At 68.9% G+C, this 83,500-nt stretch carries 78 protein-coding genes and 1 pseudogene; 45 read left to right on the top strand and 34 right to left on the bottom strand.

Annotation, left to right across the window (positions count from 1 at the left end; genetic code table 11):
• The first annotated feature begins 109 nt into the window (after positions 1-109).
• From araD to VFY73_RS14095, 7 genes are all read left to right on the top strand, one after another.
• Positions 110-1,831 carry an L-arabinonate dehydratase gene (gene araD / locus VFY73_RS14125; RefSeq protein ID WP_329719757.1) on the top strand — a complete coding sequence of 574 codons (1,722 nt, stop codon included), beginning with the start codon at positions 110-112 and terminating at the stop codon, positions 1,829-1,831.
• Positions 1,832-1,987: 156 nt separating this feature from the next.
• Positions 1,988-2,893 carry an SMP-30/gluconolactonase/LRE family protein gene (locus VFY73_RS14120; protein ID WP_329719755.1) on the top strand — a complete coding sequence of 302 codons (906 nt, stop codon included), beginning with the start codon at positions 1,988-1,990 and terminating at the stop codon, positions 2,891-2,893.
• Between the two features lie 153 nt (positions 2,894-3,046).
• Entirely contained in the window at positions 3,047-3,196 is a 150-nt protein-coding gene (locus VFY73_RS14115) for a lmo0937 family membrane protein (protein WP_329719753.1), read from the top strand.
• Between the two features lie 32 nt (positions 3,197-3,228).
• A complete protein-coding gene (locus tag VFY73_RS14110) occupies positions 3,229-4,104 on the top strand; it encodes a GDSL-type esterase/lipase family protein (protein WP_329719751.1) in 876 nt (291 codons plus the stop codon).
• Between the two features lie 124 nt (positions 4,105-4,228).
• Complete coding sequence (locus VFY73_RS14105; RefSeq protein ID WP_329719749.1) at positions 4,229-4,813, top strand: TetR/AcrR family transcriptional regulator; 585 nt, start codon at positions 4,229-4,231, stop codon at positions 4,811-4,813.
• A gap of 62 nt (positions 4,814-4,875) precedes the next feature.
• The gene (locus tag VFY73_RS14100) at positions 4,876-5,652 is read left to right on the top strand and encodes an SDR family oxidoreductase (protein WP_329719747.1); all 777 of its coding nucleotides are present in this window, start codon (positions 4,876-4,878) and stop codon (positions 5,650-5,652) included.
• A gap of 141 nt (positions 5,653-5,793) precedes the next feature.
• Complete coding sequence (locus VFY73_RS14095; RefSeq protein WP_329719745.1) at positions 5,794-6,075, top strand: hypothetical protein; 282 nt, start codon at positions 5,794-5,796, stop codon at positions 6,073-6,075.
• Between the two features lie 3 nt (positions 6,076-6,078).
• On the opposite strand, the gene VFY73_RS14090 is transcribed toward VFY73_RS14095, so the two are convergent.
• Positions 6,079-6,432: a cupin domain-containing protein gene (locus VFY73_RS14090; protein WP_329719743.1), complete on the bottom strand. Its 354-nt coding sequence runs from the start codon at positions 6,430-6,432 to the stop codon at positions 6,079-6,081.
• A 303-nt stretch (positions 6,433-6,735) separates the two neighbouring features.
• Here VFY73_RS14090 and ppsA point away from each other — a divergent pair, with 303 nt between their 5' ends.
• The 7 genes from ppsA (at position 6,736) to VFY73_RS14055 (ending at position 13,219) form a co-directional block, all read left to right on the top strand.
• Entirely contained in the window at positions 6,736-9,207 is a 2,472-nt protein-coding gene (gene ppsA, locus VFY73_RS14085; RefSeq protein ID WP_329719741.1) for a phosphoenolpyruvate synthase, read from the top strand.
• Positions 9,204-9,587 carry a cyclic nucleotide-binding/CBS domain-containing protein gene (locus tag VFY73_RS14080; protein ID WP_329719739.1) on the top strand — a complete coding sequence of 128 codons (384 nt, stop codon included), beginning with the start codon at positions 9,204-9,206 and terminating at the stop codon, positions 9,585-9,587. The genes ppsA and VFY73_RS14080 overlap by 4 nt, the downstream gene beginning before the upstream one ends.
• A gap of 39 nt (positions 9,588-9,626) precedes the next feature.
• Positions 9,627-10,571 carry a DnaJ C-terminal domain-containing protein gene (locus tag VFY73_RS14075; RefSeq protein WP_329719737.1) on the top strand — a complete coding sequence of 315 codons (945 nt, stop codon included), beginning with the start codon at positions 9,627-9,629 and terminating at the stop codon, positions 10,569-10,571.
• A gap of 4 nt (positions 10,572-10,575) precedes the next feature.
• Complete coding sequence (locus VFY73_RS14070; protein ID WP_329719735.1) at positions 10,576-10,890, top strand: chaperone modulator CbpM; 315 nt, start codon at positions 10,576-10,578, stop codon at positions 10,888-10,890.
• A gap of 34 nt (positions 10,891-10,924) precedes the next feature.
• The gene (locus VFY73_RS14065) at positions 10,925-11,383 is read left to right on the top strand and encodes an OsmC family protein (protein ID WP_329719733.1); all 459 of its coding nucleotides are present in this window, start codon (positions 10,925-10,927) and stop codon (positions 11,381-11,383) included.
• Between the two features lie 106 nt (positions 11,384-11,489).
• A complete protein-coding gene (locus VFY73_RS14060) occupies positions 11,490-12,461 on the top strand; it encodes a hypothetical protein (protein ID WP_329719731.1) in 972 nt (323 codons plus the stop codon).
• Positions 12,462-12,568: 107 nt separating this feature from the next.
• Positions 12,569-13,219, top strand: a complete 651-nt coding sequence (locus VFY73_RS14055; RefSeq protein ID WP_329719729.1) for a BON domain-containing protein — start codon at positions 12,569-12,571, stop codon at positions 13,217-13,219.
• Between the two features lie 408 nt (positions 13,220-13,627).
• On the opposite strand, the gene VFY73_RS14050 is transcribed toward VFY73_RS14055, so the two are convergent.
• From VFY73_RS14050 to VFY73_RS14030, 5 genes are all read right to left on the bottom strand, one after another.
• Positions 13,628-13,828: a YgaP family membrane protein gene (locus VFY73_RS14050; RefSeq protein WP_414654459.1), complete on the bottom strand. Its 201-nt coding sequence runs from the start codon at positions 13,826-13,828 to the stop codon at positions 13,628-13,630.
• Positions 13,829-13,843: 15 nt separating this feature from the next.
• A complete protein-coding gene (locus VFY73_RS14045) occupies positions 13,844-14,200 on the bottom strand; it encodes a hypothetical protein (protein ID WP_329719727.1) in 357 nt (118 codons plus the stop codon).
• Between the two features lie 135 nt (positions 14,201-14,335).
• Positions 14,336-14,545: a DUF2892 domain-containing protein gene (locus VFY73_RS14040; protein ID WP_329719725.1), complete on the bottom strand. Its 210-nt coding sequence runs from the start codon at positions 14,543-14,545 to the stop codon at positions 14,336-14,338.
• Entirely contained in the window at positions 14,542-17,775 is a 3,234-nt protein-coding gene (locus VFY73_RS14035; RefSeq protein WP_329719723.1) for an efflux RND transporter permease subunit, read from the bottom strand. The genes VFY73_RS14040 and VFY73_RS14035 overlap by 4 nt, the downstream gene beginning before the upstream one ends.
• Positions 17,772-18,908, bottom strand: coding sequence for an efflux RND transporter periplasmic adaptor subunit (locus tag VFY73_RS14030; protein WP_329719721.1), 1,137 nt, complete (start codon positions 18,906-18,908; stop codon positions 17,772-17,774). Before VFY73_RS14030 ends, VFY73_RS14035 begins: the two co-directional genes overlap by 4 nt.
• A 118-nt stretch (positions 18,909-19,026) precedes the next feature.
• Here VFY73_RS14030 and VFY73_RS14025 point away from each other — a divergent pair, with 118 nt between their 5' ends.
• Positions 19,027-19,398 (top strand): metalloregulator ArsR/SmtB family transcription factor, encoded by a 372-nt coding sequence (locus tag VFY73_RS14025; protein WP_329719765.1) that lies wholly within the window; start codon positions 19,027-19,029, stop codon positions 19,396-19,398.
• A gap of 28 nt (positions 19,399-19,426) precedes the next feature.
• Here VFY73_RS14025 and VFY73_RS14020 read toward each other — a convergent pair whose 3' ends face one another.
• Positions 19,427-20,266, bottom strand: a complete 840-nt coding sequence (locus VFY73_RS14020) for a universal stress protein (protein WP_329719719.1) — start codon at positions 20,264-20,266, stop codon at positions 19,427-19,429.
• 227 nt (positions 20,267-20,493) lie between these two features.
• On the opposite strand from VFY73_RS14020, the gene VFY73_RS14015 reads away from it, so the two are divergent.
• The gene (locus VFY73_RS14015) at positions 20,494-20,802 is read left to right on the top strand and encodes a DUF883 family protein (RefSeq protein WP_329719717.1); all 309 of its coding nucleotides are present in this window, start codon (positions 20,494-20,496) and stop codon (positions 20,800-20,802) included.
• Positions 20,803-20,898: 96 nt separating this feature from the next.
• On the opposite strand, the gene VFY73_RS14010 is transcribed toward VFY73_RS14015, so the two are convergent.
• Positions 20,899-21,885 (bottom strand): zinc-dependent alcohol dehydrogenase family protein, encoded by a 987-nt coding sequence (locus tag VFY73_RS14010; RefSeq protein ID WP_329719715.1) that lies wholly within the window; start codon positions 21,883-21,885, stop codon positions 20,899-20,901.
• On the opposite strand from VFY73_RS14010, the gene VFY73_RS14005 reads away from it, so the two are divergent.
• The 9 genes from VFY73_RS14005 (at position 21,860) to VFY73_RS13965 (ending at position 28,802) form a co-directional block, all read left to right on the top strand.
• Positions 21,860-22,069, top strand: coding sequence for a hypothetical protein (locus VFY73_RS14005; protein ID WP_329719713.1), 210 nt, complete (start codon positions 21,860-21,862; stop codon positions 22,067-22,069). The two genes, VFY73_RS14010 and VFY73_RS14005, sit on opposite strands and share 26 nt — an antisense overlap.
• Before the next feature lie 97 nt (positions 22,070-22,166).
• Positions 22,167-22,619: a universal stress protein gene (locus VFY73_RS14000; protein ID WP_329719711.1), complete on the top strand. Its 453-nt coding sequence runs from the start codon at positions 22,167-22,169 to the stop codon at positions 22,617-22,619.
• A complete protein-coding gene (acsA, locus tag VFY73_RS13995; RefSeq protein WP_329719709.1) occupies positions 22,606-24,399 on the top strand; it encodes an acetate--CoA ligase in 1,794 nt (597 codons plus the stop codon). Before VFY73_RS14000 ends, acsA begins: the two co-directional genes overlap by 14 nt.
• Entirely contained in the window at positions 24,396-25,358 is a 963-nt protein-coding gene (pdhA, locus tag VFY73_RS13990) for a pyruvate dehydrogenase (acetyl-transferring) E1 component subunit alpha (RefSeq protein ID WP_329719707.1), read from the top strand. Before acsA ends, pdhA begins: the two co-directional genes overlap by 4 nt.
• A gap of 4 nt (positions 25,359-25,362) precedes the next feature.
• Complete coding sequence (locus tag VFY73_RS13985) at positions 25,363-26,340, top strand: alpha-ketoacid dehydrogenase subunit beta (protein ID WP_329719705.1); 978 nt, start codon at positions 25,363-25,365, stop codon at positions 26,338-26,340.
• A complete protein-coding gene (locus VFY73_RS13980) occupies positions 26,337-27,503 on the top strand; it encodes a dihydrolipoamide acetyltransferase family protein (protein ID WP_329719703.1) in 1,167 nt (388 codons plus the stop codon). The genes VFY73_RS13985 and VFY73_RS13980 overlap by 4 nt, the downstream gene beginning before the upstream one ends.
• Positions 27,503-27,769, top strand: coding sequence for an acyl carrier protein (locus tag VFY73_RS13975; protein ID WP_329719701.1), 267 nt, complete (start codon positions 27,503-27,505; stop codon positions 27,767-27,769). Before VFY73_RS13980 ends, VFY73_RS13975 begins: the two co-directional genes overlap by 1 nt.
• A 126-nt stretch (positions 27,770-27,895) precedes the next feature.
• Positions 27,896-28,570 carry a dienelactone hydrolase family protein gene (locus VFY73_RS13970; RefSeq protein ID WP_329719699.1) on the top strand — a complete coding sequence of 225 codons (675 nt, stop codon included), beginning with the start codon at positions 27,896-27,898 and terminating at the stop codon, positions 28,568-28,570.
• Positions 28,563-28,802, top strand: coding sequence for a hypothetical protein (locus VFY73_RS13965; protein ID WP_329719697.1), 240 nt, complete (start codon positions 28,563-28,565; stop codon positions 28,800-28,802). Before VFY73_RS13970 ends, VFY73_RS13965 begins: the two co-directional genes overlap by 8 nt.
• 65 nt (positions 28,803-28,867) lie before the next feature.
• Here the strand turns inward: VFY73_RS13965 and VFY73_RS13960 are convergent.
• Positions 28,868-29,101 (bottom strand): annotated as a pseudogene (locus VFY73_RS13960) (ATP-binding protein); the annotation flags it as partial.
• Between VFY73_RS13960 and VFY73_RS13955 the strand changes: the two are divergent.
• Positions 29,061-29,270 (top strand): four-helix bundle copper-binding protein, encoded by a 210-nt coding sequence (locus VFY73_RS13955; RefSeq protein WP_329719695.1) that lies wholly within the window; start codon positions 29,061-29,063, stop codon positions 29,268-29,270. The pseudogene VFY73_RS13960 and the gene VFY73_RS13955 sit on opposite strands and share 41 nt — an antisense overlap.
• Before the next feature lie 5 nt (positions 29,271-29,275).
• Here the strand turns inward: VFY73_RS13955 and VFY73_RS13950 are convergent, their stop codons facing one another.
• The 10 genes from VFY73_RS13950 to VFY73_RS13905 form a co-directional block, all read right to left on the bottom strand.
• Complete coding sequence (locus tag VFY73_RS13950; protein ID WP_329719693.1) at positions 29,276-31,771, bottom strand: ABC transporter permease; 2,496 nt, start codon at positions 31,769-31,771, stop codon at positions 29,276-29,278.
• Complete coding sequence (locus VFY73_RS13945; RefSeq protein ID WP_329719691.1) at positions 31,771-32,511, bottom strand: ABC transporter ATP-binding protein; 741 nt, start codon at positions 32,509-32,511, stop codon at positions 31,771-31,773. Before VFY73_RS13945 ends, VFY73_RS13950 begins: the two co-directional genes overlap by 1 nt.
• A gap of 19 nt (positions 32,512-32,530) precedes the next feature.
• On the bottom strand, positions 32,531-32,989 hold the full coding sequence (locus VFY73_RS13940; protein WP_329719689.1) for a DUF411 domain-containing protein: 459 nt from the start codon (positions 32,987-32,989) through the stop codon (positions 32,531-32,533).
• Positions 32,990-33,099: 110 nt separating this feature from the next.
• Entirely contained in the window at positions 33,100-34,236 is a 1,137-nt protein-coding gene (locus tag VFY73_RS13935) for a hypothetical protein (protein ID WP_329719687.1), read from the bottom strand.
• Positions 34,233-35,027, bottom strand: a complete 795-nt coding sequence (locus VFY73_RS13930) for an outer membrane lipoprotein-sorting protein (protein WP_329719685.1) — start codon at positions 35,025-35,027, stop codon at positions 34,233-34,235. Before VFY73_RS13930 ends, VFY73_RS13935 begins: the two co-directional genes overlap by 4 nt.
• On the bottom strand, positions 34,996-35,313 hold the full coding sequence (locus VFY73_RS13925) for a hypothetical protein (RefSeq protein WP_329719683.1): 318 nt from the start codon (positions 35,311-35,313) through the stop codon (positions 34,996-34,998). The genes VFY73_RS13930 and VFY73_RS13925 overlap by 32 nt, the downstream gene beginning before the upstream one ends.
• Positions 35,310-35,741: a hypothetical protein gene (locus VFY73_RS13920; protein WP_329719681.1), complete on the bottom strand. Its 432-nt coding sequence runs from the start codon at positions 35,739-35,741 to the stop codon at positions 35,310-35,312. Before VFY73_RS13920 ends, VFY73_RS13925 begins: the two co-directional genes overlap by 4 nt.
• Positions 35,742-35,826: 85 nt before the next feature.
• Positions 35,827-43,974: a GH36-type glycosyl hydrolase domain-containing protein gene (locus VFY73_RS13915; protein WP_329719679.1), complete on the bottom strand. Its 8,148-nt coding sequence runs from the start codon at positions 43,972-43,974 to the stop codon at positions 35,827-35,829.
• 107 nt (positions 43,975-44,081) lie between these two features.
• On the bottom strand, positions 44,082-45,542 hold the full coding sequence (locus VFY73_RS13910) for a diguanylate cyclase (RefSeq protein WP_329719677.1): 1,461 nt from the start codon (positions 45,540-45,542) through the stop codon (positions 44,082-44,084).
• Between the two features lie 386 nt (positions 45,543-45,928).
• Positions 45,929-46,147: a hypothetical protein gene (locus VFY73_RS13905; RefSeq protein ID WP_329719675.1), complete on the bottom strand. Its 219-nt coding sequence runs from the start codon at positions 46,145-46,147 to the stop codon at positions 45,929-45,931.
• 222 nt (positions 46,148-46,369) lie between these two features.
• Here VFY73_RS13905 and VFY73_RS13900 point away from each other — a divergent pair, with 222 nt between their 5' ends.
• Positions 46,370-47,119, top strand: a complete 750-nt coding sequence (locus VFY73_RS13900) for a flavodoxin family protein (RefSeq protein ID WP_329719673.1) — start codon at positions 46,370-46,372, stop codon at positions 47,117-47,119.
• A gap of 57 nt (positions 47,120-47,176) precedes the next feature.
• Here VFY73_RS13900 and VFY73_RS13895 read toward each other — a convergent pair whose 3' ends face one another.
• Positions 47,177-47,632 (bottom strand): universal stress protein, encoded by a 456-nt coding sequence (locus VFY73_RS13895; RefSeq protein WP_329719671.1) that lies wholly within the window; start codon positions 47,630-47,632, stop codon positions 47,177-47,179.
• A gap of 15 nt (positions 47,633-47,647) precedes the next feature.
• Positions 47,648-49,465: an ATP-dependent zinc metalloprotease FtsH gene (gene ftsH / locus VFY73_RS13890; protein WP_329719763.1), complete on the bottom strand. Its 1,818-nt coding sequence runs from the start codon at positions 49,463-49,465 to the stop codon at positions 47,648-47,650.
• A 120-nt stretch (positions 49,466-49,585) separates the two neighbouring features.
• Here ftsH and VFY73_RS13885 point away from each other — a divergent pair, with 120 nt between their 5' ends.
• On the top strand, positions 49,586-50,581 hold the full coding sequence (locus VFY73_RS13885; protein ID WP_329719669.1) for a CBASS cGAMP-activated phospholipase: 996 nt from the start codon (positions 49,586-49,588) through the stop codon (positions 50,579-50,581).
• Between the two features lie 51 nt (positions 50,582-50,632).
• On the opposite strand, the gene VFY73_RS13880 is transcribed toward VFY73_RS13885, so the two are convergent.
• The 6 genes from VFY73_RS13880 to VFY73_RS13855 all read right to left on the bottom strand — a co-directional run bounded on the left by VFY73_RS13880 (position 50,633) and on the right by VFY73_RS13855 (position 55,029).
• Positions 50,633-51,964, bottom strand: coding sequence for an ATP-binding protein (locus VFY73_RS13880; RefSeq protein WP_329719667.1), 1,332 nt, complete (start codon positions 51,962-51,964; stop codon positions 50,633-50,635).
• On the bottom strand, positions 51,961-52,629 hold the full coding sequence (locus VFY73_RS13875; RefSeq protein WP_329719665.1) for a response regulator: 669 nt from the start codon (positions 52,627-52,629) through the stop codon (positions 51,961-51,963). The genes VFY73_RS13880 and VFY73_RS13875 overlap by 4 nt, the downstream gene beginning before the upstream one ends.
• 1 nt (position 52,630) lies before the next feature.
• Positions 52,631-53,365 carry a cytochrome b/b6 domain-containing protein gene (locus VFY73_RS13870; protein WP_329719663.1) on the bottom strand — a complete coding sequence of 245 codons (735 nt, stop codon included), beginning with the start codon at positions 53,363-53,365 and terminating at the stop codon, positions 52,631-52,633.
• Positions 53,337-53,792: a diheme cytochrome c gene (locus VFY73_RS13865; protein ID WP_329719661.1), complete on the bottom strand. Its 456-nt coding sequence runs from the start codon at positions 53,790-53,792 to the stop codon at positions 53,337-53,339. Before VFY73_RS13865 ends, VFY73_RS13870 begins: the two co-directional genes overlap by 29 nt.
• A 53-nt stretch (positions 53,793-53,845) precedes the next feature.
• Positions 53,846-54,217, bottom strand: coding sequence for a DUF1924 domain-containing protein (locus VFY73_RS13860; RefSeq protein WP_329719761.1), 372 nt, complete (start codon positions 54,215-54,217; stop codon positions 53,846-53,848).
• A 110-nt stretch (positions 54,218-54,327) separates the two neighbouring features.
• Positions 54,328-55,029 (bottom strand): hypothetical protein, encoded by a 702-nt coding sequence (locus tag VFY73_RS13855; RefSeq protein WP_329719659.1) that lies wholly within the window; start codon positions 55,027-55,029, stop codon positions 54,328-54,330.
• A gap of 303 nt (positions 55,030-55,332) precedes the next feature.
• Here VFY73_RS13855 and VFY73_RS13850 point away from each other — a divergent pair, with 303 nt between their 5' ends.
• The 15 genes from VFY73_RS13850 to VFY73_RS13780 all read left to right on the top strand — a co-directional run bounded on the left by VFY73_RS13850 (position 55,333) and on the right by VFY73_RS13780 (position 72,367).
• Positions 55,333-56,223, top strand: coding sequence for a hypothetical protein (locus tag VFY73_RS13850; RefSeq protein ID WP_329719657.1), 891 nt, complete (start codon positions 55,333-55,335; stop codon positions 56,221-56,223).
• A gap of 27 nt (positions 56,224-56,250) precedes the next feature.
• Positions 56,251-58,101 carry a cytochrome c3 family protein gene (locus VFY73_RS13845; protein ID WP_329719655.1) on the top strand — a complete coding sequence of 617 codons (1,851 nt, stop codon included), beginning with the start codon at positions 56,251-56,253 and terminating at the stop codon, positions 58,099-58,101.
• Positions 58,098-61,019, top strand: a complete 2,922-nt coding sequence (locus VFY73_RS13840; RefSeq protein ID WP_329719653.1) for a hypothetical protein — start codon at positions 58,098-58,100, stop codon at positions 61,017-61,019. Before VFY73_RS13845 ends, VFY73_RS13840 begins: the two co-directional genes overlap by 4 nt.
• Before the next feature lie 8 nt (positions 61,020-61,027).
• On the top strand, positions 61,028-63,223 hold the full coding sequence (locus tag VFY73_RS13835) for a tetratricopeptide repeat protein (RefSeq protein WP_329719651.1): 2,196 nt from the start codon (positions 61,028-61,030) through the stop codon (positions 63,221-63,223).
• Between the two features lie 19 nt (positions 63,224-63,242).
• On the top strand, positions 63,243-63,923 hold the full coding sequence (gene ccmA, locus VFY73_RS13830; RefSeq protein WP_329719759.1) for a cytochrome c biogenesis heme-transporting ATPase CcmA: 681 nt from the start codon (positions 63,243-63,245) through the stop codon (positions 63,921-63,923).
• The gene (gene ccmB, locus VFY73_RS13825) at positions 63,920-64,666 is read left to right on the top strand and encodes a heme exporter protein CcmB (protein ID WP_329719649.1); all 747 of its coding nucleotides are present in this window, start codon (positions 63,920-63,922) and stop codon (positions 64,664-64,666) included. The genes ccmA and ccmB overlap by 4 nt, the downstream gene beginning before the upstream one ends.
• A 7-nt stretch (positions 64,667-64,673) precedes the next feature.
• A complete protein-coding gene (gene ccmC / locus VFY73_RS13820) occupies positions 64,674-65,447 on the top strand; it encodes a heme ABC transporter permease CcmC (protein ID WP_329719647.1) in 774 nt (257 codons plus the stop codon).
• A 2-nt stretch (positions 65,448-65,449) separates the two neighbouring features.
• Positions 65,450-65,617 carry a heme exporter protein CcmD gene (gene ccmD / locus VFY73_RS13815; protein ID WP_329719645.1) on the top strand — a complete coding sequence of 56 codons (168 nt, stop codon included), beginning with the start codon at positions 65,450-65,452 and terminating at the stop codon, positions 65,615-65,617.
• The gene (gene ccmE, locus VFY73_RS13810) at positions 65,614-66,156 is read left to right on the top strand and encodes a cytochrome c maturation protein CcmE (protein WP_329719643.1); all 543 of its coding nucleotides are present in this window, start codon (positions 65,614-65,616) and stop codon (positions 66,154-66,156) included. Before ccmD ends, ccmE begins: the two co-directional genes overlap by 4 nt.
• A complete protein-coding gene (locus VFY73_RS13805; RefSeq protein ID WP_329719641.1) occupies positions 66,153-68,111 on the top strand; it encodes a heme lyase CcmF/NrfE family subunit in 1,959 nt (652 codons plus the stop codon). Before ccmE ends, VFY73_RS13805 begins: the two co-directional genes overlap by 4 nt.
• A complete protein-coding gene (locus VFY73_RS13800) occupies positions 68,108-68,632 on the top strand; it encodes a DsbE family thiol:disulfide interchange protein (protein WP_329719639.1) in 525 nt (174 codons plus the stop codon). Before VFY73_RS13805 ends, VFY73_RS13800 begins: the two co-directional genes overlap by 4 nt.
• Positions 68,633-68,644: 12 nt before the next feature.
• The gene (locus VFY73_RS13795; protein WP_329719637.1) at positions 68,645-69,124 is read left to right on the top strand and encodes a cytochrome c-type biogenesis protein; all 480 of its coding nucleotides are present in this window, start codon (positions 68,645-68,647) and stop codon (positions 69,122-69,124) included.
• Positions 69,105-70,298: a c-type cytochrome biogenesis protein CcmI/CycH gene (locus tag VFY73_RS13790; protein ID WP_329719635.1), complete on the top strand. Its 1,194-nt coding sequence runs from the start codon at positions 69,105-69,107 to the stop codon at positions 70,296-70,298. Before VFY73_RS13795 ends, VFY73_RS13790 begins: the two co-directional genes overlap by 20 nt.
• 13 nt (positions 70,299-70,311) lie before the next feature.
• The gene (locus VFY73_RS13785; RefSeq protein WP_329719633.1) at positions 70,312-71,622 is read left to right on the top strand and encodes an NAD(P)-binding domain-containing protein; all 1,311 of its coding nucleotides are present in this window, start codon (positions 70,312-70,314) and stop codon (positions 71,620-71,622) included.
• Positions 71,623-72,028: 406 nt separating this feature from the next.
• Positions 72,029-72,367, top strand: a complete 339-nt coding sequence (locus tag VFY73_RS13780) for a DUF1840 domain-containing protein (protein ID WP_329719631.1) — start codon at positions 72,029-72,031, stop codon at positions 72,365-72,367.
• A 100-nt stretch (positions 72,368-72,467) separates the two neighbouring features.
• Here the strand turns inward: VFY73_RS13780 and VFY73_RS13775 are convergent, their stop codons facing one another.
• The 4 genes from VFY73_RS13775 to VFY73_RS13760 all read right to left on the bottom strand — a co-directional run bounded on the left by VFY73_RS13775 (position 72,468) and on the right by VFY73_RS13760 (position 76,562).
• Complete coding sequence (locus VFY73_RS13775; protein ID WP_329719629.1) at positions 72,468-72,596, bottom strand: hypothetical protein; 129 nt, start codon at positions 72,594-72,596, stop codon at positions 72,468-72,470.
• 167 nt (positions 72,597-72,763) lie between these two features.
• Positions 72,764-73,672 carry a ribose-phosphate diphosphokinase gene (locus tag VFY73_RS13770; RefSeq protein ID WP_329719626.1) on the bottom strand — a complete coding sequence of 303 codons (909 nt, stop codon included), beginning with the start codon at positions 73,670-73,672 and terminating at the stop codon, positions 72,764-72,766.
• A complete protein-coding gene (locus VFY73_RS13765; RefSeq protein WP_329719624.1) occupies positions 73,669-75,201 on the bottom strand; it encodes a thymidine phosphorylase family protein in 1,533 nt (510 codons plus the stop codon). Before VFY73_RS13765 ends, VFY73_RS13770 begins: the two co-directional genes overlap by 4 nt.
• Positions 75,202-75,206: 5 nt before the next feature.
• Positions 75,207-76,562 carry an MBL fold metallo-hydrolase gene (locus VFY73_RS13760; protein ID WP_329719622.1) on the bottom strand — a complete coding sequence of 452 codons (1,356 nt, stop codon included), beginning with the start codon at positions 76,560-76,562 and terminating at the stop codon, positions 75,207-75,209.
• Between the two features lie 211 nt (positions 76,563-76,773).
• Here VFY73_RS13760 and VFY73_RS13755 point away from each other — a divergent pair, with 211 nt between their 5' ends.
• Entirely contained in the window at positions 76,774-78,441 is a 1,668-nt protein-coding gene (locus VFY73_RS13755; protein WP_329719620.1) for a methyl-accepting chemotaxis protein, read from the top strand.
• Positions 78,442-78,504: 63 nt separating this feature from the next.
• Here VFY73_RS13755 and VFY73_RS13750 read toward each other — a convergent pair whose 3' ends face one another.
• Positions 78,505-79,860 (bottom strand): ATP-binding protein, encoded by a 1,356-nt coding sequence (locus VFY73_RS13750; RefSeq protein ID WP_329719618.1) that lies wholly within the window; start codon positions 79,858-79,860, stop codon positions 78,505-78,507.
• A gap of 205 nt (positions 79,861-80,065) precedes the next feature.
• Between VFY73_RS13750 and arsA the strand changes: the two genes are divergently transcribed.
• The gene (gene arsA / locus VFY73_RS13745; protein WP_329719616.1) at positions 80,066-82,066 is read left to right on the top strand and encodes an arsenical pump-driving ATPase; all 2,001 of its coding nucleotides are present in this window, start codon (positions 80,066-80,068) and stop codon (positions 82,064-82,066) included.
• Positions 82,067-82,240: 174 nt separating this feature from the next.
• Here the strand turns inward: arsA and VFY73_RS13740 are convergent, their stop codons facing one another.
• Together VFY73_RS13740 and VFY73_RS13735 are read right to left on the bottom strand one after the other, a co-directional pair.
• Positions 82,241-82,456: a hypothetical protein gene (locus VFY73_RS13740; RefSeq protein WP_329719614.1), complete on the bottom strand. Its 216-nt coding sequence runs from the start codon at positions 82,454-82,456 to the stop codon at positions 82,241-82,243.
• Positions 82,457-82,596: 140 nt separating this feature from the next.
• Entirely contained in the window at positions 82,597-83,346 is a 750-nt protein-coding gene (locus VFY73_RS13735) for a hypothetical protein (RefSeq protein ID WP_329719612.1), read from the bottom strand.
• Positions 83,347-83,500 lie beyond the last annotated feature (154 nt).

The raw sequence follows: 83,500 nt of genomic DNA, 5'->3' as shown, positions 1-83,500 counted from the left end.
ACCGCCAGGGCGGCCGCAAATCCCGGCCGGCGTCCCGCGACGGCCTTGGTTTTCCGCCAACGCTTCTTGTATGCTCAGGGCCGTCACCGCCGCCCGGGGAGCACTTCGCATGGCCAACGACAATAAGCCGCTCCGCAGCACCGCCTGGTTCGGCCATCCGGACCGCGATGGCTTCCTGCACCGCAGCTGGATGAAGAACCAGGGCTTTCCGGCGGACTTGTTCGACGGCCGGCCGGTGATCGGGATCTGCAACACCTTCTCCGAGCTCACGCCCTGCAACGCCCACTTCCGCGAGCTCGCCGAGCGGGTCAAGCGCGGGGTCTACGAGGCCGGCGGCTTCCCGCTCGAGTTCCCGGTGATGTCGCTCGGTGAAACCCAGCTGCGGCCGACCGCGATGCTGTTTCGCAACCTGGCCAGCATGGACGTCGAGGAATCGATCCGCGGCAACCCGATCGACGGCGTCGTGCTGCTGATGGGCTGTGACAAGACGACACCGGCGCTGCTGATGGGCGCGGCCAGCTGCGACCTGCCCGCGATCGGCATCTCCGGTGGGCCGATGCTGAACGGCAAGTTCCGCGGCGAAGACATCGGCTCGGGCACCGGCGTCTGGCAGATGAGCGAGATGGTGCGCGCTGGCGAGATGACCCCGCAAGACTTCACCGCGGCCGAGAGCTGCATGCACCGCTCGAAGGGCAGCTGCATGACGATGGGCACGGCGTCGACGATGGCTTCGATGGTCGAGGCACTGGGCATGGCCCTGCCCGAGAACGCGGCGATCCCCGCAGTCGACGCACGGCGCCATCGGCTGGCTCAGCTCAGCGGCCGGCGCATCGTCGAGATGGTCAACCAGGATCTGCGGATGTCGAAGATCCTGACCCGCCAGGCCTTCGAGAACGCGATCCGCACCAACGCGGCAATCGGCGGCTCGACCAACGCGGTGATCCATTTGCTGGCCGTCGCCGGACGCATGGGGGTCGAGCTGAACCTGCAAGATTGGGATCGGCTCGGTGCCGAGATCCCGTGCCTGGTCGACCTGCAGCCGTCGGGGCGCTTCCTGATGGAAGACTTCTTCTACGCCGGTGGCCTGCCGGTGGTGATGAACCGGATCAAGCACCTGCTGCACCAGGACGCGTTGACGGTGAACGGCCGCACGATCGGCGAGAACATCGACGGCGCGCGCTGCTGGAACCCGCAGGTCATCCGCTCGTTCGAAGAGCCGTTCAAGCCGGCTGCCGGCATTGCCGTGCTGCGCGGCAACCTGGCCCCGGATGGCGCGGTGATCAAGCCGTCGGCCGCGTCGCCTCATCTGCTGAAACACCGCGGCCGTGCAGTGGTGTTCGAGGACATCGAAGACTTCCATGCCCGCATCGACGACGAGGCGCTGGACGTCGACGAACATTGCGTGATGGTGCTGAAGAACTGCGGCCCGCGCGGCTACCCTGGCATGGCCGAGGTGGGCAACATGCCGCTGCCGCCGAAGGTGCTGCGCAAGGGCATCACCGACATGGTCCGCATCTCGGATGCGCGCATGAGCGGCACGGCCTACGGCACCGTCGTGCTGCACACCTCGCCCGAAGCGGCGGCAGGGGGCCCGCTGGCGCTGGTGCGTGACGGCGACATGATCGAGCTGGATGTGCCGGGGCGCCGGCTGCACCTGGAGGTCAGCGACGAAGAGCTGGTGCGGCGCCGCGCAGAATGGGCGCCACCGGACGCGCCCAAGCGCGGTTGGTACAAGCTGTACGTCGAGCACGTGCAGCAAGCACACCTGGGCGCCGACCTCGATTTCCTGGTCGGCAGCAGCGGCGCCCCTGTGCCCCGCGATTCGCACTGAATGTCGGCCCCCACGTCCCCTTCCGGAGCCTGCCCCCCAAAGGGGGCTCGCGCAGCGGACTGGCAAAGCCAGATCCGCGCACGCCACTTGATGGGCGTCGGCGCTGCGCGCGCCTGGAACAATCCCAATCGTTCGTCCTGAGCAGATCGATCGACCATGAACCAGCCCACGCCGACCTTGCTGTCCGAACCCCGTTGCATCTGGCCCGCCGGCGCCACGCTCGGCGAAGGCACCTGCTGGTCCGAGCAGGAGCAGGCGCTGTACTGGGTCGACATCCTCGAACACCGGCTGCATCGGTACCGCCTGGCCGATGGTGAACGCAGCAGCTGGGCTTTCGACGAAACGATCAGCGCGGTCGCCGAGCGTGCGAACCAGCCGGGCCTGGCCGTCACGCTGCGCCGCGGGCTGGCGCTGTTCGATCCGGCCACCGGCGAACTGCAGCGCCTGCACCAGCCCGAACCCGAGCGCAACGGCAACCGTTTCAACGACGGCAAGTGCGATGCGCAGGGCCGCTTCTGGGCCGGCAGCATGGACTTCGGCTGCCAAGCCCCGACCGGCGCGCTCTACCGCTTCGATGCGAACGGCCTGGGCACGCGCGTGTTCGATGCCGGCTTCGCCGTGACCAACGGGCCGACCTGGTCGCGTGACCAGCGCACGATGTACTTCAACGACACCGTGCACCAGCAGATCCACGCCTTCGATTTCGCCATCACCAGCGGCACGCTGAGTGGGCAACGCCCATGGCTGCGCTTCACCAACGGCGACGGTTACCCGGACGGCATGACGACGGACGCCGACGGCCGGCTGTGGATCGCCCATTGGGGTGCCGCCTGCGTCACCTGCCACGACCCGGACAGCGCTGAAGAGTTGCTGCGCGTGAAGCTGCCGACCGATCACATCACCAACCTGGCCTTCGGTGGGCCGGACCTGCGCACGCTGTTCATCACCAGTGCCCGCTTCGAGCTGAGTGCAGCGCAGCTGGCGGCCCAGCCGTTCGCGGGGGGCCTCTTCGCGGTCGACACCAGCGCGACCGGGCAGCCGGCGAATCGTTTCGCCGGCTGATCGGCGGCCGACGGGACGGGCGGCCCCGCACGCCCATCCAGCGCGCCCGCGCGGTGCGGCGCGGTCCTACGCGCATTGACGCCAGCGACCGACATTCGTTGACGCGCGAATCCGTTACGGTGGCGGCATTCTTGTCACATGCAGGAGAACACCGTGCTGTACACCATTGCCGTCATCTTGTTGGCCCTGTGGATCGTTGGTTCCCTGACCGCCTTCACGGCAGGCGGGCTGCTGCACCTGCTGCTGGTGGCCGCCGTCGTGATCGTGCTGTTCCAGCTCATCACCGGGCGTCGCGTGCCCTGAACGCGGCCCGGCGCGCCGGAGGGACAAACGCCATGGCCTCGACACCCGCATCAGCTTCCCGGACCGGCCTCGGTACGGTCCTGCAGCTGGCGGCACTGTGCGCGCTGGGCGTGCTGGCCGCCGTCAGCACCGACCAGGCGCTGCGGGTGCGCCGCGCGCTGCGCGACGCCGACGCGGCGCCGCCGCGCCGCCCGTACCAGTACCGGGCGCTGCGCGCTCAGCAGCGCGTGCTGATCTTGGGTGACAGCACCGGGGTGGGCATCGGCGCCGATTGCCCGACCCAATCCATCGCCGGGCTGCTGATCGCCGAGTGCAGGGGTGCCGAGGTGGTCAATCTCAGCGTGTCCGGCGCCACCTTGGGTGACGTCCCGGCGCAGTTGCGCCGGTTGGGTCACCGCGACGCGCGTTTCGATGTCGTGCTGCTGCACGTCGGTGGCAACGACATTCTGCGCAGCCCCAACCTCGCCGTGATGCAACAGGCTGCCGAAGCGCTGCTGCCGCGCCTGCACGACGCCGGTGAGCGCGTCATCTGGCTCGGGCCCGGCGACGTCGGGCTGGCACCGCTGTTTCGCCCTCCCTTCAGCTGGTGGCTGTCACGCCGTTCGCGTCTGGTCGGCGAATTGTTCTACCGCCTGGCACAGAAGCACGGCGTGGACTATGTCGGCTTCCACGAGGATCGCCATCGCGATGTGTTGGCGAACCAGCGAAATCGCTTTTTTGCCGGCGACGGCTTTCACCCGAACAGCCACGGCTACCGCTATTGCTACGGTTGGCTGATGCGTTCGGTGGTGATGAAGCAGGTGCTGGAGCAGCGCCGGCTTCCGGCGCCCGGCCTCGTGGCGCCACCGCCGGTGGCCCACGCCGGGCCCGTGCGCGAGATCGATCCGCCTGCCGCGACGCCGATCTGAGCATGCCGTGGCGGCGAGCTGCCCGTCGGCCGCCCCCGCGCGGCCGACGGGCTTGCCAAATTCGCGACTGCAGGTATGATGTCTACCAATTAGTCGGTAGTTTTCTTAGCCGCAGCGGTTTTCAATGAAGCATTTTTCCGAGATCTCGGCCACCGCGGAAAGGGTGGTCGACGCGGCCGAAGGCCTGGTGCAAGAGCGTGGCTACACCGGCTTTTCGTACGACGACGTGGCACAGCTGGTCGGCATCAAGAAGCCCAGCATCCACCACCACTTTCCGACCAAGGCCGAGCTGGTGGCGGTGGTGACGCAGCGCTACGCCCATCGATTCCGCGAGCAGTTGCTGGCCATCGAAGGCCGGCTCTCCAAAGCGCCAGAGCGCTTGTCCGCCTATGCGGCCCTGTTCGAGCGCACCTTCGCGCACAACCGGCGCCTGTGCCTGTGCGGCATGCTGGGGGCCGAGGCCGATTCATTGCCTGAAGCGTTGGCGAACGAAGTCCGGCTGTTCTTCGAGGTCAACCTCGACTGGCTGAGCGCCATCTTCCTGGCCGGCCAGCGCGCCGGGCTGATCCGCCCCTCGCCCGATGCCCGGGCGTTGGCCGAGGCGTACCTGTGCGCGCTGGAAGGTGCCATGGTGGTCGGCCGGGGCCTGCGCTCGCCTCGCAGCCCGGCCGACGTCGCTGAAGCTTTCCTGTCGACCGTGCGGGCATGAGCCCGCCTTTTTTTTACCGCAACAATCTACCAATTGGTTGGTAGACCTTTCAGGAGAATCTGATGGAAAAGAACTTTTCGGGCCACAAGCTGCTCGTCGTGGGCGGCAGCAGCGGCATGGGTTTGGCCACCGCGCGGCAGGTGCTGGTGCGTGGCGGCAGCGCGGTGATCGTCGGGCGCCAGCCCGCCAAGACGGCCGAGGCGCTGGGCCAACTGCGACCGCTGGGCCAGGTCGCCGCGGTGAATGCGGACATCAGCCGCGGCGAAGGCGTACAGCAATTGCTACAGCACCTGAGCGAAGAACACCGCGACATCAGCCTGCTGGTCAATGCGGCCGGGGTGTTCTTCCCCAAACCCTTCCTCGAGCACACCGAGAAGGACTACGACCAGTATCAAGCCCTCAACCGCGCGACCTTCTTCATCACCCAGCAGGTGGCGGCGCAGATGGTGGCCGCAGGGCGCCCTGGCGCGATCGTCAACATCGGCTCGATGTGGGCCCAGCAGGCGATCAAGGCGACCCCGTCGTCGGCCTATTCGATGGCCAAGGCCGGGCTGCACGCACTCACCCAGCACCTGGCGATGGAGCTGGCCGAGCACCGCATCCGCGTCAACGCGGTCTCGCCGGCCGTGGTCGAGACACCGGTCTACGAAGGCTTCATCCCGAAGGCCGACGTGCACGCCGCGCTGCAGGGCTTCAACAGCTTCCACCCGATCGGCCGCATCGGCACCGCCGACGACGTCGCCAACGTCGTCGCCTTCCTGCTGTCGGAACAGGCCGGCTGGGTGACCGGCGCGGTGTGGGACGTGGACGGTGGCGTGATGGCCGGGCGCAATAACTGACAAGCCGTTACAGCCCGGGAGACTCTCCCCCTAGAACAAAGCGGCGAAACACCGGGTCTCCCCCCAATCGAGGGAGATACGCCCCGGCCCCACGTCCGCAGAATCCGGGCCTCCCGAGCTGTATTGACCCTGGCCCTCCTCATGCGCATGCTGTTTCTCGACAAGACCCGTCCGACCTCCCGCAAGTGGGTGTGGGTGGTGGCCGGCTTGGCGCTGGTGGAAGCCACGGCCCTGGCCGCCTACGTGATGCGGCCGACACCCAAGGGCATCGAGGTCGACCTGGCGACACCGCGCGAACAGTGCATCACACGCGGCGCCAACATCTTCGAAGCACGCGGCGAATGGCCCACCACCACCGACGGCCGCGACGCGCAGACGCTCGTCAGCGCACGCTGCACGCTGGACCCGGAATCCTTCCAGTAGATCTCAGCCTGCGTCCGGCGTGGCGTAGCCGTGCCGCAACATCAGCGTCAGCAGCACGGCTGAATCGGCATGCGCGCTGAGTGCATGCCGCTGCCGCGCCGGCAGCACGACCAATTGGCCGGCCGTCAGACGTCGCGAGCCGCCGGGCATCACCACCTCGACATCACCTTCCAGGCAGTGGATGCAACATTCGTCGTCCACATGATGCTCGGGCATGTCCTCCCGCGCCGGCAACACCAGGTGCAGCAGCTGCAGCCGCCCGGTCTTGATCAGGCTGGTGCTGAACGCATCGATCAGCTTGTCACCCAGCGGCTGCACGCCGATGACGTCAAGCAATTGAGCGTGGGGCAAGGCCATCGAACGTCTCTCCTTTGCTGATACGGCTGCGCCGGTCGGGCAAACAACGGACCCGGCGGTGCGCCGTGCCAGGCGGACCAAAGGACCCTGAGAACCGACCCACCGGATCCACCAACGCCCGCTGCGGCAGCCTAACTCGTCGCACGCGATGTCAGCAAGCGGCTTCTCGTTTGGCCGCACCGGCATCGCCCGTCACACCCAGGTGGCGCAGGCACCGGTCGGGTATGGCGCTGCCTTGCGCTGCATCAACTCGTGCCTGCCCCTCCAGGGCATGCTCGCGGCGTTCAGACCTGGAGATTCGCCATGCCCCGACGAGACGAGCACCACGCCGCGGACCATGCCGCGCACATCCGCTGGTTCTCTGAACTCGGCGTCGGCGACGTGGCCTCGGTGGGCGGCAAGAACGCCTCGCTCGGCGAGATGTACCGCGAGCTCGCCGCGCAGGGCGTGCGCGTGCCCAATGGCTTTGCCATCACCGCCGCCGCCTTTCGTCACGTGCTCGACACGGCCGACGCCTGGCCGCGCCTGCACCGGGCGCTCGACGGGCTCGACACGAGGGATGTCGACGACCTGGCGCGTCGCGCCCAGCTTGCGCGCGAGATCGTCTACGGCGCGCCACTGCCGGCCGACCTGGTGGCCGCGATCACGGGCGCCTACGCGCAACTGCAGGCCGAGTACGGCGAGCACGTGGCCGTCGCCGTGCGCAGCTCGGCCACGGCCGAAGACCTGCCCACCGCCAGCTTCGCCGGCCAGCACGAGACCTACCTGAACATCGCCGGCGAGGCCAAGCTGCTCGACAGCGTTCGCCGGTGTTTCGCCAGCCTGTTCATGGACCGCGCGATCAGCTACCGCGTCGACAACGGCTTCGACCACTTCAAGGTCCAGCAGTCGGTCGGCGTGATGAAGATGGTGCGCTCCGACCGCGCGGCCAGCGGCGTGACCTTCACGCTCGACACCGAGACCGGCTTTCGCGACGTGGTGTTCATCACCGGCGCCTACGGCCTGGGCGAAAACGTCGTGCAGGGTACCGTCGACCCCGACGAGTTCTACGTCTTCAAGCCCACGTTGCGCCAAGGCCACCGCGAGGTGCTGCGGCGCAAGCTGGGCGGCAAGAAGATCCGCATGGTCTATGCCGCCGGTGCCGGGCGGGAAGCCACGCGCAACGTGCCGACCCCGAAGGAGGACCGGGCGCGTTTTTGCATCACCGACGACGAGGTGCTGGCCCTGGCCGATGCGGCACTGAAGATCGAGGCGCACTACAGCCACAAGGCCGGCAAGCCGACGCCGATGGACATCGAATGGGCCAAGGACGGCGTCGACGGCCAGCTCTACATCGTGCAGGCGCGGCCCGAGACCGTGGCCTCGCAGCGGCCGGTCGGCCAGGTCGACGAATACCGCCTGACGGCCAAGGGTGAACTGCGCGCCAGCGGGCGCGCCGTCGGCGGCAAGATCGCCGCGGGCAAGGCGCGCGTGATCACCGACGTGGCGCAACTGCACCTGTTCCAGCCCGGCGAGGTGCTGGTGGCCGACACCACGATGCCCGACTGGGGCACGGTGATGAAGACCGCCGCCGCGGTGGTCACCAACCGCGGTGGGCGAACCTGCCACGCGGCGATCGTCGCACGCGAGCTGGGCATCCCGGCGGTCGTCGGCTGCGACGACGCGACGACCTCGCTGCGCACCGGCGATGAGGTCACCGTGTCCTGCGCCGAGGGCGCGGTGGGCCATGTCTACGCCGGCGCCCTGCCCTTCGCCACCACCCGCACCGACCTGAGCCAGCTGCCGCGTCCGCAAACGCACCTGATGGTCAACATGGGCAACCCCGACACCGCATTCCAGACGGCGATGCTGCCCACCGACGGGGTGGGCCTGGCGCGCATGGAGTTCATCGTCGCCGAGCACATCAAGGTCCACCCGATGGCGCTGGTGCACCCCGAGAAGATCGACGACGCGGCCGCGCGCGACGAGATCGCTCGGTTGACGCAGGGCTATGCCAGGCCGGCCGACTTCTTCGTGCGCCAGCTCGCCGAAGGCGTCGGCACGATCGCGGCTGCCTTCTACCCGCAGCCGGTGATCGTGCGCATGTCCGACTTCAAGACCAACGAGTACGCCAGCCTGCTGGGCGGGCGCTGGTTCGAGCCGAAGGAAGAGAACCCGATGATCGGCTTTCGCGGGGCCTCGCGCTACACGCACCCGGCCTACGCCGAGGGCTTTGCGCTCGAATGCGCGGCGATGAAACGCGTACGCGACGACATGGGCCTGACCAACGTCAAGCTGATGATCCCGTTCTGCCGCCGCGTGCCCGAAGCCGAGCGCGTGCTGCAAGCCATGGCCGCGCAAGGGCTGGGCCGCGGCGTCAACGGCCTGGAGATCTACGTGATGTGCGAAATCCCGAACAACGTGGTCCAGATCGACGCGTTCGCCAGGCTGTTCGACGGCTTCTCGATCGGCTCCAACGACCTGACCCAGCTGGTGCTCGGCGTCGACCGCGACTCGGGCATCGTCGCTTTCGATTTCGACGAGCGCGACGACGGCGTGAAGACGATGATCCGGCAGGCGATCGAAGGCGCTCGGCGCAACGGCCGCCACGCGGGCATCTGCGGCCAGGCGCCGTCGGACCATCCGGAGATGGCTGAGTTCCTGGTGGAGCTGGGCATCGACTCGATGAGCGTGACGCCGGACACACTGCTGAAGATCACGCGCGAGGTGCTGGCCGTCGAGCAGCGGCTGGGTCGGCCGCCACGCGCTCATCCCGTGATGCAGGAGCCGTCATGAGCAGACTGATTTCGTCCCTGATGCAACCTCGGGTCTGGTCCGTCGACATGGACGACACGATCTCCGAGGTCGAACGCCAGTTCGTCGAACAAGGGCTGACCTGGGCGCCGGTGCTCGAATCGAAGCGCATGATCGTCGGCGTGATCAGCGCGGGCGATCTGCTGCAGTTCCATGCGCAGGAGCGCGACCCGATGCGCGTGGCCGCCTGGCAGCTGTGCAGCTACAAGCCGATCAGCGTCGACGAAAACACCCCGCTCAGCGAAGTGGCCCGGCAGATGACCACGCAGGGCATTCACCACGTCGTGGTGACCCGTGGTGAAAAGATCGCGGGCGTGGTTTCGTCGATGGACTTCGTGCGAACCTTCGTCGAAGCGGGTTGAGTCTGTCTTTCAAGGATCTCCGATTGCCCTGGATCACGCATGGAATTCAAGAACTACTACGCCACGCTTGATGTCGAGAAGACAGCCACACCGGAAGAGATCAAGCGCGCCTACCGCAAGCTGGCGCGCAAGTACCACCCGGATGTCAGCAAGGAGTCTGATGCCGAGGCGCGCTTCAAGGAGGTCTCCGAAGCCTACGAGGCCCTGAGCGACCCCGAGCGTCGAGCCGCCTACGACGAGGTGGGCCAGCGCTACCAGCGAGGGCAGGAATTCCAACCGCCGCCCGGCTGGGACAGCGGCTACGAGTTCAGCGGGGGCAACGTCGGACCGGGCGAAGACATGGACTTCAGCGACTTCTTCGAGTCGCTGTTCGGCCGCCGTGCCCAGGGTGCCCGCGCGCATGGCCCGCGGCATGCAGCCGGCACCGACCACCACGCGAAGATCACCATCGATCTCGAAGACGCCTACCGCGGCGCCCGGCGCTCGGTGTCGCTGCGCGTGCCGGTGGCCGATGCGCACGGCCACGTCGCCTGGCAAGAGCGCCAGCTCGATGTGAACATCCCGAAAGGCGTGCGCGAAGGCCAGCACCTGCGGCTGGCCGGCCAGGGCGCCGCCGGGCGTGGCGGCGGGCCAGCGGGCGACCTGTACCTGGAGATCGCGTTCAACCCGCATCCGCATTTCCGCGTCGACGGCCGCGATGTGTTCCTGAACCTGCCGATCGCGCCATGGGAGGCCGCGCTCGGCGCCACCGTGACGGCACCGACGCCCGAGGGCAGTGTGCAGCTGACGATTCCGCCCGGGTCTTCTTCCGGCCGCAAGCTGCGGCTCAAGGGCAAGGGGCTGCCCGGCAACCCCGCGGGCGACCTGTACGCCGTCCTCGGCATTACGGTGCCGGCCGCCGATTCGGCCGAAGCCAAGGAAGCCTACGCCGCGTTGGCCCGCAGCTTCGCCCACTTCAATCCGCGCAGCACGCTGGAGGCTTGACGCAATGGCTCACGTTCAACTGGCGGTCGACGCCGTGGTGGTCGACGAGACGACCCAATTCAGCCTGGCCGAGCTGTGCCGGGCCTGCCAAGCCGACAGCGCGCGGTTGGTCGCACTGGTCGACGAAGGGGTGCTGGAACCCGCTGGCCAGCGGCCCGACGAATGGCGCTTCAGCGGCGCGGCGCTGCAGCGCGCGCGTGCCGCGTTGCGGCTGTCCCGTGACCTGGACCTGAACCCGAGCGGCACGGCGCTGGTGATCGACCTGCTCGCCGAGATCGCCGCGCTGCGAGCGAAACTTCACCGCGCGGGCCTGGCGTGAGCCTGTCGCGCCCCTCTTCGACGACAAGGACCCTATGGACACCGAGATCCAGCTCGACCTGGTGCAACAAGAGAACTACCGCTTCGAAGCCCATTTCGACAACCCCGCACTGCCGGTGCTGACGACCGACGAGCCGCCGCCGCTGGGTGCGGACGCGGGCCCGAACCCGACCCGCTTGCTGACCACTGCGGTGGCCAATTGCCTGTCCGCCAGCCTGTTGTTCGCCATGCGCAAGTTCAAGAACGAGCCCGGCCCGCTGCACACGCACGCCACCGCCTCGCTGGTGCGCAATGACCAGGGCCGCCTGCGCGTGGGCGGCATCTTGGTCACCGTCCAGCTCGGCGTACCTTGGGCGGCGCTGAAGCAGCCCGGTCGCGTGCTCTCGCAGTTCGAAGAGTTCTGCGTCGTGACCCAAAGCGTTCGCGCGGCGATTCCGGTCGAGGTGCGTGTTGTCGACAGCGCCGGGGCCGCGCTGCCGCCCAGCGCAGGCTGAGCCGCTGTCAGGGATCGAAGACCCGGTCCTGACGGGCGTTTGACCCGAATCAACGACGGCCGCACCGGGCACGCCCAGGATGAAGACTGCCGCAGAAGGAGTCTTCATGAAGCTGACCGAATGCGTGGTCCTGCTGGCGCTCGCCGGGCCGGCCGTGGCCACCGACTTCCAACTGGCCGGGGTCATGCTCCCGGGCGGCGTGACGATCTTCGGCACCGTCTCGACCGATGGCTCGGTCGGTCCCCTGACAGCGGCCAACATCACCGGCTGGAAGGTCACGGTTCGCACCACCACCCACTACGGCTACAGCCCCGGCCAGCCCGGCGGCGCTTCGCTGATGGGCGTGTCCGTCACGCCCGACGGCCAGCACCTCCGCGTCAAGACGTCGCCCGACGGCCTGCGCGACGGCGGCCTGCTGGCCTTCGGCTCCTTCGGGCCGGGGCCGGAACACGGTGTGCAGGTGGCGAACTTCACCGGGCCCCATGCGGCCGGCGGCACCGCGTTCTACCTGTCCGGCCCTGCCTTCGAGTGGCACGACTACGCGGCACCCAACCACAGCCAGTGGACCGTGGCGAAGGCCGCGGCCGGAAGCTCTGTCCACTACAAGCTGGTGCCCGTGATCTTCCCGAGCGGGGCGGCGATGGGCGGCCAGATCACGACCGACGGCAGCACCGGCCCACTGGACGCCTTCCAGCTGCTGGATTGGCAGATCATGGTGCGCGCGGTCGACGATCGCGTCTACTTCAAGACGGCCAGCAGTGCGAACAGCGTGCTGCTGCCGGCCACGGCCGGGCTCAGCACGGATGGCCTGACGCTGTTCGTCGACGGCGCCAATGGCTACCTGGGCGTGGGCGTCCCGGCCGTGACGCCGCGCCGCCCCGAAGGGGCCGTGCCGGCAGACTTCGGCGACCTTGCCCCCCGCAAGGGCCAGGCCGGCTACTTCAACGCCTTCGCCGTCCAGTACGTGCCGCTTCGCTTCAGTGGGACGGCCTACCCCGTGGCGCGCGTGGCGCCGCAAGCCGCACCCGCGTCCGCGATGCTGCAGCGCGAGCGGGCCGTCGCATCGGCACTGAACTGATCCATCGCAACCCCGCCACACCGCGCAGTGCCTAGATTGGGCTTCCGCCCCACCGCGGACAGGTATCGCGCCAAGGCCCGGGCGGAGCTTCTTCGAAAGGACAAGTCATGAAGACAGATGCAGAACTGAAGCGGGACGTGGCCGACGAACTGGCCTGGGATCCGGCGGTGAAGTCCAACGCCATTGGTGTGGCCGTCAAGGACGGCGTCGTCACGCTGACCGGCCACCTGGATACTTTTGTCGAGAAGCACGCCGCCGCGCGTGCCGTGCGCCGCGTCGAGGGTGTCAAGGCCATTGCGCTCGAGCTCGATGTCAAGCTCGAACCCAGCCACCGGCGCAGCGACACCGACATCGCCGCCAGTGCGGAACAAGCCCTGAAGTGGAACGTGATGGTGCCCAACGACTCGATCCGGCTGACCGTGGACCACGGCTGGGTCACACTGCAAGGCGAGGTGGATTGGGACTTCCAGCGGCACAGCATCGAGAAGGCCATCCGCCCGCTGATGGGCGTGGTCGGGATCAGCAACGAGATGAAGCTGCGCACCCAACCGAAGGCGGCCAACCTGTCCCGCAAGATCGAAGAGGCGCTGACGCGTCAGGCGATCAGGGAAGCCAAGCACATCCAGGTCAGCGTCGACGGCAACACCGTCAAGCTGACCGGCACTGTCCACTCCTGGCAGGAGCGGGACGCCGCACAAGGCGTGGCCTGGTCGGCGCCCGGCGTGCGTGTCGTGCTCAACGAATTGCGCATCGGGTAGCGCGTCAACGATCCCGCGCAAGCGCTGCCATGGGCCCTTGTCTGCGGCAGCGCCTGCCACGTGGTGCGGGCGGAAGGCCGGCAAGCCGCGGTGGGCGGCGGCCTCAACCGCCTTCAAATGTCTCGTTTGAGCTTTGAGCGACTCCCGCACAGTCTTCGACATGCACGGCATGTCTCCAGCGGAGGCAGACCACGGACGATTGAGGCAGGACCTCTGCGAAGCCTTGGGCCTTGCGTCGGATCCAATCGATCCTTGGCCGAAGGATGCTCATGCGGTCTGCGTGTGGGACGAAGCGGTGCGCCACGCAAGTGCTGTGGCCTGCCCACGAGGCAGCACGGCTTCGTCCGTCGGCGTTCGCATGCGCTGGATCGAGATGCCGAGTCATGCGCGGCAACGGCAACAACGGGTCTACCGACGTGCCGAAGCGCAGGTGCTGATGCCGAACAGGCGGTAGGCCGGGCAGAAGCGGAACAGGCCGGTGGCCAGCCCGACCACGCCGATGTAGCCCCAAGGCCCGATGATGCCGGCCAGCGCCAGGCCGATCAACGCGGCCCCGGCGCCGATGCGAAGCATCCGGTCGGCCGAGCCGACATTGGATGGCATGTTCATGGTCAGCCCCAAGGTTCAGTTTGGCAGGCCGGCGCACGCGTTGCGGCGCGGCTTGGCAGGCAAGGTCACGCCCTTTTCCTTCGCCCGGTCGGCCATCTGGCGGTGGTGCTCGTCCATGTAGGTCTTGCACTCGGCGGCGCTGACCATCCCGCGCATCTTGTCCTGGTGCTCCTTGCGTTCTTGCGGCGTCATCATCGACCAGCCAGGTGTGAAGTCGGTCCCCCAGCGACCACCTCGGTGCATGGGCCCGGGCTGACCGGCGCCAGGAGCGCTCGCGCTGGTCGTCGACGGGGCCGACGCCGTCTGCGCGAGCGTCGGGCCGGTGGTCAGCAGCAACGCGGCTATCGCCGCCATCAACACGGTGGTTCTCATGGCAGTTCCTTTCAATGAAGACACATCAAGTTTTCACGATAGGCCGGCGATCGTCCGGCCCTGTTGACGCGGCTCAATCCATCGATCGCGGCCGGTCTGCCCGAACCAGTTGAAGTGCGCGTGGGCCGGGGCGTGTCAGCAACCGCCACGCGCGCCCAGGCGCCGCAGGATGATCTCCAGCGGGCACCAGCGGGTGAGCGCGCTTTGCAGCAGGTTGGCGCCGACGAAGGCGGTCAGGGCCAGCCACCAGCCGCTGACGAACAGCGGGCTGGCCGGAATGCCCAGCGCCAACGAGACGAGGATGAATGTGCCTGCGAACAGGCGGACGATTTGCCAGCTGGTCATGCTGAAGCTCCTTCAGTGGGTGGGGTGGCAGGGATTTGCGCTTCGGCGCGGCGATACGCGACGAAGTACAGCAGCGGGATCACGACCAGCGTCAGCACGGTGCTGACCAGGATCCCGAAGATCAGCGAGATCGCCAGGCCGTTGAAGATCGGGTCGTCGAGGATGAAGAAGGCGCCCAGCATCGCGGCCAGGCCGGTCAGCACGATCGGCTGGGCCCGCGTGGCGGCCGAGCGCATGACCGCCGTCTTCAGCGGCACGCCTTGCGATTGCTGCAACCGGATGAAGTCGACCAGCAGGATCGAGTTGCGCACGATGATGCCGGCCAGCGCGATCATGCCGATCATGCTGGTGGCGGTGAACTGCGCGCCCAGCAAGGCGTGGCCCGGCATCACGCCGACGATCGTGAGCGGGATCGGCGCCATGATGATCAGTGGAGCTAGATACGAGCCGAACTGCGCCACCACCAGCAGGTAGATCAGCACCAGGCCCACCGCATACGCCGCGCCCATGTCGCGGAAGGTGTCGTAGGTGATCTGCCACTCGCCGTCCCACTTGATCGCGTAGCTGCGGTAGGGATCGTCGGGCTGGTTGATGAAGTATTCGTCCAGCGTGCCGCCGCCCGGCGTGACGACCTTGGCCAGTGCGCTGCGCATGCTGAACATGCCGTACAGCGGGCTGTCGAGCGTGCCGGCCATGTCGGCCACCACGTAGTGCACCGGCAGCAGGTCCTTGTGGTGGATCGGCTGCTCGCGCAGCGTGTCGCTCAGCGTCACCAGTTCGCGGATCGGCACCAGCTGGCCCGCGGCGCCGCGCACGCCCAGCTGCAGCAGCGCGTCGAGTTCGCCCTGCTGCTCGGCAGGCAGTTGCAGCACGACGGGGGCGGGGTACTTGGTGGCATCGTGCAGGTAGGTCGTGGCCTCGCCGGCCTGGCCCGCGTGCAGCGTGCTGACGATCGCGCTTTGCGGCACGCCCAGCATCGCGGCCTTGCGCCTGTCCACCAGCAGCAGCTTCTTCGGTGCGAGCGTGATGCCGCTGTCGTCGACGTCGACGATGCCGGCGGTCTTCTCGAACACGCCGCGCACCGCCCGCGCGACCTGCAGCCGCCCTTCGGCCTCCGGGCCGTAGACCTCGGCGACGATCGGTGCCAGCACGGGCGGGCCCGGCGGCACTTCGACCACCTTCACGTTGGCGCCGAAGCGCTGGCCGATCTTCTGCAGCTCGGGCCGCAGCCGCATCGCGATGGCGTGGCTCTGCTCGTCGCGGGCATGCTTGTCGACCAGGTTGACCTGCAGGTCGCCGACCTCGCCGCCCGCGCGCAGGCCGTACTGCCGCACCAGGCCATTGAAGTTGATCGGCGCCGCCGTGCCGGCGTAGGCCTGGTAGTTGGTCACCTCGGGCTGGTGGCCGAGGTAAACGCCCAGCTCGTGCAGCACCGCCGCGGTCTTCTCCACCGGCGTGCCGGCCGGCATGTCGACGATGACCTGGAACTCCGACTTGTTGTCGAAGGGCAGCATCTTCAGCACCACCAGGCCGATGGCCGGAAGGGCCAGCGACAGCGCGATCAACGCGACGATGCCGCCGCCGAGCAGCGCGCGGTTGCGGCGCCCGCGGGCGTCGTCGAGCAGCGGGCGAAACAGCCGCTCGAACAGCGGGCCGAGCCGGGACGCGAGGCCGTGCGGCGCGCCGGCGCCTTCGCTCGTGGCCGGCACATGGCGCATCCACAGGCGAGCCAGCCACGGCGTCACGATGAACGCGATGGCCAGCGACAGCAACATGCCCATGCTGGCGTTGATCGGAATCGGGCTCATGTACGGCCCCATCAGGCCGGACACGAACGCCATCGGCAGCAGCGCGGCGATCACCGTCAACGTCGCCAGGATCGTCGGCCCGCCCACCTCGTCGACCGCACCGGGGATCAACTCGGCCAGCGGTCGGCCGGGGTGCAACGCCTGGTGGCGGTGGATGTTCTCGACCACGACGATCGCATCGTCGACCAGGATGCCGATCGAGAAGATCAGCGCGAACAGCGACACGCGGTTCAGCGTGAAGCCCCATGCCCATGAAGCGAACAGCGTCACCGTCAGCGTCAGGATCACCGCGGCGCCGACGATCGCCGCCTCGCGCCGCCCCAGTGCGAAGAAGACCAGCGCCACCACCGAGGCGGTCGCGAACAGCAGCTTCTGGATCAGCTTCTGCGCCTTGTCGTTGGCGGTCGCGCCGTAGTTGCGAGTTTCGGTCACCTCCACGCCTTGCGGGATCACGGTGTTGCGCAGGCCGTCGACCCGGCGCATCACGCTGTTGGCCACGTCGATCGCGTTTTCGCCCGGCTTCTTGGTCACGGCGATCGTCACGGCGGGGTACTCGGCGCCGCCTGCGCCATGCCACACATAACGCTGCGGCCGCTGTGGCCCGTCGCGCACGGTGGCCACGTCCTGCAGGAACACCGGCCTGCCGGCGTGCACGCCCACCACCAGCTCGCCGACCTCGCGCGCATCGCCGAGCAAGGGCCCTGCGTCCAACGCCACCGCCTGGTTGCCGCTGAGCAGCTCACCCACCGGCAGTCCGAGGTTGGCCGACTGCAGCGCACGGCGCAGGTCGTCCACCGTAGCCCCCACGCTGGCCATGCGCGCCGGGTCGAGTGCCACCGTCACGGCGCGGCCCGGGCCGCCGATGGTGACCACCTCGCGAGTGCCCGGCACGCGCTTCAGGTCGGCCTCCACGCTGTGGGCCACGCGCTCCAGGTCGAACGCGTTGCCGCCCTCGCCCTTGGCCCACAAGGTCAGCGTCACGATCGGCACGTCGTCGATGCCGCGCGGCTTGATCAGCGGCTGGCCGACACCCAGGCCGGCCGGCAGCCAGTCGGCATTGGCCTGAACCGTGTCATGCAGGCGCACCAGCGCTTCGGTGCGCGGCACGCCGACCTTGAACTGCACGGTGACGATCGCGATGCCCGGCCGCGAGACCGACATCACGTGTTCGACGCCGGCGATCTGGGACAGCACCTGTTCGGCCGGCGTCGCCACCGTCTGCTCGACCTCGCGCACCGAGGCCCCGGGGAACGGGATCAGCACGTTGGCCATCGTCACGTTGATCTGCGGCTCTTCCTCGCGCGGCGTGACGGCGACGGCGAACGCCCCCAGCAGCAGCGCCACCAGGGCCAGCAGCGGCGTGATCTGCGCCGACTGGAAGAAGGCCGCGATGCGGCCCGAGACGCCGAGCAGCGGCTTCACGGCGTGCGGCCCTGGGTGGTGGCGCGTGCGGCCGCCTGCGGGTCGAGCGCGACCCGTTCACCGGCCGACACGCCGGCCAGTACTTCGACCTGCTCGCCGACGGCGGCACCTCGCCGCACCTGCCGCAGCGACACGCGCCCGTCGGCCGCAACGACATACACCGCCGTCAGTTCGGATCGGGCGACGACGGCCCGGGCCGGTACGTACAGCCGGGCACCGGCAGCCGCGCCCGTATCGGTGCCCGCGCCGCCGGGCAGCCAAGCACGCGCGAACATGCCGGGCCGCACGCCCGCGACACTCGCCGGCAGGTCCAACTGCAGTTCCAGCGTGTGGGTCGCCGGGTCTGCCGCCGGCAGCAGGCGGGCCTTGCTCGGCGTGACGCGATGGCCGCCGGGCAAACCCGGCAGCTCGACCTGCACTGCCGAGTCCGGCGACCAGCGGGTGGCCACCGTCTGCGGCACCGCCACGCTGATCCGCATCGCCAGCGGGTCGTACAGCGTCAGCAGCGGGGTGCCCGGCATCGCCATGTCGCCCAGCACCACGGCCACGTCAGCCACCACGCCGGCGTACGGCGCCTTGACGACATAGAAGCCCGACTGGGTGCGCGCCGCACCGGCGCTGGCCAGCTGCGCACCGGCCTGCGCCTGGGCCGACTTGAACTGCGCCTCGGCCCGGTCGAGCGCCGCGCGGCTGATGTAGCGCTGCTCGTACAGCTGCTGCTGGCGCGCGAATTCCTTGGTGGCCTCGTCTTGCGCGGCGCGGGCGGCCTGTGCCTGCGCGGCGCCGGCGGCAGCCGTCTGCTCGGCGGCGCGTGCGTCAAGCCGGGCCAGCACCTGGCCAGCCTTGACCGTGTCACCCGCCCTCACATCCAGCGCCACCACCGCGCCCGACACCTGCGCGGACACGGTGGTCTGGCGCACCGCCTGGACCACCCCGTCCCAGCCGGCGCTGCCGGCGGCGCTGCTGGACACGACCGGGGCCGTGGCCAACGGCGGCGCAGCGGCGCCCGGTGCGGCGGCGTGGGTGCTGGCCACGGCCAACCCCAGCGCGGCAAGGTGCAGTGCGCGGCCCAAGGCGGTGAACGGCTCGCGAACGGTCGCGAACCAGGCGGTGATGGATTGGACGAAGTTCATACAGGTCGCTATTATTAGCTACATAGCTAAATAGTCAATCACGAACGCAACTAATGGCGCACACAGCCACAGGGTCAATGAGGCATCATCCGTGTCCACCCATTGCTTCGCACCCAGCATGCAGGACCTGCCCCCCGAGGCGCTCGAACAAGTGGCGGCGTATTTCCAGGCGCTGTCGGAGCCGACGCGCCTGCAAATCCTCAACCTGCTGCGCGGCGGCGAGCGCAGCGTCGGCGAACTGGCCCAGCTGTGTGGCTACACCTCGGCCAACATCTCGCGCCATCTGTCGTTCCTGACACGCCACGGCCTCGTCCAGCGCGAGACACGAGGCACCAGCGCCTACTACCAGATCGCCGACGACTCGGTCTACGCGCTGTGCGACCTGGTCTGCGGCAACATTGCCAGGCAGCTCGAGCGCAAGGCCGGCGAGCGCCAGTTGTTCAAGTCCGGCGGCCGAGCCGGCGCCAGGGCCGGCCAGCGCAAGGCATAGGCAACTTCGCGTGGCCATGGCGGCGCCGTCAATGCGACATCAGCACCGGCAAGGTCATCGAATCCAGGATGCCGCGCGTGGCACCACCCAGCACACGCTGGGCCCAGCGCGGGTGGCCGTAGGCCCCCATCACCAGCAGGTCCGCGCTCAGGTCGGCCGCGCGCGACAACATCGCTTCGGCCACGGGCAGGTCGCTGACTTCGATTCGTGCCTCTGCCTGCACGCCGTGCCACAGCAACCATTTCGAAAACGCCTCGGCGCGCCCGACCAGCCCCGGGTCGTCGGCTCGGCTCGGACGCCAAATCGTCAGCTGCACGCTGTCCATGCGCGACAGCAGCGGCAGCGCATCGGCCACGGCCCGCGCCGCTTCGCGGCCTTCGTCCCACGCGATCATCGCCTGGTGCCGCGGTAGCTCGAAACGGCCAGCATACGGCACGATCAGGGTCGGCCGGGCGCTGGCCAGCACCACGCCCTCCAACACCGAACGGGCTTCCGCATAACCGGCCGTGCGGGGCTCGGGTTGGCTCATGATGGCCAGGTCGCAGCAGTGCGAATGCCGGATCAGCGCGACGGCCTTGGCGTCCTCGACCACCAGCGATTCGCGAGAGGTGAAGCCGGCCGCGGTGCAAGTCCGCTCGAACAGCTGGACCGCCTCGTCAGCCCGGCGGCGCATCAGTTGCCAGGCCTGAGTGGTCAGCTCGCTCAAGGCGCTCGACGATCCCTGCGGCATCGGCGCTTCGAGCAGGCCGGTCGGTGCCAGACCGACCAGATGGCAATCGAGGGACTTCGCCAGCTTGATTGCGTAGTGGACCCGGGCGGCTTGGTGCTCATCTCCGTCCAACAAGACCAGCAGGCTTCGATAGGGCATTGCGGCTCCTTCCTTGTGTGCTCAAGAATTCTTTGGCCGTGCCCTCCGTGGCGCGTTGATCTGGCGCAACCGGCGACAGGCCAATGCCCGGCTGCCGGTGCCCAGCACCCCTGTCACGCCAATCCGCCCATGACTTGCGCGTAGTCAAGCCCGCAGGCCGGTGGCTGCATAGCATCCAACGCGACAGGCGGTTCCCTGCCGCCTGCCACCACCCGAAAGGAATCGCCATGACCGCCGTTGCAGACGCCAAGAAGGGCCTTGCCACCAACCTGCGCCACATGATCGACGAAGCCGATCACATGCTCGCGTCAGCTGCCGACAGCGGCGATCAAGCGTTCGAGGCCGTGCGCCACCAGTTCTCGGACCAAGTGCGCCACATGCGCGCCCGCCTCGACGATGTGGAGGATGCCGCCGTCCACCGCGCCAGGCGCGCCGCGCGCGCGGCAAACCAGGCCGTGCACGAGCACCCATATGGCGCCATTGGGGTGGCCGCCGCCGTGGGGTTGCTGGTGGGTCTGCTGGCGGCACGGCGCTGACGGGCGGGCAGACACCCCGATGAACGCCGTGCAACCGCACGGAGTTGCTGCCGTCGTCGCGGTCCTGTCTCGCGACCGGGGGCGACGCCCCACGCACTATGGAATGAGCACGGCGGCACCGTTCAGGCGCCCGCCCCGCAGGTCGTCCAGGGCCTGATTGGCCCCGGACAGCGGGTAGCGCGCAATTTCGACATGCAGTGGCATTCGGGCCGCCGCAGCCAGAAACTCCGTCGCGTCGGTGCGCGTGAGATTCGCCACCGAGAGCAGCTGCCGCTCTTGCCAGAGCAAGCGGTAGGGGAACGTGGGGATGTCACTCATGTGGATGCCGCCGCAGACCACTCGGCCACCTTTGCGCACCGCGCCAAGCGCCAGCGGCACCAGCGCGCCGACGGGGGCAAAGATGATCGCAGCGTCGAGGGGCTCGGGGGGCGCCGCGGTCGAGTCGCCCGCCCATGTCGCCCCCAGTTCGAGCGCAAAGCGCTGCGCGGCTGCGTCACCCGGGCGCGTGAACGCGAACACCTGGCGCCCCTGCTGCACGGCGATCTGCGCAATCAGATGGGCGGCAGCACCAAAGCCATACAGCCCCAGTGACCGCGCATCGGCACCGGCCAGCCGCAGCGAGCGCCAGCCGATCAAGCCGGCACACAGCAGCGGCGCGACATGCGCCGAATCCATCGGCAGATCAATCGGCAGGCAGAACGCGGCCTCGGCCAGGACATGGGTCGCGAACCCGCCGTCACGGCCATGGCCTGTGAACACCGGCACGTCGCACAGGTTCTCGCGGCCCGCGGCACAGTAGGCGCAATGGCCGCAGGCGTGGCCCAGCCACGGCACGCCCACGCGCCGGTGCAGCCATTTGCTGTCGACCCCCTCGCCCACGCGGTCCACCATACCGACGATCTCGTGTCCGGGCACGAGCGGCAGCCTGGGCAGCGTCAGCTCACCGTCCACCACATGCAAGTCGGTGCGGCACACGGCGCAGGCCTCGACGCGCAGGCGCAACTCGCCAGGCGGGGGAACGGGGTCGGGCCGGTCCTGCCACTGCAGGGGCTGGCCGATGGCCGTCAGCACCATTGCTTTCATGGGTGAACCCCTTCAGATCATCCGACAGGTGGACAGCGCAGTGAATCCGGCTGCAAAACCAAGCTACGAGGCGCAGGCCGCGCAGCGCTTGATGGCTCGCAAGACCGAGCACCAGCCTTTGCCGCTGGCGACGATCGGGCCGCCCAACGCCAAAGCACTCTCGATCCAGCGGCCGCGAACATGAGAATTCTCAAACCAAGACGTGTCGGCGCGGCGAAGAATGACCCCATGGCGGCCCGGCCTGGATGGGCGCCGCACCTGGATCAGCCCGAGGAGCACCCATGTATGCCCGCATCCTGGTTCCTGTCGACGGCAGCCCCACCTCCGAACTGGGGCTTGGCCAGGCCATCGAGTTGGCCAGTGCACTGAAGTCGCATCTGGTGCTGCTGTGCGTGGTGGACGACTTTTCGCTGCGGACGGACATGGTGTCGGCCCTCAGCTTCGACGACACCCGGGCGAGGTTGCTGGCGTACGGCAAAGAGACCCTTGCCGAGGCAGGGCAACGCGCCACGCAGGCGGGGCTTTCCCACGAGGCCGTCCTTCGCGAGGTCACCTCGCAACGGGTCGCCGACGTGATCGTCGAAGAGGCGACCCGCCAGCATTGCGGCCTGATCGCGATGGGCACGCACGGCCGGCGCGGGTTGAACCGCCTGGCCATGGGCAGCGATGCAGCCTTGGTGCTGCGCGAGGCTCCTGTGCCTGTACTGCTGGTGCGTGGCCATGGCGACGAATGACGCCGCGACCGCTCGCCGCTCGACGATCGGCGCGGCGGTGGATCTCGTCCGCAAGCCGGCAGGCTCATGCCCGGCCAACTTGCCCGATTACGAAGCCGAGTGCCGCCGTTTCAGTTGGGCCGACGAGCGCGCCGCCCTGCTCGCACCGGACGGCTCGCTCAACATGGCGCAACTCGCCGTCCGCCGCCACGCCGAAGGGCCGCAGGCCGACCAGACCGCGCTGCGCTGGATCACCAAGGATGGTGCCCGCCGCGACATCAGCTACGCGCAGCTCGACGCGCTGAGCGACCGCTTCGCCAACGTGATCGCGGGGCTTGGCCTGGCCATGGGCGACCCGGTCTTCCTGCTCGTCGGCCGCATCCCGGCGCTGTATCTGGCGATGCTCGGTGCGCTGAAGCACCGCTGCACCGTCACGCCGCTGTTCTCGGCGTTCGGTCCCGAGCCCATCGTCACCCGGATGACGCTGGGCGCGGCCAAGTTGCTGGTCACGACGTCGAGCCTGTACCGCCGCAAGGTCGCGCCGGTGCGCGAGCGCCTGACGGACCTGCGTCATGTGCTGGTGCAACGCGACGACGATGGCCCGCTGCCGGAAGGCACACTCGACCTGCAGGCCATGCTGGAGGCGGCTGCGCCGCGCTACACCATCGGCGCGACCGCACCCGAGACACCGGCGCTGCTGCACTTCACCAGCGGAACGACCGGCAAGCCCAAGGGTGCCCTGCATGTGCACGACGCGATCGTGGCGCACCTGGCCACGGCCCGCAACGCGCTGGACCTGCGTGCCGGTGACGTCTACTGGTGTACCGCCGACCCCGGCTGGGTGACCGGCACGTCCTACGGCATCCTGGCCCCGCTGGCCAGCGGCGTGACGCTGGTCGTCGACGAAGCCGACTTCGATGCCGAACGCTGGTACGGCATCCTTCAGCGCGAAGCCGTCAACGTCTGGTACACCGCACCCACGGCGGTGCGGATGATGATGCGCGGCGGCGCTGGCGCTGCACAGGCGCATCCCTGCCCGGCCTTGCGATTCATCGCCAGCGTCGGCGAGCCGCTGAATCCGCAGGCGGTCCGCTGGGGTCTCGAGGCTTTCGGGCTGCCGATCCACGACAACTGGTGGCAGACGGAGACCGGCGGCATCATGATCGCCAACCTGCTGTCGATGGACATCCGCCCCGGTTCGATGGGGCGGCCGCTGCCGGGTGTCGAAGCCGCCATCATCCAGCGCGGGCCCGACGGGGGCGTGACTGTCGTGACCGATCCGGACACGGAGGGCGAGCTGGCCCTGCGGCGCGGCTGGCCATCGATGTTCCGCACCTACCTGCACGAGGAAGAGCGATACCACCGGTGCTTCGTCGGCGAGTGGTACCTCAGCGGCGACCTCGCCCGGCGCGACGCCGACGGCTACTTCTGGTTCGTCGGCCGTGCCGACGACATGATCAAGTCCTCCGGCCACCTGATCGGCCCCTTCGAGGTCGAATCGGCGCTGATGGAGCACCCCGCCGTGCATGAAGTCGGCGCGATCGGCAAGCCCGATCCGGTGGTCGGCGAGGTGGTCAAGGTCTTCGTCGCGCTGAAGCCCGGCGTCGAGGCCAGCGAGGCGCTGCGGCGCGAGTTGCTCGGTTTCGGGCGGCAGCGCCTGGGACCGGCGGTGGCGCCCAAGGAGATCGCGTTTGCCGATTCGCTGCCGCGCACGCGCAGCGGCAAGATCATGCGACGGCTGCTGCGTGCCCGCGAACTGGGCCTGCCCGAGGGCGACACCTCGACGCTGGAGGCCACATGACCCGCCTGACCGCCGACACGGCGCACAGCCTGCTCACGCAGATGCTGCGCATCCGGCGCTTCGAGGAAGCCTGCGCGCAGCTCTACGGCGCCGGCAAGATCCGCGGCTTCCTGCACCTGTATATCGGCGAGGAAGCCATCGCGGCCGGCGCGATGCCGGCGCTCAGGGGCGACGACAGCGTGCTGGCCACCTACCGCGAACACGGCCATGCGCTGGCCCGCGGCGTGCCGATGAACGCGGTGATGGCCGAGATGTTCGGCAAGCGCGAGGGCTGTTGCCGCGGGCGTGGCGGTTCGATGCATCTGTTCGACGCCGGCCGACGCTTCTTCGGCGGCAACGCCATCGTCGCCGGCGCGCTGCCGATGGCGGTGGGTTTCGCGCTGGCCGAAAAGCTCAAGCACACCGACCGCATCACCGCCTGCTTCTTCGGCGAGGGCGCGGTGGCCGAAGGCGAGTTCCACGAAAGCGCCAACCTGGCCGCGCTGTGGCGCCTGCCGCTGCTGCTGCTGTGCGAGAACAACCTCTATGCGATGGGCACGGCGCTGGCGCGTTCCGAATCGGAGACCGACCTGTGCGCCAAGGCCCGCAGCTACGGCATCAGCGCCGTGTCGGTCGATGGCATGAACGTCGGTGCCGTGAGCGACGCGATGCGCCACGCGGTGGCCCACGTGCGCAGCGGCGAGGGGCCGATGTTCGTCGAGTTCCGCACCTACCGCTTCCGCGCGCACTCGATGTTCGACCCCGACCTCTACCGCGACAAGGCCGAGGTCGAAGCCTGGAGGCAGCGCTGCCCGATCGCGGCGTTCCAGCATCACATCGACGCGCTGGGCTTGGCAGTGGACACAACGGCAATCGAGCATGAAGTGGCAACCGAGGTGGCGGCCGCCATCACCTTTGCCGAGGCCGGCACGCTCGAGCCGGTGGATGAGCTGACGCAAGACGTCGTGGCCCAGGACTGATGCGATGGACAAGACCACCTACCGGGACGCTCTGCGCGAAGGCCTGCGCGCCGCGCTGCTCGCCGACGAGCGCGTCTTCCTGATGGGCGAAGACGTCGGTCGCTACGGCGGCAGCTATGCCGTCAGCAAGGGGCTGCTGGAGGAATTCGGCGAAGACCGGATCCGCGACACGCCGCTGTCCGAATCGGCCTTCGTCGGCTGCGGCATCGGCGCGGCGATCAACGGCCTGAAGCCGATCGTCGAGGTGATGACGGTCAACTTCAGCCTGCTGGCACTGGACCAGATCGTCAACAACGCGGCCACCTTGCGCCACATGTCCGGCGGCCAGGTCGGCGTGCCGTTGGTGATCCGCATGACCACCGGCGCCGGCCGGCAGCTGGCGGCGCAGCACTCGCACAGCCTGGAGTGCTGGTACGCGCACGTGCCCGGCCTGCGCGTGCTGGCCCCCGCGACGCTCGAGGACGCGCGCGGCATGCTGTTGGCCGCGCTGCAGTTGTCCGACCCGGTGATCCTGTTCGAGCATGCGCTGTTGCTGAACGCCGAAGGTGAACTGCCGGGCGCGCCGGCGCCGGTCGACATCGATCACGCCGCCGTGCGCCGCGAAGGCCGGGACCTGAGCCTGATCACTTATGGCGGCTCGCTGCCGCGCTGCCTGGCGGCGGCCGAAGCGCTGGCGGCCCAGGGGATCGAGGCCGAGGTGCTCGACCTTCGCTGCCTGCGCCCGCTGGACCGCGACGCCATCGCCGCCAGCCTGAAACGCACGCGCCGCGCCGTGGTGGTCGACGAGGGCTGGCTGAGCGGCAGCCTGGCCGCCGAAGTCGTCGCGACCATCGTCGACCGCGCGTTCTACGAGCTCGACGCACCGCCTGCGCGGGTGTGCAGCGCCGAGGTGCCGATCCCCTACGCCAAGCACCTGGAGGACGCCGCGTTGCCCAACGTGGCTCGCATCGTGCAGGCGGCACACCAGGTGGCGGGACGATGATCGAACTGCGCCTGCCTTCTTTCGGCGCCGACATGGACGACGGCATCTTCGTGCACTGGAACGTGCAGCCGGGCCAACCAGTGAAAAAAGGCGACGTCGTCTGCGTCGTGGAGACACAAAAAGGCGCGATCGACGTCGAGGCCTGGCAGGACGGCACGATGGCGCGGCTGATCGCCGAACCCGACCAGCACCTGCCGGTCGGCGCCCTGCTCGCGCTGCTCGCCGGCGAAGGCGAAGACTGGCACGCAGTGGCTGCGTCGGCGCCGGCCGCCGCTCCCGCTCCCGCCCCCGCACCCGCACCCGCACCCGACATGGCACCACCGCCCGCACCGCCGGTCGAGGTGGCGGCTGGCATGCGCATCTCGCCCGCAGCGCGCCAGCGGGCGGCGCAGCTTGGCGTCGACCTGCCGACGCTGGCGCGCCAGGTCGGCGAGCGCCCGGTGACACTGGCCGATGTCGAAGCGAAGGCGGCCGCGGCGCCGTCGTCGGACACCGCAGTCGAGAACATGCGCGCCGCGATTGCCGCCGCCATGGCGCGCTCCAAGCGGGAGATCCCGCACTACTACCTCGGCTGCGAGATCGAGGTGGAGGCGGCGCTGCGCTGGCTCGAAGCCTTCAATGCGAGCCGCCCGGTGGCCGAGCGGGTGCTGTGGGCCGCGTTGGCGCTGCGCGCCATCGGGCTGGCGCTGCACGAGGCCACGGCGCTCAACGGCCGGTTCGTCGACGGGCGCTTCCTGCCCTCGCCTGCCGTCCACCTGGGTGTCGTGACCTCGTTGCGACAAGGTGGCCTGGTGGTGCCGACGGTGCACGACGCCGACCGCCAGCCCTTGCCCGAGTTGATGCGCGAGCTGGCGCAGGCGTTGTCGCGCGCGCGCCGGGGCCAGTTGCGAAGCTCTGACCTGGCCGACTCGACCGTCACCGTCACCAACCTCGGCGACCTCGGCACCGACGTGGTCTATGGCGTGATCTACCCGCCCCAGGTGGCCCTGGTGGGCCTGGGGCGCGTGGCGATGCGGCCAGTCGTGCGCGATGGACAGTTGGCCCTGGCGCGCACGGTGCATGTGACGCTGGCCGCTGACCACCGCGTCAGCGACGGCTTGGTCGGTGCGCGCTTCCTGGCAGATCTGCAGCAACGGTTGTCGCAACCAGAAGGGCTGGCGTGATGGACATCGACAGCATTCGCCGTGTGGTGGTCGACAGCGTGCTGGAGATCGCCCCCGAGGCGGACTTCTCGCGCGTCGACCCGGGCCGTTCGATGCGCGAGCAGATCGACCTCGATTCGTTCGACTTCCTCAACCTGCTGATTGCCCTGCAGGGCCGGTTGGGCGTCGCGGTGCCTGAATCCGACTACCGCCTGGTCGACTCGCTCGATGGCCTCGTGACCTATCTGGCTCAGCACCAAGGGCCCGGCGGCGTCACCGCCGCGTGACGGCGCGGCCCGAGCGAGCCGGACCGGGACGCACCCGGGCCTTGCGCATTGTCAAGACCTTGCTCGGGGCAACGGTGGATAAACGATCCCTGAGGACGCATGACGGACGGTCCCCGAGGAGCAACGATGGAAGAAGTGCTGTCTCCCCCGAAGCGCGTGCTGATCGGCCCCGACGCCCTCGAGGGCGACCTGACGATCCCGCAGCAGCCGCGAGCGCTGGTCGTATTCGCCCACGGCAGTGGCAGCAGCAGGCGAAGCCCGCGCAATCGCCAAGTCGCCCAGGCGCTGCAGGAGCAATCGTTGGCAACCTTGCTGTTCGACTTGCTGAGCACCGACGAAGCGGACGACCCCTCGAAGGTGTTCGACATCGAATCGCTCGGCCAGCGCCTGGTCGCGACGATCGACTGGATCGACCGCCGCCCTGCACTTGCTGCACTCCCGCTGGCGCTGTTCGGTGCCAGCACGGGCGCCGCCGCTGCGCTGGTCGCCGCGGCGGCGAGGCCCCGGCGCGTGTATGCCGTGGTCTCGCGCGGCGGGCGGCCGGACCTGGCCGGCAGTGCACTCGCCGGGGTCAAGGCGCCCACGCTGCTGATCGTCGGCGGCGCCGACACCGAAGTGCTGAAGCTGAACCGCCTGGCGCTGAAGGAACTGCGGGCCCGCGCCGAGTTGAGCACCATCCCGCGGGCGACGCACCTGTTCGAAGAGTACGGGGCGCTGCAGCGGGTGACCGACCTCGCCAGCCAGTGGTTCATCGCCCACCTGCCCCCGTCTCCCACCGCCAAAGGAGCGTCACATGCATGAGCTGATCACCCCTTTGCCAAACCCGCATCGCCATGGCATGTCGAGCGTCGACAACGACCTGCATGCCCTGCAAGACCAGATGCACCGCTGCGCTGCCAACGGCGGGCCGCACCAGCATGTACCGATGTTGGTGCTTGGGGTCCTGCGTCGGTTCCTGCATCGATATCTCGTGAGCCTGATCGTCTTGCTGGCGCTGTTGAGCGCCGTCGTCTCGGTCGGTGCGTCGACCTGACGTACGACGCCGCATCGCGCCCAGGCCTCACAACTGCCTGATCGCACGCACCGGATCGAGCCGGGCTAAGGTGAGGCTGCGACAGTGAACCCTATGCAGGTTTCGCCGGAGCTTGAGCGCGCAAAGGGCTCGCCATGATGCATGCGAGCGATCGCAGCGACGATGGACAGCCCGAGACCATGACTCGTGCTGGCCTGGCTCCGCGATGCGTCCACGCGATAGAAGCGGTTGAACAGTCTGGGCAGATGCGTCGGATGGATGGATGGCCCCTGGTTCACGACGGCCAAAGTGACATGGCCCCGCGCGCGTGGCAGCGCCTACGCACCTGCGATCTGCGCGCCATGTGCCGACGTGTGCCAAGCCTGTGGCGATGAATGTGCCAAGCATGCAACGGAGCACTGCCAGGCCTGTGCCCGCGCTTGCCGAACTTGTGCCGATGAATGTCGCAGCATGGCTGCGGGGCACTGAGCTTCCTAGACATGGCGGATCGCCTGCACCGGGTCCAGTCGGGCCGCGCGTACAGCCGGGTACAGCGAGACCAGCACGCTGGCCATGAACAGCAACGCCCCCGGCACGGCGATGCGGTTGACATCGAGCTTCGGGTGCACGATGCCAGTCAGCCCGGGGATCGCTGAATAGCCCCGGAAGAAGCCCGACAGGTCGATCCCCTCGCGGCCGAAGTACAAGACCGCGGCGACGCCCGCCGCATAGCCGAGCGCGAAGCCGAGCAGCATCAACATCGCCGTTTCGTAGAGCACCGTGCGCGTGATCGCTGCCGGTTCGGTCCCAAGCGCCATCATCACGCCGAATTCGCGGGTGCGTTCGGCCACCGACATGTACACCGTGTTGACGATCGCCATCGCCGTCACGAGGAAGGCGATGGCGAGCACGATGTTGCTGATCACCTGGTTGAGCCGGACCATCTCGGCCACCTGCGGCAGCAACTCGGGCCACGGCACGATGTGAAGCCCGCGCTCCGCGGCCAGAGGCTGCAGCCGCGCCGTCACTGCATCCAGCTGCTGCCGGTCGGCCGCGCGCAGGTTGACCACCGAGACCCGGCGGCCGAGCGCCGTCAGGGACTGCGCGCTGCCGAGCGTGACGAAGACGAAGGCCCCATCGAACGCGCCACTCTCGGTCGCGAAGACGCCGCCCACGCGGTAGGCGCCGGTGGCGAGTTCGCCGTCGCTGGCCTGCGTCATCAGCACGATCTTCTCGCCCAGGCGCACGCCGAGCTTGTCAGCCAGCTTGCGGCCGATGAGCGCCTCGTGATCCGCCCCTTCGGGCAACGCCCGGCCTTCGACCACGGTGCGATGGATGAAGGTCACGTCGCGCTCGGCGGTGGGGTCGATGCCGACGAGCAGAACGCCTTCCGAACGCGTCGCACTGCTGGCCAATGCCTGAACCTGCACCCGCGGCGCCGCTGCGGCGACGCCGGATGTACGCCGTATCGCATCGATCAGCGCGTCGGCCTGCTCGATCGACAGCTCGGGCGCCAGCTCGCGCCGGAAGCCGGGCCGCTCGACCTGCGCGTGCCCGGTGACATAGCGCGTCGCGTTGTCGATGATTTCCTGGTCGAAACCGTCGAAGAAACCGAACAGGAACACGAAGGCCGCGATCCCGAACGCCGTTCCACCTGCGGTGATCGCGGTCCGGCGTGGGTTGCGCATCACGCTGCGCAGGGCGATGCGAAAGAACACGGCGCCGCCTCCCATCGAGCGGCGCCCGCCGCGGCCCCTGCCGCCACCGCGGCCCGCCAAGCCCCGGATCGCCGCCACCGGCTCCAGCAAGGCGGCTTTCCCGGCCGGATACAGCGACACCAGCGCCGCCGTGCCGAACACCAGCAACGACAGCATCACGCTGCGATCGAGGCGGACGACCGGGTAGACCACGTCCTCGAGCCCGGGCATCGTGCGCAGCGCCGAGCCGAAGGCCGTCAGATCGATGCCGATGCGGCCGAACAGCGCGGCCAGCCCGAGGCCCAGCGCATTGCCGACTACCAGACCGACGAACCCCAGCAGCGCAGCCTCGTAGATCACGAGCCGCAGCAGCCTCGAGCGGCCGGCGCCGAGCGCCAGCATGACGCCGAACTCATGCGTGCGTTCGAGCACCGCCATCAGGATCGGGTTGGCCACCGCCGCCGCGACGATGCCGAAGAAGACCACCAGAATCACGTACGCGATCACCTCGTGGAAGCGCGAACTGACGGCCACCAACGGCAGCAGGCGCGGCCAGCCCAGGACCTCGAAGCCGGGTCCCATCTGCCGCTGCAGCCGGCGTTGTACGGCGTCGAGCGTGCCGCGGTCCTTCAACCGCACGGCCACCGCCGTGGCGGCCCCCGGCGCGACGAAGAACTCGCGCACCGCCGGCAGCGACATGACGGCCATGAAGCCGTCCAGCTCGTCGATGTGGGTGCGAAAGACGCCGCGTACCGGCACACGGGCGCTGGCGACGGAGCCGTCGTACGCTTGCCCGACCAGCAACAGGTCGTCGCCCGGTTGCAGGCGCAGCGCGTCGGCCAGCGACTCTCCGACCAGCACACCGGTGTCGTCATCGGCCAGCGCCCGGCCGCGCACCACGGCATTGAACAGCCGGGTGACCGCCCGCTCGTCGCTCGGCATGACACCGGCGACCAGCAACCCACGAGACTTGTCGCCCCGGCTGGCCAACGCGCGGCCTTCGAGACGAACGCTGGCCGCTGCCACGTCCCGGTCCTCACGCAGGTGCCGAAGGACCGGCGCCGCCTGCTCGATCGTCCGATCCAGGCTCGGGTCGTCGTGGTAACCCTCCATGTGAAGCTGCAGGTCACCCGCGTAGTAGCGGGTGCTGTTCTCGATCATCTGGCGATTCATGCCGTCGATGAACGCCCACAAGAAGGTCAACGCCGCCAGGCCGATCGCGATCGAGGCCACCGTGATCGCCGAGCGCCGGCGGTTGCGCAGCACGTTGCGCCACGCGAGTTGGAGCAGCACTACGTTCTCCGCTCATCGGCCTCGATGCGACCGTCCCGAAGACGGATCACGCGCCGGGCCCGCTCGACCACCATCGGATCGTGCGTCGAGAAGATGAAGGTCGTTCCGCGTTGCTGGTTGAGTCGCCGCATCAGGTCCATCAGCGCAGCCCCGGCCTTCGAATCCAGATTCGCCGTGGGCTCGTCGAGCAGCACGATGCTGGGCTGGGCTGCGATCGCACGTGCCACCGCCACGCGCTGCTGCTGCCCGCCGGAAAGCTCCGCCGGCCGCCTGTGCTCCAGTCCCTCGAGGCCCAGCTCCTTCATCAGCGCGAGCGAGCGGTCACGCCGATCCGCCGTCGGCACGCCCTGCAGCAGCATGACGAACTCGACGTTCTCCAGCGCCGACAGCACCGGAATCAGGTTGAACTCCTGGAACACGAAGCCGATGTGGCGCAGACGCAATGCCGACAGCTCGCCTTTGCCCATGCCGCCGATCTCCGTGCCGGCAAGCCAGATCCGCCCTTCGGTCGGAGAGTCCAGGCCGCCGATCATGTTCAGCAGCGTCGTCTTGCCCGAGCCCGACGGGCCCACGAGCACGGCGAAATCGCCTTCGTCTATCTCCAGGTCGATGTCATCGAGCGCCCGCACGGCCAGGCTGTCCTGCCGGTACACGCGCGACAGGTGCTCGATGCGAACGACGGCCCGCGACGCCGACTCGCTCGCGTGCACCGCAAAGCGTCGGGTGTCGGCGGCAACCATGACGGGTCCTGCACGGGCGTCAGCGATACGACTCGAACACCCGTGCGCTACCGTCCTTCTGGACGAGCAGCACGTCGTACGGATCACGCTGGCCCCCATAGGCTGGACCGTCCATGCCCGGCGAGCCACGGGGCATTGCCGGCACCGCCAGGCCCGCTGCCACCGGTCGCTCCTTCAACAGCCGGCGAATCTCACGCACCGGGACATGGCCCTCCAGCGCATAGCCCCCCACCTGGGCCGTGTGGCATGAGCCGTAGGCGATGGGTATCCCCAGACGCTGGCGTGCCTCGGCGTTGCCGCTGTCGTGCGTCACCACGTCGAATCCGCTGCTGCGCAGATGCGTGACCCAGTCGACGCAGCATCCGCAGGTGGGGCCCTTCCAGACTTCGACCAAGGTCCGGCTCTGCAAGGCCCGTACCGGAAACACGCCCGCCGCCATGAGCGGCAGGGCCAGGAGGTGGCGTCGTTGGATGGTCATGGGAGTTACCTCGTCGAAGCCGTGGCGGAAAGGTAACCGGCCCCCGCCCGCAGCCATTGATGTGGGTCAAGCGGCGAATCGTCCGCGGGAGTCCAAGCGGCTCGGTAGACTCAGTAGAACCACTGCAGTTGCAGGTACAGCAGACGCTTGAAGGCGCGGAACTCCGTTGTGCGGGCCCCACCGAAGAACTGGGCACCGAGCGTCGCATCGAGGTTCGTGCGCAGCGACCAGGTGAGCGCCTGCGAGTAGCAGCCGCTGCCGTCGTCCAGGTTGAGCACCAGGTCGTGGCGGGTCTCGATCAGCGGCGTGACGTCGTAGCTGGCGGAAAGGCCCAGATAGTGGCGGGCCAGGTTCTGCCGCGCACCCGAGAAGAGCGCGGCGAAGTCATAGCGCGCCCGATCACGGCTACCCGATCCGTCGAAGAAGAGCTCCCCACTCACGCTGAGCGTGTTGGCAAACGCATGGTCCAGGCCGACGAGCGCTCGGACGTACGCCGGGCCGGCGTCGGGCAAGGTGCGCGTGAGCTCGGCGCGGATGCCCGACTGGCCGACCTGGCCGGCGACATCGCCGCCCAGCACCCTGCTGCGCCCGAAGCGGCCGGCCACCAGCGAGTAATCGACTGCCGAGCGGTTGGCGTGCCACATCATGGCCGTGCTGGCATCGCCGGCGTCCCGCTGGGGCGCGTGGACCACCGCTGCGCGCGACAACGCATCGATCTTGTGCTCGACGAGCAGCGCGTCGACCCCGACACGTTCGGCGCGTTCCAGCGTGGTGGGGCTCACCGGGTTGAGGATGTCCAGCGGGCTCCAGAAGCGGCCCGTTCCCCAGGCGATGCGTTGCTTGCCGACCCGCAGGTCGGTATCGACGAACGAGGCGGTCAGCGAAGCACGGTACACGCGGGCCTGGCCGTAGGCGTCGGGTTCGTCGAGCCAACTCGTGCGGGCGCGCCACCAGGTCGGCGGCGAATCCCTCTGCAGACGGAACTGCTCGGTCCGCAGGTAGTCACCCAGCGTCAACTCGTTGTCGACCTGCAGGTCGACAACGAGCCATTTTGCGAGATCACCCTTGAGCTCCACCCGCAGGCGGTTCAACCCCGCCGTGTAGCGCTCTTGCGGCCCGACGACCGTGCTCGAATCGATCAGCATGCCCTTGGCATAACCCGACACCTGCAGGGTTTCCGTCGCCTCCTCCGCCGACGGCGAAGAGACGAAGAACAGCAGCGACAGGCACGCCCAACCCGCTTTCACGGTTTCTGCAGGTGGCGCTGGGTGAAGATCTCTTCCGCCAGCGGTTGATCGAAAGCCACGTTCTTCAGAACCACCGTGGTGACATTCCCCGGCTTGGCGACCGGTCGCATCTCCCAGCGCGTGGGCAGCGTGCGGCCGGCCAAGGTGCGAACGTCGGTGAAGGTCATCACGCGCACCAGTTCGCCGCGCTCGCTGAAGAACTCCTGCTTCAACGGCATGTTGTCGCGGCGTCGCACCGAATAGACGACGCGCCCCCACACGACGGCCGCGTCCGGCTTCGGCGTGGCCTCGATCTGCCACACCTCATCGTCCGGCGCGGCGCTCGCCAGCACCTTGTGCGTGTAGTCGTCGAGGATGCTGCTTTCCTTGACCAGATCGTCGTTGGTGAAATCGGAGCCCATCCACGGCTGCAGCATCATCGAGGGCGGAATCTTGATGACGCGCTCGACATTCGGCAGATAGTTCCACATCTCGGCGCCGATGCGCAGCGAGCCGATCCCGGCTTCCTTGGCCGGCGAGACGATGCGCACGAAAGAGCGCCGGGGCCTGTCCATCCACACCTTCAAGCCGAGCGTGCGCTGCCAGCGCGGCGTCGTGATCGTCATCTCGTAGTCGCCGTGCACCGTGCTGCCCCACAGCAGTTTCTCGACCTGGTCGAGCACGTCGCGACCGTTCGGCTCTTCGGCCCACGCAGCGGGCAGCCACAGGGTCAGCGCAATCGTCGCGAGCGCCGCACGACGGCTGCGATCGAGCGGCCCGTCACGATGATCGGTCGCGATCAACTCGTTCATGGCCTCGGCTCCGCACCGCCCTCGCGGCAATGCCGTCCTGCATGCCCGTCATGGGCTTCTCGTCGTGCGCCTCGCCCTGCGCTTTCTTCGGCGTCTTCACGCGGGCAGGGCCAGCGCTGCCGGCGCGAGGGTGTGCCACGTCGCCATCGAATTTCGGCCCGGTGGCGTAGCCGGTGATGGCCACCGCGGCACCGAGCGCCGCGAGCACAAGCTTCATCTGGACGTGCAGTGAGTACATGGCCGCTTGCAGGAGATGTTGCTCGTCAGGTGCCGCCGTCGCGCTCAATACACATCGGCGCCGTCCCAGCGGAACGTGCGCGGTTGGGCTTCGTCGGGTCGCTGGATGCGCAACTCCACCGCACCGGCCGGCTTCTCGACGGGCGCGAAGGTCAGCACCCCTTCGCGGTGGTGGCCGCCGGGTGCTGCACCCGTCCAGGCCGTCGGCTTCACCTGTGCGCCGTTGACGAGCAGCACGCTGGAGGCGACCAGGTCATCGCCGAGATCCTGGCTGTGCGTGTCCAGTGCCACGGTGAACGCCCACTCGCGGTCCGGTGAGCTTGCCTTGGGCGTCACGACGATGGTGATCCCGCCTTCGCTCGAGGTGCGCGCGGCGCCCTCCTTCGGCTGTGCAGCGGCACTGATCAGCCAGGCGGCCGCTGTGATCGCGAGCACCCCTTCTGCGACGGAGCGCAGCGCGGATCGGTGAATTTCCATGGCGGTCTTTCCAATGAAATATGCCTCGAAGGCTAGGCCCACGCGTCCATCGGCGTTTGCGCCAAATCAAAGCAGCGCTCTCGCACTACCCGGCATCCGGCCCCGGGTGTACCTCCGTCACTGGGCTCGGCGCCTGTGCCGCCGTCGACGGCGCGAGAACGGCGCACAGCACGCTGCCGTCGGCCAGGCCCGTCGTGTCGATCCACTGGTCGACCGCGACGGGGATCGAATCGCGTGGCACGGGCAGTTCCGCCCTCTGCAGCAGCACCTGCAGTTCGCGGCCCCCCAGTCTCAGCGTCACGCGTGCGTGGGGCCAGTGAACCGGCAGGCACGGCCGCAGCCGAACAGCACCGGGCCGCAGCGAGAGGCCGAGCAGCCCCTCCAACGCGGCCCGCCACATCCACGCGGCCGAACCGGTGTACCAGCTCCAGCCGCCACGGCCTTCATAGGGTGGTGCCGAGTACACGTCGCCTGGCATCACGTACGGCTCCAGCCGGTAGCGCCTCTGCTGGGCCGGCGTGCCCGCGCGATGCGCCGGGCTCAGCATGCAGAAGTACTCCCATGCCTTGTCGGCGTGGCCGAGCCTGGCTTGCGCCAGCAGCGCCCAGGCGCCGGCGTGGGCGTACTGGCCACCGTTCTCGCGCACGCCCGGCGGGTACGCCTGGATGTAGCCTGCATGGTCCGCTGACTGCTGCAGCGGCGGATGCAGCAGCCGGACGAGACCGCCGCTTCGATCGACGAGGATCTCGTCGGCGCTGGCCATCGCCTGCCGCGCACGCTCCTGTTCCAACGCGCCGGTCAGCACGCTCCACGCCTGGGCGATGAGGTCGATGCTGCACTCGGCATTCGTGCGCGAACCGAGCGGATGGCCGTTGTCGAAGAAGGCGCGCCGGTACCACCGGCCGTCCCAGGCCTGCGCCTGCATCGCCTGCTCCAGCGTCTCGCGCTGGGCCGCCCAGCCGCCCGCACGGGCGTTGTCCTGTCGTTCGGCCGCCAGCTGTTGCCAGCGCGGCACGATGGCCAGCACGAACCAGCCCAGCCACACCGACTCGCCACGGCCTTCATGGCCGACGCGGTTCATGCCGTCGTTCCAGTCGCCGGTGCCCATCAACGGCAGGCCATGGGCGCCGAAACGCAGCGCATGGTCGATGGCGCGCGCCGCGTGTTCGTACACCGATGCCGTCTGGCCGCCGATGACGGGCACGTAGTAGGCGTCCTCGGCATCCGGTGGCACCTGCGGACCCTCGATGAAGGGCCGCTCCTCGTCGAGCAGCCCGTGGTCGCCGGTGCATTCCAGGTAGTGCTGGATCGCGTAGGGCAGCCACAGCAGGTCGTCGCTGAAGCGGGTCCGCACGCCCGCCCCGGTGGGCATGTGCCACCAATGCTGGACGTCTCCCTCGGCGAACTGCCGCCCCGCATGAAGCAGGATCTGTTCGCGCAGCATGCCCGGGTCCGTCCAGGCCAGGGCCATCGCGTCCTGCAACTGATCGCGGTAGCCGAACGCGCCGCCGGCCTGGTAGAAGGCCGCGCGAGCCCACAGCCGGCAGGCCACGGCCTGGTACGGCCACCACCGGTTCACCATCGCATCGAACAGCGGATCGGGCGTTCGCACCTCGATCTTCGCGAGGCGCTCGTCCCACGCGGCGAGCGCGCGCTCGGGCATCGATTCGGCAACGCCATCGGCCTGCAGCCGGCGAAGCAACGCGAGCGCGGCCTCGCGGCCGGGCGCAAAGCCCAGCAGCCAGCAAGCCTCGAAGGTGTCACCCGCCGCAAGCTCGAACGGTGCCTGCAGCGCCGCACACGGGTCGATGCCGAAGCCGGCGGCGCCGGCCGGTTCGTCCGGCAGGCGGAACCCGCCGTCGGCGCCGAAGAACTCGTCTCGCGCACACGTCCAGTGCGAGACGCGCGCCCCGCGAAGCGCGAGGAAAGCCGTGCCCTCGCCGAAACCGCCCTGGTGCTCGAGCTGGCGCGCGAGCACGGCCTGGAACTCGCCGAGGTACTCAGTGGCCAGCGACATGCGTTCGCGCCGATGCGAACCGACGACCCATTCGACGCAGGCGACCAGCTGCAGCCGGCGGGGACGCGGCGAGCGGTGGCGCAAACGCACGCGCAGGCACTTCACCGACTCGTGCGGGTCGACGCAGATCGTCGCCGTCACGTGCAGGTCGCCGCGTTGGTGCACGAACTCGCTCGCGCCTTGCGTGTGGCGCACGGTCCAACCGCGCGCACCATTGCGCTCGGCGCCGGGAAGCAGCCCGAACACGCTGCCATCGTCCACGTCGCGCACCAGGTAGTGCTCGCCGATCGGGTCCAGCAAGGCGTCGTTGCTCCAGGGGGTGAGCTGGTTCATGCGGCTGTTCAGCGCCCAGGTGAATCCACCACCGGATTCGGTGACGATGCAGCCGAACTGGGGATTCGCCAGCACGTTCGCCCAGGGCCGCGGCGTGACGTGTGCATCGTCGAGGTCGATCGTGAAGCCCCGGCCATCGCCGTCGAAACGGTTGGGCGCCCAGGCCTGCGGCGCTGGCGGCGTGGCCGGTGGCCGCGTCGGTTCGAGCACCCCGGCGACATCCTTCCACAGCGACTGCGCCAGCAGCCGCGACAGCGAGCGACCATCTGCCACCAGCTCCACGCGGGCGCAGGCCTGCAGCGCGCAGAGTTCGGCCGGCGACACCTCGCTTTCGCGCAGAAGCTGGACGCTGCCGCGCTCGGGTTGCTCGTGCTGTCCGCCGCCGAGGCTGCTGCGCAGTGACGTCAGCTGGCTTTGCAGCGGCATCAGGTACGACGCCTGTTCACCATCGAGGATCACCAGGTCGGTGGCCAGGCCGCCCATCTCCCACAACCGCTGCGCTGCGATCAGCGCCCGGATCGCCCCCAGACCATGCAGCGCATTGACGTGCACCAGTACCATCGGCCGCTCGCCCGAGATGCCGAAGCGCCAGAGCACGCGCCGGTCCACCGCCAGCGCGGGCGCATCGCGCTGGCGACCGTGGCTCATCACCATCAGGCTGGCCAGGTCCTGCGCCGCGTGCAGGTCGGCCGCGTTCACACCCAGTTCGCGGTGGCGGATGCGCGCCAGTGCTGCCGCCATCGTGCGCGCGCTCTGCAGGTGGACTTCCTGCCGGTACTCGTCCATCAGCGCCAGCAGTTTGTCGCTGTCGTCGGCTGCGGCGGTGGCAAAGGTAGTCGACATGCGCGCACGCGGCGGCAAACGGAAGTTCAACGTGATCGAGGCCGCCGGGTCCAGCCCGGTGTCGAGCCGGCCGCCCGGGGCAGGCTCCGAGCACGCGGGGCGCAGCGACGCCATCCCACCGCGGCGCGGCAGCATCTGCTCCCGGTTGCAGCACAACTGCACCCGCTCCGGTTCGAGGTCGCAGGCGCCCAGGAAGTGCGCCGCCCACACGCCGGGTTCGCCCTGCAGGCGCGGGCGCCGTTCGAGCAGGAGTCCGCGCGGGTCCATGGCATGGGCTTGCACGAAGAGGTTGGAAAAGGCCGGATGGGCCTCGTCGGCGGCCTGTGTCGTCAGCGCCAGCTCGAAGAAGCTCATCAGCTCCAGCGCCAGCGGTTCGTCGCGCAGGTTGTGCAACGTCAGGTGGCGGAATTCGATGTCGTCGTCGGCACTGACCCACACGCTCAGCTGCGCCTCGAACGCGTCGCATTCGGCGAGGAACTCGACGTGGTCGTTGAAGAAGCGGGCCCGGTAGCGGGTGTGCGGCCTCGGGCATGGCGCTGCGGTCAGCGAGTGCAAGCCCGGCTCGCCGTCCAGGCGCACCATCAGCCAAGTGCCGTAGCGATCACGCAGCGCGTCGTCGCGCGAGCGGCTGATCGCGCGGCCGCGCCAACTGCTGCTGCCCGCGCCGTTGGGCCGCAGGCTGACGCCGTAGCGGCCGTTGCTGAGCCATTGCGTCGGCAGCCATGCCGGCGGCTCGGTGAAGTCGAACTCGCGCACCGTGGCCACTTCCTCGACACCGAGGGCACCGTGCGGCGCGCGCGGCAGCAAGGGCTCTTGCAGCAGGATCTCGCGGGCCATGCGTTCATGCAGCAGGGATGCATGGGCGGCCACCGGCGCGGCGCGGCCGAACCAGGCGCGCGCCACTCCGTCACACAACACATTGGCCAGCGCCACCAGGCTCATCCCCTGGTGGTGGGCCATGAACGCCGCCACCCGCAGGGGATCATCGGCCTGGCCGCCCCGGATGCGCGTGAAATCCAGGGCCTCGATGAAGCCGAACTCGCCGCGGCCGCCGAGCGCCTCGATCCGCTGCAGGTTGCCCACCGCCGCCGAGGCGTCCACCATCGCGGCCAGCGCGGTGGCGTAAGGGGCGATCACGCGGTCTTCGACTGGCGTGCGACGCAGCGCCAGGCTCGACACGCCAAAGGGCGAGTACTGGAAGGCGAGCGTGTGGTCCTGCGCGAAGTAGGCACATTCGGACACGCCCCACGGCATGTCATGCTGGCGGCCGAAGCGCCGGTGCGCCCGCACGGCCACCGCGGCCATGCGGCGCAGCAGCCCGTCGGCCGGCTCTTCCATCAGCAGCGACGGCATCAGGTACTCGAACATCGAGCCGGACCATGAGCGCAGCGCAGGCGCGCCCTGGAAGGCCAGGAACGGCCGACCGAGCGCCTCCCAGTGGCGGCGCGGCAGGTCGCCCTTGGCGATCGCCACGAAGCTGGTGAGCCGGGCCTCGGAGGCCAGCAGATCGTAGTAGGCGGGGTCGAGCGCCGCATCGTCGAGCCGGTACCCGATGTGCAACAGGCGCCGGCGCCGGTCATACAGAAACCCGAAGTCCATTCCCGCGACCTCGGCGTCGGCGCGACGGGCCCGCTCAAGCCAATCCGCCGCGTTGGCTGCGTCTTCCGTGGTGGACCGGGCAATGTCGCGGCATGCCTGCGCCAGCGCCCACAGGCAGGCGGCCAGGTTGCCGCTGTCGACGGTGGAGACGTACTTCGGCATCAGCGTCGCCAGGCTGATCGTGTCGATCCAGTTGAACAAGTGCCCCCGGTGGCGCTCGAGCCGTTCGAGCGCCGCCAGGGTGAGGTCGATGCGCCGGCCCAGCTCGACACTGTCGATGAAGCCGAGCCGGTGGGCGCACAACGCGCTGAGCAGGTACAGGCCGATGTTGGTCGGCGATGTCCGGTGCGCCAGCATGGTGCGCGGTTCGACTTGCAGGTTGTCGGGCGGCAGATGGTTGTCTTCGGCGCCTACATGCCGCTCGAAGTAGCGCCAGGTGTCACGCGCGACGCCCATGAGGTAGTCGCGCCGGGCGGCGTCCAGGGTGGATGTGTGCACCTTCTGCAGCGGGCGCGCGCCCCACCACAGCAAGCCCGGCGTGCACAGCCACAAGAGGCCGAAGCCCCACAGCCAGCCATGCGCCGCGCCGGGCAGCAGCAGGCCGCTGGCCATCCAGACGACGGCCAGCAGGCTGGTCCGGGCATGCCGTTTCCAGAATCCCGGCCAGTCATGTCGCGCCGCGGCGTGGGCCTGGTCCGCGGTGGTCCATTCCAGCAGGCCCTGCCGGCTGACCACCATGCGCCAGCAAGCCCGGGCGATCGCATCGAGGTGCAGCAGCGCGGTGTGCAGCAACGTGGCCGTCTGCCACAGTGCGGCAGACACCGAGCGCGCGAGATCGCGGCCGGCCCCGGCCAGCAGGTGGCGCCAAGCCACGTGCCATCGCGAAGGTGAGAAACCGGCGAGCGCGCCGATCAACGGCCCGAGCGCATGGGCGGCCAGCACCAGCGTCACCGCGACCAGCGGCGCCACGGTGCCGGTGACGAAGCTCCACCACAGCAGCGCCACGCAGGCCGGCGCCAGCAGACTGCGGCGCAGGTTGTCGAGCACCTTCCAGACGTTCAGCCCCCCGACACCGCCCGTAACCACCGCGCCCATGAACGCCAGCAGTTGCCAGTCGCCGCGCGTCCAGCGATGCGTCCGCGAGGCGGCGACGTCCGGGTGCATCGGGTGCGACTCCAGCACGACCACGTCGCTCAAGTACGCGCAGCGCGCCCACAGGCCCTCGAACAGGTCGTGGCTGAGCAGCCGGCCGGGTGTCACGCGGCCGCGCAGCACCTCGTGCACCGCGCGGACGTCGAACAGCCCCTTGCCGTAGAAGCTGCCTTCGTCGAAGACATCCTGGTAGATCTCGGAACAACCGCCGTTGTAGGCATCGGTGCCCCACGGCCCGGCGAAGATCCAGCCGAAGGCGGTGGCTTCCCCCGCAGCCGGAAACCGAGACACCACATGCGGCTGCAGGATGCCGTAACCGGCCACGACGCGACGCGAAGCGTCGTCGATGCGCGGCTGGTTCAGCGGGTGCGCCGCGATGGCCACCATCTCGCGCAGGCTGGCCGGCGGCAGCTCGGTGTCGCTGTCGAGCACGACCGCGTAGCGCACGCCATCAGGAAGCCGGCTGAGTTCGCCCAGATCCAGAAACGGCGATGGCAGGCCGCCTTCGGCGAGCGCCTGCAGCAGTTGTTCCAGCTTGCCGCGCTTGCGCTCCCAACCCATCCACACGCCCTCGCCTTCGCACCATTGGCGTTGCCGGTGCAGCAGCAGGAAGCGGGCACCCGGACCAGCCCATGGGTAGCGCGCGTTGAGTCGCGTGACCCCCTCGCGCGCCAGCGACAGCAGCGCTTCGTCACCCGGCTGGGTCGCCGCCGGAGCATCCAACCAATCGCTGACGAGCGCGAAGCGCACATGGGCCTCGGGGTTGGCCAGGTGATGCAGCTCCAGTCGTTCGAGCAGGCCGCCGACGCCGGCCGGCGACCCGAGCATGCACGGCACCGCCACCAGCGTGGCGTGCTCCGGCTGCAGGCCATTCTCCAGCGCCAGCCGCGGCAGGCGCTGCACGCGCACCGCCTCGGCCAGCATGCGATGAACCAGCGCGATGACACATTCCAATGCGGGAAAGGCCATCAGCAGCAGCGCCACGCCGGCCATCCAGCCGGAGGCCCCACGCGACGTCGCCAGCCAAGCCAGCAAACCGCCCCCGCCCGCACACAGCAGGCCGGCGTACAGGCTGGTACGCCAGCGTCGCCAGAGCATGACGGGCGATCGCTTCATGGCCGCCGGCCCCGCCCCCAGTGCCGCCAGCAAGCTCTCGCGGCCTTCGCCGATCGTCCAATGTGCCGGCCCGACATGGGCCGGCGTGCCGGGCGCTGCGCACAGCTCGACGACCCGCTGCGCGACCTCCAGCTCGGTGCGCCGCAACCGGCGCGCCAACCGCTCGATCTCGTGGGTCGTGGCGTCGCGGGTGAATTCGCTGTCGGCCGCGAAGGCCGGCACCTGCCCGAGCGACCGCAGCACCGGGCTCGCGCTGTTGATCAACCCCATCCACTCCAGGTGACTGATCTTGCGCAGCGCGGTCACGGCGTTGCTCACGCTGACGTTGTCGGCCGCCTGGGCAGCCTGCGACTCGGCCAACAGGGCGTCTGCGTCGGAGACCTTGGTCTGCAGCCACGCCAGCCAGGGCGTCCCGTCACCGAGCCCAACGATGCGGCGGCGCTGCACCATCTGCGCCAGGAACACCGGGCCGACACCACGGCGTGCAGCCAAGTCGTACAGCTCGTCCAGCCGTTCGAGCTTCAGGCGCGCACCGCGATCGCAGCACCAGGTAGCGGCCTCCAGCGCGGCCTTCGTCGTCGCCACCGAATCGGCCAGGCGCGCCAGGTTCTCCATCAGCACCACGCGCAACGTGCTGGGCAGGGCCCACAGCTCGCCAAGCGTCAGCACATCGACTTCCTGGTACCCCTGCAGGAAGCAGGCGAGCAGCCCGGGGTCGAAGCTGGAATCGGTGTGCGCGACGAAGGCCCAGGCGATGCCATAGACCCGCGGCAGGCCGGCGAGCGGCGCCTGGCGCAGCTTGGGCAACTCGGCGTAGTACCCGCGTGGCATGCCGCTGCGCACCTCGGGCAGTTGCGCCTCGATGAGATGGAAGTTGTCCAGCAGCCATTCAGCCGCGGGGCTCAACGACTCACCCTCGCGGTCGAGGGATTCGAGGTAGCCACGCGTGCGCTGCAGGACGCGACCGTTGGCCTCCAGCCGCGGGAAGAAGGGCGGTGTGCGCACCCGGCGCCGCCAGGCGCGTCGGCGCTCCACCGGTTGCGCCTGGGCCAGGCTGACCCCGTGCTGGTGAAAGCGCTCCAGGCCAAACAGCACGGAGCGAACTGCCGGCGGCAACGGTCCCGCTCGGGAAGAGAGGAACTGCAAGGCCTCGCGGCGCAAGGGTGACTTCACCGACGTCTCCTCCGGGGTCTCTTGTGTGCGCAGGACCCCAAGCCGACAAAGAATGACGTATCGCGTGGCCCGCCGCTTGCGCTGGCGCAAGAAAGAGGGGCCGTGAACTACAGGTCGGAAGGCCTCGACATCTCGAACCGCCCCTTGCCGCCCGCCTTGGCGCGGTACATTGCCGCGTCGGCCGCCGCCATCAACGCATCGGCGCTGGTGCCGTCCTCCGGACAGCACGCGACACCGACGCACGCCGACACGCGCAGCGTCAAGTGATCGATGGTGTAAGGGCGCGACAGGCGCTCGCTGAGCACGGCGGCCACCATGCCCGCCTGCTTGGGTGACAGGTCGTCGAGCAGGACGGCGAACTCGTCGCCGCCCAGCCGGGCGACGTGGTCGGTCCCCCGCACGCCCTCTTGAAGGCGGGCGGCGAAGCATCGCAGCAGCTTGTCGCCCATCATGTGCCCGTAGCGATCGTTGATCGGCTTGAAGTCGTCAAGGTCGACGAAGAAGATCGCGAACGCCCGCTTGTCGCTGCGGTCACTGTCGACACGCTGCTCGACCAGTTCCAGGAAGTGCGCCCGATTCGACAAGCCGGTCAAGGAGTCGTGCGATGCCACATGCGCCAGCCGCCGCGCCTGCACACGCGCTTCAAGCGACGCCTGGGCGTGCAAGTCCCGTTCGTCTGTACGCTGCTGCAGCAGGGTGGCCGCCCGCCGCAGCGCGCAGCCCACCGCGTCGGCCTCTTTCAGCGGCAAGGCGCCCACCTGCACCGGCTCGCCCCGGCCGAGCGCTTCGGACGGCGCGATGAGCGCCTCGATCGACCCGGCGATGCGGCGGCTCAACAGGACGGCGATGCCGACCCCCAACGCCAGCAGCGCCGTGGCCGAGACGACCAGAATCAGCAACCAGCGCTGCAACGGGGCCATCAAGGCCTGCCGCGGCACGCCCACCGCCACCGACCAGCCGGTGACCGGGGATCGCCAGAACGCCGCGATCACCGGCGTGCCCTCGAGCGTGTCGATCTCCATGACGCCGCGGTCGCTGCGGGCCATCGCAGCGAGCAGCTCGGCAGCGCCTTTCTGCCCGACATAGCGCTCGGCCGCGTGGGTGCGCGCGACGATGGTGCCGGTGCGGTCGAACAGAGAGACGACCCAGTCCGTTTCGGGCTGCAGGTTCGCCAGCACGCCGGCGAACCGGTCGGGAAAGAAGCCCATGGCCAGCGTGTGGGTCATCCGCCCGTCGACGGTGACCGGCACCTCCACCGCCACCAGCGGGCGGCGGGTCACGCCGCCGATGAACAGATCCGAGACGACCGGCTCCTTCGAGGCGATCACGGCCTGCTGCAACGGCGGGTTGCCGTGCCGGGGCAGCGGCTCGCCGAAGGCAAGCAACGTGTTGACCTCTTGCTGCCCCGTCGTGTCACTGAGGACGAAATTGTTGCCGGCCTGGTACGGCAGAACCGTGCGCGCCTGCATGTGAAATGCCCGCAAGTCTTCGCTGGCCAGCGCGGGCGATGCTGCCAACACTTGCAGTGCCGTGGTGGCGCTGCGAATCCGCTCGTCCACTTCCGCCATGAGTGAACGCGAAGTGGCGGTAGCCCTGTCGATCTGGGTTGCCCGGCCGTCGCGGAAGGACTGCGAAATCAACAAGGCGGCGCCAATCGTCGGCGGCAACAGGCACGCCGCCACGAGAAGCAGCAGGCAACCCCGCACGGAGGCCGGAAGCACTGGGCGGCCCCGCCTTCGCAGGAACTGGCCGACGGCCGCCAGCACCTTTGCCTTCATGGATGAATCGCCTTCACATCGTCCGGCCGGTTGAGCAACGGGAGAGGTCAGCTGCAAAGCCATGCTACGGACGGGGCCCTGCACACGACTTGACCAGACGCAATTCCAAGCACCCAGAGGGACCAGGCCCCGCGGTCAGCTTGGACGTCGTCGGCTCGCCGGGGAAGCGGCTAAGCTCAGTGCAGATCGGCCCGGCGTACCGCGGGCGTGGCGACCTCGCGCCCGATGACCGTGCGCGCGAAGAAGTAGTTGCTGCGGGCGCGCTCGCTCAGGCGGTCGATGTCGACGCGGCCCTGTTCGTCGCACGGGAAGCTGTAGCCCCGTCCGAGGTCGAAGAGGGAGCGAAAACGCAACTCGTAGGCAGGGCTCGAGGTGCCGGTCTTCAATCCATCCATGATGTGCTCCTTTCGGACTGGCGCGCCGTGGTGGGCGCCTGACTACTGAAGACTGGACTCGCTGCGAAAACGCGCGCCCAACGGGTCGCGTCAGTCGGCAACATCGGGTGAACGGAACGTGTTGGTTTTGTATCGCCAGCGCGCATCGCGAACACCCATGCGTGTCGGTGCGCGCGCGATGCAGCGGGGCAGCCACGCCGGGCCTCGCAAGCCCACTGCGCTTTGAGAAGAATCAATTGCCCCTGCGGCCTTGAGAGATTCAATTCAACGCAAGAGCTGAACAACCCCCTCACGGACATCGACTGCAAGACCACCTTCCAGAACGTCGCGCCGGACGTGGTGTTCGAAGGACGGTCGGGGCCAACCTGGATCAATCAGGTGGTTCGACTGACCACCAGCCCTTTGCTCTGCCCGGCAGCCCGGCAGCCCCGCACGATTGTGCTCAACGCCTTGATCGCCGAGCCAGACATGACACACATCCTCGTTGCCTACCATTCGCGCACCGGCTACACCCGGCGCGTCGCCGAGCAGCTTGCCCAGCGCCTGGACGCAGCGCTGGCACCCATCGACGTCTTGCAGCCTCATGGCGGAATGTTGGGGTACCTGCGCTGCGGCTGGACCGCTCTTCGCAACCGCGATGTGGGCATCAAGAAGCTCGCGCAGGACCCGGCTCAGTTCGATCTCGTCGTCATCGGGACCCCCGTGTGGGCCGGCCATGCATCGCCCCCGGCGCGCACGTTCACGCGTGGACTTCGCAGCACCCGAAACGTCGGCTTCTTTTGCACCTTCGGCGGCTCCGGCGCAGCAACGGCATTGTCCGAACTGGAACAGGATGCACGTCAACCGCCGCTCGCCACGCTGGCCGTTACCGACGTCGAAATCGACGCCGGCGCGTCCGAGTTCAAGCTGGCGGAGTTCGTGTCAGCGCTGCGGGCGAGGCAGTTGGGCGAGGTCCACGCGGCCGCTGCATGAGTGGCCCACTCGGCGGCCCTGCGTCACCGGCAACAGCCGGCCAAAGCCGCAGGTCTGCTACGGCAGTTCTTTCGGGTACCTCACCACCAGAACGGGCACCGACGCGTGTCGTACGACCAGCTCGGCATCACTGCCGAGTGCCATCCGGGTGAGCCCTTTTCGCCCATGCGTTCCCATCACGATGAGCTGGCAATGCCGCTTCAGGGCCTCGGCGGCTATGGCGTCAGCCGCACGTTCGGACATCACCTCTCGGAGAACGGCCTCGCACGATGCCCCGGCATCCACACACTGCTGGCGTGCCCGTTCGAGCAAGGCTTCGCCGGCGCTCACCAATTGGCGCCGCCTGGCCTCCGCGGCCTCAGGGGTTCCGGCGTCGAGGGCTGCCACCGCCTGATCGACGACATGGAGCAGGACGATGTGGATCTTGCTCGAGCACGACATCGCGAGCGCTTCTTCCATGCCGCGCTGGGCAGTGGCGCTGCCATCGATGGGCACCAGGATTCTGCTGTACATGGATTGCTCCTTCGTTCAAGTCGATTTCTGCAGACCGACCAGCGTTGTCAGCTGTGATTCGTCCAGCGTCTCCTGGGCGATGAGTTCCTGGATGCAGCGATCCAGCGTCGAGCGGCCTTCTCTGAGCAGGGTCGTCGCACGCGCCATCGCCTCGTCCAGCAAACCACGAACGGCGCCGTCGATTTTTTCGGCCGTCAGCGGGCTGACGCCGTTCATCGGCATCACCCCGCCCTCGGACGCCGGCAGCTGGAACAGCGGCGCATGGTCTGCGAACGACACGGGGCCCAGCGTGTCGTCCATGCCAAAGCGCAGCACCATGTCGCGCGCCAGGTTGGTGGCCTTGACGAGGTCGTCGGCGGCACCGGTCGACGGCTCGCCAAAGACGAGCACCTCTGCCGCACGCCCGCCCAGGAGCACCGTCAACCTGTCCACGAGCTCTGCGCGGCGCAGCACGTGGCGGTCCTCGCTGGGGCGCTGCAGCGTGTAGCCCAGCGCACCCACCCCGTGCGGAACGATCGATACCTTGTGCACCCGGTCGACACCGGGCAGCGCGAGCGCGGTCAGTGCGTGACCGAGTTCGTGGGTGGCGATCAGGCGGCGTTCCGAATCGCCGAGCAGCAGATGCTTTTTCTCGATGCCTGCCACGATGCGCTCAATGGCGTGGGTGAAGTGGTCAAGCGTCACGGCGTCCGCCTGCTGGCGTGTGGCCACCAGTGCCGCCTCGTTGACGACGTTGGCCAGGTCGGCGCCTGCGAATCCCACCGTGATCGCCGCGACCTGGTCCAGGTCGATGCCGGTCGCGAGGCGAATCTTCTTCGCGTGCACCTGCAAGATCGCCAGGCGGCCGCGGCGGTCCGGTCGGTCCACCAGCACCTGGCGGTCGAACCGGCCGGCTCGCAGCAATGCCGGGTCGAGGGTTTCGGGCCGGTTGGTGGCCGCCAGCAGCACGACACCCACGCTGGGGTCGAAGCCGTCGAGCTCGACCAGCAGTTGGTTCAGCGTTTGCTCTCGCTCGTCGTGGCCGCCTGAATACGGCGTTGCGCCGCGGGTCTTGCCCAGCGCGTCCAACTCGTCGATGAAGATGATCGCCGGCGCCTGGGCCCGCGCCTGCTCGAACAGGTCACGCACCCGCGCCGCACCCACGCCGACGAACATTTCGATGAATTCGGAACCGCTGATCGAAAAGAAAGCGACACCGGCCTCGCCTGCGACCGCGCGGGCAAGCAAGGTCTTGCCGGTGCCCGTCGGCCCCATCAGCAGCACCCCCTTGGGCATGCGCGCACCAAGCCGGCCATGTTCCTTCGGGTTGCGCAGGAAGTCGACGATCTCCTGCAGTTCGGCCTTCGCCTCGTCCACGCCGGCCACGTCGTCGAATCGAACACCGGTGGAGCGTTCCATGTAGGCCTTGGCCTTGCTTCGCCCGATGCCCAGCAAGCCGGCACCGGCCTGCCCCGCCAGGCGCCTGTTCATCAGCGTCCACAAGCCCAGGATCAGCAGCCACGGCATCAGCCAAGCCAGTGCATCCGTGAGCCAGCCGGACTCCTGCACCCGCCGGTACGGCACGCCGTAGCTCGACAGGCGCTCGGCCAGCGCCGGCTCCACCAAGGCCGTCACGACCGTGCTCTTGCCGTCACGCGGCTCGCGCAACGTACCGACGAGCGTGCGGTCGAGCACCTGGATTTCGACGTAGCGGCTGTCCCGCGCATCGCGCTCGAACTGGCTATAGGGCACCGACTCGACGCTTCGAGCCGTGCCCCACCAGTTGGTCACGAGCCACAGCACGACCGCCATCGCGACCACGGAAGCCCATGCAGGCCACGCCTTCTTGTCCATCGCCGCCCGGTCTCCTTTCATGCTCCGCTCGCTGGCCGCTGCCATTGACCCACGCGTCGCCCCGCCCGGCTTTGACGCGGCGCAAGTCCCGCCGCGCCGCGCCGCGCAAAGCTGGCGTCCATGACCATCCCCGCCATGCCCCCACAGGGCCCGGTGCGCGTCCTGTCGCTGGCAGGAGGCGGTTTCCTCGGCCTGTACACCGCCGTCGTGCTGCAGGAGCTCGAGGCCCAGGCAGGCGAGCCGCTGGCACGCCGGTTCGACCTGATCGCAGGCACGTCGGTCGGCGGGTTGCTGGCATTGGCCCTGGCCTATGAAGTGCCGATGGATCGGCTGGTCAAGCTGTTCTACGAGCACGGCACGAAGATCTTCTCTGGCCGGGCGCTGCCCAGTGGCCCGGTGAGCCGCCTGCTGGACCTGACCCGCTCGGTCACCGGCCCGAAGTACTCCGGCCAAGCGCTGCGTGAGGCCCTGGGCGCCGAGCTTGGCGACAAGCGGCTCGACGATGCGCTGCACCGCTTGGTCGTGCCGGCGGTGGAGGTGGGCCAATGCCAGACCAAGATCTTCAAGACACCCCACGCCGAGGCGTCGACCGGCGATGGCGCGCTGCGGGCGGTCGACGTCGCAATGGCCAGTTGCGCGGCGCCAGCCTACTTTCCCAGTGTGCGCATCGGCCGCAAGCTGTTTGCCGACGGCGGCCTGTTCGCCGTCGCGCCCGACCAGATCGCGCTGCACGAACTGGAGCACTTCATGGGCGTTCGGCCTGAGCGCGTGTCGATGCTTGCCATCGGCACGGCAACCGCGCACTACCGCCCAGCCGAGGGCGTGGCCAACCATGCGGGGGCGGTGGGCTGGCTGGCCGATGGACGGCTGGTGCTGACACTGATCTCCGTGCAGCAACAGCATGTGCAGGCGATGATGGAAGACCGCCTGGCCGAGCGCTACATGCGGCTGGACGCCGACTGGCCGGCAGCCGCCGGCCTGGGCATCGACGTGGCCACACCGGCCGCGGCCGAGTTGCTGAGCGGGCTGGCCCGCAAGACGCTGCGTGCCGCCGATCCGCGGCGACTGGCAAGGTTCGTCGGCGCGACAGGCCGACGCCTGAGCGTGGCGGTCTGACCTTCACCCTCGTCAACGGGGCTGCGCTTGCTGTGGCCGGGCCTGCGCCGGTTATGCGGCCGGGAAGATGACTTCGACGGCCAGCCCCGTCAAGCGGGCCGACGGACCGACTTGCACCTCGGCGTCGTGAAGGGCCGCGATGCGGCGCACGATTGACCAACCCAGGCCGCTGCCGCTCTGGTCGATGCCCGGCACGCGGAAGAAGCGCTCGCCCAGGCGGCTGCGTTGCGCTTCGTCGAGCCCGGGGCCGCTGTCCTCGACGGAAAGATGGACGCGGCCGTCACGCTGCTCGACGGCCACCTGCACCTGGGCGGATGCCGGGCTGTAGCGCACGGCGTTGTCCAGCAGGTTGCGCACCAGCACGGCCAGGAGCGTGGCGTCGCCATTCACGCTGCAGGCTGCCGGCACCTGCAGCGCCAGTGACTGGTGCTTGGCGAGCGCATGGGGCGCGATGTCGGCTGCGACCAGCCGGGTCAACTCGCCCAGTTCCACCGTTTGCGCCTGCGGAAGCTCCGCGTCCGCCCGCGACAGCGTCAGCAGCTGGTCGACGAGCCGGCTCGCCCGGTCACAACCTTGCACGGTGGCATCGAGTGCATGGCGGCGCGTGGCGTCGTCCGACGCGGCCAAGGCGACCTGCGCCTGGGCACGGATGGCGGCGATCGGCGTACGGAGCTCATGCGCGGCATCAGCGGTGAATCGGCGCTCCGACTCCAGCAAGGTGCCGATCCGCAAGAACAATGCGTTCAAGGCCTCGACGAGCGGCGTCACCTCCGCGGGGGCATCCTGCAGCTCCACGGGGCCGAGCTCATCTGGCCGCCGGTGCAACAGCCGTTGACTGAGGCTGCGAAGCGGGTTCACGCTGTGGCGAACGGCCCACCAGGCAGCGATCGCGAGCAGCGGCAGCGCCAGCAAGGTGGGCCACAGCATGCTGCGCATCAACGCGAACAGGATCGATGTCCGGGAAGACACCTGCTCGCCCACGTGCACCTGCTCGTCACCGTCGAAGCCGGTGGTGGTGAACACGCGCCAGCGCGTCCCGGCGACCGTCACCGTCTGGAAGCCGCCGGCACTGGCCATGGGCTCGACGGGAGCCTGGGCCGAGCGCAGCACCAGACGGCCGCCATCGAAGATCTGAAACGCCACGCGCGGGGCGTAGCGATGGAGCGTCGGCGCGTGCACGTCGATCGGCTCCTCGATGTCGGCCGCCTCGCGCGCGACGAGCAGGGCCGCCGCCTGGGCCAGGTGGGCATCCAGCAGCTCGTCGAGCTCGTGACGAGCGTCGATCCAGGTCAGTGCGGCCGCGGCCGCCCATACCGCGAGGACCAGCCCGATGACCAGCGACAGCAGGCGTCCTTGCAGCGAGCGCGGCAGCCAGCGCCTCATGCCGGGGCCTCGCGCAGCAGCGTGTAGCCGACACCGCGCACGGTGTGGATCAGCGCCGAGCCGAGCTTGCGCCGCAAGTGGTGGATGTGCACCTCGATCGCGTTGCTCTCGACTTCACGTCCCCAGGCATACAACTGCTGCTCGAGCTGTTGGCGCGACAGCACCCGGCCCGCGTTGAGCATCAGCACCTGCAGCAGATCGAACTCGCTCTTCGACAGCGTGACCGGCGTGTCGCCGCGACGGACCGTGCGTGCGGCCGGGTCCAGCGTCACATCCTGGGCGCTGAGGCGCTCTGTCGCCTGGCCGCAGGCTCGACGGACGAGGGCGCGCAAGCGGGCGGCGAGCTCGTTCAGATCGACCGGCTTGACGACGAAATCATCAGCCCCGGCGTCGAGCCCCTGGATCCGCTCGGGCAGTGCGTCGCGGGCCGTCAGCACGAGCACCGGCGTCTTGTTGCCGGCGTGGCGGACCAGCGACAGGACTTCCATGCCGTCCTTGCCGGGCAAGCCGAGATCGAGCACCGCCGCCGCGTATGGGTGGGCACGCAGCTCCTGCTCGGCCACGTCGCCGCGGCGCACCCAGTCCACCTCGAAACCGAGCTGGCGCAGCCCGGTGCGCAGTCCGTCGCCGAGCAGGGGATCGTCTTCGACCAGCAGGATGCGCATGTCAATCGTCGTCGTCTTCTTCGTCGTGCCCGGCGCGCTCGCTCGCGTGAGAGCGGTCGGATGCACCGGGGGGCGGCGCATCAAGCCACTGCAGCCACCAGAAACCAAGGACCGTGGCCAGCATCAGCACCGCCAGCCCATGCCAGGCGCGGTGGATGCCTTCGTACGGCGGGGCGGCCTTGCGGCCCGTGAACATCGCCCGCACCAGGTTGTCGCGGTACAGGCGACTGCTGATGACCACCGCAGCCACATGCACGCCGACCAGCCCGAGCATGAGGTTGGCCAGGGCTTCGTGCATGTCCTCGAAGCGGTCGCCGCCCCACTCGGCATAGGTCAACCACCCGGTGGCGGTCACGCCCGCCGCCAGTGCCAGCAGCGCGACGATGGCCAGTGCGCCGGCCGGGTTGTGCCCGGGGTGCGGCGCCGACTTGCCGGCGAGCAGCGCGCGCAGGTAGGCCACCGCCGCCGCGGGCCCGCGCACGAAGCTGGCGAAGCGTGCGTGCCGGGTGCCGATGAAGCCCCAGACCACGCGGAAGGCGACCAGCCCGGCGAGGGTGTAGCCCAGCGTCACGTGAACCAGGCGCCAACGCTCGCTCTCTGCCGTGAGGTAGGCGCCGGCAAAGGACAGCACGGCCAGCCAGTGGAACACGCGCACGGGTGCGTCCCAGATCAGCGGCAGGCGCCGGCCCGGGCGGCTCGACGCTGCGTCAGCGGGGGATACGGACGCGGTCTTCATTGAAGTCTCCTTGGTCCGCCTGCGCGTGGCAGGCCGTGCAGTTGGCTGGGCTCTTGACGGCTGGCGAGGTCCAAGTGGTTGGCGCAATCTCGTCGTGCTCGTGACGAAACCAGACCGAGCGGGTGATCCTGTCCTGGGGTGGCGGCTCCATCGCCCGCCGGGATTTGCCCGCGTGGGCGGCGAGCCACGTGGAAAGCTCCTTCAGCGTGGCGGCGTCCAGCGATGCGTCGCTGCCGAAGTGCTGCGGCAAGTGGTCGAGCAGGCGTTGCCACGACGCGGCCGGCAGCAGCCCTGGCGGATAGGGAACATGACAGCTGCCGCATTCCTGGCGATAGGTCGGCGACAGCGGGGCGGCTCCTGCGCGGTCGCCCGCGCAGGCCAAGGAGGCGATGGCAAGACAGGGCAGCACGGCGATGACCTGGCGCACGGGACGCAGATTCATCCGTGGCAGTGAAAGAAAGTGTGTATCCATGGGGGACCTCAGCGCTTGAGCGAAATCAACCAGGCCAGCACGTCCGCCTTCTCGCCGGCCGTGCATTCGCGCCCCAGCACGTCGTTGCAGTTGCGCTTGAACCACTTCTCGACCTTGGCCGGGTCGCTGAGCCGCGCCGCATGCGACGCCGGCGCCAGCGCAGCGATCTCTCGCCCGGTGGCGGCATGGCGCCCGTTGCCGGTGGGCACGGCGCCATGGCACGTGGCGCACCGCCACTCGCGCCCGTGACCCGTGACGAAAAGGCGTTCACCCCGCACGGGGTCGGCCGGCGAACCCGCGAGCGCGCTGTAACCGGCCAGCAGCTCATTCGGGGAGGCGGCATGGGCTGCCGTGGCGACGGCAATGGCCGCCGCTGCCATGACGCGGGCCACGACTCGGCGAGCAGTGCCCGCCCCCGAAGGGATCGAGCAGCTCGCGAGCGGCTCCCGGCTTGCTCGAGCGAATCGAGTGGACAAAGCGTGGCCCGTGTTCATGGCAAGAGGCAGGTACCGGCCCCACCGTCGCGCACGTAGTAGTCGGTCGACAGGGCGCCGTTGGCGGCGGAGATCACGTTCAGCCCCGCGCTGAGGAAGACGGGGACATGCATCCGAGTGGTGCCGTTCAACTGGGTGAGCGGCACGTTGTTGACCGACACGTTCAGCAGGTACCGACCGTTGTCGAACAGGTTCACGAACGGCTGGGCGCGGCCCGTCAAAGGATTGAACGCGCAACCCGGCGTCACCACGGCATAGGACTTGAAGCTGGCCGCGTATTCGAGGTCGCCACTGAAGGTGTTGGCGCGGGTGTCCGGAATGCAGATGTTCGGCTGGCCGGCGAAGACCGTGGACACATCGAATGGGTAGCTGTCCACCACGCTGCCGGTCGCCACGGTGACGGCATCCAGGCCGTTGCCCAGCCAGACCGTGGCGTCCGGGCTCGCCGCGCTGACCGTTGCGACCGCAATGCCATTGAGCGCCACGGTGCCTCGGGCCTTCTTCCTGGCGTTGTACAAGCCGGCGTTGACGTAAGGCGCCATCCCGTCCTCCGGGTGCACGCCGCATTGCCAGGCAGCGGAGGCGTACGTCTTGCCACTGGCCCCGATCTGAATGCCGGTGGCCGCGGACGCGGGCACAGCCACCAGGCTCGCGCTGATCGCGAGCCATCCCCATCTCAAGTCTTTCGCGCCGATCATGAATCCTCCATCAACGACAACACCGAGGATTCCATTGCGCCAGTCAAGCCTTAGGGACGCCTTAGCAAGGGCGCGCGGCAGCGGGCAGCGGCCCCGGGGCCCTGGCGCCTCTTGATCTTCATCAAGCCTGGCTTCGTCGAGGCGATCACGATGACGTCGCGGAATGGGAGACCGCCATGGCATCGCGATGCCGTGCTCGGTGTCACAGCCAGACACAACAGCGCGGGCCCGTCTTAAGAATGCGCTAAGGCAAGTTCGACACACTGGCGACATCTTATGTGCACTTTGCACATTCAGGGTCCCATGTCCGAGCAGTCGTTGATCCGTGCTTTCAGCGCACCGCGTCTTCGTGACGTGCGGGACGACGCTCGCCGGGCCTGGATGTCACTGCGGTCGGTGGCCTGGACGCTGCTCGCGATCGGCTCGGCCTGGGGCGTGGCGCGGGCACTTCGGCTGGACGCCGGCTCGCCTCTGGGCTACTGGATCGGCGTGGCCGGCGGCTTGGCGATGCTCGCCCTGTTTCTCTACCCGCTGCGCAAGCGCCTGCCGGCGCTGCGGGGCGTCGGTGCCACTCGGCACTGGTTCATCTTCCACATGCTGATGGGCGTGGCGGGGCCGTGGCTGATCCTCGTGCACTGCAACTTCCGTGTCGGCTCGCTCAATGCAACGGTCGCACTGGTCTCGATGCTGGTGGTGGCGGGCAGCGGTGTCATCGGCCGCTACCTCTACGTGCACGTGCACCAAGGCCTCGACGACCGCCATGCCAACCTGGCCGAGCTGCGGACCCGGCTCGACACCACGCACCAGAAGCTGGCTGCCACGCTGACCCTGGCGCCACGCGTGCGTGATCGCCTCTTTGCCTTCGAGCAGGCGGCCCTGTCGACGCGGGCCCGCAATGCGCCGGCCCTGTTGTGGCTCAGCGCCCGGGCGGCGCGTGCAGCGCGGCGCGACGTGCGCGCACTGATCGACCAGGCGCTGGCCGCGGCGCCGGCCACGCTGGCCGAGCCTCGGCGGCGCCAGATCCGCGCTCACTGGCGAGCCCAGGCGAGGCTGCATGTCGCTCAAACCCTGGGCGTCGTGCAGCTGCGCGCCTGGGAACGCTTGTTCTCGCTGTGGCATGTGCTGCACCTGCCCTTTGTCTACGTGATGGTCGCGTGCGCGGTCACCCACGTCGTCGCGGTGCACGCCTACTGACCGGCAATGGCATGGATGCGCGCCGCCGTGCTCCGCAGTCGCCTGGGCTGGCGTGCGCTCGCGCTGCTCGGTGCATTGCTGCTGCCATGGTCTGCGTCTGCGCAAGGGCTGGAGTCGGCCCTGTCGCCGGGGCCGGTGATCCGCGGGCACGCCAAGGTCGAGGATCAGTGCGCCAGCTGCCATGTGCGCTTCGACCGCGCGGCGCAGGACGGCCGCTGCCTCGAATGCCACAAGGACGTGGCGGCCGACCTCAAGGCCAAGGCGGGCTTCCACGGCCGTCAGCCACCCCAGGCTTGCCGCAGCTGCCACACCGACCACAAGGGGCGTGACGTGCAGATCGCCCCGCTCGACCAGCGCAGCTTCGACCATCGGGCCACCGACTGGCCGCTGCGCGCCGCGCACGCCAAGGTGACCGAATGCTCTGCGTGCCATGTCACCGGCAAGCGCTGGCGCGAGGCACCGCAGGACTGCGTGGCCTGCCACAAGAAAGATGACGTGCACAAGGGCAGCCTCGGCGCGAAATGCGCGGACTGCCACAACGACACCCGCTGGGCCGACACGCGCTTCGACCACGCGACCACCCGCTTCGCGCTCACCGGCAAGCACGTGGATGCGAAGTGCAGCGCGTGCCACCGCGCCGGTCAGCCGTACACCGACGCCCCCGAGACCTGTCTCGGTTGCCATCGCGACGACGACATGCGCAAGGGTCACAAGGGCCGCTACGGCGAGCGCTGCGACAGCTGCCATGACGCGAAGGCTTGGCGCCCGACATCGTTCAACCACGACAGCGACACGAAGTACGCCTTGCGCGGCAAGCACCGCGCTGCCAAATGCGACAGCTGCCATACCAGTACGCTGTACCGCGACAAACTGGGCACCGAGTGCCTGGCCTGCCACCGCAAGGACGACCCCCACAAGGGCAACCTCGGCAGCGAATGTGCCGCCTGCCACCAGGAAACGGGCTGGAAGAACGTCGGCCGTTTCGATCACGACCGCAGCCGCTTTCCGCTGCTGGGCAAGCATGCCGACGCCGACTGCAAGGCCTGCCACAAGAGCAGCGCCTATCGCGAGGTGCCCGGCACCTGCATCGGCTGCCATCGCAGCGACGACAAGCACCGTGGCACCTTGGGCGAAGCCTGCGCCAGCTGCCACGGCGAGCGCACCTGGAAGATCCCGCGCTTCGACCACGGCGTGACCCGCTACCCGCTGCGCGGCGGCCATCTGCAGGCCAGCTGCCAGAGCTGCCACGCCGACCAGACGCACTACCGCAACACGCCGACCGACTGCCTGGCCTGCCACCGCAAGGACGACAAGCACGAGGGCCAGCTCGACGCGCGCTGCGACAGCTGCCACAACGAACAGCGCTGGCGCGAAACGCGCTTCGACCACGCGCGGGTGCGCTTCGCGCTCGTCGGCGCGCACCTGAAGGTCGAGTGCAAGAGCTGCCATCGCGCGGGTCCCGGCAAGGAGCTTGTCTCGCTGCGCTTTCGCGATGCGCCCGAAGAGTGTGTGGCCTGCCACCGCCAGGACGATGTCCACAAGGCCGGTCTCGGTACCCGCTGCGACAACTGCCACAACGCCCGGGCCTGGCCGCTGGTGCGCTACGACCACGAGCGCCAGGCCCGTTGGCGGCTCGAGGGCGCGCATGCCCGAGCCCGCTGTGCCGCCTGCCACCGCTCCCCTGCTTCGGCCGGCCAGGGCGTCGCACCGGTCGGGCGCGAGTGTGTCGCCTGCCATCGCGGCGACGACGCGCACGACGGCGCGTTCGGCCCCCGCTGCGACACCTGTCACCTCGTGTCCGACTGGAAGACGCTGAGGGCACGCCGGCCCGGCGCGCCTGGCGCCACGCCATCGACCCGATCGGAGGAACGCCCGTGATGCGCCGCTTTGTGCTGTTCGGCTCGACCGCGTGGTGCCTGTTCTTCGCGCTGTGGTTCGGCCTGTGGTTGGCCTTTCCGGCACAGGCCCAGCAGACCGGTACCCGCCAGTTCGATCACGTCAGCACCGGCTACCCATTGACGGGGGCCCATGCCAACGAACGCTGCGAGTCCTGCCACGTCAAGGGCGTGTTCAAGGGCACGCCGAAGGACTGCGCCAGTTGCCACACCGCGGGTGCCCGCCTCGCGGCCAACAACACGGTGATGCCGACGCAGCACGTGCCGACCAGCGCAGGCTGCGACAGCTGCCATGACACGCGCCGCTTCGCCGGCGCGAAGTTCAGCCACGCCGGCATCGCCCCGGGCAGTTGCTTCAGTTGCCACAACGGCAACATCGCCAGCGGCAAGCCGCGCGACCACATGCCGACGACCGCGTCGTGCGACAGCTGCCACGGCACCAGCACATGGATGGGCGCCAAGCCCGACCACTCGGGCTTCACGGTGGCCACCAACTGCGCCAGTTGCCACAACGGCAGCAGCGCCAGCGGCAAGCCGGCGGCGCACATCCCCGTCGGTGCGGTGAACTGCATCAGCTGCCACACCACCGCGCGCTGGAAGCCCAGCAGCTGGAACCACACCCAGCTGGTCGTCACCGCGCAATGCGCCAGCTGCCACAACGGCAGCTTCCCGCCGGCCGAGGGCAAGCCCGGCAACCACATCCCCTACGCCCAAGTGCCGGTGGCCGCCAGCGCCAACTGCGACGCCTGCCACAAGGCCGGCTTCGGCAGCTGGAGCCCCGGCCTGTTCCACGCCAACTTCTCGGTCAGCACCAACTGCGCCAGCTGCCACAACGGCAACTTCCTGGCCGCGCGCGGCAAGCCGGCCGATTCGATCCACGCCGGCGCCACGGCTTGCGAGAGCTGTCACACCACCTCAGGCTGGGCTGGGGCCGACGTCGACCACAGCCGCTTCAACCAGAGCACCAACTGCGCCAGTTGCCACAACGGCAGCAGCGCTCCCGGCAAGCCGGCCACGCACATGCCGGTCGGCGCGGCGAACTGCTATTCGTGCCATGGCGTGGCTGCATGGAAGCCGACCAAGTGGAACCACACCCAGATCATCGTCACGGCGCAGTGCGCCAGCTGCCACACCGGCGCCTTCCCGCCGGCAGACGGCAAGCCGGGCAACCACATTCCCTACACGCAGATTCCGGTCGCTGCGTCGGCCAATTGCGATGCATGCCACAAGGCGGGCTTCAACAGCTGGGTGCCCGGGCGCTTCCACGCCAGCTTCTCGGTCAGCACGCAATGTGCGTCGTGCCACACGGGCAGCTACCTCGGTGCGCGCGGCAAGCCGGCGGACGCCACACATGTCACCGCGACCACCTGCGAGAACTGCCACAACACCAACAGCTGGAGCGGTGCCCAGGTCGACCACTCGACCTTCAACCAGAGCACCAACTGCGCCAGCTGCCACAACGGCAGCAACGCCCCCGGCAAGCCGGCCACGCACATCCCCGTCGGGCTGACGAACTGCTATGCCTGCCACAGCGTCACCGCGTGGCGGCCGACCAAGTGGAACCACACGCAGGTCGTCGTGACCGCGCGATGCGCCAGCTGCCACACCGGCGGCTATCCGCCAGCCGACGGCAAGCCGGGCAACCACATCCCGTACGCGCTGGTTCCCGTGTCGGGCTCAGCCAACTGCGATGCCTGCCACAAGAGCGGCTATGCGTCGTGGAACCCTGGCCGCTACCACGCCTACTTCACGGTCAGTACCCAGTGCTCGACCTGCCACACCGGCAGCTACCTGGCCGCACGCGGGAAGCCGGCGACGCCGATCCACAGCAGCGTGACGGCCTGCGAGCAGTGCCACAACACGACCAGCTGGACCAGCGCCAACGTCGACCACAGCCGCTACAACCAGAACACCAACTGCGCCAGCTGCCACAACGGGGTCAGCGCGCCGGGCAAGCCGTCCAACCACATCCCGGTGGGGACGACCAACTGCTACAGCTGCCACAGCGTCACCGCGTGGAAGCCGACCAAGTGGAACCACACCCAGGTCGTCGTCACCGCCCAATGCGCCAGCTGCCACACCGGCGGCTACCCGCCGGCCGACGGCAAGCCCGGCAACCACATCCCGTATGCATTGGTCGCCGTCTCGGCCAGCGCCAACTGCGACGCCTGCCACAAGAGCGGCTACAGCTCATGGAACCCGGGCCGGTTCCACGCCTACTTCTCGACCAGCACGCAGTGCGCGACCTGCCACACCGGCGGCTACCTGGCCGCGCGCGGCAAGCCGGCGGACGCCATCCACGTCGGCGTGACCACCTGCGAAAGCTGCCACAAGTCGACCAGCAGCTGGACTTCGGTGCAGTACCAGCATGCGCCGAACAACCAGGTCGGCTCGGGCACCTGCGACACCTGCCACAACGGCTCGCTGGCACCGGGCAAGCAGCCCGGACACATCCCCATCCAGGTGGCCACGGTCAAGTGCGACGGCTGCCACAAGTCGCAGGCGTCGTTCGCCACCGCGGTGACCACCAACCACTCGCTGTTGACGGCGCAGCCGTGCAAGAGCTGCCACATCCCGACCTACACCAGCCAGGGCCTGCAATCCAAGCCCAACGCGCACATCCCGGAGGCGCAGCTGCTGAACGGCTCAACGCTGGATTGCAACGCCTGCCACATGACGACCAGCAACTGGGGTTCGATGCGCATGAACCACAACGGCAGCCTCGGCGGCGGTGCCGGCTGGTGCAAGAGCTGCCATGCCAGTGGCACCAACTACCTCGGCGACATGGAGCGCAAGTCGCTCACCCATGAAGCCCGTGGCCGCACCCCGCTGGACTGCTCCGAGTCCGGCTGCCATCGCCCGCTGGGCACCAAAGGAAAGACTTACGTCGAGTGGGATTGAGAGGGATCATGAGAATGACGACTTGCAGTGGGTGGGCCGCACGGCTGGCGCCGGTGGCGATGGCAGTGGCCGCGTTCAGCGCGCAGGCCCAGGTGATCGAAGACGTCGAATTGCGGCGCGAGGGCAACGACGCGGTGATGCTGGTGCGCTTCAACGTGCCGGTGCAGTTTCGTCGCGCGGTGGCCTCGGCGTCGAACGACCTGGTGCAGATCGTCTACGACGTCGTGCCCAGCCGCGACCAGCCGCGCTTCATCGACGGCGAGCGCCGCACGATCGGCGGCGACGGCATCCCGCGGATCACGGTCAGCGAAGACGGCGGGACCAGCGAAACCGAACGCCGTCTCATCGTGCGGCTGGACCCGCCGGCAAAGTTCCGCGTGCGCGGCGGCAGCGACCGGCGTCACATCGAGGTCGTGCTCGACGGCCTGGGTGCGCAGGTCTTTGGCGGCGGCGCCAAGCCGGCCGCCCCTGCCGCGGTGACGCCGATCGCGGTGGCGGCTCCGGCTTCGCTCGACGCGCAGGTCGAAGCGCGCGGTGGCGAGCTGATGGCGCAGGCCAAGGCCGCCATTGCCAAGGGCCAGAACACGCTGGCCATCGAGACCTTGAACGAGGCGCTGAACCTGCCGCCCAACAGCCACACCCGCGAAGCCCAGGCCCTCGTCGCCCAGGCTCGCCTGGCCGAGGGCGACACGGCCGGCGCGCGACGCGAGCTGGCGCTGTTCCTGCAGCTCTACCCCGACGGCCCGGACGCTGACCAGGCCCGGGTGACGCTGGCCGGCTTGCCGGCCGACACGACGCCGGGTGTCGCCGCAACGCCAAGCGACACCACCGCCACGCGCAAAAAGGACACCACGACGCTGGTCGGCGCCTGGTCGCAGTACTACTACGGCGGCAACTCGAAAACGCAGACGCAGCTGAAGGACACGCCGCTGGACGGCCAGTTGCCGGTCGTGATCTCGGACCAGACCTTGTCCGCAGTCGATCAGAAGCAGCTGCTGTCCAGCCTGGACGTCAACTGGCGCATGAAAGACGAGAACCGCGACCTGCGTTTCGTCTTTCGCGACAGCTTCACCGCGAACGGCATGCCCGGCCAGGCCGACGAGAACAAGCTCTCGGCGCTGTACTTCGACTGGAAGGAAACCGCACCGGGCGTGTCAGCCCGGCTGGGCCGACAGTCGGGCCTGGGTGGCGGCGTGCTCGGCCGCTTCGACGGCGCGCTGCTGGGCTGGAGCTTCATGCCCAAGTGGAAGGTCAACGCCGTGGCCGGCCTGCCCACCGAGAAGCTGCTCGACACCAAGCGCAACTTCTACGGCGTATCGCTCGATGCCGAGGCCCTGGCGCCGGGCTTCGGTGCCAGCGCCTACGCCATCCAGCAGAACATCGATGGCGAGGTCGACCGGCGCGCGGTCGGCGCGGACCTGCGCTACTTCCAGCCCAACGCGTCGGTGTTCTCGCAGTTCGAGTACGACACCACGCTGGAAGGCGTCAACATCGCCTCGGTGCAAGGCACCTGGACCAGCGAGGGCAACACCGTCGTCAACGTGTTGTACGACCGCCGGGCGACGCCGATGCTGATGCTGGGCAATGCGCTGTTCTTTCCCGATCCCAACGCCACCGTGCTGCCGCGCACGCTGACCGAGCTGCTGGCGCAAGGCAAGACGCTGGCCCTGCTGCGCCAGCAGGTGGTCGACACGACGGCCTATGCAACGCAGGGCCTGCTCGGCGTGACCACGCCGCTGAACCCGCATTGGCAGGTGGGTGCCGACCTGCGGCTGACCAACGTCGGCGCGATCGCGCCGGTGCCCGGCATCCTGCCCGACGGCATCCCGGCCACCGGCGACATCTGGTCGGCCGGGCTGCAGGCCATCGGCACCAACCTGTACTCCGAGCGCGACACCCACGTCTTCAACCTGACCGCCATCAAGGGCCCGACCTACAACGGCTGGCTGGCGTCGTACAACCACCTGACGGTGCTGGCCGAGCGTTGGCAGGCCGAGCCGGCGCTGCGCTACTACCAGCAGGACGGCCCCAACGGCGTGCGCACCTCGCGCTGGTCGCCCGGACTGCGGGTGACGTGGCGCGGCGGCGAGAAGTGGGTGATCGAATCGGACCTGAATGTCGAAGCCAGCCGCACCCGCAGCGCCCAACAGAACGAGAATTCGACCCGGCTGTACTACTCGTTGGGGTACCGACTTGATTTCTGACGCCGCTCCCGTGGCGACGATGGTAAGCATCGGCGTGCTGCAGGCCCGGGGCCTGGCCTGCCGGCGTGGCCGACACCGCCTGTTCAACGGACTCGACCTGCGCCTGGCACCGGGCCAGGCGCTGTGGTTGCGCGGCCCCAACGGCTGCGGCAAGACCAGCCTGTTGCGCATCCTGGCGGGGCTGGTGCGCCCGGCCGAAGGCGAGGTGCGGTTCGAGGGCACACCGGTGCACACGCTGACGGCCGACCAGCGCGGCCGGTTGCGCTTCGTCGGCCACGCCAATGCGCTGAAGAGCGAGCTGCGGGTCGGTGAAGCGTTGGGCTTCCTCGCCGGCCTCGGCGATGGTGGCAAGCTGCCGGTCGTCACCCGCGAGCGCATCGCCCATGCACTCGAGCAGGTGGGCTTGGCCGGCCGGCTCGACACCTTCGTCGGCACCTTGTCGCAAGGCCAGCGCCGCAAGGCCACGCTGGCGCGCCTGATGCTCGACGACGAGCCCCGCACCTGGCTGCTCGACGAGCCGCTGGACGCCCTGGACGCCGACGGCGTGGCGCGCTTCGAGGCCTGGCTCGACAGCCATGTCGCCCGCGGTGGCGCGGTGCTGATGACCAGCCACGCGCCGTTGCACTCGGATGCGCTGACCCAGTTCGAACTTGCCCCGTCGGGCCCGCTGCTGCACACCGCGGCGGTGGCTGCGCCATGACCCCACCCGCGGTCGCGACCAAGCTGCCGGCCGACGGCGCGCCGGCCGGCGCGCACGCCGTGGCGGCGCACGCCGGCACCGATGCGCGCCTGGGCCTGCTGGCGCGCGACCTGCGCCTGGCCGCGCGGCAACGGATCGGCTGGCTCTTGCCGCTGGCGTTCTTCCTGGCGGCGTTGAGCCTGTTCCCGCTCGGGCTCGGTGCCGAGCCGTCGCTGTTGCGCCGTGTGGCACCAGGAGTCGTGTGGGTCTGTGCGCTGCTGTCGATGCTGCTGTCGATTCACGGCATGTTCTCGGCCGACCATGCCGACGGCTCGCTGGAGCAGATGCTGATCGGCCAGCGCCCGTTGACCCGCTTGGTGGCCGAGCGCATGCTGGCGCAGTGGCTGCTGGGGGGCGCACCGCTGGTGCTGTTGTCGCCGCTCGCGGGCCTGGCCTTCGGCCTGCCGGGGCCGGCGGTCGGTGTGCTGATGCTCAGCTTGCTGCTGGGCACACCGGTGATGGCGTTGCTGGGTGGGCTGGGCGCCGCGTTGGCGCTGGGCCTGCGGCATGGCAGCGCGCTGGTCTTTCTGCTCGTGCTGCCGCTGACGATGCCGACGCTGGTGTTCGGCAGCGGCGCGGTGCTGGCGGCGCTGAACGGCGAGCCGGCCGATGCGGCGTTGTCGCTGCAGGGGGCGCTGCTGATCCTGACCGCGTTGATCGCGCCGCCGCTGACGGCGGCCGCGCTGCGCATTGCCATGGAATGAGTTGTCGATGACTGCGAGCACCACCGCACCTGCCCGCACCGCCCCACCGCGGCGCTGGACCATGTACGCCTCGCCGGCGCGCTTCGAGCGGCTGGCGGCCCGGCTGGCCCCGCTGTGCTGGGCCGTGGCGCTGCTGGCAGGCCTGGCGGGGCTGTACGTCGGCTTCGCCGTCGCGCCCACAGACGCGACGCAGGGCGAGGCCTACCGCATCCTGTTCATCCATGTGCCGGCCGCGTGGCTGTCGATGGTCTGCTACCTGGCCATTGCCTTGTGGGCGGTGATCGGCTGGGTGTTCAAGGTGCGCATGGCATCGCGGCTGGCGCGAGCGCTGGCGCCGTCGGGTGCGCTCTACACTGCGATGGCGCTGTGGACCGGCGCGCTGTGGGGCCAGCCGACCTGGGGCACCTGGTGGGTGTGGGATGCGCGGCTGACCTCCGAGCTGATCCTGCTGCTGCTGTACCTCGGCTACATCGCACTGGTCGAATCGATCGACGATGACCGCCGTGCCGCCCAGGCCAGCGCACTGCTGGCGCTGGTCGGTGCCATGAACGTGCCGATCATCTATTTTTCGGTACGGTGGTGGAACACCTTGCACCAGGGGGCCTCTATCACGATGACCGCTGCCCCGTCGATGGCCAGGACAATGCTGATCGCGCTCGCGTTGATGACCGTGGCCTTCTGGGCCCACGCCATCGCCGCCACGCTGACCCGCGCCCGGGCCTTGAGCTTCGAGCAAGAGGACGACGCCTCCTGGCTGGCCAGCGACAACCGATCGGAGTGACGATGGACGCGCTTTCCCAACTGTTGCATCTCGACGGCCACGGCCTGTTCGTCTGGGGTGCCTACGTCCCGACCTTGGCGCTGCTGGTGGCCGAGGCACTGCTGGTGCGCGCGCGGCTGCGCCGGGCCAAGACGCAAGCGCAGATGCTGGCGCAGGAGTACAGCCGATGACGCCACGCCGCAAACGCCTGGCCGTCGTCGGTGGCGTGCTGCTCGCGCTGGCTGCGGCCACCGCCTTGGTGTTGAACGCCTTCCGCAGCAACCTGGTGTTCTTCTTCACGCCGACCCAGGTGGCTGCGGGCGAGGCGCCGGTGCAGCGGCCGTTCAGGCTGGGCGGCCTGGTGCGCAGCGGCAGCGTCGCGCGTGACGGCGTGCAGGTGCGCTTCGTCGTCACCGACACCCAGCGCGAGGTCACCGTGGCCTACACCGGCCCGCTGCCCGACCTGTTCAAGGAAGGCAAGGGTGTGGTGGCACAAGGCAGCCTCGGCGCCGACGGCGTGTTCGTCGCCCGTGAGGTGCTGGCCAAGCACGACGAGAACTACATGCCGCCTGAAGCGGCCGAAGCACTGAAGCGCGCGCAGGGCAACAGCCCGCTCGAGACGCGACAGGCTGCCCCTGGCGCCTCGACTCCTTTGAGGGACGGGGCGCTGCAGGGCAGCGCCCCCGGCGGCCCTGTTCCTGCCCCGACATTGGTGGAGGCGAAGCGATGATCCCCGAGCTGGGTCACCTGATGTTGATCTTCGCGCTGGCGGTGGCCATCGCGCAGGGCGGGCTCGGCCTCGCTGGCGCGGCCAAGGGCCGCAGCGACTGGATGGCGCTGTCGCGCCCGTTGACGCTGGCCCAGGGCCTGCTGGTCGCCGCCGCGCTGGCGGCGCTGGTCACCAGCTTCGTGCGGCACGACTTCTCGGTCTTGTACGTCGCCGCCAATTCGAACAGCCGCTTGCCGCTGCCCTTCCGCATTGCCGGCGTCTGGGGCGGCCACGAGGGCTCGCTGCTGCTGTGGGTGACGATGCTGGTCGGCTGGATGCAGGCGGTCGCGGTGTTCAGCCGCTCGCTGCCGGCGGCTTTCGTCGCGCGCGTGCTGGCGGTGATGTCGCTCGTGGCGGCCGGCTTCCTGCTGTTCATGTTGACCACCTCGAACCCGTTCGAGCGCCTGCTGCCGCCCGTGCTCGATGGGCGCGACCTGAACCCGCTGCTGCAGGACCCGGGCATGATCTTCCACCCGCCGATGCTCTACATGGGCTACGTGGGCTTCTCTGTCGCCTTCGCCTTCGCGATCGCCGCGCTGCTCGGTGGCCAGCTGGACGCCACCTGGGCCCGCTGGTCGCGGCCGTGGACGATTGCGGCATGGATCTTCCTGACGCTGGGCATCGGGCTCGGCAGTGCCTGGGCCTACTACGAGCTCGGCTGGGGCGGCTGGTGGTTCTGGGACCCGGTGGAGAACGCGTCGTTCATGCCGTGGCTGGTTGGCACCGCGCTGATCCACTCGTTGGCGGTGAGCGAGAAGCGCGGCAGCTTCAAGGCCTGGACGGTGCTGCTGGCGATCCTCGCGTTCTCGCTGTCCTTGCTCGGCACCTTCCTCGTGCGATCGGGCGTCTTGTCGTCGGTGCACGCATTCGCCACCGATCCGCGGCGCGGCGTGTTCATCCTCGCCTTCCTGGTGGTCGTGGTCGGCAGCTCGCTTGGCCTGTACGCGTGGCGCGCGGGCTCGGTCGGCTTGGGCCAACGCTTCGGCCTGGTGTCGCGCGAGACGGCGCTGCTGCTGAACAACGTGCTTCTGCTCAGCGCCACTGGCGCGGTGTTGCTCGGCACGATGTACCCGCTGTTCCTGGACGCGCTGGGCCTGGGCAAGATCTCGGTCGGGCCGCCCTACTTCGACACCGTGTTCCGCTGGTTGATGGCGCCCCTGGTGGTGCTGGTGGGCGTGGGCCCGCTGGCCCGCTGGAAGGGCGACGAGCTGCCCGCGCTGGCCCGTCGTCTCCGTGTGGCCGCCGTGGCGGCGGTGGTGGTGCCGGTGCTGGTCGCGGCACTGGCGGGGCGTGCCACGCCCTGGTCGGTGGCGGGCTATGCGCTGGCCAGTTGGGTCGTTGCCGGCGTGGCGATCGAGCTCTTCGGCTGGCGCCGGACCTGGCGCCAGATCAGCCGCGCCCATGTCGGCATGTGGCTCGCGCACCTGGGCGTGGCCGCGTTCATCCTGGGCGTGACCACCGTGCGCACCCACGAAACCGAAAGCGATGTGCGCATGCGCGAGGGCGAGACCACGCAGCTCGGCGGCTACGAGTTCCGTTTTCTCGGCGCCACGCGGGTCGACGGGCCGAACTACGCGGCGATGCAGGGCCGGGTCGAGGTCACGCGCGACGGCGCGCCTGTCACGGTACTGACGCCTGAAAAGCGCGTCTACCGCGTGCAGCAGAACCCGATGACCGAAGCCGCGATCGACAGCAACCTGGCGCGCGATCTGTACGTGTCGCTCGGCGAGCCGCTGTCCGATGGTTCATGGACGCTGCGCGTGCAGCACAAGCCGATGGTGATCTGGATCTGGCTGGGCTGCCTGATCATGGCCGCAGGCGGCGCGCTGGCGGCCAGTGACCGCCGCTACCGGCAGCGGGCAGCGGCGCCGCAGGCCAGCGCCCTGGCCGCCTCGGCCAAGGGGAGCACCGCATGAAGAAGGCCCTGATCCCGCTCGTGCTCTTCCTGGCGCTGGCCGTCTTCCTGGCCGTGGGCCTGAAGCTCGATCCACGCGAAGTGCCCTCGCCCCTGATCGACAAGCCCGCACCGGCGTTCACCGCCCCCACGGTGGCCGATCCCACACGCACCTTGGCGCGCGACGACCTGCTCGGCAAGGTCTGGATCCTGAATGTCTGGGCCTCCTGGTGCGGCGCCTGCCGCGAAGAGCACCCGGTGCTGGTGAAGTTTGCGCGTGGCCGGCAATTGACCTTGATCGGGCTGAACTACAAGGACGACCGCAGCGCCGGCACCGCCTGGCTCGAGCGCTTTGGCAACCCCTACACCGATTCGCTGTTCGACCCGGACGGCCGCATCGGGCTGGACTACGGCGTCTATGGCGTGCCGGAGACCTTCGTCATCGACCGCCAGGGTGTCGTGCGCTACAAGCACATCGGCCCCTTGACGCCCGAAGTGCTGCGCGACCGCGTGGAGCCGCTGCTCAAACGGTTGGCGGCTTGAGGAAGGCATGTGATGCGGACCTTCTCCCCTGCCCTGCGCTGGCTCGCTGTATGGTTGCTGGCGGCGACCACCGCCCTCGCCTACGCCGACGAGGCCCGCCCGGCCGCCGACGACCCTGCGCTGGAGGCCCGCATGATGGCCATCGCCGGCGAGCTGCGCTGCGTGGTGTGCCAGAACCAGACCATCGCCGACTCGCATGCGGAACTGGCCGGCGACCTGCGCCAGCAGATCCGCGAGCAGTTGCGCGCGGGCCGCAGCGATGCCGAGATCCGCGCCTTCATGACCGCCCGCTATGGCGACTTCGTGCTGTACCGGCCGCCGATGAACGAGCGCACCGCGCTGCTGTGGATCGGCCCCGGCCTGCTGCTGGCCGTCGGCCTCGGGGCGCTGGTGGTCGCGCTGCGCCGGCGCAACCGCCTGCCCGCCGACGCCTTCGAACCCGACACCACCCCCGACCTCGCGCCCCCCACCCATGACCGATTCGATCGATGAGTTGAAAGCGCAGCTGCGGCAGCTCGACGCCTTGCAAGCCAGCGGTGCCCTGCCCGAGGCGGCGGCCCACAGCGCTCGCGAAGCCCTCGAGAAGCGCCTGCTGGCCGCGGTGATGGCCTCACCAACAGCCGCACCGGCCGGGCAGCCCGCCACGCATTCGCCCATGCCTGCAACACCCGTGCCGCGCCGCCTGGCCTGGGGCCTGGCCGTGTTCGTGTTCGTCTTCGGAGCGGCCGGCTATGCGTTGCTCGGCAGCCGCGAGGGTTGGAACACGGCGCCGGCCACGGCGTCGATCAGCACCGCAGCGTCGCCCGCGACCGCCGCGTCGACCCCGCATGCGATGACCACGGCCCAGATCCAAGGCATGGTCGACAGCTTGGCCGCGCGTCTGAAGAACGAGCCCGACAACGCCGAGGGTTGGCTGATGCTGGGCCGCTCTCACGCAGTGCTCGGCCAGTTCGAACCGGCGATCACGGCCTATCGCCGCGTGCTGACCTTGCAGCCGAAGAATGCCCAGGCACTGGCCGACCTGGCCGACGCTTTGGCGACGACGCACAGCGGCAGCTTCGAAGGTGAACCGACACGGCTGGTCGCGCAGGCACTGGCCGCCGACGCCGAAAACCTGAAGGCCTTGTTGCTGGCCGGCACCATCGCGTTCGACAAGAAGGACTACTCGACCGCAATACGCCACTGGGATCAGGCACAGAAGGCCGGCCCGCCGGACAGCGACCTCGTCAAGCAGGCGCGCGAGAACCTGGCCGAAGCGCGCCAACTCGCCGGCCTGCCGCCGGTGCCCGCCGCGGCCGCCGCATCGCCCGTTGCCGCCGCCGGCCCGGCGATCAGCGGCCGCGTCGAACTCGCATCGGCGTTGGCAGCCCAGGCTGCTCCGGACGACACGGTGTTCGTCTTCGCTCGCCCCGCCGAGGGCTCGCGCATGCCGCTGGCGATCCTGAAGAAGCGCGTGCGTGACCTGCCGCTGGCCTTCACGCTCGACGACAGCCTGGCCATGAGTCCGCAGGCCCGGCTGAGCCAGGCCAGCCGCGTGGTGGTCGGCGCCCGGGTGTCGAAATCGGGCCAGGCCATGCCGCAACCGGGTGACCTCGAAGGGCTGTCCGCGCCCGTCGCCCCCGGTGCCAGCGACCTGAAACTGGTCATCGCCGAGGTGGTCCGCTGAGGGTGACGTGAGCGTGAACTGGTCGGTCGCCTGGCCCTATCTGCTGCTGCCGGTGCTGGCAGTGGCCTGGCACCTGTGGTGGCGCGCAAGGCTCGAACGCCGGCACACGCAGCAGTTGGCCGAGACCGTGGCCGCGGGCCTGAACGAGCCGCCGACGCTGCACCCGGTCGTCGATCCAGCGCGCTGCATCGGCTCGGGCTCTTGTGTGAAGGCCTGTCCGGAGCAGGCGCTGGGCATGGTCGACGGCAAGGCCGCCTTGGTCAACGCAGCCGCCTGCATCGGCCACGGCGCATGCCATGCAGCCTGCCCGTTCGATGCGATCTCGCTGGTCTTCGGCACCGAGAAGCGCGGCGTCGACATCCCGCTGCTGCGGCCGAACTTCGAGACCAACGTGCCGGGGCTGTTCATCGCGGGCGAGCTGGGCGGCATGGGCCTGATCCGCAAGGCGGCCGAGCAAGGCCGCCAGGCGATGGAGGCGATCGCGCTGCGCGGCAAGACCAAGGATGCCCAACTGCTCGACGTGCTGATCGTCGGCGCGGGCCCCGCCGGCCTGTCAGCCGGCCTCACCGCGATCGACAAGGGCCTGCGCTACCGCATCGTCGAGCAGGAAGAATCGCTGGGCGGCTCGATCTTTCACTACCCGCGCCAGAAAGTGGCGATGACCGCGCCGGTGCAACTGGCGCTGGTGGGCCCGGTGCGCATGAACGAGGTCAGCAAGGAGCGGCTGCTGGAGTTCTGGCATGGCGTGGTGCTGAAGTTCCAGCTCGCGATCCAGTTCGGCGAGCGCATGGAGCGGATCGAGCCGGCCAACGGCTCGGAAGGGTTCGTCGTCACCACCTCGCGTGGCACGCTGCGCACGCGCGCGGTGCTGCTGGCCATCGGTCGCCGCGGCACGCCGCGCACGCTCGATGTGCCCGGCGAAGAGCTGCCCAAGGTTGTCTATCGCCTGGTCGATCCGGCGCAATACGCCGGCCAGGCGGTGCTCGTGGTGGGCGGCGGCGACAGTGCACTCGAAGCGGCCATCGCGCTCGCCGAATCTCCCGGCACGCGGGTCACGCTGGCCTATCGTGGCGACGCGTTCTCCCGCGTCAAGGCGAAGAACCGGGACAAGCTGGAACGCCTGCGAGACGCCGGCCGCCTCGATGTGCGGCTGCGCACCCAGGCGCAGGCCATCACCCCGCAACATGTGACGTTGCGCGCGGATGACGGGTTGACGCTGGAGCTGGCCAACGACGCGGTGATCGTCTGCGCCGGCGGCGTGCTGCCCACACCCTTGCTGAAAGACATCGGCATCCGCTTCGAGACCAAGCACGGCACGGCCTGAAAGCGGCCTTGAAGCCTGGTGAGCAACCTCCAGGCTCATCAGCAACCAGCAGCAACGGCGCTGGTCCAGCGAATGGTGATTCGGCCTCGCTTGACCTGGCGCAAACGATGGCACGCCAAGGGCCCTGACAGTGCACAGGCAGAGGATCTCCCATGCGCAGCCGACCATGCAAAGCAGCGCTTTCGCCGGGCTGCGCCAACCCAGTGTCCTGAGTTAGAAATACGCGCCCTTCGGGTTCGACCAGATGGTGCGTATTTCTAACTCAGGACACTAGCAGACGGCGTGGCTGCGGAAGTTTGATCTTGCCCGTTCTGCTCGACGACCTGGCGCGCAGTGCACAGGTGTCGAACCCTGCGGCAGAGCGTGACATGGCGAACCCTTTGACCAACCCCATCGAGGATTCAACATGACTTACCTGTTCAAATCGAAGGCAGCTGGGGACGTGCTGATGCTGAAGTCCAGCGGCGATCAACTGTTACGCATCATCGGCAAGGAGCCGGCAGCCAAAGGCATCATCGAGGCGACAGCCATGCCGACGGCCATCCAAGCCATCGAGAGAGCGATTGCGGAGGAGGAATCGGCGGCACGAGCTGCGGCCGGGGCAGAAGGCACCGCAGGTGCCGTCGATGAGGACTCCGTCGCCTCGTCCGGCGACGCGGTGAGCCTGCGCCAGCGCGCATGGCCACTTGTAGAGATGATGCGGTCAGCCCACGCGGCAGCGAGGGAAATCGTCTGGGGCGTTTGATTCGGTCGCGCCGTGGAGCGCCGCTCGACAGCAGAGTCGGGCCGCTACAGATACGGCATCAGCGAGAGAGTCGAGTTGGTACTCGGCTCCTACAGGGGCTTCAGCTCTTCGTGAACCATGCATCGGTCGCCTTGCGTTCCCAGACGGCCAGTTGCCTTTCGCCATCGTCCCTGGCTATTCCGTAGCGTTCCAGGATCTTGCCGGCGAGCTGGTCGCGGTGGCCGGCCACGACACCCCTTCGATGGGTGATGGTTCATTTTTTCGCTCCCTTGGACGCATCGATGTCGCGTCGCAAGCCCAATGACACGGACCAGCAGTACCACCATGCGCCGGCGCTTGGCTTCGCAAGCCAGACAATCACAGTACGCTGCTGCGCTGCAGCGCCCGGCCTGAGGTTCACGATCCTGAACGAGAAAGCGCTTCCCCCTGCGCCCTCACCGCTTCGGCGATCGCCCCCGTCACGTCGATCGCATTGCTCGGGTGCGGCAGCGTGTTGCAGCTGACGACGGTGGCCGCGCCGGCTGCTTGCAGCAAGGCCGCAGCATCCGCAGCGAACACCGCATGCACACCCACGCACGCGGCGGGCGCGAGCCCGGCAGCGCCCAGTTTTCGCACGGCGCCCGCCATCGTGTGGGCGCTGGAAATGATGTCGTCGACCAGCACGGGCGTGTGGCCCTCCAGCGCCTGCAAGTCCGGCAGCACGAGTTCGATCTCGCGATCGCCGTGGCGCAGTTTGCGCAGCACGGTGTGCGCACACCCGGCCAGGTCGGCCACCTCGGCCACCCACTGCCGGCTCTCTTCATCGGGCCCGACGATCACCGGCCGCGCCACCCGCTGATGCACCCAGGCCGCAATCGCCGGTGCGCTGGGCACCGCGGCGGCCGGGATGCGGTAGACCTCGTCCAGCACCTTGTGGCGGTGCAGGTGCGGGTCCACCGTCACCAGCCAGTCGAACGCCGACGAGACGAGCTTGCCAAACGATCGCGAGGTCACCGCCTCGCCGGGGCGAAAGCGCGCATCCTGCCGCATGTAAGGCAGGTAGGGTGCGACGAGACCCACCCGGCCCGCCCCCAGCTCGCGCAAGGCATCGGCCAGGAAGAGCATGCCGGGCACCTGCGCATCAGGCTCGCGCAACTGCGCGACGACCACCACGTCGTGGCCACGAACGTCGTCGGCCACCCGCAGGTAGATCTCGCCATCGGGGAACCGGCGGCTCTCCAGGCCGCACCGGTTGGCGTTGAGTTTCCTGGCGAGCAAGCCGGTGCAGGCCTCGGCGCCAGGCAGCGAAATGATCGAGAGCGTCATGACGGGTCGACTCCGACGATGGCGGCCTGGGCGTGCACGTAAGACAGTGCATATGACAACTCGCCCGGCGTCTGTGCATGAAGGGTGAACAACGGTTGCCCTACGCCGACCTCGTCGCCCAGCCGCACGTGAATGACCGCGCCTGCGGCTGCGTCATGCGGCGCGCCAGCGAGCTTGGCCGCGCGTGCCAGCCGCCGGTTGTCGATGGCGCCGACCCGGCCCGCCATGGCTGCGGTCACCGGCGCGCTGTAGGGGGCGCGCGGCGGCTCGCGCAGGCCACCCTGGGCTTCACAGATGGCGATGAACTTGGCCAGCGCCAGGCCGCTGTCCAGCGTCCTGGTGGCCAGTGCCAAGCCAGTGCCTGCGGCTGCCCGGCCTGCCATTTCGAGCAAGGTACCGGCCAGCACCAGGGCGCGCTGGCGCAGATCGAGCGGCGCATCGGGGTGGCGCTGCAGCACCGCCATCGCATCGATGGCTTCCAGCGCCGGGCCGATGCCGCGGCCCACGGGTTGCAGGCCGTCGGTCTCGATCACCTGCACCTGCAATCCGATGGCGGCGCCCACGGCCATCAGGCCAGCGGCCAGCGTTTGGGCCGCTGCCGAGTTGCGAACCTTTGCGGTCGGGCCGATCGGCAGGTCGATCAGCACGCGCTCCGAGCCGGCCGCGGCCTTCTTCGAGAGCACCGAAGCGACGAGCTGCGCCTCGCTGTCCAGGTCGAGCGGCCGCTCGACGCGGATCAGCACGTCGTCTGCCGGGCTGAGCCGGGCGGCGCCGCCCCAGGCGATGCAGGCGCCCTCTCGCTCGACCACGCGCCGCATCGTCGCCAGGTCGAGCGTCACCGGCGCCAGCGTCTCCATCGTATCGGCCGTGCCGGCCGGCGAGGTGATTGCGCGCGAGGACGTCTTCGGCATCACGACGCCGCAGGCCGCGACGATCGGCACCACGATCAGCGTGGTGCGGTTGCCCGGCAACCCGCCGACGCAGTGCTTGTCCATCACCGGCGCCATCGGCCAGCGGATGCGCTCGCCCACGTCGATCATCGCGCGGGTCAGTGCCACGGTCTCGTCGAGGTCGAGACGGCCCCCGGCGCAGGCGGTCACGAACGCGGCGAGGTGCAGGTCCGACACGCGCCCGCGGCTGACGTCATCGATCAGCAGGCGCATCGACGCATAGTCGAGCTTGGCACCGTAGACCTTGGCGCGCAGGAACCGAAGCGAATCGATCGGCGACGCGTGCCGCACAACCACCTCCTCGCCGCCTTCGAGCCCCAGCAGCTCCCAGGCCGATTCCGACAGGGCGGCTTCGTCGTGCGCCAGCCAATCGCCCTCGACCCGGTGCAGGATCGCCGGCACTTCCCTGCCATTGGCCACCACCTCCACCTCCACCTGCGCCTGGGCCTCGAAGCCCTCGGCGCGGCAGACAGCGCAGTCTCGTCGCATGTAGACCACCGCCTGCTGGTAGGTATCGATCCGGGCCCGGCTGGCGCGCAGGCGGCCGGGAGCCGCCACGACCGTCGACTGTTCGTGCATCGCCGTCACAGTTCGACCAGGTCCCGGTACTCCGGTACCGTGCAAGGCCAGTGATGCCGTTCCTCGATCGCATGACGCAACGCGTCGGCCGGGACCGGCTCGCCATGGGTCACGAAGACCTGCCGCGGCGCCGCCGGCAGGGCCGCCGCCCAGGCCAGCAACTCGTCGCGGTCGGCATGGGCCGACAGCGAGTCGATCTGCGCCACCTCGGCACGGATGGGCACGTACTGGCCGTGGATCTTCACCGTCGCGGCACCGGCGACGATCGTCGCGCCGCGGGTGCCGGCGGCCTGGAAGCCGGCGAACAGGATGCTGTTGCGTGCGTCCGGCCCAAAGGCCTTCAGGTGGTGCAGCACCCGCCCGCCCGAGGCCATGCCGCTGGCCGAGACGATGATCGCCGGGGTGCGGATCTCGTTCAGGCGCTTCGATTCCTCGACGCTGTTGACGATGCGTGCCGCGCAGCACATCGCCTCACACTGTTCGGGGGTCAGCCGATGCTCCGAGCGATGCTTGGCGTAGATGCGCGTTGCATCCGCCGCCATCGGGCTGTTCAGGAACGCCGGAATGTCGGGAATGCGGCGTTGCTGCTTCAGCAACTGCACGGCGTAGAGCAGGCTCTGCGCCCTGCCGACCGCGAACGCCGGGATCACCACCACGCCACCCCGGGCCGCCGTGCGGTTGACCACGTCGGCCAGCACCGTCAGCGGGTCGGGCCCGGCATGCGCCCGGTCGCCATACGTCGACTCGATCACCAGCCAATCGGCCGGCTCGGGCAACTCGGGGGCTTGCATCAGCAGGTCGTTGGTGCGACCGAGATCGCCCGAGAACAGGATCGACCGCAGGTCCCACTCGACGCGAACGCTGGCCGCGCCGAGCAGATGACCGGCCCGACGGAGTACCACGCGGACGCCGGGAATGGGCTCGAATCCCTCGCCGAAGCGTCGTGGTGAAAAGCGCTCGAGCGCCGCGATGGCTTCTTGCTCGCCGTACAGCGGCAGTGCCGGCCGATGCTTCGAGAAACCGTGTCGATTGGCGTACTCGGCCTCTTCCTCCAACAGGCGCCCGGAATCTGGCAGCAGCAAGCCGCAAAGATCCCGCGTCGCCGCGCTGCAGTACACCGGCCCGCGAAACCCGGCCTGGACCAGCCTGGGGATGAAGCCGCTGTGGTCCAGGTGGGCATGGGTCAGCACGATCGCGTCGATGTCCGACGGCCGCACCGGGAAGTCGTCCCAGTTGCGCAGACGCAGCTGCTTGAGCCCTTGGAACAGGCCGCAGTCGACGAGCATGCGCCGGCCCTCGTGTTCCAGCAGGTATTTCGATCCGGTCACCGTGCCGGTGGCCCCAAGAAACGTCAAGCGCATGCCGGGCCTCGTCTTCCTCGAATGTCGCGATGTCCGGACACGATAGGCGCGTCGGCGCCAGACGAGTTGACGGACGTCAACCCGTCAAGCGCACGAACCTGCACGATGCATTCAGACCGCAACTGACCAGGCTCAAGGTTGCACCCCGGAGGCCTCTCACACTGTCAGCACTTCTGAGAGCCGTTGCGGCCGCTTGCCAAAGGAGCCACGCGTGAGAAGCAACCTGCCGGTCAGCCAGCGGGAGTTCGAGTTCCCGTCGGACGCCACGCTGATGTCGACCACCGACATCGAGGGTCGCATCACCTACGCCAATGCGGCCTTTGTCGCGGTCAGCGGCTTCGAAGCCAGCGAACTGGTGGGACAGCCGCACAACCTGGTGCGTCACCCCGACATGCCACCAGAGGCCTTCGCCGACATGTGGGCGACCCTGCAAAGCGGGCAGTCATGGACGGCGGTGGTCAAGAACCGGCGCAAGAACGGCGACCACTACTGGGTTCGCGCGAATGCCACGCCCATCACCCGACAAGGCCGAACAACAGGCTACCTGTCCGTGCGAACCCGACCGGGCCGCGAAGAAGTCGCCGCCGCCGAAGCGGCGTATGCCCAGTTTCGCGAGGGCACCAGCCGTCTTTGCTTCTCCAAGGGGCTGCTGTTGCCCCGAGCCGCCACCGCGCGCCTGCTGCAACTGAACAGGACGCTGTCGGTGAGGTGGCGCCTGGCTCTGCCGGTCACCGGCTTGTCCCTCTTCCATGTCGCCATCGCCGCGGCCGCAGGCGTGAACGGCGTCGCGCTCGCGGCCCTCGTGGGTGCCGTGGCCGCCGCCTCGGCCCTGGCGTTGTGGGCCCTGAATGCCCAGATGGCGCGGCCGCTGGAAAGACTACGCGACCGCGCGCAGCGGACGGCCAACGGCGAGGTCGACCATTGGACGCTCGACCGCACCGATGACATCGGCATGGCCCAGCGGGCGGTGAATCAGCTCGGCCTCATGCTGCGGTGGATCACCGCCGACGTGTCGCAGCAGGTCGTCACCTTCGAACAGGCCAGCCGCGAAATCGCACAGGGCAACGACGACCTCAGTGCACGCACCGAGCAGTCCGCGGCAAGCCTGCAGCAGACGGCTTCGTCGATGGAGCAAATGAGCGCGACGGTTCGGCACAACGCCGACACCTGCCTGCAAGCCGCCGAACTCGCGACGCTGGCCAGCCAAGCGGCGCAACAGGGCTCGGCCTCGGTGGCCAAAGTCGACCAGGCCATGCAGGGGATCTCCGAATCGAGTCACCGGATCGCCGACATCCTCGGTGTCATCGACGGCATCGCCTTTCAAACCAATCTTCTCGCCTTGAATGCGGCGGTCGAGGCGGCTCGGGCCGGCGAGCAAGGCCGGGGCTTTGCCGTGGTCGCCGGCGAAGTCCGGGCGCTGGCTCAACGCAGTGCGAGCGCGGCGCGTGAGATCAAGACATTGATCGCCGAAAGCGGCGAGCGTATCGACGCCGGAGCACACGATGTGACCCAGGCGAACAGCGCCATGCAAGGCATCGTTCACCAGATTGCCAGAGTGACCGAGCTCATCAACGAAATCAGCGCGGCCACCGCCGAGCAATCCCAGGGCATTGGTCAAGTGAACCAAGCGATCAGCCAACTGGACCAATCGACGCAACACAATGCCGCGCTGGTCGAGCAGTCTGCGGCGGCAGCGCAAAGCCTGCGGCACCAGGCAGAACTGCTGGTGGCCGCCATCTCGGTGTTCCGCGCCGGCGCCGGCGCCGAGACGCGGCGCCCACCGGGACCGCTGTCGCCCGAACCAGCGCAAAGTCAGCCCACCGCTGCGGCGAGCCCGACGCCTGGCGTTGCCTCCGCGGTGCCTGGGCCGCAGCTGTGACGCGGGCGTGGACATCCGACGACTGCGGCGCCAACCCGGGCCCCGTGCCGGCTCAGCGGCCGATCAAGAGTCGTCCTCGAAACCTGCATCGATGGGGTGTCGCGGCAGAACCAGGGTGACGGTCGTGCCCACGCCCATCTTGCTGTCGAGCAGCATCACGCCGCACGACCGCTGAACGAATCCGGCCACCGTGCTCAAGCCCAGCCCCGTTCCGCAACCTGCTTCCTTGGTCGTGAAGAAAGGCTCCGCGGCGCGCATCTTGATCGCGTCGGACATCCCGGTACCGGTGTCGCCGACCGCGATGGCCACGTAGCCCCCGTCGGCGGGAGACGTCCGGCTCACACCGCTGCCGAAGGGCAGGCTGTCGATGGGCCAGGCGCGAAAGCTCAGCGAGCCTCCGTCCATCATCGCATCGCGCGCGTTGATGGCGAGGTTCAGCAGCGACGCTTCAAGCTGACCGGCGTCAGCCCAGCACGGCGGGCAGTCGGGTGCCACCTCGGTCGCGACGCTGATTCGCTCGTCCAGCGTGCGCGTGAGCAGGCCCGCCAACCGCCGCAGCAATGCGCCCACGTCCAATGACGCAGGGTGCAGCACCCGGCGCCGGGAAATGTCCAGCAACGGGGCGGTGAGGCCGGCGCCGCGCCGGGTCGCGCATTCGGTGGCGCGGGCGATTTCCCCCAGGCCTTCGTCGCCGGCAATCCTTGGGCTATCGGCGAGCGCCTGCAGGTTCCCCGAGATCACCGTGAGCAGATTGTTGAAGTCGTGCGCGATCCCTCCGGTCAGCTGCCCAACGCTTTTCAGACCCTCAGCGTGGCTCAGTGCCTCGTCGCTGCGCGCCCGCTGCAAGCTGGCCCCCAGTATGCTCGACAAGCTTTCGAGAAAGCGCTTGTCCTCGACGTCGAAATCCCGGACGTCGCGGGTACGCGCCATGACCACGCCGATCACATGCTCACCATCGAACACGGGGGTAGCCAAGTCGCTGCGCCAGTCCGAACTATCGCCCTGCGGCGGCTCGGGAATGGAAGCGCCAAGGACATGGGTGACGGCCATGGACCGACCCTTGATCAAAACGCTGCCGGCCAACTGTTCGGGCCGGTTCGGGACCCGTGTTCCGACGCCCTCACCGGGCCATCTCCCAACGGCAGCAGCGATGCGAAACATCATCTGATCGGCTTCCAGCAGATAAACAGTCACCTGTTCAACATGCAGAGCTTCAAAGGCTGCCAGCGACACCTGGTGCAGCAGCCGCTGCGGATCGCGTGTCCTCACCGAGAGCCTGGCTATTTGGGCAACGCGCTCGCTGAAGCAGGCGGACCGATCAATCTGCCCGATGGGTGGCAAATGGTGCAGCGACTCCACCCCACCGAGCAGGCATACGTCGACCGGCTCGTCTTTGATCTCCGAAAAGCTGCGTCTCACCGGGCGATCATCCTCCCGCGCTGCCGGACGTCTGTGCGGTGTCACACATAGGCCCCCAAGCTCGTTGCAAATTGATCGCGGACAAGAAACGAGACTCGCCATTGCGCCAGAGTCGCCTGACGAGAACGACTTGGCCTGATGGGCCCGACGAACCGGGGCTATCGATCGTTCTCATTCTCCTGGGGCCAAATTCGAAAGCTTCACGATGGAAATCATGGTTTTGGGATCTGGCTGCAGCAAATGCCGCAGCACCGTCGGCATCATCGAACGGGCCGCCCGGGATTCGAATGTCGCCGTTGAGATCGTCAAGATCGAGAGCCCGGACGAGATCAAGCGGTCGGGTGTCAGAGCGACCCCAGCCGTGATGATCGACGGCAAAGTAGTGCACAGCGGCGGCATTCCCTCGCACGAGGAAGTGCAGACATGGCTGAAGCCGTGCCCCGTCGGATTTTTGAATCATCCAACCCGTTATCTGTTTTTCACGGGTAAGGGCGGCGTTGGCAAGACCTCGCTTTCGGCCGCAGCCGCGCTGACGCTCGCGGACGAGGGCAAGGCGGTCCTGCTGGTCAGCACGGATGCCGCGTCGAACCTCGACGAGATGCTGGGCATCGAGCTTCGCAACACGCCCGTGCCGGTGCCGGGCGCGCCGGGTCTGTCGGTGCTGAACATCGACCCCGACGCGGCGGCAGAGGCCTATCGCCAGCGGGTGCTGGTGCAGATGGGCGCGACGGCGAGCACGCAGGAGCTCTCGACCGTGCGCGAGCAGCTGTCGGGCGCCTGCACCACGGAAATCGCCTCGTTCGACGAGTTCTCTTCGCTCTTGTCCGGCGACTCCGAACGCTACGACCACATCGTCTTCGACACGGCACCGACCGGGCATACCCTGCGCTTGCTCAGCTTGCCCAAGGCATGGACCGGCTTTCTGGCCGGCAATGATCGAGGCGCCTCCTGCCTGGGGCCCCATTCGGGCTTGAAGATGCAGGAAGCGCGCTTCAAGGCCGCGCTCGAGGCCTTGGGCGATCCGGCAAAGACCACCGTGATCCTCGTCACCCGGCCCGACGCGGGGGCCGTCGCCGAAGCGGCGCACACGTCGAGCGAGCTGCACGAGTTGGGCTTGGACAACCAACGGCTCGCGGTCAACGGCGTGTTCCACGCCAGCGCACGCACCGACGCCGTGGCCTGCGCCATCGAAGCCCTGGGACAACAAGCACTGGACGCCATGCCACCGTCGTTGCTTGCTCTGCCGCAGGACCGCGTGCCGCTGCGGGCCTTCGACATGGTCGGGCTGCCGGCCTTGCGCGCGCTGCTGAGCTCAGGCGCCGACCCGCTGCCACCGCAGGCGCCGTCGGGGGTGGCAGACAGTGAAAAAGTGCAGGGCCTCGACGCGCTGGCCGACGAACTGGCCGTCGCCGGGCATGGCCTGATCATGGTGATGGGCAAGGGCGGCGTCGGCAAGACCACGGTCGCCGCTGCGCTGGCGCTGGGCCTGATCCAGCGCGGCAAGACCGTGCATCTCAGCACGACCGATCCGGCCGCCCACCTGGCGGCGACCTTGAATGGCGACGTGCCGGGGCTGCAAGTCAGCCGCATCGACCCGAAGGTCGAGACGCAGCGCTACATCGACAAGATCATGGCCGCCAAGTCACCCAGGCTCGACGCGGCGGAGCGGGCACTGCTGCTGGAAGACCTGCAATCACCGTGCACCGAAGAGGTGGCCGTCTTCCATGCCTTCTCGCGCATCGTCAGCGAGGGCCGCAGCGCCTTCGTCGTGCTCGACACGGCACCCACCGGACACTCCATGCTGCTGATGGATGCGACCGGCGCGTACCACCGTCAGATGACACGCGAGTTCGAAGGCCTCGGCGCCGCGCGCATCGTCACGCCGTTGATGAGGTTGCAGGATGCCACCCACACCAAGGTCGTTCTGGTCACGCTGCCGGAGGTGACACCCGTGTCGCAGGCCGCGGCATTGCAGGCGGATCTGCGCCGCGCCGGCATCGAACCGTACGCATGGGTGCTCAACAAGAGCGTGCTGGCCGCGGGCACCAGCGATCCCTTGCTGGCCGCGCGGCTGGCGGGCGAACGCCGGCAGATGAAGCGCATGGCCTCCGGGTTGGCCCGACGCGTGTTCACGCTTCCTTGGCTGACCGTGCCCCCCGTCGGCTTGGCCGAGCTGGCCAAACTGGTCGTCAAGGCGCCATCCTGAAGCAATGGCGCCCCGCACGCTTGGCCTCGTACAGCGCCCGCTCCGAGGCCAGCATCAGCATCGGTCGGTCCGCCTGGTATGGGCAATGGCGACGTCAATCGACATCGACGTGACTGCGTTGGGAACGAACGGAACGGCCCGCCACCCGAAAGCGGCGGCCCGCGTGCCGCCGTCTCAATCACCCAGGGGCGCGCCTCCTCCCCAGCGGCTGCGCCATTCATCCCACATTTCCTGCTGAACGTTGAACAGCGACCGCTGCCACGTGCTCATGATCTCGAGCTGCATCTGCTGCGCCTGGAGAACGGCGTTCGTCAGATCCGGGAGCGAGCCGAACCCCCAGAACCCGAGCGGCGACGAAACCGCGTTCTCGAACGGCGGGAAAAGCGACATGGCGAACTCCTCGATGGTTTGGCCAGCAGCAACTCTATGGCCGCTCCGCAGCCCATCATTGACAGGCCTCAATCACCGACCGGCCGCCTCTTCGAGTTTCTTCCCGCGATGCCATCGGCGGCGGCCCAGGACGAGGCGGGTCAGGTGGCGTGTCGCACCGACGCAGTCTTGCGCGCGGGCGCGCGCCGAGCCGCCGGCGCCTTGGCCGCGCGATGGGACTTGACGACCTCGTCGATGCCTTCGGCCATCCCGCGCACCACCTGCTGGACGGCCTGAGCCGCCAGACTGCTGATGTCACGGGCCGTGGCCAGCGCATCGCGGGCGGACGTCTTGACGATGGCCGAAGCGCTCTCGCCTGCCTCGGCCATGCCCTCGGCGATGCCCTCCAGCGCGCTGCGGACCACGGCGCCGATCTCTGCCCCGACCCGGTTGCCCTGCTTGATCGATGCCTTGACGATCTCCGACGCGGCACGCGAGACGTTGCCGCGCGCATCGTGCACACCGGCAATCGTGCCGCGCGCGGCACCCTTGATGCTGACCGTCAGCTCGCTGCCGGCCGTTTCGGCGGCCTGCACCGCGCCGGCCAGCACGTCGCGAACGACGGCCGCCAGTTCCCGGGCTGCGCTGCCCGCGGCGCTCAATGCTTCACTGACCGTGCGCCGCGCCAGTTGCGCAATCTCGCCCTCGATCGAGCGCACCTGTTTCAGCGTGTCGGCGACACCATGCTTGATCGCATCGCCGGCATGGCCGAGCGAAGGCGCGCGGACGGCTCGCCGCTTCGCCGCCGGTCGCTTCGCCGCCGGCCGCTTCGCGGGTGCAGCCCGGGTCGCGGCCTGGCGTTTGACGGCGGCCGTCTTGCCGGCCTTGGATGCACTGCTGGATGTGGCCATCTCGGGTATCTCCTGGTGTGTTGTGAACCGTCGCGGACCGGGATCGATCCGGCAAGCTCGAACCTAGTGTCCTGTCCGGCAGATAGCTGTCATTGCGACGGGCCGCAATGGGGATGATCGCGAGTCGACGAGCCGGGCAGATACCTCGTGGTAT

Source organism: Ideonella sp. (assembly GCF_036277275.1).
Taxonomy (GTDB): domain Bacteria; phylum Pseudomonadota; class Gammaproteobacteria; order Burkholderiales; family Burkholderiaceae_C; genus Ideonella.
Note: the sequence above shows the minus strand (reverse complement) of the source record. Positions and strands in the feature narration are given on the sequence as shown.

Excerpts from the sequence above, each read along its gene's own strand:
- araD (WP_329719757.1), top strand. The coding sequence starts at position 110 with ATGGCCAACGACAATAAGCCGCTCCGCAGCACCGCCTGGTTCGGCCAT.
- VFY73_RS14120 (WP_329719755.1), top strand. The coding sequence starts at position 1,988 with ATGAACCAGCCCACGCCGACCTTGCTGTCCGAACCCCGTTGCATCTGG.
- VFY73_RS14110 (WP_329719751.1), top strand. The coding sequence starts at position 3,229 with ATGGCCTCGACACCCGCATCAGCTTCCCGGACCGGCCTCGGTACGGTC.
- VFY73_RS14105 (WP_329719749.1), top strand. The coding sequence starts at position 4,229 with ATGAAGCATTTTTCCGAGATCTCGGCCACCGCGGAAAGGGTGGTCGAC.
- VFY73_RS14100 (WP_329719747.1), top strand. The coding sequence starts at position 4,876 with ATGGAAAAGAACTTTTCGGGCCACAAGCTGCTCGTCGTGGGCGGCAGC.
- VFY73_RS14095 (WP_329719745.1), top strand. The coding sequence starts at position 5,794 with ATGCGCATGCTGTTTCTCGACAAGACCCGTCCGACCTCCCGCAAGTGG.
- VFY73_RS14090 (WP_329719743.1), bottom strand. The coding sequence starts at position 6,432 with ATGGCCTTGCCCCACGCTCAATTGCTTGACGTCATCGGCGTGCAGCCG.
- ppsA (WP_329719741.1), top strand. The coding sequence starts at position 6,736 with ATGCCCCGACGAGACGAGCACCACGCCGCGGACCATGCCGCGCACATC.
- VFY73_RS14080 (WP_329719739.1), top strand. The coding sequence starts at position 9,204 with ATGAGCAGACTGATTTCGTCCCTGATGCAACCTCGGGTCTGGTCCGTC.
- VFY73_RS14075 (WP_329719737.1), top strand. The coding sequence starts at position 9,627 with ATGGAATTCAAGAACTACTACGCCACGCTTGATGTCGAGAAGACAGCC.
- VFY73_RS14070 (WP_329719735.1), top strand. The coding sequence starts at position 10,576 with ATGGCTCACGTTCAACTGGCGGTCGACGCCGTGGTGGTCGACGAGACG.
- VFY73_RS14065 (WP_329719733.1), top strand. The coding sequence starts at position 10,925 with ATGGACACCGAGATCCAGCTCGACCTGGTGCAACAAGAGAACTACCGC.
- VFY73_RS14060 (WP_329719731.1), top strand. The coding sequence starts at position 11,490 with ATGAAGCTGACCGAATGCGTGGTCCTGCTGGCGCTCGCCGGGCCGGCC.
- VFY73_RS14055 (WP_329719729.1), top strand. The coding sequence starts at position 12,569 with ATGAAGACAGATGCAGAACTGAAGCGGGACGTGGCCGACGAACTGGCC.
- VFY73_RS14050 (WP_414654459.1), bottom strand. The coding sequence starts at position 13,828 with ATGAACATGCCATCCAATGTCGGCTCGGCCGACCGGATGCTTCGCATC.
- VFY73_RS14045 (WP_329719727.1), bottom strand. The coding sequence starts at position 14,200 with ATGAGAACCACCGTGTTGATGGCGGCGATAGCCGCGTTGCTGCTGACC.
- VFY73_RS14040 (WP_329719725.1), bottom strand. The coding sequence starts at position 14,545 with ATGACCAGCTGGCAAATCGTCCGCCTGTTCGCAGGCACATTCATCCTC.
- VFY73_RS14030 (WP_329719721.1), bottom strand. The coding sequence starts at position 18,908 with ATGAACTTCGTCCAATCCATCACCGCCTGGTTCGCGACCGTTCGCGAG.
- VFY73_RS14025 (WP_329719765.1), top strand. The coding sequence starts at position 19,027 with ATGCAGGACCTGCCCCCCGAGGCGCTCGAACAAGTGGCGGCGTATTTC.
- VFY73_RS14020 (WP_329719719.1), bottom strand. The coding sequence starts at position 20,266 with ATGCCCTATCGAAGCCTGCTGGTCTTGTTGGACGGAGATGAGCACCAA.
- VFY73_RS14015 (WP_329719717.1), top strand. The coding sequence starts at position 20,494 with ATGACCGCCGTTGCAGACGCCAAGAAGGGCCTTGCCACCAACCTGCGC.
- VFY73_RS14005 (WP_329719713.1), top strand. The coding sequence starts at position 21,860 with ATGGCCGTCAGCACCATTGCTTTCATGGGTGAACCCCTTCAGATCATC.
- VFY73_RS14010 (WP_329719715.1), bottom strand. The coding sequence starts at position 21,885 with ATGAAAGCAATGGTGCTGACGGCCATCGGCCAGCCCCTGCAGTGGCAG.
- VFY73_RS14000 (WP_329719711.1), top strand. The coding sequence starts at position 22,167 with ATGTATGCCCGCATCCTGGTTCCTGTCGACGGCAGCCCCACCTCCGAA.
- acsA (WP_329719709.1), top strand. The coding sequence starts at position 22,606 with ATGGCGACGAATGACGCCGCGACCGCTCGCCGCTCGACGATCGGCGCG.
- pdhA (WP_329719707.1), top strand. The coding sequence starts at position 24,396 with ATGACCCGCCTGACCGCCGACACGGCGCACAGCCTGCTCACGCAGATG.
- VFY73_RS13985 (WP_329719705.1), top strand. The coding sequence starts at position 25,363 with ATGGACAAGACCACCTACCGGGACGCTCTGCGCGAAGGCCTGCGCGCC.
- VFY73_RS13980 (WP_329719703.1), top strand. The coding sequence starts at position 26,337 with ATGATCGAACTGCGCCTGCCTTCTTTCGGCGCCGACATGGACGACGGC.
- VFY73_RS13975 (WP_329719701.1), top strand. The coding sequence starts at position 27,503 with ATGGACATCGACAGCATTCGCCGTGTGGTGGTCGACAGCGTGCTGGAG.
- VFY73_RS13970 (WP_329719699.1), top strand. The coding sequence starts at position 27,896 with ATGGAAGAAGTGCTGTCTCCCCCGAAGCGCGTGCTGATCGGCCCCGAC.
- VFY73_RS13965 (WP_329719697.1), top strand. The coding sequence starts at position 28,563 with ATGCATGAGCTGATCACCCCTTTGCCAAACCCGCATCGCCATGGCATG.
- VFY73_RS13955 (WP_329719695.1), top strand. The coding sequence starts at position 29,061 with ATGGATGGCCCCTGGTTCACGACGGCCAAAGTGACATGGCCCCGCGCG.
- VFY73_RS13945 (WP_329719691.1), bottom strand. The coding sequence starts at position 32,511 with ATGGTTGCCGCCGACACCCGACGCTTTGCGGTGCACGCGAGCGAGTCG.
- VFY73_RS13940 (WP_329719689.1), bottom strand. The coding sequence starts at position 32,989 with ATGACCATCCAACGACGCCACCTCCTGGCCCTGCCGCTCATGGCGGCG.
- VFY73_RS13930 (WP_329719685.1), bottom strand. The coding sequence starts at position 35,027 with ATGAACGAGTTGATCGCGACCGATCATCGTGACGGGCCGCTCGATCGC.
- VFY73_RS13920 (WP_329719681.1), bottom strand. The coding sequence starts at position 35,741 with ATGGAAATTCACCGATCCGCGCTGCGCTCCGTCGCAGAAGGGGTGCTC.
- VFY73_RS13910 (WP_329719677.1), bottom strand. The coding sequence starts at position 45,542 with ATGGCGGAAGTGGACGAGCGGATTCGCAGCGCCACCACGGCACTGCAA.
- VFY73_RS13905 (WP_329719675.1), bottom strand. The coding sequence starts at position 46,147 with ATGGATGGATTGAAGACCGGCACCTCGAGCCCTGCCTACGAGTTGCGT.
- VFY73_RS13895 (WP_329719671.1), bottom strand. The coding sequence starts at position 47,632 with ATGTACAGCAGAATCCTGGTGCCCATCGATGGCAGCGCCACTGCCCAG.
- ftsH (WP_329719763.1), bottom strand. The coding sequence starts at position 49,465 with ATGGACAAGAAGGCGTGGCCTGCATGGGCTTCCGTGGTCGCGATGGCG.
- VFY73_RS13885 (WP_329719669.1), top strand. The coding sequence starts at position 49,586 with ATGACCATCCCCGCCATGCCCCCACAGGGCCCGGTGCGCGTCCTGTCG.
- VFY73_RS13880 (WP_329719667.1), bottom strand. The coding sequence starts at position 51,964 with ATGAGGCGCTGGCTGCCGCGCTCGCTGCAAGGACGCCTGCTGTCGCTG.
- VFY73_RS13875 (WP_329719665.1), bottom strand. The coding sequence starts at position 52,629 with ATGCGCATCCTGCTGGTCGAAGACGATCCCCTGCTCGGCGACGGACTG.
- VFY73_RS13870 (WP_329719663.1), bottom strand. The coding sequence starts at position 53,365 with ATGAAGACCGCGTCCGTATCCCCCGCTGACGCAGCGTCGAGCCGCCCG.
- VFY73_RS13860 (WP_329719761.1), bottom strand. The coding sequence starts at position 54,217 with ATGGCAGCGGCGGCCATTGCCGTCGCCACGGCAGCCCATGCCGCCTCC.
- VFY73_RS13855 (WP_329719659.1), bottom strand. The coding sequence starts at position 55,029 with ATGATCGGCGCGAAAGACTTGAGATGGGGATGGCTCGCGATCAGCGCG.
- VFY73_RS13850 (WP_329719657.1), top strand. The coding sequence starts at position 55,333 with ATGTCCGAGCAGTCGTTGATCCGTGCTTTCAGCGCACCGCGTCTTCGT.
- VFY73_RS13835 (WP_329719651.1), top strand. The coding sequence starts at position 61,028 with ATGAGAATGACGACTTGCAGTGGGTGGGCCGCACGGCTGGCGCCGGTG.
- ccmA (WP_329719759.1), top strand. The coding sequence starts at position 63,243 with ATGGTAAGCATCGGCGTGCTGCAGGCCCGGGGCCTGGCCTGCCGGCGT.
- ccmB (WP_329719649.1), top strand. The coding sequence starts at position 63,920 with ATGACCCCACCCGCGGTCGCGACCAAGCTGCCGGCCGACGGCGCGCCG.
- ccmC (WP_329719647.1), top strand. The coding sequence starts at position 64,674 with ATGACTGCGAGCACCACCGCACCTGCCCGCACCGCCCCACCGCGGCGC.
- ccmD (WP_329719645.1), top strand. The coding sequence starts at position 65,450 with ATGGACGCGCTTTCCCAACTGTTGCATCTCGACGGCCACGGCCTGTTC.
- ccmE (WP_329719643.1), top strand. The coding sequence starts at position 65,614 with ATGACGCCACGCCGCAAACGCCTGGCCGTCGTCGGTGGCGTGCTGCTC.
- VFY73_RS13805 (WP_329719641.1), top strand. The coding sequence starts at position 66,153 with ATGATCCCCGAGCTGGGTCACCTGATGTTGATCTTCGCGCTGGCGGTG.
- VFY73_RS13800 (WP_329719639.1), top strand. The coding sequence starts at position 68,108 with ATGAAGAAGGCCCTGATCCCGCTCGTGCTCTTCCTGGCGCTGGCCGTC.
- VFY73_RS13795 (WP_329719637.1), top strand. The coding sequence starts at position 68,645 with ATGCGGACCTTCTCCCCTGCCCTGCGCTGGCTCGCTGTATGGTTGCTG.
- VFY73_RS13790 (WP_329719635.1), top strand. The coding sequence starts at position 69,105 with ATGACCGATTCGATCGATGAGTTGAAAGCGCAGCTGCGGCAGCTCGAC.
- VFY73_RS13780 (WP_329719631.1), top strand. The coding sequence starts at position 72,029 with ATGACTTACCTGTTCAAATCGAAGGCAGCTGGGGACGTGCTGATGCTG.
- VFY73_RS13770 (WP_329719626.1), bottom strand. The coding sequence starts at position 73,672 with ATGACGCTCTCGATCATTTCGCTGCCTGGCGCCGAGGCCTGCACCGGC.
- VFY73_RS13765 (WP_329719624.1), bottom strand. The coding sequence starts at position 75,201 with ATGCACGAACAGTCGACGGTCGTGGCGGCTCCCGGCCGCCTGCGCGCC.
- VFY73_RS13760 (WP_329719622.1), bottom strand. The coding sequence starts at position 76,562 with ATGCGCTTGACGTTTCTTGGGGCCACCGGCACGGTGACCGGATCGAAA.
- arsA (WP_329719616.1), top strand. The coding sequence starts at position 80,066 with ATGGAAATCATGGTTTTGGGATCTGGCTGCAGCAAATGCCGCAGCACC.
- VFY73_RS13740 (WP_329719614.1), bottom strand. The coding sequence starts at position 82,456 with ATGTCGCTTTTCCCGCCGTTCGAGAACGCGGTTTCGTCGCCGCTCGGG.
- VFY73_RS13735 (WP_329719612.1), bottom strand. The coding sequence starts at position 83,346 with ATGGCCACATCCAGCAGTGCATCCAAGGCCGGCAAGACGGCCGCCGTC.